Raw genomic sequence first — 112,371 nt, forward strand, 5'->3', positions numbered from 1 at the left:
CAAATCATTTCCATTCACTGCTTGGATTTGAGGTAAATCATGATAATAATAGTAAACAATTGTTTGAATAAGCCCTATAATTCCCCAAATCAAAAGTACTTTGTTATTCCAAAGTCGTTTATGGTAAATGTCGAAAATTAGAAAAACAAAAATAAAAGGGATTATAAAATAAAAATCTTGAATCCATTCTCTATCATACAGGTTTAGCGCATAGACTACTCCAAGAATTAAATGAATTCCGAGATATGTAATTAATAATATCCAGTCTATTTTTTTCAAATTCGATTGTTCAATATTATCTACAATAGTTTCGGCCATGATTTCCTAGTATTGCTATAAATTGGATAATATTATTCCGTACAACCATAAAAGACCATAGATATTGGCAATTCCGAAAATAATTCCGAAAATCAACTCCTTATTGATTCGATAATTTTTCAATTCCGAGCTTATTGTTTTTAAATTTTGTGTTTTTTCAACTCCGATTTTAGTTTTTGCGATCCGATCTCCAATTCTTCGTGAAGGACTTAAAACAGTAATTAGTGTATCAATAGGAATAATCAGTAAAATATTCCGAAACGAACTTTTCCATTCTGATGCTTTTTTACCTTGTAGATTTTGTACTTGAATTCCAAAAAGTCTTTTTCCAATACTTTTTCCATTCAGAAAATCCTTATTCATTGTGATTGGATAGACAATTAGCATTCCCAGAAATAGATTGTCAGTTAGCGTTACAATTAGAAACCAGATTATCATCATAATCAGGTAATCAACAATAAATGCTTTTGCTCTATTTTCTAATATCACTTCCGAATTTTTTATAGTTCTCGTTCCAACACTTTTACTTCCAAAACTCCCACCATTTTTTTTGAGGCTTCTGCATCTGTTCATAGGCTTTTTCCCATTTCATTTGCTCGTGTTCTGCGGTTCCATTGTCATGATAACAGTTCCAGTGATTAAATGATTCTTCAGCAAGCCCGATCTTCACAACTCTATCTTTGTGCATCATTACTCCAACGCCATGTTCATTATCCCAGGAGCAACCTAATTCAAAACCAATGTAAGCATAACCCTCTTTTTCACTATCCATTATATGCAAGAAAGCAACTCCAAGATTACTTTTATAATCCTCTACACTATTTATTTCAGGCATAAAATCCTCGTAAATTTCCTTTGCATTCGGATAATCGCTTAAAAGCCCGTTTAGTAAAGAATCACGAACCAATCCCGAGTTCTTTTTCAAAAAGTCAATCGCATTGAACTGCGCTTGAGATAAAACATGAACAGAATCTGCAGATTCTCCAATTATATGGGTTTTGATTGTTCCGTCAGACTCTTTTTCAGAGTCTTTAGAACCATAAAATCCATTTCGACTTTCAAACCCTCTCCAGGCGGATAGATTTATCCAGCCATCATAATCTTCACCAATAATAGCATTTGGTTGTATTTCTGTGATTTCTTGGCTCATTTCTTAAATTGCTTACAACGGTTTCGGAGGTTATATTTTCCTGACTTAAAGATAATAATTTGTAGGAAATATACTAATTTTTCCAGTATTCCTGTTTCATTGATCTGAATATTAAGTTGAAAGCTTTAATTTTTATCGATAAGCTCTTTGTATTTGTTGGAAGTGATCTTATGATACTCTTGTTTGGTAACATTCTTTCCTTCTCTGGGTTGTTCAATAACAATATCCCAGTCGGGATTGACTTTTACAAAACTTAAGGTATAGATCCTTCGGCTATCTTCTTTTAATTGGAGAATAAGGCCGGGAAGTCCGGTATAATCTTTGGGTCCCAGCGGGAGAGGAATTTCCGGAGTATACCAGGCAATAATTTCCAAAACCGTTGTTTTTCCACTTCGATCCTTTACACTTTTATGACTGATAGCCTTCAGGCAATGATAACCGTTAATAACCTTAGTCTCCTCCAGTAACTTCCATTTATAAGAGATGAATCCTGAAGTAATATTATAAATAACCCCTTCATTTTCGGTTTGCCTGATCAGGGCGTTTTTCTCAATATCTGTCAGGTAACGGTCATTAAATACATCTGCAATGATCTCTGCTATTTTGCGATTGAGTTCTGTTCGGAAATCCAGACCCCAGGTTTCTCTGACTTTAAAGGAAGACTTTCCGTTATTGTATAGAAGATCCATTTTAATATGATCTACCTGCTGAAAGATCTGATCGATCCTTAACGAATGTCTGGAAGGTAGCCTGTTCTTTTTTCTGTTTACCTCTACTTTATAAGTGGCTTCCAGTTTCTTTACCTGGGCGGGTACCGGGCCGACAAAGAAAAAGATAACTGTAAACAGGAATAAAATGTAATTTGTTGAAGACATACATTTTTGTTTAGATAGCGGACAATCCTTACCAAAGAAGCTTAATTCATATAAAATTAAGCATTCCCTGGTTTCAAAGGTTTTGACTTTATGTTAATGTGCTTAAATCCAGCAATTTCCATTGGCTACACATTCACAGGCAGCATATTGTTCGTTTAAAACAATTGTAGCGTGTTCATCGGATAACATGAACCCCAGATCTTCTTCAAGTTCTTCCAGGAATTCAATGGCATCCAGAAAACAATCCACATCGATCAAAAAATTGGAAACACCCATTGTAATGGTAAACATGAAGAGGCATGTAAGAGTTAAAAATGATTTTTTCATTGCTAATAGATTTTTAATTAAACAATCCTGATTAATAGCAATAAAGATGACATATATGTTTACCCCAAATGCTAATATATAAATTATTATTGACATATATGTCAATCAGCAAGGAAAGAATACTGGAGTACAAAAAGAATTTTGGTTTAAGAGTCAGGGAGTTACGGGAATCCAAAGGGTTTTCTCAATTGGACCTGGCTTCAGAAATAAATGTAGAAAAAACCAGTATTTCCAGGATAGAAAACGGAAGGACCAATGTTACCCTGGTTACTGCCGTAAAACTAGCCAATGCGTTAGGAGTAGAGTTAAAGAACCTTTTTGAATTTTAGGAATATCAAGAGCTTTTAATTTTTTTATTAGAATAGGTTTAAAGTGCTATTATAATCCTATCCAGGAGTTAAAGGATGCCGTATTGTTCTGACTCGTCTTTAATGTATGTGATTTTATATGAATGGCTACCGTGTTTTTGGTGTAGCGACTTATTTTTTCAATATGGTCTTTGTTGACCAATTCACTTCTGTTGATCTTAAAGAACTTTTCCGGGTCGAGTATCTTTTGTATTTCTATCAGAGAGGTTTGGTTTAACAGGTGCTTTTTGTCGTTCCTGTCGTAGGCGAAAATAACACCGTAATCCGACTGTATAAAGAGAATGTCCTCTACTTTTAAAAAGTAAATACCGCTGTTCGATTTTACGGGAATGTACTCTTTGTATACCGGTTTTAGATCTAATTTATTCCGGTAATAGGTGTCCAGTTTACTAAAGATATCACTGTAATTAACCTCCGTTTTGTTTATCAGGGAAGTATACTTATTCCAGGCTTTTTCAAAACGATCATAGGTATAAGGCTTTAACAAATATTCGATCCCGCTGGTCTCAAAGGCATTCATCCAGAACTGGTCGTAGGCAGTAGCAAAAATAATAGGAAAGTCAACTACTATTTGATTATACACGTCAAAAACATTGCCGTCCCGTAATTCGATATCCGAGAAGATCAGATCTACATCAGGTGACGTTTGAAAAAATGACAGAGTTTCATCCACAGTCTCAATTTCTTTTATGATCTCAATAGGCTCACCGATCTTCTCCAGATAATTTTTGAGTTTCTTTCTCGCGGGAGCTTCGTCTTCTATAATTACTACTTTAATCATTGTTGTTCATTTTAACAGGGGGTAAGGTAACAGCAAAGCTATCCTCAGATTCCTGAATAGTAACAGGGCTATTCGTAAGTAGCTCAAATTGTTCGTTTAGGTTTTTTAAGGCTACACCATTGCTTTTATTCTTTCTGCTTTGCCTGATCCTGTTATTGGAAACTTTAATTCCGTTTTCTGCCGTAATGGTTATCATCACAGGATCCTGTGCTGTTCCCAGGTTATGTACAATGGCGTTCTCTACCAATACTTGAAGACAAAACGGAGGAACTATGGTATTTGAAGTTTTAATGTCATCCGCTATAACTAACCGGTAATATCCCTGATATTTGGTTTGCATTAATTCAAAGTAATTTTGAGTAAATGCCAGTTCCTCCCCGATAGTGATGAGTTCTTTTTCGGAACTTCTCAGGGCATAGCGATACAATTCTGAAAAACGGCCTAAAAAATCGGAAGCTTTATGCCGGTCTTCTTCAATAAGCTGATCTAATATATTCAGGTTATTAAAAAGAAAGTGCGGATTTAACTGCGCCTTAAGTTGCTGTATTTTGCTCTTAGAATTACTGATCTCATATGCACTTAGCCTTTTTCTGTAATTTCTGTTTTCCCTGGAATATAAATAGGCTAAAGAGAAACCGCCGAAGATCATAAAATCAATAATCTGACTGAAAAGCCTGTAGGTTACCTGATAAGAGGAACTATAGTTTCTGGAAAAGTTGTTAAAAGCTATCGAAACAAGAACTCCGAATACATTTGCGATAAGCATATAGCAGATAAAACTTATCCCGAAAAATTTTAAATAGATCCATACAGATGGGGTTTCCTTTGCATTGTTTTTTTCAACGCTTCTTTTAATAAAATCCGTTAACAAAAAAATGAGGAAGGCGTCTATAAAAACCCAAAAGGGAGTGTCGGGATGGAAAACAAAGTCGTTCCAGGAACTCGAGATCCCAATCTTATTTTTAAGGGTTAATATCCAGCTGAAAGCAAACAGAAAAAGGACAAAAGATCTGTTTTCTTTTAAGTAGTTGATGTATGTTTTCATATTAAAGGCGTAAATATATGTATTTGCAATCAAGGAAGCGGCCCTTTAATTGCAAATACATTTTTAGTTAAAAGCTTTACTTTGGCCAGGAACTAACTACGTTTCCTTTCTCATCATAAGCTACAAGTTTTACGTTGTTGTCTTTGTCTATACAAAACTTGGCTCTTGGTTTTCCCTGGTCGTCAAACAGGAACAATCCGTTTTGTTTTCCGGGTATCTGCCCCAGAGCAACCCTTTTAACCGAACCAAACACTCCTTTATCCCAATATTCTTTATACTTTTTCTGGCGTTCTTTCGGGTCTTTTATAGCCTCTAATTCCTTTGCTACCTTATCCATACTTTCTTTTGTTTCATGATCACCACGATCGTTAAAGACAAGGTATCCGGATTTACGTCTTGTATTCTGCTTCTTTTTATCGGTAGTTATCAGTTGCATTACCTGATCTCCATCGTATTGATCGAATGTTAGGGAAAGGCCAGCACTATGACCGTTTTCTGTTTTGGCACCATCGTAAATAAAGCCACCGCATTCTTTTCCGTCTTCCGTAAAGAACAGCATTCCGGCACGTTTCTTACGATTGTGATAAACTCTGTTATTTATGCTGTCTCCGGCGCCCGGGAAATGCTTTGCATTGGTGATAACCATTTTAACAGTGCCGTCATTCTCTACAACGTTAATACGTTCTACATCGATGGTCCCGAATTTCTGATTTCCGGAACGTTTAAAAGCAACTGAGGCAAATGTCAGGATTCCCAGGGTCATAGTAAGTGCGAATGTTCGTAAAAAAATTAATTCCCTTTTTGTGTTTTTCATAAGAAATAGATTTAATGATTTAAGATGCCCCAAAACTACAGGGAGCACCGTATTCAAAAAACCTGTTTCCGATGAATGCAGGAAAAATTAAATAGAACTAAGGAAGAATAGGGAAGAGGGAAATAAGACTAAATTGTTTTTGAAGTATTTGAGCTAACGATCCTGGCTATGATTTTATGACATTGCAATGAATTATAACCATTATTACCGGTTATCTTCTTTTATCTTGTCTATGATTTTCGTGCTTACCCAATAGATATCCTGATTACTTGTATAGAACAGGTATTTCCCGTCTTTGGTTACAAAAGGGCAGTATTCATAATTCTCCGAATTTATTTCTTTACCCATATTGATCGCTTTTGACCACTTATTATCAGATCCCCTGAAACTGATATACAGATCGCCGCGCCCAAATCCGTTATCACGGGTTGAACAAAAGATCATATAGGATCCATCCGGTGAAACAAAAACATCTGCTTCATAACCCCTGGTGTTTACAGCTTCGCCCAGGCGTACAGGTTTTTGAAATGCCCCCTTGGTAAACTTCGAATAGTAGATATCGTGATCTGTTCTTGTGGTATCCCTTCGTTTATGACCGTTGGAGGCAAAATACATTGTTCCGTCCTTCGTAAAGGAGATATAATATTCATCTCCGCCCGTATTAATATTTGTTCCGGCATTAATGGGTTCGGACCATCCGTTACCAGATCTTTCCACATACCATATATCGACATCCTTAATTTTACCGATGCCGTCCAGGGCCCTTTTAGAGATAAAGTACAGCCTGTTCTCATCATTTGAAAGAAAGGGGTCATTGTAGCTGTACCGTTCGTGCGAGATGATAGTTTTTGGTTTACTCCATTGTTTTCCTTTCAATCTGGAATAACGGATCTCGTTTCTTCCGTTTACATCCACACCAAAATAAAACTCCGTTCCTTTGGAATTAAATACGGAGCCAAATTCCTGCTCTTCGGTTGAAATAAAGTTAGGTGCAAACATTTCAGGGCTGGTTTCAGGAGCTTTCAGCCCCATATATTTTCCTTTCATTTTGAATTTGCGCACAAGGTTTTTATCCGCTCCCTGCGAGATCAGAAATTCGGAAATATCTTTGGCGCCAATTCTTTGTGAAATTTCCAGGGCGGTGCTTCCTCTTTTGTTTTTGATGTTTATATCAACCCCGTTAGCGATCAGTTTTTCGGTAAGTGTTTTGTTTTTATTCAGTACCGCCAGTTCCAGAAGTGATGCTCCATAAACAGACGTCCAATCGTTGTCGGGTTGTAAGTTGACCAGATGATCAAAATACTCTGTATTGTTAAACTGAACGGCAACGTGTAATGGTGTTCTTCCCTGATTATCGGCTCCGTTAATGGTTATACCTTTCCGGATCAAAAGATCGAATATTTCTTTTTTCCTGCAGGCAACGGCCCAGTGTAATAATGACCTGCCACGATCGTCCGGTACATCAATTGAGGTGTTTACAAGCATACTGTCCAACCTTGCCAGGTTTCCCCGGCAGGCCGTACGATATATGTTCTGGGCAGACAGTTGGGGGTGAATCAATAAATAAAATGTAAGTATCAGTAAGGCTCTCATTCTTGTTCAAATTGTGGCTAGCGTTCAGTGTAAAATGCGTTTTTACATTTTGTTGTCTGTTGTTTTAATTCTTTTTTGATTTTAGCTATACTATCAATTTAGAATCAATATATCTGCATCTCAACTCTGGTACATGCCCTGTAAATTTCTTATAAATGAAAAAATAAGCATTGTCAGAATTTATTCTGAAAGATTAAGTTGCCATGAAATACCATATTTATCTTCACACCATCCGAATTTTTTACCAAAGCCATAATCCCCTGAATCGTAGTTGTCAAGAGGAACCATAATCCGGCCTCCGTTTGAAGAAAGCTTTTCGAATAAAACCTGTATCTCATTTTCAGAGTTACATTCAACGAACAGTGATACTCCTGGTGTAAATGACCAGGCGTGATTAAAATTACTTTCGGAGACCATGTACTCTGTACCATTTAATGTAAATACCCCATATTTGATAAGCTCCGGTGTCCCTCCGGCTTCTCCTTCCGTGTATTTTATTATGCGATTAACTTCCGAATTCGGAAAGATAGAAGTGTAGAAATTTATCGCTTCTTCAGCCTTTCCGCACTGATCACCTACAAATGTTAGAAATGTTGTTGTTTTCATTTTTTCTGAAATTTGAGTTCAAATCCAAAATTGTCAGCTAGATAATTAACTTGCTTCCCGTAAAATTTTCTCCATTTTGCGACCTCTTGCCAATTCATCAATCAACTTTTCCATGCGCCTGCATTGTTTATACAATTCAAATTCATCCTCTATTTCTTCAATTCGATACCCGCAAACTACGCCTTTAATAAGATGTGCATTCGGATGTATTTCTGCCCTTTCAAAAAATGTTTTAAAACTTACTTTTTCATCGATCAGCTCCTGTAATTTAGATTCGTCAAAACCGGTTAGCCATTCTATCACCTGGTTGAGCTCTTCTTTTGTTCTGCCATTTTTCTCTAATCTATTCAGGTAAAGAGGATAAATGGATGCAAATATCATTTTTCCGATTTTTTCATTTTTTTCAGCTGTAACTTTCATTTTGGTTAGATTTTAATTCTGAATTAACTAGTGCTAACGTGTTCGCATATGGGTTGCGGAACAAGTATAAGTTCTATTCTGAGAAACTAAGATATGAAATTGCAGGGTTTTATCTGCCTTTTAACCAGTCATGTACAGTATGAATTACTATGCCAGGTACAGGTTTTTTGATCATTTTTATTCAACAATTATTACTTCTCCATCTCTAAGGGCCTTAAATAACCATTTGTTATCTATACATCTTTGAATTTCTTTTCCAATTGCTTCCGATTCAAAATGATCTGAATCATAGTGTGGCATGAATGAATAATTAAAGACTCCTAATCCTTCATAGATCGGTTTATTTATTCCCTTATATGGGAAATTATTTGGGTCATCAACAATATCGATCGACTTTAAAGAGTCTGATAAAATGCAAATTCCGGCACTATAACCACCATAAAGAAAGTCATTTCTGGTTATCAATTCTTTGAAAATCCTATCAAATCCACTTAACTTCATTGCCATCCTCAATACAAATGTATTTCCACCGCTTACCCAAATTCCTCCTAATGAATTAAGTTTACTCTTTAGTTCTTCAGTTTTATTGAAGTATTCTTTTAAATCTAAGGGTTCGGCTTTAAATCCGATTTCATTTAGTAACTCTATTTCCTCCTGTTGATGTTTATTTACTCTTTCAGGATCGGCGCCAACCCAATCTCTTGAATTGTTGATATGACCAATTTTATTGTTTTGAGGGATTAACCTCTTTAGCTCTTTAATCTGATTACCGAATTTATATGAAGACAAATAATATTTCATCTTTTATTTTTAATGATGACGATAGATACTCCAATTATCTTCTCTAAAGAGAATTTCCTTTTCAAAATTAGCTCCGATTGCCAGGGCAAGTTTGATGGAAGGACTGTTCTTTGAGTGTATTAAACTTATTAAAGACATTTCCGGGAGGTATTCTTTTGCAACCTCTTTTACCTTTCTTGCGGCCTCACTTGCATATCCTTTCCCCTGAAAAGTTCTGGAAAGTCCCCATTTAATTTCAGGTTCGGGCCAATCTGCCGGATACCACAGACCCGACACTCCAATAATTTTACCCGATCCTTTTTCCTCAAGCGCATAGGGCCCATAACCCCTGATGGACCAATGCCCAACCATACTGGCAACAGTTCTCCACGTCTCACCTTCAGATAAAACCCGGCCAAAAGTATATTTAGTGGTCTCCGTATCCGAATAATAATCGTGCAGGTCCTTCCAATCGGTATCATTAAAGGTCCTGATGATCAACCTTTCGCTTTCAAATTTTTGTGGCATTAAATATTTCATAGGTTTTTGTACAAAATATTCGTGTCTTTATTTTATCGAATTGCGCCTGACGTTTAATATAACAAGCTATATATTATACATTACTACCCAACATTTTTATTCCATTTTCAATTTTTTCAATCCAATTTTCGTCAGTCGGTTCAACAATAATTGCATTAAAGTTATATCGTTCAGATTCCATTCCAACACCTTTTGAGTCGTCAATGTGAACGTCAAACCCGAAAGCTGTGGGATACTTTGACGAGTTAATATTTCGAGATTTCAGGACACGTCGATTTTCTTTTTGGGTAACAATCCGCTCAACTTTTATTCCGTAATATCTTAACGTTCGCCTTATTTTTCCCTTTGTCCGAAACGAGGTTGTATAAATATGAATTTTGTGCCCTTGATTTTGTAATTCAGTAATTAATTCACGCGTTCCTTTTCTTAGTTCCTCAATCCCGAACAGCTTTGCAATTCCGCTCCTTTTTTCGGTTTTAAATTCTCTTCCATTTGGAATTAATGTACTATCGAGGTCAAAACTGATGTTCATTTTAAATGTTGAGTAATGATCCGGTTATGATTTCGTCATTACTTTAAAATATTTCATATTCTGTTCCAGAATTTGCCCTACTTCAACCTTTTTGTTATTAAACACGATTGATTTAAAATCATAATTACCAGTATCAGCAACTTTACGTATCAAATATTCACACCTTTTTTGTACTGGTAGCGAGAATATATTTTGAATTTTCTTTTCGTGCATTTTATTTACCTAATATTTTAGAAATTGATTCCCTATCTACTTTTAGTGCTTTTAAAATGTACTCAGCATAACTTTTATTTGATGTTTTATATTTATCAAATTCATTCATCAAATCAGCAGCAAATAATCTCTCATTTACAGTCATTCCAGCAATCCCTTCAACTTTCGAAACTCCGTCCATTACTTTTCTTTGTAGATCAAACCAGGTTATTTGTCTATTAATCCTGTTTAGAATCTCCTTATCGTCATCATTATGAATATCTCTTAATGTGTATTTTGGATTTCCAGGGTCAGTAACCTTTTGAAATTCGTTAATACCTAAATTGAATATAGCTTGTCCGAATCTCTGCTCCGGATTTTTTTCCAAATAAGATTTTATTAACTCAATTATTTTACGGTGTTCGGGTTTCATTCAAATTGTAGACAACGGCCTCGTGTATAAATCGGTTTATTTACATGCTGTTTCAACAAAATCCTCCTTCTTATCATCGTATACAAGGCATTTCCGCTCAATTAAGACCATTTCGTTATTGACAACCTTGTAGGTTGCATTTATATGGCCTTTTCCTGCACAACACTGATTGTGTTCGTAAATAAGTTTTGAGTCGTTATCAAATTCTAAAGAAGTCCCGTTAAAATTGCTTTTTAGGTACTTTCCCGAATCCGGATCCCTTAAAATGTAAATGCTTGAAGTATTGGGTCCGGCATAGCTGGCTTCAAAAACAGAAAAATCTTCAATTCCGTCAAAGTTATAATCCCCGACACTTACATTATCTATCGCCAGGAGTTGACAATCCAGCTTTATGGCCTGAATTAATTTGTCCGTTCCTTTTTCAAATACTTTTACACCGGATACTCTGGCATCAGCACCCGTTTTTTCTTTGGTGATTACGGTTTTAAAATAATGTTCTTTTGTGGAGTTTGACTGGATTAATTCTTTGGTTTTCCTTTCAGCATTATCTCCGTAACTAATGTCGAAATCCTTTTGTAGTTTGATCTTATACGTTCTTGTAGCATCGGCACTGATCCATTCTCCATTAATTTCCCTGTTGTTTTCTTCGAACTTTTCAAAAACTAAAGTGGCAGAAGTATTTCCGTCCTTATCTTTTTCAAAGAGTGTTAATTCTCCGTCTTTAAGATTTCCGTTTATGGTTATCGGGCTATCGTATTTATCGTAAACATAATACGCCTGTGAAACGCCGTCACTGTAGTGATGCATAACCAATGTAACCGGAGAAGTTCCTACATGGCCGGAGTAGCTTGACTGACTTTTCCCGCTTATTGAAAACAGGAGGAATAATATTAAAGCGCTTAATCTCATTTTATCTAATTGGTGTTAACAGGTTGACCATGATCTCTCAATAAGATCAGTTTTTTCTTAAAGTTAAGAAAAGTTTTTTCTCTTAGCCAAAATATGGCTGATATACACAGTTATTTTTTTGTTAATTGTGCATTGTTGTAAGTTGTTATTTTTCTATTTCAGCAAACTTTTCAATATTACGTTCTATATAATCAGCTACTTTTTTATGGACTATTTTTTTAAATTCTTTATCGTAATAATAATCCTCAATTTTTTCAGTGGATTTTAATTCCTTGTATCCATCCGCGAATGAATTCCACCTTTTATTCCAACTCTTAGATTCATCGTTAAAAACTGATTTCAATTCTCCGATTTTAGATATTTTTCCTGTCAATTCAGTCAATACAGCATTGTAATCTGTCTCTAACTCTTCAATTCCTAATTCTTCCCAGGCTTCAGCAGTTGCAATTATAAATTCTGGTCGATTAAAAAGAAATTGATAGACACCACCATTGTTAGTATCTCCATTAAAAGATAGAAATACCCAAAATAGTTTTTGTTGATGAGTTAATTTACTCCACAATTCGTCATAACTTTCAATTTCACTTTGTTCAATGGTCTCGTCAAAGAGTTTATACATATACTCCCACATTCGATTGTCGTATTCGTCAAATTCGTTCCAATCGTATTTAGTTTTTATAGACTCTAACCATTCTTGACTTACTTTTATTGATACTAAAAGTTCGTTTTGATTTCCGTCATTTAGCGAATATAATTTGCTCGGTAATTTTGATTCTTCACTTTGTTCAGAATTTGAGTTTTTCCTAATGAAAAAGAAAATCACAAGCCCAACAATTATTATTCCTATTAATATTTTCATTTTAAATGCACTGTAGTGGTTTCAGCTATAATTTTATCTCGCCAAGGTACGATGAATTGTGGCTATTGTTAGCAACTGGTTTTAATCCAGTTCAGAAGTAATTTCATAAACAATTCGTTTACCAAAGTCACTTTGTGCTAAAAAATCCTTGACTTTTTGATTAATTATATCAGATTCAGACTTAAGAGCCATCCAAAAGTCCCACTGATCATCAAATAGGTCAGCATGCCCCTCATTCCGAACTAAGTCCACAGTTATTACATTGTCCTTTAATCTAAAGTACTGACCATCTCCATAGTGAAGTCCGTCATGTTCAGCCAGATTTGATCCCAAATTTTTAAATTCAGAGTCACTACGTTGAAATTCTTTAGAAACAAATTCAACAAAATCTACAAAATTCATTTCCGTTCTACATTTTATATACTCAGTCATTTGCTTGCTGTTAGCGGCCCCGGCTATGCTTTGTATCGCGAGGGCGTGATGGATTATTTTATTTTTTAATAGTCAATTATGTCGTCGTTGTGCTTTTCTTTCAGATATTCATTGACCAATTTATTATAACATTCCTTTTCGGCTTGAATTAAACAACCCATTCCAAAAGTTTCAATATTGTATTTATCCTTTAGTTTTTTCGCTAATTCTGTATCGTAACCAATTCCAAACTGAAAATATTTGATTTCTCCTTTTTTTAAGTCAGTCGCAAATCGTTTTTCCATTTCTTCGCAACTTTCTAATTTAGAGTATTCCGCGAATCGATTTTGGAATTGTATGCCTTTATAATTTTTAGCTATCAGATAAATGTTTAAAACTAAACTAAGACTAAACATAACTGTCATGACTAATGTTAATCCTTTATGCCAGTTTTTATTGAAATAATATATCCCTGCACACAAAAGTCCAATTCCAAAAAATATTTTAGCATATTCCAATTCAACAGGACCATAACTGGACTCCGTTAAAATATTATTCTTGCTGTATATGGACAAGACTAAGGCTGAAATGCTCAGGATCAGAAGTATATATTTTGTTCTATTGTTCAATGTTTTGTCAAATGTTAGATGGCGTATAGATCATTGCCATTGTTATCCAACGTTTTTATTTAGGTTTGTTGGATTATTAATCCAATTGAAATCAGAATAAAGTTAATCAGTAATGCTCTTTTTATACTTATTTTTTTATTTATCAGATTAAATCCAATTACAATTCCGATAATCGCAAATATGGAATTCATTATTAAAACCCAATTAGGAATATAAAAAGTAGGATTGAATTCAGTGAAATGATACCTGTACAATAGGTCAAGACTGAACCAAGTCCAGAATAAATTCAAAATGATAATTAGAATTCCAATTAATTTATTTTTTATTTCGTTTCGTACCAATTTTTTTGATCTAAATATTTATCATAATCCTCATCGTTCATTTTAAACAGAATCTTAGAATAATTACGAGATTCTGTAATATTCTTTTTTTCAAGAAAGTCAGTTATCAAATAATGAATAAAAGGATGCTCAATATCATCCATTTTCAAAGTCGAATATCTTTTACGAGACTTAGGGTACTGTTTCCAGAATCTCTTATAGTCGCTATAAATCTTTTCTGTTACCTGGGAGATTATCTGATTCAATAATTCTGTTGGTATTTGATTGTCAGAAATTCCAATGTAGTAATTTTTGATTTTCGAGTGGAATTCTCGTTTAGGTTCTATTCTATTTTCAGTTTTCCAAAAAAGCATTTATTTCAGCTGTAATTCAATATTCTCGTGTTCTTTGATAATTTCAATTATTCGGTCATAATATTTTAGTTCGGATTTACTTTTTTCGCTTCGATGCCATTTTAAGATATATTTCTCTTCAACATCGTGAACTCCAAATCCACCGTACAAAACATCATTAAATGCATTGAGATTCCGTCCAATTTTCCAATTCAACCCGAAAGTCATTTTCGATTCTATCTCTCGATAAAATCCTTTCATATTTGAAAATTTATTCCCGTTTATCTCTATTATTCTCATTTTGGTAAATCTAATTATTAGTAAAGTTCTTAGGGTTATGTTTTCCTGACTTAAAGATAAGAATTTGTAGGAAATATACTAATTTTTATTTGTACCGGAATCTGTTTTTTCCTTTAAAACAGTAATAACAAGCTTGTTTTTCTTTTGCACCACTTTTATTTCTTTGCCTTCCGTAAAACCCAGGGCTGCCAGCCATTTACCCTGAAGCCGTATTTCCGGAACACTTATCGTATCCCAGCTACGGATCCTGAATTTACTATAGATCTTTAGTTTTCTAAAGGTGCTCATTTGTCGTATAATAATATGACAATGATAATAAAAGAAAATGAGTTGTCAAATAACTGTATGACAAAATTGTCATATTATTAATTGACATTTGTTTTATGACCAAAGACGAACTAAAAAGGAAAATAGGGAAACGTATCGTCGAGTTACGACTGGAGAAGGGCTGGAGCCAATCCGACCTGGCACGGGCCTGTGAAAAGGACCGACAAGCCATCGAAAAGCTCGAGAACGGCAAAGTAAACCCTACGCTTTATTCGCTTTTGGAGATCTCCAAAGCTTTAGAAGTACCTTTAAAAAAATTGGTGGAGTTTTGACTTTTTTATCATAGTTAAGTAATCGCGTACAATGTTTGATATAAGATTAGTTAAGCGTTTTAAGAAACTAATTTAATAATACAACAAACTAAATAGAAAATTCATCAAGATTTTCATGATTATGCTTCTCTAGTGATCAATTTTTTGTGATTTCAGTAACGGACTTCTATGTATATGTCTTCCAAACATTCATTAAATTTTTCAATATTTCTATTCGCGAAAACTTAAATAATTGCTTATTCATAATCAATCTGTCAAAAGCAATAAACGTAACAAAGGATTGAATTATAGCTGTATTCAGGTCGTTATTATCGAAAATTTCAATTTGATTTAGTCTGGTAAATGAGAATATTACTAAACTGATGAAAAATGATAAATAAATTATATATTTAATTATCCCATTATTTATCAAACTTAATGTAAAATCAATTTGTTTTTCTTTTCTATTATTCGGTTTGTCATTATCTTGAATTAATATTACTCTTCTCATTATTTTTTCACTAAAGCTTACTACCACAATTGACCATATGGTCAGGACTAGATATAGTTTTGTCGCAAATAATAAATCAACATTAAATAAATATTCAGGAACATAATGTATGAAAATAGTTATAGCGGCTAAAGGGCCTAAAATTCCATAGATTGATGCATATAGAAATCCGAAAAACGGCATCAAGAACATTAAGATCAAATAAGGAACTGCTAGTATAATCTTAATAATATTAAAAATCCTATTTTTAGGAAGCGTCCAACTAAATATGGAAATTCCCATATATAAAAAGAAATAAGCAAGGTTATTTAGTCCTTTAAACGACTCTTCCGAGAAAAAAACAAACGCTAAGAAAATTACAACAAGGGAAATTGATATAATTAAGGAGAGTGAATTTTGCTTAATCCAGTTTGTAAATTTCATTGATAGATCGGTTTGTTGCTAATAGCCTTGTAAAGAAACGTTGCCATCTTATAAGGCGACTATGATTTTTTAGCCTTTGTTAATTGTTGAATTTCTTTATCTATTTCTGTTTCAATTTGTGGTTCAGTTATTTCTACACCTAATTCAATTTGTTTGTGCACTACATTTTTCACTTTTTTAGAAGTCGACCTTACATTTAAACTTGATGAATTCAAATCTTTGTAAACAATACTAATCAGTAAAAATCGACAAATAGTTTTTAGGTTGTCATATTCTTCAATGTCCTCTGTCAATATTGTTATGGAGTGATTTACGTATACAATATTTGAATCCAAAAGAAACTCATTGATTGCTTTCTCAACAGTTTTAGTTATTGTAAACTTGGCATCATCATTAAGTTTTAATTTGAATATTTTATGTTTAGTTATTGACATATTTTTCAATTTTACTGAATGATACTTTTATTTTATTAGTTAATTTAAAAATATTCGATAGGACTTCCTTTTGTTCCTTTTCTGGGAACTTATCAACTGAATCTAGAAGATGTCTAATTACATCTTGTTTTGTAATACTCGCTTTGCTATCTTCTGGTAAAAAAGATTTAAAATGAAGAGAAAGAGTATTTATGATAGGGGTCTCAATTTCTTCTTTATATTCAAAGGCCTCATATTTTTTACTAAAAACATCAAGAGAACTTAATGATTCACAATACTCATTGAACGCATTTACATAGTTTTGTTGTGGGAATAAATCTTCAAATGTTCTATCTTTTTTGTCGTTGAAGATTGTATTGATTTCAATTTCTTCCCAGTTAGGATCCTTGATATTATTTTTGTAAGATTTGTTTTTCTTTATGCCTTCAGCCTCACTATCGCTGTCCAATATTACAATTCCAGATAATTTCAAATTGTTTTTACCAAGATAGTTAATTGCTTGAGGGATATTTGCAACTCCATCCGCATTATAAATATTCATCCATTCTAAATCTTGATATTGTTCAAATTGAAATATTCTATGAAACCCCAATTTTTCTGTATTCCCCTCAACGATTAAGTTTATGTCTCCAATTAAGAAACTATCATTTAACATTATCCCTAGCTCTTTACGTAGTATTTGATATTTGTTCAAGAAAGGTTTTTTATTGATTTTTGTTCCTACGGTAGCTGATTTATTAATAAATAGCAGGGAGTCAATACAGTTTCGTACAGCTAAAAATGGATTGTGAGTGGTGTATAAAATTTGCGATGATTCTGCAATTTCATCAAACGACTTTAATAAATCTTTAGCACCTTTTGGATGAAGACTATTGCCTGGTTCATCCAACAAAATGACAGTATTTCTCCCTTTGTTTAATTCTTTCGAATAAAGCTTGTTAACCAAAAAGGAAAAGTAGTATTGAAAACCGGGACTTCTTTCACTAATGGAAAAACTCTTGCCAGAATTATCTCTAATTATCAAATTAAGCCGATCTCCAAAAGTAGGAGCAATTTTAATATTTATACTTTGATCTTGCTTATAGTGTTTCTTGAAAATCGTATTAAGTTTTATCTCAATATCAGATAAAAATGTAGTGACAAAATTAATATCAGGATTATTTAAATCATTAAAATCTTTGCACCCACCAATTAACAATAGTTTTCTAAAGGTTTCAAATTTTTTATCGTTACCTAGTAACTCATTAATTGTTGATGGTTCGATGAGTAAATCTTCATTTTCATAGTATTGAATATCGGGGTATAACTTCTCAAAAAATTGATCGTAAAATGTCGCTAACCCCTCTATGTTTTTTGATAATTCAAAACCAAACTTATTTTTCTCGATAATACTCAAGGAAATATTTAAAAAACCATTTCCCCATCTTTTTAATTGTAAAAGGCAATTTTCTGAATGCTTGGGTAAGTTCGCAAATTGATCATCCGTTAATAATGGTTTAGAAATTTTTAAAAGCTCCGAATAGTCAGATTTAGATAATTCAAAGATTCCTATTACAACAGGTAATCCATTAGGGTAATTATCCGAGCTTTTGTTTAAAAGAGTTGACTTAAGTTCGGTATCTAAAACATTCAAATATTTTGTAGCTAGAATTAAACTTGATTTTCCACTTTCGTTCTTACCTACAAAACAAAGTTGATTAGTGTTTATCTCAATTGTTTCACTCTTTATTGACTTAAAGTCATGTATTTCAACAGATCTTAATTTCATACTATTTTGGATAATAGGTGAGTAGAATTGTTATCATAACGTACCCATTATTTCCATTCCATGGGATAATTTTAATATCCTCATTATCAATTTTCCCAATTTTAGATTCATTTGCCATTAACCAAGTATCTCTTTTGTCTGTGGCGGTTTTTATTGCAACGTCTAACTGCCCAATTTGATGATTTGTCCCAGTGAAATAAATTGTTTTTTTCATTTATATTTTTTTATACTTCTTATTTATTTTCAACGAGTATTTAATCGTGGTTAGCGTATTCCTTATGAATCGTAATTTATCAATAAGCGACTATGATTTTAATTCTCGTTTTCTTTTATTTGAGTTATTAACTTAACAAACTCCTTAATCTTTTTCTCATTTATATTATTCGTTTTATTATAGAATCCATGTATCAAATTATTCCGTTGATGAAAGCTATTCTGTAGGAAATTATACTCTGCCTTATTTACGATTCCATAACTAAACAACTCTTTAATAAGACTCTCAATATTTGATTTGCTCTGTTTTTTGTAAGTAACAAGTTGGTTTCTTGAAACGGCTTCAAAAACCACCCAGGCATATAAAAAAGCTGGTTCTAAGAAATTAGCTTGGATAAGTTCATTTATTTCATTAAGTCTTCTATCAATTTCCTCAATTTCTACAAAATTGCTCAATAAGTGTTCATTAGAGATTTTCTTTTTTGGATTTGTTAGTACTAATTCAAATTTCCATTCTTTTTGTCTATTAATTAATTCTATATAATTTGTTAGTTTATCAGAAGATTTTATAGATGATTTTGATTTTACTTCAATTATTAGTTTTTCATTTTCACTAATTGCGATCAAATCTGGTTTATAATCATCAAGGAACGGTGGTACATTTTCCTTAGAAGGGTATGTATATACAAGATACCCTTTCTTTTTATATTCGTTTGCTAGCTCTCTTACCTTTTTTTCTTCAAGTTCTATATAATAATCTTTCTGCATCATAAGTCATTTTGATTTGTGTACTGCTCTACTCTAACGTGAAGAAAATCCACACCATTAATAAACCCCTCAACCACTATTGGTGCTGCGTTTCTTATTCTGTAAGAACCATTAATATCCTTTTTCCTGCTTTTTGTTTCCTGAATTTGATCATCATCTAGATAGACTAAACCTACCAGTGCATCTTGGATAGGTTTTATTATGTTATCCACATCTGGACTGTGCGTATCATAGTAGTATGTTACCGAGAATGTCACATCATTGGCTAGAGGCTGGACTCCATTTGGTAAAACAGCTTGAGCGGCCTGTCTAACTTCTGCTTTCCAAGCTTGAAGCCTACCTCTATTTCTAGTTTGTAAGGAAACGGGAGGGCCTTGAATAGTAAATTCTACTGGTAACATTTATTCATTTTCATTTCTAATGAGATCTAATTAGTGAGTAAACGGACTGCATTTACTCATCCCTAAAACTACCGATTTTTGAAGAAAATTCAATACTTCTTGACGGTTTTTCGATTAATAGTGAAGGAATTATGGGAAACCATAATTTACGTATGGAAGAAGGGAGCTACTATTTTTTCCCGAAAAGCTTTCCAAAAATACCCTGCATCCGGTACTGCCGGATAAAAGCGCCTTCTTCCGGAGTGACGATAGGTGTATCTTTTCTTTTGGCTGAGATGGCATAACCCCTCAGGCAGTGAAAAAAGGCTGCAGGCTTCTTTTGTTTTAAAGCCATTTTTAAAGCAGCGATAAAGGTGATCGTCCGGCCGTAACGCATTTTATACATGGCTTCGCCCTGGGCGTATCTGGCTTTTTTATTATAGGATTTCCCGGTAGGGCGCAGGTGTTTTACTTTCAGGTCGGGGTCGGTATAGATATCAAAGCCGTGGCAACGCGCCAGGAGCTCATCTACCGTGTCCCAGCCCATAGAGCTTTTAAGTCCGCCGATGGCCGTATAACAGGCCTTGCTATAGGCTTTAAAGGCCCCGCGAACATGGTCTTTGTTCATAGGGTGGTTGAGTTCCCAATTACCATTTGTGGTTTCCTCATAGGCAAAGCCTCCGGCAATCCCCGTTTTGGGATGCTCCTTAAAAATAGCAGCCACTCCTTCAAAATAGTTGGGAGGGAGGATGAGGTCGGCATCCAGTTTTACAATAAAGTCGTAGTGCTCATCCAGGGCAGCGTAACCGGTAAGAAAAGCATTTACTACCTTACTGCCGGGCAGGTGCTCTCCGGAGGAGACCTTGTTTATCTTTTGTATCCAATCGTTTTTGGAAGCATAGCTGTCTATAATGGCTTCGGTACTGTCTGTAGAATTATCGTTAACGATCACCACTTTTTTAGGGAGCAGCGTCTGCTGCAACAGGGAATCCAGGGTCAGGGAAATAAATTTCTCTTCGTTGTGGGCCGGAATAACGATATAGTAATTCAATGGCAAGGCTTTTTCACAAAAATACTAAGATTTTCTTTCCGCATAAACGATATAGTAGCGAGGGGTAAAAGCCCGGAGCAACGGACGCAGCCCCAGCTTTTTTACAGGGTTGGTCCATTTTTTTCTGGCCTTGATCTCCCAGCCTGCCTTTTCCAGCAGCCAGTCGAACTGCCAGTCCTCAAACTCGTGGTAATGGCGGTCCCACATATCGGTCTTGCTGCGGTAGGCCGGAGCAAACCACAAACGCAACGGCACACTGGCCACCAGTTTGTTAGCTTTTATTTCCTTTAGTACGTTATAAGGCGCTATAAGGTGTTCAAAGATCTCGAAGGCGGTTACCACCTCATAATCTTCTTTTGTCACGGCAGAGACGTCCTCATCCAGATCCTCGCCGGTAGTATTGCTTACCGTATAACCCTGCTGCTCCATGATCCCGGAAAAAGGGTTCCTGACCCCCAAGTCCAGAATAGCGGACGGAGGGTTTATATGGGTCTTTAAAAATTGTATGGTTTCTTTATAACGCTTGCTCGGAAAACTGTTCTCGTACATATTAACATTTGTAGACCACGGCATTTATATTCATACCCGCGCCTACGCTTGCAAATATAACAACATCTCCCTTATGTATTTCCTGATCCTCCAGTTTTCCGTGTTTTACCATGTCAAAGAGGGTAGGCACGGTAGCCACCGAACTGTTCCCCAGTTTATGGATGCTCATCGGCATGACGTTTTCCGGAACTTCCCTGTCGTACAGCCTGTAAAAACGCTTCAGGATGGTCTCGTCCATCTTTTCGTTGGCCTGGTGGATAAAGATCTTTTTAAGGTTATCTATAGATTCCCCGCTTTTGTCCAGGCAATCCTTAATGGCCTGGGGTACCCGGGTAGCCGCAAATTCATAGATCTTGCGCCCGTGCATCTTAATATAGCGGGTATCCCTGCAGAGCTCCTTGTTATAGGAATTCCCAAAAAAGAGATAATAAGCTTCATCATAGGTAAAGGAAGCGGTCTCCGAAGCCAGGAAGCCTCCTTCTTCATTGCTGGCCTCCAGCACCACAGCACCGGCCCCGTCTGAATAGATCATAGAGTCGCGGTCGTGCTTGTCGATCACCCTCGAAAGGGTCTCAGAACCGATAACCAGGCATTTTTTTGCCATCCCGCATTGGATATAGGCTTTTGCCTGAATAAGGGCCTCTACCCATCCCGGACATCCGAAAAGGATATCATAGGCCACGCATTTTGGGTTTTTAATTCTGAGGGAATGTTTTACCCTGGAGGCAAGGCTGGGAAGCAGGTCTGACTGTACCGTACCGTGACGTACATCGCCGAAGTTGTGGGCCACAATAATATAATCCAGCTCTTCCGGATCGATAGCCGCATCTTCAATGGCTTTTTCCGAGGCAAAGAAAGCAAGGTCGGAGGAAGTGTAGTGATCTTTGGCATATCTTCTTTCCCCGATCCCGGTAATAGCTTTGAATTTTTCAATAATAACATCGTTGGCATATTCAAACTGACTGCCGTCATTGTTTAAAAATTCATGCTCAATAAAATTGTCGTTGTGTTCTACCAAGGCGGGAACATAACTTCCCGTTCCTGTAATTTTGATACTCATATAAGGTGTTAGTTAGGTTAGTTGCGGGTAAATATAGGTTAAATAAATTGGGGTCTCTATGCATGCATAATAATTAATACGATGGTCAAACTTCTAATGAAACGCAGAATGTGAGAGGAATAGTATAAAAGGAAATAAAGAAAAAGCCTTCCGTTTTAGATGGAAGGCTTTGTTATATAGGTGTTTAGCTTCTTTTTTTAAGCTTCTGCATAGGCCTCAATAGGGGCACAGGTACAGATCAGATTACGATCGCCATAAGCATCATCTGCCCTTCTTACCGTAGGCCAGAATTTGTTATCGGCAATATAATCAAGCGGATATGCAGCCTTTTCCCTGGAGTATGGGAACTCCCAGCTATCGGCCGTCAGCATCGCCAGGGTATGCGGTGCATTTTTAAGCACATTGTTCGGATCTTCGGCAGTTGCCGCATCAATTTCCTTACGGATAGAGATCATGGCATCGCAGAAACGATCCAGCTCCTGAAGGCTCTCACTTTCGGTAGGCTCTATCATAATAGTTCCTCCCACCGGGAAAGAAACCGTAGGCGCGTGGAAACCGTAGTCCATTAAACGCTTGGCGATATCTATTACTTCAATTCCGTTCTTTTTGAACGGACGGCAGTCTACGATCATTTCGTGGGCAGCTCTTCCGCGTTCTCCCGTATAAAGTACATCGAAATGCCCGTCCAGCCTGTTCTTGATATAGTTGGCGTTCAGGATAGCAAATATGGTAGAGTCCAGAAGACCGTCTGCACCCAGCATGCTAATGTATCCGTAAGAGATCAGGCAGGCCAGGGAGCTTCCCCATGGTGCTGCAGAAATAGCAGAGATGGCATTTTCACCTCCTGTACCCACAACCGGGTTGGAAGGAAGGAAAGGAACCAGGTGCTCTGCCACACAGATAGGTCCTACACCGGGTCCGCCACCACCGTGAGGGATAGCAAAGGTCTTGTGCAGGTTCAGGTGACACACATCGGCACCAATAGTAGCCGGATTGGTCAGTCCTACCTGGGCATTCATATTGGCCCCGTCCATATATACCTGTCCGCCATTCTCGTGAATGATCCTGGTAATTTCTCTGATCGAGGATTCAAAAACCCCATGAGTGGAAGGATAAGTGACCATCAGTGCAGCAAGGTTGTCCTTGTACTGAACCGCTTTTTCACGAACGTCCTCCACGTCTATATTTCCGTTCTCATCGGTCTTGGTAACCACTACCTTCATTCCTGCCATAACCGCAGAAGCCGGGTTGGTACCGTGGGCCGAAGCCGGGATGAGACAAATGTTTCTTTCAAGATCGCCCCTGGACTGGTGGTAAGCGCGAATTACCATTAATCCGGCAAACTCACCCTGTGCCCCTGAGTTGGGTTGAAGGGAAGTTCCGGCAAAACCGGTAATTACATTTAACTGATGTTCCAGGTTCTTTAAAACTTCCTGATATCCTTCAGCCTGATCAAGCGGAACAAACGGGTGGATATTTCCCCACTGTGCCCAGCTAAGCGGAAGCATTTCGGAAGCGGCGTTCAGTTTCATTGTACATGACCCCAGAGAGATCATAGAATGGTTAAGCGCAAGATCCTTACGCTCCAGTTTTTTGATATAACGCATCAGTTCGGTCTCCGAATGATAGGAATTAAAGACCTCGTTCTCCAGGTAAGGAGTCCTTCTTTCCATTCCCGCAGGGATGGCTTTCAGCTCTTTAAGTTCTGTAATACTGATGGCATCCTTTCCGGCAGCTTCAGCAAAAACCGCAATAATAGCGTTGATGTCCGCCACCGAAGTAGCCTCGTTCAAGGCAACAGATACGGTATTTTCATCTATATAGAGGAAGTTGATCTCCTGCTTTTCGGCAATCGGTTTGATCTTAGCTGCATCAGCCTTAAGGGTGATAGTATCAAAATAAGCCGTATTTGCCTGGTAATAACCAAGTTTTTCAAGAGCATCCGCCAGGGTAGTGGCAGAGCTGTGTACTTTACCTGCAATATATTCTATCCCTTTAGGACCGTGATATACGGCATACATTCCCGCCATCACCGCCAGGAGTACCTGGGCCGTACAGATATTGGAAGTAGCCTTATCTCTTTTAATATGCTGTTCCCTGGTCTGAAGGGCCATTCTTAATGCAGGGTTACCGTTGGTGTCTTTGGTAAGCCCGATGATCCTTCCGGGAATATTTCTTTTGTATGCTTCTTTGGTAGCAAAATAAGCTGCGTGGGGTCCGCCGTATCCCAGAGGGATCCCGAAACGCTGAGTGGTTCCCACTACCACATCGGCACCGAGTTCTCCGGGAGAGGTAAGTGCCGCCAGACTAAGGATATCTGCCGCCATGGCTATTTTGATATCGCTTTCTTTTGCCTTGGAAATAAAACCGCAGTAATCGTGTACCTGCCCGTATTTTCCGGGATACTGAAGGATAGCTCCGTAAAAGTCATCCCCGAAACCAAACTCTTCATGATTCCCCACTACCAGTTCTATATCCAGGGGAGTAGCCCTGGTTTGAAGTAGTGAGAGGGTTTGCGGAAGGATCTCCTCAGAAACAAAGAATTTGTTCACCTTGTTTTTCTTCTGATCCCTGCTTCTTACATCATACAGCATGGTCATAGCTTCTGCAGCAGCCGTGCTCTCATCCAGAAGGGAAGCGTTTGCCAGTTCCATTCCGGTAAGGTCGCATACCATGGTCTGGAAATTTAAAAGGGCCTCCAGCCTTCCCTGGGCAATCTCTGCCTGGTAAGGAGTATAGGCGGTATACCATCCCGGGTTTTCCAGGATATTCCTTTTAATGACCGAGGGCGTAAAACTCTCGTGGTACCCAAGACCGATATAGGATTTGAATACTTTGTTCCTGTCAGCTAATTTGTGAATATGGGTAAGGAATTCATTTTCGCTTAAGGCCTCCGGTAAATCCAGTTCGGATTTTAAACGGATATCGTCGGGGATCGTCTCATAAATGAGTTGATCCAAACTATCAACTCCCACAGTTTTAAGCATCTGCGGGATATCACTTTCTCTAGGGCCTATGTGGCGTAAAGCAAAAACGTCTGTTTTCATTCTAATGTATTGATAATAGTTCTATTAAAGTTCGCAAAATTACATATTATATTTATTAAAAATAAGCTTTTCCTATAGCGGAATTCTGCAAAGTTTTTAACTAAAAAACAGAATTATGAACAGTTTGCATATTTTTGTTTGATGCGACTCATCAAAAATGTATTTAACTTCTACCTGAATGCCAGTATTCATGTTGCTTTAGCGGTGTATGCTCTGGTTCAGGTAACTTTTCTGAACTTCGGCCTGGCCTATGATCCGGCTTTGAGTTTTGTTACATTTTTTGGCACGATTGTTACATATAATTTTATCAAATACGGAAGCCGGGCAAAGCACTATGTTATTGTAGAGCAAGATCAGGATAAGATAGTACAATACTTTAGCGTGCTCTGCGGCCTGGCAATGCTGTATTTCGCATTTCAGCTGCCTCTTGAGATCCTGATCGGTTTCGGGCTGCTGGCCCTGGTCTCTGCCCTCTACGTTATTCCGGTATACTCCAATAAAAAGAGCATCCGAAACCTGCACGGTATCAAGATCTATATCGTGGCCCTGGTATGGAGCGGAACCACCGTTTTCCTTCCCATCATAGGAGAGGGGAGGGCCATCAGCCATGATGTGATAGTAGAGGGGGTACAGCGTTTTTTGTTTGTCCTGACCATCACCCTGCCTTTTGAGATCCGCGACCTGGCGGTAGACAGCAGGGAACTGAGCACCATTCCTCAGCTTATAGGGGTTAAAAGAACCAAAATACTGGGGGTTATATTAATGATCATCTTCTTTTTCCTGGAATTCTTTAAGGATGAGTTCAGCCTGGAGAATGTGGTAACTTTAGGAATAATAGAAACCGCTGTAATTTTATTTCTACTATTCTCCGGAAGGGAACAATCTAAATATTACAGCGGCTTTTTTGTTGAGAGCCTGCCCTTAATTTGGTGGGGGGCTAAAGTATTTTTTATTACTTATCCTTAGATTCGGATAATTGCTTATTAAGCATGTCTTTTAATTCGTCTTTCTTTTTATCATCCATTACCTTCAGGTCTGCCATTTCGCAGAGCGAAGTTAATTTGGTATTCTTACGTGTATATTCGTTAGTTATTCTACACCACAGAAGTCTGAAATTCAGCTTTACCCTTTCCCAAAAGGTAGCCTCCCCATACTGTAATTTGTTACAGATATGCTGAGCCTCTTCATAGGTGATAAAAAATATACTCTTCTTGGTTTTCATTTGCTTTGTCTTGTCTTAATTTTTTATTTAAAACCAGTTTTTCTCAAGGCATGCAGTTAATGCAGTCCTTGCCCTGTGTATTATTACCCATAGGTTAGACGGAGTAATATTCAATTCATTACAAATTGCTTCCGTTTCATAACCTTCAATTGTTTTCATTTTAAAAATCTGAGCTTGTTTAACAGGAAGCTTACCCATACATTCCTGTATTGCTATTCCAAGCTCTTCGTTTTGCATAGAATCTTCTGCGTTCCCATCGTAGGGATCGGAAATACGTTCCTCCATCCAGTTGCCTTCTTCTTCGCTATCCGTATTATAACTCATTCTAACTTCTGCTTTTCCCTTTTTGGAATTTATCTTTCTGTAATAGTCGATAATTTTCCTTTTCAGGATAGAAATTAGCCAGGTACGCTCTGAAGCATCCCCTTTATAATTGTTTGAAGATTTCAAAGCCGCTAGAAAAGTTTCCTGCACAAGATCTTGTGCGGTATCACTATCGCTTACTCTGGAGACCGAATAATTATATAGATAATCTGCATAATTATCGATCCACTTCGTAGGATCTAGGGTGTTTGTTGACATGCCATTACTTTTTCGATTTTCAAAAGTAAAGGAAAAAATGTTAAAAAAACCCCAAGACATTATTTAATTGAGGTTAATTATTCCTCAGGATGGCTCAAAAAGACATATTAGGAGGCTGTATCAGCGCTGTTTAGGTGCGGCAAGCAGATCTTTCAACGCGCTTTCCAGCGAAGGATATAAAAAATAAAAGCCTTTTTGTTGTAATTTTAGTGGTATTACATTTCTGCTTTTTAATATTAACTCGGTTTCCGTATTAATGACCCGTGCTCCCAGCTTGAGGAACCCTTCATTTAGCGGAAAACCAAAGAACATTCTTAAATTCTTTCGCACCGATTCCATAAAAGCTTTATTCTTAACCGGTTTGGGAGCAACTACATTGATAATTCCTTCTATGTGTTTATGGTCGATGATAAACTCTACGGCCCTTGCAAAATCGGTTTTATGTATCCAGCTTACCAGTTGATCTCCCGTTCCCTGCCTGCCGCCAAAACCCAATTTGGTCAGTTTGAGAATGGGAAGTAATGCACCTCCCTGCTTTCCCAGTACGATGGAAGTTCTTATAGCGACTTTCCTGGTTTCGGGTAAGGATGTGGCAAAGAAGGTATGCTCCCAGAATTTTGCTACATCCATAGAAAAATCAGAGCCTATTTCTCCGGAATATTCATCCATCTCCTTATCGGTAGAATGCCGGTAGATCGTTGCTGTAGATGAGTTGATCCATAGTTTAGGGGGATGGGATAACCGAAGGATAGCCTTATTCAGAACGTTGGTGCTATCCAGCCTGGAGGACAGGATCAGGTCTTTGTTTTTCTGATTGTATCTGCAATCCACAGATTTACCTGCCAGGTTGATAAGAACGTCAGAATTGTTCAGATAATTTACCCAACTTCCAAGCGTTTTAGCATCCCATTTTACAAATTGAAGCTTCCCTTCGGTATGCGTTTTGGACCGTGATAGAATGATGATCTTATCGAATTTGTTTTTAAAATATTCAATAAGGATGTTTCCGAGGAAACCACTCCCTCCGGCAAGAACTAATGTTTTCATTGGAATAATTTTTTTAATTGATATGTGATAAACAAAAAGTAAAAAGCCAGTATGCTCGAAACTCCCCATAAAGTCATCAGAAATGTATCCGGATCCAGGAAGGTGGCTGATAGCAATGATATAGCAAGAACACCATAAATAATACTGTGAACCTTTAAACTTTTGGTGAGCTTTTTAAACCGGGATAGTATCATAAAAAAGCAAACTAATTGAATTACACCGAGAACTATTTGCGCCAGGATACCAAACCAAAAGGTTATATATAAAATTATGGTTAGTACTATAAACCATAAGTTGACGGGAAAGAGATTTTTCATAAGCTCGTTTTTAAATATTTGTTTTTATATTTTTAAACTTTCAGAAATAATTGAAACTTTATATTAAAAAAATTATGTCATTAACTTATAGATGGTCTTGGTGATCCAGTTTCCTTTTTGCTCGGTAATTTTATCCAGCATATTGTCTGCTCTCAGAATAAAATCATAAAGCTCGGAGGTGGTTTTTTTAAACTGTTCGGCATCCCCGCTTTGATCCTCAACATCACTGACCTCCTTTAAAACCCTGATGGCAGGCTTTATTTCCCTTCTGCTTCTTTCCTTTGCTATTTTACGGGCCAGTTCTTCGATGCTTTTTTCCGAACTGAAAAACTCCCTTCTTTCACCCGCTTTGAATTCCTTAAAGACGATACCCCAATCTATAAGAGAACGTAGATTCATACTGGCATTTCCCCTGGATATATGAAGCTCTTCCATGATATCTTCCATAGATAGGGCTTCTTCCGAAATAAGAAGCAAGGCATGGATCTGTGCCATAGTTTTATTGATACCCCATTGAGAGCCTAATGCCCCCCAGGTTTGTATAAACTTTTTTTTCGCTTCGTCCAGTTTCATGTTTCAAATATAGGTAAATTTCTGAACTTTCAAAAATAATTGAAACTTTTATGTAAGGAAAGATAAATTTTAACCCTCTTTCCTTAAATTTTAATTGGCTATTAACCCGGCTCTTCGCAGTAATGCTTCCGGTTGAGGCTCTTTACCTCTAAAGCGTTTGTAAAGCGTCATAGGGGCTTCAACACCGCCTTTGGACAATACATTTTCCTTAAAGCTCTGCGCAACTTCCCTGTTAAAGATCCCTTCTTCCTTAAAGAATTCAAAAGCATCGGCATCCAGTACTTCCGCCCATTTATAACTGTAGTAACCGGCAGAATATCCTCCCTGGAAAATATGGGAGAAGGCCGTGCTCATGCAGGTTTCCTCAACAGCGGGATACAGTTCGGTAATTTCAAAAGCTTTTTTCTCAATGGCCTTTACATCCTTGTTTTCAGGAAGCGGTGCCCCGTGCCAGCTCATATCCAGAAGTCCGAAACTCAATTGTCTCAGCGTTTGTATTCCTTCCATAAAAGTAGAGGAAGCCTTGATCTTTTCTACAAATTCCATCGGAATAAGTTCGCCGCTTTCATAGTGCTTTGCAAAGAGCTCCAGGGCTTCTTTTTCATAACACCAGTTCTCCAGTACCTGACTTGGCAGCTCAACAAAATCCCAGTACACATTGGTACCGCTTAAACTGGGGTAAGTGGTATTGGCCAGCATCCCGTGAAGGGCATGCCCGAATTCGTGAAATAAAGTGGTTACCTCGGTAAAGGTCAGGAGGGAAGGCTTGGTTTCCGTGGGTTTGGTAAAATTACACACGATGGAAACATGCGGCCGTTCGTTTTGTCCGTTCTTTACGAACTGTGGTTTGTAAGAGGTCATCCAGGCGCCGTTCCTCTTTCCGGGCCTCGGGTGGAAATCGGCATAAAAGACCGCTACCAGCTCGTTTTCCTCGTTCAGTACCTCATAGGTCTTTACCTCTTCCTGGTACTTATCTATATTACTGATCTCTTTAAAGGACAGGCCAAAGAGTTTTTTGGCAACCGTAAAGACCCCGTCTATTACGTTCTCAAGCTTAAAATAAGGCTTAAGCTTTTCATCGTCCAGGTTAAAGAGTTTTTGTTTTAGTTTTTCGGTATAGTAGGCGCTATCCCATTTCTGAAGCTTTTCTATACCATCGGTCTCACGGGCAAATTCCTGAAGGCGATCGAATTCCTTCTGAGCTGCAGGCTTTGCCTTTTCCAGCAGTTCTTCCAGGAAAGAAGATACTTTTTCCGGGGTCTCCGCCATGCGTTCTTCAAGGATAAAATGAGCATGGGTCTGATAGCCTAACAGTTTAGCCCTTTCATGACGAAGAGCAACTATTTTCAGTACATTCTCCCGGTTGTCCAGCTTATCTCCGTGAAAACCTTTGCTGCCGAATGCCATAAAAAGCTCTTTTCTCAGGGCCCTGTTTTCGGCATACTTCATAAAGGGAATATAACTAGGGTAATCCAGGGTAAAGACCCAACCTTCCTTCTCTTTGCTTTTTGCAAGGGCCTTAGCAGCTTCTACAGCTCCTTCCGGAAGTCCTTTCAGATTACTTTCCTCGGTTATATGCAATTCGTATTTATTGGTCTCTGCCAGGACGTTCTCCCCGAACTTTAAACTTAGTTTGGAAAGCTCCATATCTATTTCCCTCAGGCGGCTTTTATCCTGTTCGTTCAGGTTGGCCCCGTTTCGGGCAAAACTCTTGTATTTCTTTTCCAGAAGGGTAGACTGCTCAGGACTCAATTCAAGTCCGTATCTCTGTTCGTATACGGCCTTGACCTTTTTAAACAGGCCTTCATTCAGGCGAATATCGTTGGCAAATTCAGATAAGAGCGGCGATACTTCCTGTGCTATTTTCTGGATCTCTTCGCTGGTCTCGGCACTATTGAGGTTAAAGAACACCGAAGTAATGCGGTCCAGTTGCTCCCCTGAATATTCCAGGGCCTCGATCACGTTCTGATAGTTCGGATCTTCCGGATTATCTACAATAGCATCGATCTCCTTTTTGGTTTCCTCAATTTCATGTTTGATCGCAGGTAAATAATCCTCGTTTTTAATTTTTGAAAAGGGAGCAGTGTTATAGGGAGTATTAAATTTTTCAGTCAAATTCTTCATTTCTAAGCTTTTTGTTTAATTATATCGGCAATTAAATACTTTTTATCGATTTTTCCCGATTAGGGATCCGCATTTTGCCCGTTTTATCTTGGTCGGCAGATATTTGTACCGGTTTACATAGTTTTAGTTACATTTTTATATACACTTAGCCTTAATTGATAGCTAAATAGTTTTAGAGAGATCCTGAGTTCAATTCCCCCTGAGCCTCAGGATCTTTTCGTTTTTTATCGAAAAAAGAATACTTTTTAACGAAACAGATGAACCAAAAGCAGGGGTTGAAACGTATATCCAACAACCTTATCTAATGAAATTGATTTGATGTAAGTACAGCAAAGTATATTCTGATACCTACTTAAGTTAATTATCTAAATAGTTATAAAGTTTATTTAGTATAATTTTTTGATTAATAGCTGATAAGGACCTCTGCCCTGAGGTCCTTATTTTTTTACGCTCTTGGCGCCTTCTATAACTTTTTGCTTTAACCCTTCCTTGTACATCACAACCTTATCCAATACACATTTGTCCTGCGTTCCAATGATCTGAGCCGCAAGTATTCCTGCGTTTTTGGCTCCGTCAAGAGCTACGGTGGCTACCGGTACCCCGCCTGGCATCTGTAAGATAGAAAGGACAGAATCCCATCCATCTATCGAATTGCTGCTTTTTACCGGAACCCCGATCACCGGAAGGGGAGATAAAGAGGCGATCATTCCCGGCAGATGAGCTGCACCCCCTGCACCGGCAATAATTACCGAGATCCCTCTGGTATGGGCCTCTTTCCCGTAAGAAAACATCTTTTCCGGGGTCCTGTGGGCCGATACAATATCTACTTCTACCTCGATATCGAAACCTTTCAGAATATCTATGGCGTCCTGCATAACGGGAAGATCACTGGTGCTTCCCATGATAACTGCTACTTTTGACATATTATTTGCTTATAACTTTAATCAGTTTTTTTACTTCTCCTGCCACTTCCCTGGCACGGTCCAGTTCTTCATGAACAATGGTTACATGCCCCATTTTCCGGAAAGGTTTTGTTTGTTTCTTTCCGTAGATATGCGGAGTAACCCCTTCAATCTTCATAATATCTTCTATGTTCTCATAAAAAACATTACCCGTATATCCCTCACTTCCTACCAGGTTTACCATCACCCCGCCTACTTTACTATCGGCCCTGCCCAGAGGCAGGTCCAGAATAGCCCTTAAGTGCTGTTCGAACTGGTTGGTGTAACTGGCTTCTATACTGTAATGCCCGCTGTTATGCGGTCTGGGAGCTACTTCATTAACAATGATCTCATTGTCCTGAGTAAGGAACATCTCTACGGCCAGTAAACCTACATGCTCCAGGGCTGCAGAAACTTTTAATGCTACGAGCTGGGCCTTTTTTGCAATTTCGATATCTACCCGTGCCGGACAGATCACATATTCCACCTGGTTGGCGGTGGGGTGAAATTCCATTTCTACCAGGGGATAGGTTTTTACTTCCCCGCTTACATTCCTGGCAACAATAACCGCCAGTTCATTCTTAAAAGGCACCAGTTCCTCCACAATACACTCGGTATTGGGAAGTTCATCCAGATCGGAATAGGTCTTTACTATTTTAACTCCCTGCCCGTCATAGCCGAATTGTGCGCTTTTCCAAACAAAAGGAAAGCTCAGGCTTTCATTCTTTACCGCAGTAAGGATCTCGTTGGTATATGCAAACCTGGAAAAAGGAGCTGTAGGGATATTGTTATCTACATAAAAAAGCTTCTGCTTGGCCTTGTTCTGAATGATCTTCAGGCTGGCAGAGGAAGGGTATACCTTAACACCGTCCTGCTCCAGTTTTTCAAGAGCTTCTACATTTACATGCTCGATCTCGAAGGTGAGAACATCTGCTTTTTTCCCAAAGTTATATACGGTGTCGAAATCCATAAGATCTCCCGTAAAGAACTCATCACAGGCAATCCTGCAGGGAGCTTCTTCGCTGGGGTCCAGAACGAGTGTGTGGATATCGTACTTGCGGGTTTCGTATAAAAGCATTTTTCCTAACTGGCCTCCGCCTAAAATGCCTAATTTGAAATCGGAAGAGAAATAGTTCATTTTTGATATTTGTACAAAAATAAAGGTTTTAACGAAAAGAGATTTAAAATTTTAATGCATAAAACAAGTCTTCTTAATTTAAGTGCCAAAAGCAGATAAATTATCTCATATCTAATGCTTATCTTTGCCGTTTATTAATTTTTTGAGCGTTTGATAAAACTGTACGATAAATATTTTTCTCCCTTTATTCAGGCATCGGAAATCGATGGTATTGTGAGTCAAATGGCAGCTAAGATCCATGCCGATTTCAAGGATGAAACCCCTGTATTCATAGCCGTTTTAAACGGCGCATTTATGTTTACTTCAGACTTTCTCAAGAAGTATCCCGGAGAATGCGAAGTGAGTTTTATTAAACTGGCTTCCTATGAAGGAACATCATCTGCCGGGAAGGTAAAGCAATTGCTCGGCCTGAACCAGGATCTGGAAGGAAGATCTGTTATTGTACTGGAAGATATCATAGATACCGGAAATACCCTGGAAGAGATCGCAGGTATTTTTTCGGAGCAGAAGCTCAAACAATTGAAGATTGCAACATTATTTTTCAAACCTGAAGTATACAATAAACAAGTACCGATAGATTATATAGGTAGAGAGATTCCCAACAAATTCATCGTAGGCTACGGTCTGGATTACGACGGATTGGGAAGGAATCTGCCGGAAGTTTATCAATTAAAAGAAAAAAAGATGATCAATTTAGTACTCTTTGGAAAACCGGGAGCGGGTAAGGGAACACAAGCTAATTTTTTAAAGGAAAAATACAATTTAATCCATATTTCTACCGGCGATGTTTTTCGGTACAATATGAAAAACAATACCGAGCTGGGTGTCCTGGCAAAATCTTATATCGATAAAGGAGACCTGGTACCTGATGAGGTTACTATTAATATGCTTCGCGAAGAGGTGGAAAAGAATGAAGATGCCAGCGGCTTTATTTTTGACGGTTTTCCTAGAACTACCGCACAGGCAGAAGCCCTGGATGATCTGTTGAGACTTAAAGGGATGGAGTTAAATGCAACCATTGCCCTGGAAGCCAGAGATGAAATACTTATAGATCGTCTGTTAGAGCGTGGTAAGGTGAGCGGAAGAAGTGATGATCAGGACGAAGAAAAGATCAGGAACCGATTTGAGGAATACAATGAGAAAACAGCTCCTCTGATCGCTTACTACAAAGGCAAAGAGAAATTCTACAGTGTAGACGGGATTGGAAGTATTGAAGAGATCACTTCCAGACTAAGTACTGTAATAGACGATATTTAAACAGGGAAACCACCCTGCGCAATCTGAAAACGAATTAAAATGACTGAGGGGAATTTTGTAGATTATGTAAAGATCCATGTGTCTTCCGGGAACGGAGGTAAGGGATCTACGCATTTGCACAGGGAGAAATATGTGGCCAAAGGCGGACCCGACGGCGGAGATGGCGGGCGTGGCGGACACGTAATCGTTAAGGGGAACAAGAACCTTTGGACCCTGCTTCATTTTAAATTTAAAAGACACTTTAAGGCCGGCCACGGAGAACACGGAAGTAAGAACAGAAGTACCGGGGCCGACGGAGATGATGTGTTTATGGAAGTACCCCTGGGAACGGTAATAAGAGATACGGATACCAACGAGGTATTGTTTGAAATTACTGAAGACCAGGAAGAAAAGATCATCATAAAGGGAGGCCTTGGCGGAAGAGGAAACTGGCATTTCAAATCGCCTACCAATCAAACCCCGCGCTATGCGCAACCGGGTCTGGAAGGGGAAGAGAAGAATATTACCCTCGAACTTAAAGTCCTGGCCGATGTGGGCCTTGTAGGTTTTCCGAATGCGGGGAAATCTACCTTGCTTTCGGTGATCACTTCGGCAAAACCTAAAATTGCCGATTACGAATTTACCACCCTTAAGCCCAATCTGGGAATTGTTAAGCACAGGGATTACCAGACCTTTGTAATGGCCGATATTCCCGGGATCATAGAAGGGGCGGCCGAAGGTAAAGGCCTGGGGCATTATTTCCTTCGCCATATAGAAAGGAATTCCAGTCTGCTATTCCTTATTCCGGCAGATAGCAATGATATTGCCAAAGAGTATGATATCCTGCTTAACGAATTAAAAAAGTACAATCCCGAATTACTGGACAAGGAACGCCTTATAGCCATTTCCAAAAGCGATATGCTGGATGATGAACTAAAGGCCGAAATGAAAGAAGAACTCGATAAAGACCTGAAGATCCCTTATATTTTTATATCTTCAGTAGCCCAACAGGGAATACAGGAACTCAAAGATAAACTCTGGAATATGCTCAATTGATGAGAGAAAAGCTGAAAAATATTGTTGAAAGTACAGAAAGCCTCGGAGGCCGCATATTTTCAATAATTATTCAGCTGCTTATCATTACTTCCATCGTTTCTTTCTCCATAGAGACCATTCCGGACCTCCAACCGCAGACACGAACTGTTTTAAAGTGGATAGAGATCTTTTCTGTAGTTGTCTTTACCGCAGAATACCTGCTGCGTATTTATGTAGCCGATAGAAAGTCTGGTTTTATTTTTAGTTTTTTAGGGATCGTAGATCTGCTGGCTATTCTGCCGTTTTACCTCTCTTTCGGAATAGACCTGAGATCGATAAGGGCTCTGCGCCTTATACGCTTGTTCCGCCTGTTAAAACTGGTGCGCTACAACAATGTAATATCCCGATTCAGCAAAGCACTTAGATACGCAAAAGAGGAACTTATCCTGTTTTTCTTTATTACCATTGTTCTTATTTACCTGTCTGCCGTTGGTATCTACTATTTTGAGAACGGAGTACAACCAGAGAACTTTTCTTCGGTATTTGACAGCCTGTGGTGGGCGGTTGCTACCTTAACAACTGTAGGTTACGGAGATATCTATCCGATAACGGCAGGAGGCAAGGTGTTCACTTTTTTTATTCTGCTTCTGGGGCTCGGCATCGTTGCAGTACCCGCAGGCATTATTTCATCGGCCCTGACCAAGGCTATAGATGATGAGAGAGATAATAAATATAGCTAAGAATTTTTCCGGCGTTCTATTTTTGGGTAAATTGAGGTAAAATTAGCGTGATGAAATGAGCGTAAAAACTTTAAACGGATGAAAAAATTAGGTGTACTTTTAATTCTTTGTGTGGTGGTTTCCTGTGGTGTGCCCAGTGTAGTCTACGATTATGACAAAAAAACGAGTTTTGATCAGTACAAAACCTACGGGATCTTCCCCGATATACAGACCGGTTTAAGTGAACTGGATAATAAGCGACTTTTCTTTCAGCTGGATTCCGTATTGCAATCCAAAGGCTTTAGAAGATCGGTAACTCCCGATTTCCATATCAATGTGGTAGCCGAAGAGTATCAGGATGTAAACAGGAACTCCGTGGGAATAGGTATTGGAGGAACCGGAAGGAATGTAGGTGTAGGGGTCTCCGGAGGTATCCCTATCGGTGGCTCGAGGCTAACACAACGTGTGGTATTCGACCTGATAGATGTAAAAAGGAACGAGCTTTTCTGGCAGGCATCTGCTGCCGCTCCGGTACGAACAAAGACCACTCCGGTTCAGCGGGAAGAACACTTCAGAAAGATGGTTGCAAAGGTGTTTGCAAAGTTTCCCCCGAAAAAAAGAAAATAGAAATACATGAATTCGATTAATTTAACGTTTTATTTAAAAATAGATTTGAAATGAATTCGTTAAAATAACGACCCAAATTGAGCTAAGCTAAATTATTGTTTTTAGAGTTTATGAGAAGATTAACCCTACTTGTCTTTTTATTTCCATTTTTTGTGTTTTCGCAACTCTCCATTGTCGATAGCGCACAGTCATTAATTGATAAGAAACAGTATAAACAGGCGGAGCAACTCCTTAAAACAGAATTATCTAAAGATCAGGAAAATCTGGAACTCATAGAGAAATTGGGTGATGTATACGGGCATCAGAAAAAATGGGATGATGCCATTGTCTACTATGAGAAATTAAAAGTAGCGAGACCAGGTGTGGCTAACTATCACTATAAATACGGAGGTGCCCTGGGGATGAAAGCCCTTGGAGTAAGTAAGTTTAAGGCGCTGATGTATATCGGGGATATTAAAAAGTCCTTTATAAAAGCAATAGAACTGGAGCCCGACCATATAGATGCGCACTGGGCCCTGATAGAATATTATGTACAGATCCCGGGAATAGTGGGGGGAAGTAAGCGAAAGGCCATAGAATGTGCCAATCACCTTCAGAAAATATCTGCAGTAGACGGTTTCCTGGCAAAAGGTTATATCTACGAGTATAAAGACGATCCGGAACTGGCAGAAGTAAATTACAAGATGGCGATAAAGGTTGGCGGTTCCTTAAATTGCTTTCAGAAGCTGACCGATCTTTATGAAAACAAGACCAAAGAACCGGAAAAGGCAATTGCCAATATAGAAGCTGCCCAGAAAAAACACGAACGCAATGCCCTGCATTACCAGATAGGTAAGGTATGTGCAGATTACAATATTCAGCTGGATAAAGGTATCTATTGCCTGAAAGAGTATATCGATAACTATACCGTGGCAGACGGAGTGCCTGTAGAATGGGCTTACCTTCGCCTGGCGCAGATATACAGACTAAAAGAGAATAAAGTAAAGGCTACGGAATGGGTAAATAAGGCGCTTGCCAAAAAGGCTTCATTTAAACAGGCCAAAGAGGAAAAAGCATTGATCCAAACCCTCTAAGCTCTTAACTTTCTTTTTATCTTTACAGCCTAATTAAACCTTCTACATGAAAATTCATTTTATAGCAATAGGTGGAAGTGCTATGCACAATCTTGCCATTGCCCTGCATAATAAAGGATATGAGATAAGCGGAAGCGATGATGTTATTTTCGAACCTTCGAAATCCAGGCTGGAAAGCCGGGGATTATTACCCCAAAGCTTCGGATGGTACGAAGAGAATATAAGCCCGGACCTCGATGCGGTTATTCTTGGAATGCATGCAAAACCGGATAATCCCGAATTGCTTAAAGCGCAGGAGCTCGGTCTGAAGATCTACTCCTACCCTGAATTTTTATACGAGCAATCCAAACTTAAAACGAGGGTGGTTATAGGGGGGAGCCACGGGAAGACCACTATTACCTCTATGATCCTGCATGTACTCAACTATCACGATATAGAGGTAGATTATATGGTAGGTGCCCAGTTAGAAGGTTTTGATACCATGGTGCATCTTACCGAAGACAATGAGTTTATGGTACTGGAAGGCGATGAGTATCTGTCATCACCCATAGACAGAAGACCTAAATTTCATTTGTATCAACCCAATATAGCCCTGCTTAGCGGGATTGCCTGGGATCATATTAATGTCTTTCCTACCTATGAGAATTACGTAGAGCAGTTTAAGATCTTTACAGACAGTATTGTGAACGGAGGGATCATGGTCTATAACGAGGAAGACCCTGAGGTGAAGACTGTGGTCGAATCTTCGGAGAACAGCATCAGGAAGCATCCGTATACCACTCCTGAGTACCAGGTTATGGACGGGCAAACATTTCTGGAAACTCCGGAAGGCGAAATGCCGGTGGAGGTTTTCGGAAAGCACAACCTGAACAACCTGATGGGAGCCAAATGGATATGCCAGCATATGGGGGTGGATGAAGCCGATTTTTACGAGGCCATCGCCAGTTTTAAAGGCGCATCCAAACGACTTGAAAAAATAAAGGAAAGCAATACGGCTGTAGCGTTTAAAGATTTTGCTCATTCTCCGAGCAAAGTGAAGGCTACGACCGAAGCGGTAAAAGAACAGTACAGGAACAGAAGATTGCTGGCCTGTCTTGAATTACATACCTATAGCAGTCTGAATGCAGAATTCCTTAAGGAATATGAAGGAAGCCTGGGAGCGGCAGATACAGCCGTGGTATTCTATTCGCCTGAAGCAGTCCAGATCAAAAAATTAGAGGAGATCTCCTCAGAACAGATCGCGGGTGCCTTCGGAAGGGATGATATCGTGGTGTATACCAATCCTGATGAATTTCGTCAGTTCCTATTCTCGCAAAAACTCGATGATACCGCTTTACTCCTGATGAGTAGCGGGAACTATGGCGGACTTGATTTTGAGGAAGTAAAAGAACTTTTATAAGCTGCACCTATAGCCCGAACTGCCTCAGGTGATGGTCCATATGTTTGTATTGCATTTTACCCCATTGTTCGGGCGTAAACTTGCCAAAATACGGATGTACGATCCAGTTTTCCTTGTTTTTAGCCTGATGAAATTCGGTGATCAGAGCCGATAGCATATCTTTTTCTTTATGAAAATCCCGGTCATCATTTATAACAAATTGCCTGGCCGTAGGCAGACTCTGTTTCCATGGTCTGTCATTATACAGTGAAGAGCGAACAGCCCTGAACAGAAGGCGTTTCAACAGTCCCGGACGGTTGCGAAGCGCTATTTTTTCCAGCCCAACATTCAACGGCCCCTGGCAGTGGGCACACATCTGGGCGGCATTCATTTTTCCCCAGGTAGGCTGCGTTTTTTCATCCAGTTGTTCAAGCCTGTTCTGTAGTTCCTGATAGCTTGATTCTTCGAAAATTGACTTCATATTGATTTATAAATAACGTGGAGAATAAAGATACGACATCTTTTAAAGTTTAGTATATTTGATATTCATAATGAAGGAAAAATCAACCAATATCTCCATAAAAAACTGGCATGAAAAAGACAGGCCCAGAGAAAAGTTCCTCAATATCGGGAAAGATGTTCTCAGTGATGCCGAGCTCCTGGCTATTTTACTGGGAAGCGGGAACCGGAATGAAAGTGCGGTCCAGTTATCCCAGAAGATATTGAGATCGGTGAGTAATAATCTCAACGAATTAGGAAAGCTCTCGGTTACGGAACTTATGCAGTTTAACGGGATAGGAGAAGCCAAAGCTGTTGCCGTAGCTGCCTCTCTCGAACTCGGAAGGAGGAGGCGAAAGGAAAAGGTCATGGATAGAAAGAAGATTACCTCCAGCGCCATTGCCTACGAATATTTTTACCCGATAATCGGGGAATTACCCCATGAAGAGTTCTGGATCGTCTACTTAAATAATTCCAACAAGGTCATACAATCCATACAATTGAGCAAGGGAGGGATTACCGGAACTCTGGTCGATATTCGCCTGGCATTGAGGCATGCGCTGGAGATGCGGGCCACCTCATTGATACTGGCACATAATCACCCTTCGGGTAACTTAAATCCGAGTAAGTCTGATAAGCAACTCACCCTTAAATTAAAAAATGCGTGTGAAAGTTTAGATATAAAAGTTTTGGATCATATCATTGTTGCCGAAAAATCTTATTTTAGCTTCGCTGATGAAGATTTGTTGTAATTGCCCTGCAAAAATGTGCATACAGATATGCTCTTAGTATACACCCATAAGATTACACCCAGACTAACTTATATCATGAAGCATGTTTTTACAAAGATGCTTCAGATAGAGGTTGCCTTTACCACAAAAGTTGAGGATTTTATAGGACATACGGGTGCCAAGATCACTTATACGAGGCAGCCGCTTCAGAATGAGTTTTTTATAAAAAGTCATGAATTGCTTTTTGAACAGGGAGTGCGGGATGTTGAGATACACATCCAGCAATGGGATGATATTCCCTGCTTTTTTCCGACTTCCGAAAAGAGCGCTGTTCCCTTCGATGTTTTTGCGGCCAGTTTTTATATGATCAGCAGGTATGAGGAATACCTTCCTTATGTAAAGGATGTACATGGCCGTTTTCCGGCAACGGAAAGCCTGGCATATCAGAATGACTTCCTGGAAATACCGGTGGTCGATATCTGGGTCAATAAACTTAAACTGGCCCTTTTAAAGCGCTTTCCCGATCTGCAAATTGTAAAAAGAGAATATGAACACCTGTCTATAATAGATGTTTCGGTTTCTCACTGCTTCCGGGAAAGAGGGATCATAAGATCTCTGGGCGGGATGCTTATCGACTTTTTTTCACTCAAGATCGGGAGGATGATTACCCGTCTGGCAGTTTTACTCCGTATTAAAAAGGATCCGTACAACAACTTCCAGGAACTGATAGAAATGCACAAGGAATACGGTACCAGGGCTATTTTCTTTTTTCTGCTGGCAGATTATTCCAATTATGACAAGAATATATCGATAAACAATCCGAGGTTCAGATCGCTGGTCAAATCGGTGGCAGATTACAGTATCGTGTCCCTGATGGCTTCCTATAATTCCTATAACAATCCTAAAATACTCAAGAAAGACAGGGCCCGGCTTATAGAACTGATCCGGAGGCCTGTAAAAAGGGTTCGCCTGAGATTTAACAGGGTTAACATACCTGAAAGCTATAAAACAGTGGTGGAAGCCGAGTTTAACGAAGATTATTCTATGGGATATACTTTGTTTCCCGGGTTCAGGGCAGGTACCTGTACGCCTTTCTTTTTTTACGATATAAGCTTTGAGGTGCAGCTACCCTTAAAAGTAACTCCTTTTTGTGTGGAGGATTACGGGCTGACCCGTTATAAGAACACTAAAGAAGCGGTACAGGTATACAGAAGGATCAGGGAACAGGTAAGGAAAGTGAACGGAACCTTTGTGACCGTTTTTTCCAATGAGATCCTGGGAGGAGCCATGAAGCAACCCTGGAAAGATATATATTACGAACTTTTAAAAGACAAACATTGAAAGATAAGATCACCGATATTTTCTTCGACCTGGATCATACCCTCTGGGATTTTGACAGGAACTCCAACCTGACCTTCGGGAAGATCCTGAAAACGAATCGTGTGGACGTGCTCCTGGAGGATTTTGTAAAAGTGTATGTTCCGTTGAATGCCGAATACTGGAAACTTTACCGGGAAGAGCGCATATCCAAGGAAGAACTGAGGTACGGAAGGTTAAAAGACACCTTCGACCGTTTGAAAATGAAGGTGGAAGACGAATTGATCCATCGTTTGTCCGATCAGTATATTCAGGAACTGCCGAATCAGAATTATTTGTTTGAAAATACAACCGAGATCCTGGATTACCTCCGTCCGAATTACAAACTTCACATTATAACCAACGGATTTGAAGAGGTACAAAAAGGAAAATTAAACAATTCTAAAATAGGCCATTTTTTTACCCATATTATCAATTCCGAAATGGTGGGCGTTAAAAAGCCCAATCCCAGGATCTTTGAATTTGCCCTGGAAAAAGCCAGTGTCAGTCCGGAAAATACGGTAATGATCGGAGATAATCTGGAAGCAGATATCCTCGGGGCTAAAAATATGGGAATGAATACCTTGCACTTCAATTCTAACAATGAAGAAATACACGATCACAGTATCATTATCAATGATTTGTTAGAAATAAAACAATATCTCTAAAATAAGACTTCATTTACAACCGTTATACTATTTACCCGATTGGTTTTACCAAAGGGGTATTAAAGGGATAAGAATTAGTAGGGGTAAATGATAAAGAACTTTCTTTTGGTTTTAGGTATAATGCTGTTGGGGTCTTCCTGTGTTAAAAATGTAGATTTTGACCAGGCCGATGACCTCCGGCTAACTCCTGTTGTAGATGTAAGTCTGCTCTTTTTTGAGGAAACTCCCGATCGTTTTCTGATCAATGGAGTGGAGTTGACCAATGGCTTTATTTCCGATACCACAGATATTCAGGTCCTGGACGATAGCTTTATTGTAGAAAGCCTTATCCGGGCCGAACTGGAGTTCGAATTTACCAATAGTGTAGACCGGGCATTCAGGGCAGAAGTAGTGTTCCTGGATACCGATACCACTCCTATACATTCTTTCGATATAGATATTCCCGCAACCCAAACCGAAATAACCGTTACCCATACAGAGAACTTTACCGAAGGAAATATAGATACTATAACAGCAACGACGCAGATGGTAGTAAACTTTTTTCTTTTACCAGGTGGCCAACCGATAACAGAAGAAACTCAAGGTTCCTTAAAACTAAGATCCAAAGGAACTTTTTACCTGCTTGTTGAATAATGAAGAAAACGCTGCTTATTATATTGTGCTTATGGGGACTCATTCCGGGATATACTCAGAATAAGCAACTGCTGTACGATTTTAACGAGATCCCTCAATCCCTGATGCTAAATCCGGGAGCGGAGACCTTGCATCGCTGGCATGCCGGTATTCCCTTTCTTTCGGGAATATATGCCAATGTTGGGGTAAGCGGTTTTACCCTTAATGACCTTTTTGCCGATAACGGGGTGGATTTTAATGAAAAGGTGCGCAACCTTTTGTTCGGGGTGTCGAGAAACGATGTGATCAGCCTTAACCAGCAATTAGAGATCTTTAATATCGGATTCAGAAAGGACGGATGGAGGGGAAGGACCTATTATTCTTTCGGGATCTATGAAGAAATAGACTTTTTTAGCTACTGGCCCAAAGACCTGGCAATCCTTGCTTTTGAAGGGAACAGTAATTTTATCAATTCACCTTTTAATCTGGGCGACCTGAATTTCCGGGGAGAATTCCTGACGGTATTTCATTTTGGGATCAACAAAAAAGTAAGTGAAAAGTTTACCTATGGAGTCCGGGCAAAAATATATTCAAGTATTTTAAACTTCAGCTCTGTCGGTAACAGGGGAACTTTTATTACCGAAGACGGACAAAATAATTTTTTCACCCACAGGATACAGGCAGATCTGGAGCTAAAAACTTCCGGCTACGCCTCGCTCAGAGAAGCAGGGTCCGATGCCTTTGTCAGTAACCTCAGGAAGCGTGCTTTCCTGGGAGGAAACCTGGGGCTGGGCTTTGATGTAGGTTTTACCTATAAGCCGGAAGAGCAGTGGACCATTACCGGGAGCCTTCAGGATGTCGGGTTTATAAGGCATTCAAAAGATACCGAAAGTTACAAGCTTAACGGAGAGTTTGAACTGGAAGGGATAGAACTATCATTTCCGGAGATCGTAAACGGAGACGGATTGAATGACTACTGGCAGGAACTCCTGGATGATCTTGAAGAACAGGTGCCTTTCGATACGATCTCCAATAAATACACCACATTGAGGCCGGTAAAGCTCAACGGATCTGTAAAATATACTTTCGGACGTAAAAAGCCTTCAAAAAAGGAGTGTAATTGCGAAGCTACAGATCGTGAATATCGCAATGCTGCGGGGCTTCAGCTTTTTGCCGTTGGCAGGCCCAGATTACCCCTTATTGCATTAACAGCATTCTATCAGACCAAATTAACCAACTTCCTGGATGTCAAAGCTACCTATACTGTTGATAAATTCTCGTTCCGGAATCTGGGATTAGGGTTCTCTTCTGAGATTGGTAACGTAAATTTTTATATATTGGCGGATAACTTGCTGGAGTTGCAAAATCTGGCTAAATCACATAATCTTTCGTTTCAGCTGGGCTTTAATATAAAGCTCCCGGAAACGGAAAAACCTTATTAATACGACGATGAAGAAAATATCTCTCCTGTTATTGCTTCTTAGCTTTAGCATAACAACATTTGGACAAAACAATATTAATAAATATAAATACGTAGTCGTTCCGAGTAAATTCGATACGTTTAAGCATGAAAATGAATATCAGTTAAATGCAATGCTGGAATTCCTGCTTAAAAAGAACAATTTTAATGCTCTATACCAGACATCTCTGCCGGAAGATTACCTGAGGAATAATTGCATCGGGTTAAAGGCAGATGTAAAAAATACCTCCGGTTTACTGACCAATAAGGTTATCATAGAGTTTAAAGACTGTCAGGGAAATGTGGTTTTCGCCTCCAAAGAAGGAAAAAGCAAGATAAAGGAATTTCAAAAAGGATATCAGGCAGCTTTAAGGCAGGCTTTTGAGTCGGTAGAATTCCTTAACTATAAATACGAGCCTTCTTCAGAAGCCGAACAAAATGCGGTGGTAGTCCGCCGTGAGGAGCCAACAACAGTACAGCCCGAAGTAGTTAAGGAGGTAAAGGAAGTAAAGACCGAAACAACGGGTACGGTACAATCTACTTCAGGAACGGTAAATACCGTTCAGACCGGAACAGTTAACACCAATGTCCTCTATGCCCAACCTATAGCCAACGGTTTCCAGCTGGTAGACAGTACACCTAAGGTGGTGTATATTTTACAGGAAACAGGAATAAAAGACGTTTTTCTGGTAAAGGGGATCGATGGTATCTTCTATGTGAAAAACGGTAAATGGATCGTTGAATACTACAAGAATAACCAAAGGGTACAGGAAGAAGTAAACGTTAAATTCTAGTAACCGTACTTATTTTTCCATCTTTTTTTCAGGAAATCCCGAAGGGCGTTTTCTCTCTGATTATTTCCGGGCTCATAAAAGGTTTTATTGCTGAGTTCATCCGGTAGGAATTCCTGTTCTATAAAATTGGCATTAAAGTCGTGAGCGTATTTGTAGTTCTGACCGTAACCGATATCTTTCATGAGTTTAGTGGGAGCATTCCTCAGATGCAGAGGAACAGACAGATCTCCTGTTTCCTTAACCGCCTGTGCAGCTTTTTTGATGGCCATATAGGATGCATTGCTCTTTGCAGAAGTTGCCAGATAAACGGCGCACTGACTCAGAATAATACGGGCTTCCGGATAACCGATGGTAGTTACCGCCTGGAAAGTATTGTTCGCAATGACCAGAGCCGTGGGATTTGCATTTCCTATATCTTCTGATGCGAGGATAAGCATTCTCCTGGCAATGAATTTTACATCTTCACCACCCTCAATCATACGTGCCAGCCAGTATACGGCTGCATTCGGATCACTTCCTCTGATCGATTTAATAAAAGCCGAGATAATATCGTAATGTTGTTCTCCAGTCTTGTCGTAGAGGACCGTGTTTTTCTGGATCTTTTTCATGACCATCTCGTCGGTAATGATCACATGATCGCTTCCCTCGGAGTTGATGACCAATTCAAAAATATTGAGCAGTTTTCTCCCGTCTCCTCCCGAAAGCCGGAGAAGTGCTTCGGTTTCCTTTAGTTCGATATTTTTCTTTGAAATAAGCTCATCCTCTTTCATCGCCCTTTCCAGAAGGGTTTCCAGGTCTTTTTTATCAAAAGGATTTAAAATATATACCTGACAGCGTGATAAAAGTGCAGGAATGACCTCAAAGCTGGGGTTTTCGGTAGTGGCCCCTACAAGGGTTACCCAACCCTTTTCAACCGCCGCCAGCAGGGAGTCCTGCTGCGACTTGCTAAACCTGTGAATCTCGTCTATAAACAGGATAGGGTTCTTGGCTGTAAAAAGACCGCCGCTTTGTTTGGCTTTATCTATAACTTCCCTTACATCCTTTACCCCGGAGCTAATGGCACTTAGCGTATAAAAAGGTCTTCCGGATTCTTCGGCTATAATATTGGCCAGGGTGGTTTTTCCCGTTCCCGGAGGACCCCAGAAGATCAGGGAAGGGATAATACCCTGCTTGATCTGATTGGTAAGAGAACCGGTCTCTCCAACCAAATGACTCTGACTGATATACTCATTTAATGTTTTCGGGCGTACTCTTTCGGCTAAGGGTTCATTCATGTTGTAAAAATACTAATATTTGCATGACAATTTATCACCCCGGCCTTTTTGGTAACCTATTTGCATTGCTATTTTTATAAATTTATAAAATGAGTCGCAAGGAAGCTTTTAAATTTGATTCGGGCGTTGTTCTATACCCCTTTTTATTCGGACTGACTATCTGGTTGGTGTACTGGTTCGAACTGCGTTTTGGTTTCGATTTTACAAGCTTCGGTGTTTATCCCAGAACTTTAAGCGGCTTAAAAGGGGTTGTATTCAGTCCTTTTATTCACAGTTCTATAGAGCATTTGTACAATAACACTTTTCCGTTATTAATACTCTCTATGGCTCTGTTCTATTTTTACAGCAATGTGAGCTGGAAAGTGATCCTCTACGGGATGCTGAGCTCCGGAATACTTACCTGGATCATCGGGAGAGAGGCCTATCATATTGGGGCCAGCGGTATTATATACATGCTTAGCAGCTTTATTTTCTTCAGGGGTATATTTGCCGGTTATTACCGCCTGGTGGCCGTATCGCTGATCGTGGTCTTTCTCTACGGCAGCCTGGTGTGGTACGTTTTTCCGGTAGATAGTTCCATCTCCTGGGAAGGGCACCTGGCCGGGTTCCTGACAGGTTTTGTTTTTTCCTTCTTCTTTAAGGAAAAGCTTCCGGTTAAGAGGAAGTACCAATGGGAAACAGAAGGTTTTAAGGAAGAACAGGACCCATTCCTGAAACATTTTGACGAGGACGGGAATTTTGTCCCTACCAGCGAACTGGAAAGACGGATGAGGGAGGAAGAAGAAGATCAGACTCCTTAGATCCTTTGTCTCAACGCCTCGTATAGAAAAGCTCCGCAGGCAACAGAAACATTAAGAGAACCTATTTTTCCTTTCATGGGAAGCTTTGCCATTTCATCTGCAATTTTTAATACGGAAGCTGAAATACCTTTGTCTTCAGCCCCCATAACCACGGCTACGGGTTCTTTAAAGGAAACATCATAAATAGTATTTTCTGTTTTTTCGGTGGCTGCAATCACTTTTACTCCCGAAGACTGTAAATAATAAATAGCGTCTTTTATGTGATCTACTTTACAAATCGGAACGTTAAAGACAGCTCCTGCCGAGGTCTTTACGGTATCTGCGGTAACCGGGGCTCCGCCTTTTTTCTGAATAATGATCCCGTTTACACCGGTACATTCGGCAGTTCTGATAATAGCACCAAAGTTCCTGGCATCAGAAAGCTGGTCCAGCAGAAGGAACAAAGGAGTTTTACCCGATTCCATAACTTCCATGACCAGGTTGTCCATATCGTAAAAGTCTACCGGGGAAATATTGGCAATAACCCCCTGGTGATTTTTTCTGGTAAGGCGATTGAGTTTCTCTGCCGGAACAAAAGAACTGCTTATATGATGGGTTTGAATAAGGTGATTGAGTTCGGAGAATAGATTTCCCTTCAGGCCTCTTTGAATAAAGATCTTATCTATGGTCTTTCCGGCCTGAATAGCTTCAATAACAGCCCTGATCCCAAATATTTGTGTATTTCCTTCCATGGGGGCAAAGGTAAATAAATGTAGATGTTAGGCAATAAAAAAAGCCCTGACATTATATGGCAGGACTTATGTAAACCAGAATCATAATTAATGTACCTGTTTCATCGGTTGTAATTTATCGATTCGGAAGGAGGGGATGGGAGTGTGAGGGTAACTGCGTATCTGAAAGGAGATCTGAAGAAAGATCCTCCGGTAACCGTACTGTTGGCATTTCCCGAACTGAACGTCCGTCCGTCTGTTAATACAAGTTCAAAACGGAAAATAAACTGATCTCCCTCAACAAACTCACCCTCCTTTAATTTAGTGGCTTCGATAGCTTCTTTTAGGCTAACGGAAACATCCAGTAAAGGGAGCCCGTTTTCACTGAGACCGAAACTGGAGGTAGTAAAAGTGTCCATGAAAAACTCTTCCACCTCAAGATCTTTTTCAGTTTCAGACTTATCTGAAAAACTGATATAGAGATTAACTTCAGAAAGAAGAGTTCCATCCTCATGATCAGATTCTTCCAGTTGAACCCTGAAAACACTGGAAGTGTCCTCCAGGTTATAGGTTTTAGTGGCGTTTATGGTCCTGAGAATAGCCCCTCTGGTTATCCCGTCAAAAACATCGTCGATAACCTTTTCGCTTTCGCATCCGTTAAAAACAGTTAGAAAGGAAAGTAATAGTAAACTATGAATTGATTTTCTCATGATTAATATTTTTTAATTAGCGATCGGGAATCCGGTCTCAGGGTTGGTATCCCAGAATACTCTATCCGTTACTCCGCTCTTTTGAGTTACATTAGAATTGTTATTCGCGAGGTTTCCGGGATAGAAGTGCGATCTGATGAACGCTCCCGGATTGGGTTCAAGGTTTGGCTGCAGATCAAAAGGTGCTCCAACTCTTCTGTAGAAGTTGTAAGCATCGATTCCGTTACCGAATAGCGTTACAAAGAACTCATTGGCGAGAATATTCCATTTCCCGTTAGTATCGGCAGCGTCGAACAACTCTCCAACTTCGGCCATATAATCGGCATCATCACTTGGCGGAGCTGAAGTAGAAAGGTCTGCACTTGTATCCAGAGTTCCAAAGCTTCTTACTTTAGTAAAGGACTTGGCAATTCCTGCCAGCATAAATGTTCTTGCGTCAACTGTGTTTTCAGCTACCATCGCTAATTCTGCACGGATAAAATCGATGGTCGAGCTCAGGAAGACGGGAGTAATACCTGCTCCTCCGCCTCCAATTCCCTGATCAACTTCCTCAAAAGTATTATCGTCAAAACGACCTCCGAAAGGATATACACCCCATACGGTTCTGAGTAGTCCGTCCGGTGGAATACCGTCATCGTCTCCGTGATCTCTCCCCCAGTATCCGTTGGGCAGATTGCAGAAATTAAATCCACCTGCCACATAATGTGGTGGCGGTGATTCTACACTACAGCTTAAACGTTGCTGATTAGGGCGGGCACCTGCTGCTCCGGGGGTGGTTGCATTCTGACGGTAGAAATAATATCTGATCCTCGGATCCATTTCTTCAAAAGTTGCCGAAGCGTTCCCTACTTTATCAGACATCATATAGTTCATTAGACCGTTAGACATATATTCAGCGGCACCTGTGTTGATGTAACTCGCAGTATACTGAGGGGATCTTGTGTTGGGATTGGCCAGATTGGCTCCCCATCGGAATTGAAAATCCTCCGAACTATCGGAAATATAATTGCCTGAATCAATAATGGTGTTGATCTTGCCGGCTGCATCAGGATCTACCAGACGGGTCTGTGCGTATATTTTAATGCGTATGGAGTTAATGGCCTTTATCCAGGCTTCGATATCAATATCACTGTCGGACTTTATTCCGTAAAACAGATCGAACTCCGGCTGAAAAATAGGCTTTGGATCTACATTAAAAGCAGTTTCTGCCTCTGTCAGGAGTCTGAGTGCCGTAGCGTATATTTCCTCCCCTGTATTAAGTGCAGGGTTAAAATTATCGAGCCCCTGAAGTGTTTCCGTATACGGGATATCTCCGAAGAAATCTACCAGGGTTACAATAATAAAAGCTTCCAGTGTACGACCGATCCCTGTATGGTAGTGAAGATCTCCTTCTTCCGCAAGCGGATAAAGACGGTTCAGATCTGAAAGTATCTGCGAATAAGCCATTCTCCATTCATTGTTAAAACTGTCGGCAGAGTAATTCTGATTGTACTGCCTCCCGCTCATATAATGTATCCTGGTAAGTTCGGCTCCGATATCTCCCAGGCCGTTGATGCCTCCAATAAGCCTGGCAAAATCCAACTGAGCTGAATTTAAAAGAAAGTCGGCAGAGACTTCCTCCTGATCCAATAAATTGGGATTTTCTGTGAGATCGAGCTCTGTAGATTCACAGGAGAATAATAAGCCCAATACCAGCATAATTACTTTAGATTTAAAATTGAATATTTTCATTTCTTTTTGATTTTATTTAGAATGTTGCTTTAAGAGACATACCATATTGCCTGGCACTGGGGCCATTCAGGAATTCAAACCCTAAACCGTTACCTACTCCTAATCCCAGCGCATCTGTGTCGAAGTTTGTACTATCCGGCACTCCGAATGACTTGAACCAAAGGTTCTGTCCGCTTAATGTGAGGACAATATTGCCGAAAGGAGTTTTTTCCAGGATCGTTTTAGGAATAGAATAAGCCAGGGAAACTTCACGTAATCTCAGTACACTTCCGTCGTATACCTGAAGTTCTTCAGGGCCGAAGGCTACGTTACCGAAGAAGAAATCGGAGTTGTTGATCTGAATATCATTGGGTGTTCCGTCTTGCTTAACACCCGGAAGAACGAAAGTAGACAGACGATCCACCGTATCTTCTACAAGACCCCTACCGATAAGTGTAGAAACGGTGTTGGAGTAAATATCACCTCCGTGTCTGTACGCCCAGCTCATATTAAAGCTAAACCCTTTGTATGAAAGTGTATTGTTTACATTCAATCTCCAATCCGCATTCGGATCTCCAATCTCAAATAATCCTTGCTCTTCAATGTAGCTACCTGTACTGTTTACTACAAAGTTGTTGTTAGCATCACGCTGAATTCTGGTACCTAACTGCACACCGAAAGGTCTTCCTTCCACTGCATAGTTACCTAATCCACCACCGAAACCGGCAATCTGGATGTTTTCTGCGTCCTGCCCAATATCGTTTACTGTAGACTCATCTGCTGTGAAGTTAGCATTAAGACTCCAGTTGAATCCGTTGTCATTTCTGATGATCTGAGCTGCCAGATCAATCTCTACACCCTGAACCTGAACTTCTCCGATATTTGTGCGGATAGAGGTAAATCCTGTTGAAGGGTCCAGCGGGCGGGAAGTAATAAGATCTGTTGTAGTCTTGTCAAATATGGAAAGATCCAAAGAGACCCTGTTATCCCAAAATCTGGATTCAACACCTATCTCAATCTCGTTAACCCTTTCCGGTTTCAGGTTAGGGTTACCTAATACGCTGGCATTATTTCTGGCGGCCCCGGAAATGGTGGGAACCAAAGTCCCGCCATGAATGAATTCTCTGGTATTGAGGGTTAAACCGTTAAATACCGGAAACCCTCCTGCAAAACCTGCGGAAGTACCGTATCCTGCACGCACCTTTAAGAAGTTTAACCCGTTCTGGCTGGTAAGTTCATCCCATACCGCAGTGGGTATGAAGGAAGCACTTGCAGAAGGGTAGAAGATACTTCTGTTGTCCTGAGCAAAGTTAGATACCCAGTCATTTCTACCTGCAAGGGTTAAGTATGCAAATCCTTTATATCCGAATTCTGCTTGTCCGTATGCTCCGACGATATTCTGGAAAGAGTCGAACTGAACAGGAAGCTGATTCTGGAAATTAAACTGCCTCAATACTCCGAATACCAGCTGTTCTGTGCTGGTTACCCCCTGACGTGAAAGGGTTGTTCTTCTGGAGGTCAGGCCGGCATTAAGAGAGATGTCGAGATCTTCCGTTAAGAGGTAAGCTCCGTTTAACTGTAAAGTGTGATCCCAGATAGTGTTGCTGTTGTCGAAGGTCTGGTAGAAACCATTTACATTACCTTCCGCACCACCTTTGTTCTGGGCATTTTCGTTTCTTTCCACAAAGAAGTCAATTCCCGTTCTCCAGAAAACATTTAAGTTATCTGTGATCTTGTAAGATGCCTGTAAGTTACCGAATACCCTGTTGGTAAATTGGCTGCCGAAGGCGTTGGCTACGGTCCACCTCGGGTTCTGAATATCATTCCCGGCCCTGTAATAAATAGTACCGCCGGTTAACGGATTCTGGAAAGGAAGCCCGGTAAGGTCGATACTTCTCGGGGTAAAGAATACGTGCCCGAAAACCGACGAACCTGTACCAAAGGCTCCGTTACCTGTACTGGCAGCCACGGGAGGGGAGGTGAAATCGGTTCTCGCGTAATTCAGGGTACCGTTAATGGTAAACTCATTGCTTAATTCTGCTTTACCACCAATACCTATTGTATTTCTTCTTAAGGTGTTTCCCGGGGTAAATCCTTCGTTATCCAGATAACCGTAATTGATATTGTAGCTTATCTTTCCATCTGCCGAACTTCCTCTTGCATTGATAGAGGTACTTGTAATAATTCCGGTCCTGAAGAACTCCTCTACATTATCATAAGGCTGATACCTGTATCCTACACCAGCAAATTCGGGGAAGGCAATTCTCCCGCCCGAATTAGTTTGAGTAGGGTGCGTAATTAATGGTACTCCGTCTGTGTCGAAACCTATAAAATTAGATCCGAAGTCATCCGGATCAGTACTGCTAAATGAAGGTCCGAAGTTACTGAAGAAGAACCCGAAAGCCTGGTCAAAACCACCCCCGAATTCATCCTGATAATCAGGAAGGGAAGCAATTTCATTGAAGAAGACCGACTGGCTGAATGTAATTTCAGACTTGGTTGGTGCCCCACCGGAAGCTCCACCTTTGGTAGTGATCAGGATTACCCCGTTTCTACCGGCTGTACCGTAGAGGTTGGCTGCTGCCAGTCCTTTCAGTACGTTAATGCTTTCAATGTTGTTGGGGTCGATGTCAAGGAAACGGCTGGAACCGTTGTTACCATCTACGAAGTTCCCCTGCTCATTGGTGTCGCTACTAAAAGGAACACCATCTACAATAAACAGTGGCTGGTTACTTCCGGAGATGGAAGTATATCCCCTGATAATGATGTTGGTAGCGGAACCGGACACTCCGTTGGTAGCGTTGATCTGTACCCCGGATGCCTGTCCGTTAAGAACACGGGCCACATCTCCCTGGGATTTTTGCTCCAGATCTTCAGAGCCTACCGTACTTACAGCATATCCTAAAGCTTTCTTTTCTCTTTGAATACCCTGGGCGGTAACAACCACTTCTTCAAGTGCCTGGGCATCGTCTTCCATCTGTACATTAATGACATCGGATGCTCCAACTACTCTTTCCACATCCTTTAGTCCCAAATACGAATAATGTAATGTTTGACCAACATTGACGGATATAGTATAGCTCCCGTCAAACCCTGTTTGTGTTCCGCGAGTGGTACCCTTTATCAGGATATTTACCCCGGGAAGCGGTAAACCGTCAGAATCGGTTACCTTACCAGTAATTGTTTTTTGGCTGGTAAAGGACAGATTGATGATCAGCACCAGGAATAGTGCTGAAATTCTTCCAATTTTTGATCTCATTTTTTTTGGATTATAAAGTTTAAACGAAACAACATTGGCGGATAATAGGGGTTGTTTCACCGGATAAATTTCAGGCAAAAAAATGCGTGGATATGATTTATTTCATGTAATGCGAGCCTATTTTCATGAAACTTATATAACTATTTTAAAATCAATTATTTGAGAACGAAATAGTAGTTTTTTGCTTTATGAAATTGAAAGAATAATAGTATAACTATAACGAAATAGTAGGGTGAAATTATGCTTCAATTTAAAGGAAATGGAAAGGTGTTATTTGCCGGAATATGCAATGATGAAGATATGCTTACAGGAGGAAAAGTATACATTAAAAGTTTCTGCTTCTGCTATGGAAGTTTTATAGGGTGGATTGAGCCTTTTTAAATAGAGTTTATAAGACTGTTAAGTGGGGATGGTAAATACCATATAGTAAAAAAGCCCTGGCAATTGCCAGAGCTTTTAATAGACTAAATTATTTATTAAACATTTAATTATCCATTACAGATATTTAAAGTGATCGGTCCGGGTGTTGGGCCAGGGCCGTCTTCAGCCGCGGTCTCACCGGTGGGAGCTGTAATAGTATAAGTGTGCTCGCTTTCAAAGTTACCTGGGGTATATTCGAAAACCAGTGAAGTAGTACCCATAGGAACATTCACTACAAAAGTACCTGCACTTCCACTGTTAATGGTTATATCCTGGCTGGTTCCGTCAATAGTTACAGTTATAAATGCACCATCCCATCCGTCACCAAAACTGTCTTCAAGATCTATAGTATAATCTCCTGGTACCGGAGCAGGTGGAACACATTTGATAGTTACCGTATATCTGAATGGGGATCTGAAGAAAGATCCTCCGGTAACCGTACTGTTAGCATTTCCTGAACTGAATACACGACCGTCTGTCAGTACAACTTCAAATCGGAAGATAAACTGATCTCCACCAAAGAATTCACCATCGCTCAAACCAACAGCAGCAACCGCTTCGGTTAGCGAAATAGAAACATCTATCAATGGAAGTCCGCTATCGCTTATTCCAAGCTCAGAAGCAGCAAAACTATTGAAAAGCTGCTCTGCAACATCACGGTCTGTGCCATCGTCCTGATTGTCTACGAAGCTGATGTAAAGATTTACTTCAGAAAGAAGATCTCCGTTCTCAAGATCGGATTCTTCCAACTGAGCTTCAAAGGCACTGGTGGCATCAAAGATATTATATGAATTATTAGCACTCAGGGTTCTTAAGATCGCACCTCTGCTAATATCATCAAAAACTTCATCAATGGGTTGACTCCCCTCACACCCATAAAAAACTATGGAGAGTGTTGATAAAAGAAATAATTTATGAATTAATTTTCTCATGATTAATATTTTTTAATTAGCGATTGGGAATCCGGTCTCAGGGTTGGTATCCCAGAATACTCTATCCGTTACTCCGCTCTTTTGAGTTACATTAGAATTGTTGTTCGCAAGGTTTCCAGGATAGAAGTGCGATCTGATGAACGCTCCCGGATCCGGCTCAAGGTTTGGCTGCAGATCGAATGGTGCTCCCACTCTTCTGTAGAAGTTGTAAGCATCAATTCCGTTTCCAAACAATGTTACAAAGAACTCTGTAGCCAGGATGTTCCATTTACCGTTGGTATCAGCTGCGTCGAACAACTCTCCAACTTCAGTCATATAATCGGTATCATCACTTAGCGGAGCTGCAGTAGAAAGGTCTGCACCTGAATCCAAAGCTCCAAAGCTTCTTACCTTGGTAAAAGACTTGGCAATTCCTGCCAGCATAAATGTTCTTGCGTCAGCTGTGTTTCCAGCTTCCATCGCTAATTCTGCACGGATGAAATCGATAGTCGAGCTCAGGAAGATAGGTGTAACACCTGCTCCACCTGCGCCGATACCCTGATCAACTTCATCAAAAGTACTGTCGTCAAAACGACCTCCGAAAGGATATACACCCCATACGGTTCTAAGTAGTCCGTCTGGTGGAATACCGTCATCGTCTCCGTGATCTCTACCCCAGTATCCGTTAGCCAGGTTACAGTAGGTAAATCCGCCATCTACATAATGCTGTGGTGGCGACTCAACGCTACACTGAAGTTCCTGCTGGCTAGGCGGTGCTCCGTCTACCCCTGGAGTCATAGCATTCTGACGGTAGAAGTAATATCTGATCCTTGGATCCATTCCTTCAAAAGTTGCTGAAGCGTTTCCTACTTTGTCAGACATCATATAGTCCATCAAACTGTTAGACATATATTCAGCTGCACCTGTATTGATGTAACTCGCAGCATATTGAGGAGATCTTGTATCCGGGTTAGCCAGGTTGGCTCCCCACTGGAACTGGAAATCTTCTGAACTATCGGAAATAAAATCACCTGAAGCGATAATAGTGTTGATAGCGGCAACAGCTCCCGGATCAACCAGTCTTCTCTGGTTAAGGATCTTAATTCTTAAAGAATTGGTCAGAAGTTGCCAGTTATCATAATCGTTGTCATAGAACAGATCGAACTCAGGTTCATCTGAAGTATCTGCAGTAAAAGCTGCATCTGCCTGGTCCAGTAATGCAAGTGCCGCATCGTAAATACTGGCTCCTGAATCTACAGAAGGGTTAAAGTTACCCTCTGCTCCCTGAAGAGCTTCCGTATAAGGAATGTCTCCGAAGAAATCTACTAAAGTTACAATAGTAAAAGCTTCTATAGTCCTACCGATTCCAAGGTGACGCTGCAGGTTGGCTTCTTCGGCCAATCCGTACATTACATTAAGGTCGGCAAGGATTCCTGCGTATGCAGAAGACCATTCGTTATTAAAACTATCGGCAGAGTAGTTTTGGTTATACTGTCTTCCGCCCATATAATGAACTCTGGTTAACTGAGCTCCTATATCCCCAAAACCGTTAATACCTCCAACTAATCTACCAAAATCTTCCTGCACAGCATTTAAGAAGAAGTCAGCAGAAGCCTGTTCCGGGCTCAGTGCATTTGGACTCTCCGTTAAGTCCAACTCGGTTGACTCACATGAGAATAACAATCCCAGTACGAGTACAACTGCTTTAAATTTAAAATTAGATATTTTCATTTTCTTTTGAGATTTTATTTAGAATGTTGCTTTAAGAGACATACCATATTGTCTTGCACTAGGACCGTTCAAGAACTCAAATCCTAATCCATTACCTACTCCTAAACCTAGCGCATCTGTGTCGAAGTTTGTACTATCCGGCACTCCGAATGACTTGAACCAAAGGTTCTGACCACTTACTGTTAAAGTAAGGCTTCCGAAAGGAGTTTTCTCAAGTAGCTTTCTGGGAACAGAATAAGCCAGAGAAACTTCACGTAATCTCAGTACACTTCCGTCATATACCTGAAGTTCTTCAGGACCGAAGGCTACGTTACCGAAGAAGAAATCGGAGTTGTTGATCTGAATATCATTCGGTGTTCCGTCTTGCTTAACACCCGGAAGAACGAAAGTCGATAAACGATCTACAGTGTCTTCTACAAGACCCCTACCGATCAGGGTAGAAACGGTGTTGGAGTAAATATCACCTCCATGTCTGTACGCCCAACTCATATTAAAGCTAAACCCTTTGTATGAAAGTGTATTGTTTACATTCAATCTCCAATCCGCATTCGGATCTCCAATCTCAAATAATCCTTGCTCTTCAATGTAGCTACCTGTACTGTTTACTACAAAGTTGTTGTTAGCATCACGCTGAATTCTGGTACCTAACTGCACACCGAAAGGTCTTCCTTCCACTGCATAGTTACCTAATCCACCACCGAAACCGGCAATCTGGATGTTTTCTGCGTCCTGCCCAATATCGTTTACTGTAGACTCATCTGCTGTGAAGTTAGCATTAAGACTCCAGTTGAATCCGTTGTCATTTCTGATGATCTGAGCTGCCAGATCAATCTCTACACCCTGTACCTGAACTTCTCCAATGTTGGTTTGTGTAGAAGTAAATCCTGTTGAAGGATCCAGCGGACGGGAAGTAATAAGATCTGTAGTGGTCTTATCGAATAATGAGACATCAAGAGAAATTCTGTTGTTAAGGAATCTGGATTCGATACCTACCTCGATCTCGTCAACTCTTTCAGGCTCCAGATTAGGGTTACCTAATACGTTGGAAGCAGAGTTAGAAGGAACGTTGGTTCCACCGCTCTGGAAGTCACGAGGATCTAAGTTTAGTCCGTTAAATACCGGAAATCCTCCGGCAAAACCTGCGGAAGTACCGTATCCTGCACGAACCTTTAAGAAGTTTAACCCGTTCTGGCTGGTAAGCCCGTCCCATACCGCAGTTGGTACGAAAGAAGCACTCGCAGATGGGTAGAAGATACTTCTGTTGTCCTGGGCAAAGTTAGATACCCAGTCATTTCTACCTGCAAGGGTTAAGTATGCAAATCCTTTATATCCGAATTCTGCCTGTCCGTATGCTCCAACAATATTCTGGAAAGAGTCGAACTGAACAGGAGTCTGGTTCTCGAAGTTAAAGTGTCTAAGTACTCCGAATACTACCTGCTGAGTACTTGTAACACCTTGCTGAGAGAATACTGTTCTTCTGGAAGTAACCCCCGCGTTGAAGGAGATATCAAGATCTTCCGTTAGAAGGTAAGCCCCGTTTAACTGTAAAGTGTGATCCCAGATAGTGTTGCTGTTGTCGAAGGTTTGGTAGAAACCATTTACATTACCTTCCGCACCACCTCTGTTCTGAGCGTTTTCGTTTCTTTCTACGAAGAAGTCAATTCCCGTTCTCCAGAAAACATTTAAGTTATCTGTGATCTTGTATGATGCCTGTAAGTTACCGAATACCCTGTTGGTAAACTGGTTACCGAAGGCATTAGCCACGGTCCATCTCGGGTTCTGAATATCGTTACCTGCACGATAGTATGCTGTACTTCCGTCCAGAGGGTTCTGGAAAGGAAGCCCGGTAAGGTCGATACTTCTCGGTGTAAAGAATACGTGCCCGAAAACCGACGAACCTGCACCGAATGCTCCGTTACCCACACTGGCCGCGATAGGAGGAGAAACAAAATCGGTTCTTGCGTAATTCAAGGTACCGTTAATGGTAAACTTATTGCTTAATTCTGCTTTACCACCAATACCTATTGTATTTCTTCTTAAGGTGTTTCCTGGGGTGAACCCTTCGTTATCCAGATAACCGTAATTGGCATTATAACTTATTTTTCCGTCTGCAGAACTTCCTCTTGCGTTGATAGAGGTACTTGTAATAAGTCCTGTTCTGAAGAATTCTTCTACATTATCATAAGGCTGATATCTGTATCCTACACCTGCAAACTCAGGAAATCCAGCTGCTACATTAGAGTTGGTCTGAGTAGGGTGTGTAATTAATGGTACTCCGTCTGTATCGAAACCTACAAAGTTAGTTCCGAAGTCAGCTGGGTTAGTACTGTTAAATGAAGGTCCGAAGTTACTGAAGAAAAATCCGAAAGCCTGGTCAAAACCACCCCCGAATTCATCCTGATAATCAGGAAGGGAAGCGATTTCATTAAAGAAGATCGACTGGCTGAATGTAATTTCAGACTTGGTTGGTGCCCCACCGGAAGCTCCACCTTTGGTAGTGATCAGGATTACCCCGTTCCTACCGGCCGTACCGTAGAGGTTGGCTGCTGCCAGTCCTTTCAGTACGTTAATGCTTTCAATGTTGTTGGGGTCGATGTCAAGGAAACGACTGGAACCGTTGTTACCATCTACGAAGTTTCCTTGCGCGTTGGTGTCACTACTAAAAGGAACACCATCTACAATAAACAGTGGCTGGTTACTTCCTGAGATGGAAGTATATCCCCTGATAATGATGTTGGTAGCGGAACCGGACACTCCGTTGGTAGCGTTGATCTGTACCCCGGATGCCTGTCCGTTAAGAACACGGGCAACATCTCCCTGGGATTTTTGCTCCAGATCTTCAGAGCCTACCGTACTTACAGCATATCCTAAAGCTTTCTTTTCTCTTTGAATACCCTGGGCGGTAACAACCACTTCTTCAAGTGCCTGGGCATCGTCTTCCATCTGTACATTAATGACATCGGATGCTCCAATTACTCTTTCTACATCTTTTTGGCCAACGTACGTAAATAAAAGTACTTGACCTACACTTGCCCGAATGGTATAATTACCATCAAAATCGGACTGGGTACCGTTGGTAGTCCCCTTAACGACGATATTTACTCCGGGAAGCGGCAGACCATCAGAGTCTGTTATCTTACCTGAGATCGCCTTTTCTTGCGCGAAAGATAAGTGCGCAATTAACACCAGTAATAGTGTTAAGAATCCACTAAACTTTGTTCTCATTTTATAAATTATTTGAATTAGCTACCGCCAAAAATCTTAAATTCATGTTAATTATGCAATTTTTTTCTGCAAAAAAACTGGCCCATAGTTATATTTTTCTCAAAAAAAATGCTAAAGTGTTAAAAAAATGATACTATTTCACGGGTTTCTTTAAAAGAAGAAATATTACAAAAAAAGTGTTAAGAAATTTTAACCTCAATGATAACGGAACTTCCTTTGTGAGTGAGCTTGTGAAAATCTGTCGATCTGAAGCCGGGGAAAAAAAATTTGTCTGCAGAAGGCAAAAAAGAAGTGAAAGTTATAGTAAATTAACTTCTTATATATATTATGGTGTAATCGAGTAAAATAATAATGGTTTTACCGTAATTCATGTTTTTTGGATAATTATATTTGCACCGTATTTTTTTAGATGAGAATACCGGCTTTTTTAATGGTGAAAAAAAGCTTTTTTAAATAAGAAATTCCGGGTTTGAGATCTCCTATAATATATATGTATATATAATGGTAAAACCGGAGTGAATTATCTGCAGTAAAATCCGGTTGTAAACCGTGCTGTTCAAAGTGGAGAGAGTTAAAAAAATCAATCAACTTGAAAATTAATCTTTTAACGTTTGAATAGTTTAAAATTATTTCTACCTTTGCCACCCTCTAAAAAGAGGGATTTTTAATTTAAAACAAATTATTGTAATAGTAAATTATGCCAACAATTTCACAATTAGTACGAAAAGGAAGAGCTACAATTACTAAGAAGAGTAAATCGGCTGCTTTGGATTCGTGTCCTCAGAGAAGAGGAGTGTGTACGCGTGTATATACTACTACACCTAAGAAACCTAATTCGGCCATGCGTAAGGTTGCGCGTGTTCGTTTAACAAATGGTAACGAGGTGAACGCATACATTCCAGGAGAAGGACATAACCTCCAAGAGCACTCGATAGTATTAGTAAGAGGCGGAAGGGTAAAAGATTTACCGGGAGTTAGATACCACATCGTTCGTGGTGCTTTGGATACCGCAGGAGTTGCGGGAAGAACACAGCGCAGATCTAAATACGGTGCAAAACGTCCTAAGGGCAAAAAGTAATCTAACAACGTTAATGTAAAGACATGAGAAAAAGACAGGCGAAAAAAAGACCGCTTTTACCGGATCCAAAGTTTAACGACCAATTGGTTACTCGTTTTGTGAATAACCTGATGTGGGATGGTAAGAAGTCGATAGCATTTAAAGTGTTCTACGATGCAATGGATATTGTAGATCAAAAGAAAAACGACGACGAAAAAACTGCTTTAGAACTGTGGAAAGATGCTTTATCTAATGTAATGCCGCACGTAGAGGTGAGAAGCCGACGTGTTGGTGGTGCTACTTTCCAGATTCCTATGCAGATCAGACCAGATAGAAAAGTATCTATGGCTATGAAATGGTTAATTGGTTACGCTCGTAAAAGAAACGAGAAATCAATGGCTCAGAAATTAGCTGCCGAAGTATTAGCTGCTGCCAAAGAAGAAGGTGCTGCAGTTAAGAAAAGAGTTGATACTCACAAAATGGCTGAAGCAAATAAAGCATTCTCTCACTTTAGATTTTAATTTATTGTTATAGTATAAAAATGGGAAGAGATTTAAAATATACAAGAAATATAGGTATTGCTGCTCACATTGATGCTGGTAAAACAACAACTACGGAGCGTATACTTTTTTATACAGGTGTAAGTCACAAAATTGGTGAGGTACACGACGGTGCTGCTACTATGGACTGGATGGAGCAGGAGCAGGAGCGTGGTATTACCATTACATCTGCGGCAACTACATGTACATGGAATTTCCCAACTGAAAACGGGAAACCTACAGCAGATGCCAAGGGATATCACTTTAACATTATTGATACCCCCGGTCACGTTGACTTTACAGTGGAAGTAAACCGATCTTTAAGAGTACTTGATGGATTGGTTTTTTTATTTAGTGCTGTTGACGGAGTAGAGCCTCAGTCTGAAACCAACTGGAGATTGGCAGACAACTACAAGGTTCCTCGTATGGGATTTGTAAACAAAATGGACCGTCAGGGGTCTAACTTCCTTAATGTATGTAAGCAGGTAAAAGAAATGTTAGGTTCTAACGCAGTGCCTATCGTTTTACCTATCGGTGATGAAGCAGATTTTAAAGGAATCGTTGACCTGGTTAAAAACCGTGCAATTGTATGGCATGAAGAAAACTTCGGAGCAACTTTTGACGTAGTGGATATTCCTGCGGAAATGGTAGACGAAGTTAAAGAATACAGAGCTGCATTAATTGAAGCTGTTGCTGAATATGATGAAGCTTTAATGGAGAAGTTCTTCGAGGATGAGAACTCTATTACTGAGGATGAGATCCACGCTGCGCTTAGAGCTGCGGTAATGGATATGAGTATCATTCCTATGGTATGTGGTTCTTCATTTAAGAACAAAGGAGTTCAGTTCCTTTTAGATGCAGTATGTAGATACCTTCCTTCTCCAACAGATAAGGAGGCGATCGTAGGTACTGATCCTAATACTGAAGAAGAGATCTCTCGTAAGCCTGATGTAAGTGAGCCTTTCTCAGCTTTAGCATTTAAGATCGCTACAGATCCTTTCGTAGGTCGTCTGGCTTTCTTTAGAGCGTATTCAGGTAGACTGGATGCTGGTTCTTATGTGTTGAACAACCGTTCCGGTAAGAGAGAGCGTATTTCCCGTATCTATCAGATGCACTCAAACAAGCAGAATGCTATTGAGTATATCGAAGCTGGAGATATAGGTGCTGCTGTTGGTTTTAAAGATATCAAGACGGGTGATACTCTTTCTGATGAGAAATCACCGATCGTTCTTGAAAGTATGGTGTTCCCTGATCCTGTAATCGGTATCGCGGTAGAGCCAAAAACCAAGGCTGATGTAGATAAGTTAGGAATGGCGTTGGCTAAACTTGCAGAAGAAGATCCGACATTCCAGGTAAAAACTGATGAGGCTTCAGGACAGACTATTATTTCTGGTATGGGTGAGCTTCACTTAGATATTATCGTTGACCGTCTTAAGAGAGAATTTAAGGTTGATGTAAACCAGGGACAGCCTCAGGTAGAGTACAAAGAAGCTATTACTGCCAAGGCAGATCACAGAGAGGTGTACAAGAAGCAGTCTGGTGGACGTGGTAAATTTGCGGATATCGTATTTACTATGGAACCTGCTGAAGAAGGTAAGTCTGGTTTAGAGTTTGTTAATGAGATTAAAGGAGGTAATATTCCTAAAGAATATATCCCATCTGTAGAAAAAGGATTTAAAGAGGCTATGAAGAATGGTCCTTTAGCCGGATTCGAGATGGATAGTATGAAGGTTACGTTGAAGGATGGATCTTTCCACGCGGTGGATTCGGATTCACTTTCTTTCGAACTGGCTGCCAAACTAGGGTACAAAGGTGCTGCTAAAGCTGCCCGTGCCGTATTGATGGAGCCTATCATGAAATTAGAAGTGCTTACTCCTGAAGAAAACATGGGAGATATTGTAGGTGACCTTAACCGTCGTCGTGGACAAGTAAACAACATGGACGACAGAGCAGGGTCTAAAGTAATCAAGGCAGAAGTGCCGTTATCGGAAATGTTTGGATATGTTACTTCATTAAGAACATTGTCTTCCGGTAGAGCAACTTCTACTATGGAATTTTCTCACTACGCTGAAACTCCTTCGAATATTGCCGAAGAAGTTGTGAAAGCTGCAAAAGGAGTAACCGCTTAAATTTTAGGAAAATGAGTCAAAAAATCAGAATAAAACTAAAATCATACGATCACAATTTAGTAGATAAGTCTGCTGAGAAGATTGTAAAAACTGTAAAAACTACAGGAGCTGTTGTTACCGGGCCAATCCCGTTACCAACACACAAAAAGATCTTTACTGTTTTGCGTTCTCCTCACGTGAACAAGAAGTCAAGAGAGCAGTTTCAGTTGAGTTCTTATAAAAGATTACTCGATATCTACAGCTCGTCTTCTAAGACTATCGACGCTTTAATGAAGCTTGAATTGCCAAGTGGAGTTGAAGTAGAGATCAAAGTGTGATGATTTTAATGTCGGGAAGCAGGCCTTTCCGATAACATGTCCTGAGCGTTTCGCGAGGGAAAAACGGAAAAAATACATTCAGGGTTGAAGTATTTTGACCCTGTTTTTTTAATAAATAAGTAAATAAATAATAATAATTATGTCTGGGTTAATTGGAAAAAAGATCGGTATGACCAGCATCTTCGACGAGAACGGGAAGAATATCCCTTGTACCGTTATTGAAGCTGGGCCATGCGTAGTTACCCAAGTCAGAACCAGTGAGGTTGACGGGTATGAGGCCCTTCAGCTTGGTTTCGATGACAAGGCAGAAAAACGTGCAATAAAGGCCGAAGCAGGTCATTTTAAGAAAGCAGGTGTTTCTCCTAAGAAGAAAGTTGTTGAATTCCAAGGGTTTGAAGGAGATTACAAACTGGGTGATACTATTTCGGTAGATCACTTCGAAGAAGGAGAATTTGTTGATGTATCAGGTACATCAAAAGGTAAAGGTTTCCAGGGTGTTGTAAAAAGACACGGTTTTGGTGGTGTAGGTCAGGCGACCCACGGTCAGCACAACCGTTTAAGAGCACCTGGATCTATTGGAGCATCGTCTTACCCTTCAAGAGTATTCAAGGGAATGCGAATGGCTGGTAGAATGGGAGCAGAAAGAGTAACAGTTCAAAACTTAAGAGTGTTGAAGGTAGTTCCTGAGAAGAATCTTTTAGTTGTTAAAGGATGTGTTCCGGGACACAAGAACGCTTATGTAATCATTCAGAAGTAATGGAAGTAGCAGTATTAGATATTAAAGGAAAAGAAACAGGAAGAAAGGTGAACCTTTCTGACGATGTTTTCGCTATAGAGCCTAATAATCATGCTGTGTATTTAGATGTTAAGCAATACCTGGCAAATCAGAGACAGGGAACGCACAAGTCTAAAGAGAGAGCAGAAATTGCAGGAAGTACACGCAAGATTAAAAAGCAAAAAGGAACAGGAACTGCAAGAGCGGGAAGTATTAAGAATCCTTTGTTTGTTGGTGGAGGTAGAATTTTTGGTCCAAGACCGAGAAGTTACTCTCAAAAACTAAACAAAAACCTTAAGAGATTAGCTCGTAAATCTGCCCTAAGTATTAAGGCAAAAGAGCAATCAATTTTGGTTGTTGAGGATTTCAATCTGGAAGCTCCGAGAACAAAAGATTTTACTAATATTTTGAAGGCTTTAGGGTTAGAGAGCAAAAAGTCTTTGTTTGTGTTGGGCGATTCAAATAATAATGTATATTTGTCGTCACGCAATTTAAAGAGCTCTGAAGTTGTAACTAACTCAGAATTAAGCACTTACAAAATATTAAACGCAAACAATATTGTGCTTCTTGAAGGTTCTTTAGAAGGAATAGAGTCGAACTTAAGTAAATAAGAAACCAGATGAGTGTGTTAATAAAACCTATTATTACGGAAAAAGTGACAGCTGATAGCGAGTTGAACAACCGCTATGGTTTCATTGTAGACTCTAATGCAAACAAATTGGAGATTAAAGATGCAATAGAGTCTGCTTACGGAGTTACTGTGGATAAGGTTCGCACAATGAACTACGGTCCTAAGAGAAGAACTCGTTATACGAAGGCAGGAATCCAGCACGGAAAAACAAATGCTTTTAAGAAAGCAATTGTTCAGGTGGCTGAAGGAGATACTATTGATTTTTATAGTAATATATAAGTAGAGACAAAAAATGTCAGTTAGAAAATTAAAACCAATCACTCCTGCACAGCGTTTTAGAGTAGTAAACGGATTTGACGCGATTACTACTGATAAGCCGGAGAAAAGCTTGCTTGCTCCGTTAAAAAAGTCGGGAGGTAGAAACAGTCAAGGTAAAATGACTATGCGCCATAGAGGTGGTGGTCATAAAAGAAAGTATCGTATCATAGACTTTAAGAGAAATAAAGTTGGGGTAGACGCTACTGTAGAGTCGATCCAGTACGATCCGAACAGAACTGCATTCATCGCTTTGTTGAAATATACAGACGGTGAGAAAAGGTATATTATTGCTCAAAATGGTCTTCAGGTTGGGCAAAAACTGGTTTCTGGTTCTAATGTAGCACCGGAGATCGGAAATGCAATGCCTTTAAGTGATATTCCATTAGGTACAATTATTTCTTGTATAGAGTTACGCCCGGGTCAGGGAGCTGTTATGGCTCGTAGTGCCGGAGCGTTTGCTCAGTTAATGGCGAGAGACGGTAAATATGCTACCATTAAACTTCCTTCTGGTGAGACCAGATTAGTACTTACAGGTTGTTATGCAACTGTAGGAGCTGTATCTAACTCAGATCATCAGTTGTTAGTTTCAGGTAAAGCAGGTAGAAGTAGATGGTTGGGTAGAAGACCAAGAACAAGACCAGTAGCAATGAACCCTGTTGATCATCCGATGGGTGGTGGAGAAGGTAGAGCTTCTGGAGGTCACCCAAGATCTAAGAATGGAATACCTGCTAAAGGTTTTAGAACACGTTCTAAAACAAAAGCAAGTAATAAGTATATCGTAGAACGTAGAAAGAAATAAAAGAAATTAAAGATGGCACGTTCACTAAAAAAAGGACCATACGTTCATTATAGTTTAGAGAAAAAGGTTCAGCAAAATGTTGAGTCTGGTAAGAAATCAGTTATCAAGACCTGGTCAAGAGCATCTATGATCACTCCTGATTTTGTAGGTCAGACGATTGCTGTTCATAATGGACGCCAGTTTGTTCCTGTATATGTTACAGAGAACATGGTAGGGCATAAACTAGGAGAATTTTCACCGACAAGATCTTTTAGAGGTCACGCTGGTGCAAAAAATAAAGGAAAAAAATAAGTAAGCCATGGGAGTTCGTAAAAGAGAAAGAGCAGAGCAAATAAAAGAAGCTAAAAAGAGTTTAGCATTTGCAAAGTTGAATAACTGCCCTACATCTCCGAGAAAAATGCGTCTAGTTGCGGATTTAGTAAGAGGAGAGAAAGTAGAGAAGGCGCTTGCTATTTTAAAGTTCAATCAAAAGGAGGCATCTCGTCGTCTTGAGAAACTGTTGTTATCGGCTATCGCTAACTGGCAGGCTAAGAACGAGGATGCTAGCATTGAGGATGCAGATCTTTTTGTAAAAGAGATCAGAGTAGACGGAGGTACTATGCTTAAAAGACTTCGTCCGGCTCCTCAGGGTAGAGCGCATAGAATTAGAAAACGTTCCAACCATGTTACATTGGTGTTGGGAACTAATAATAACACACAAAGCTAAGATAGAGAATGGGACAGAAAACAAATCCAATCGGAAATCGCCTTGGTATTATCAGAGGATGGGAGTCTAACTGGTACGGAGGCAACGATTACGGCGATAAATTAGCCGAAGACGATAAGATCAGAAAATATGTTTACGTTCGTCTAGCTAAAGCTAGTGTTTCTAGAGTAATTATCGAGCGAACCTTAAAGCTTGTAACCGTTACTATCACCACAGCCCGTCCTGGTATCATTATTGGTAAAGGCGGTCAGGAGGTAGACAAGCTAAAAGAAGAGCTTAAGAAAATTACTGATAAGGAAGTTCAGATCAATATCTTTGAAATTAAAAGACCAGAGCTGGATGCGAATTTGGTAGCGGCAAGTATTGCTCGTCAGATTGAAAGCAGAATTTCATACAGACGTGCTATTAAAATGGCTATTGCAGCTGCTATGAGAATGAACGCAGAAGGTATTAAGGTGCAGATCTCCGGACGTTTGAACGGAGCGGAGATGGCGCGTTCTGAGTCTTACAAGGATGGTCGAATTCCGCTATCAACCTTTAGGGCTGATATTGATTATGCACTTCACGAAGCTCATACTACTTATGGTAGATTAGGAGTTAAAGTGTGGATCATGAAAGGCGAGGTTTACGGGAAAAGAGAACTTTCTCCGCTAGTAGGTATGTCCAAAAAGCAGGGAAAATCCAATACCGGTAATGCATCAGGAGGTGCGAGAAAAGCTCGTCGTAGAAAGTAATTTTTTAAAGTAAAGAAAAATGTTACAGCCAAAAAGAACCAAATATCGTAAAATGCAAAAAGGCCGTATGAAAGGGAACTCTCAAAGAGGGAACCAGCTTTCAAACGGTATGTTTGGTATCAAATCTTTGGATTCTTCATTCATAACAGCACGCCAGATTGAGGCGGCTCGTGTTGCAGCAACCCGTTATATGAAAAGGGAAGGGCAGCTATGGATAAAGATTTTCCCGGATAAACCGATCACCAAAAAGCCTTTAGAAGTACGTATGGGTAAAGGTAAGGGTGCACCAGAATATTGGGCAGCCGTAGTAAAACCAGGCAGAATTATGTTTGAGGTTGGTGGTGTGCCGCTAGATGTTGCTAAAGAAGCATTACGTCTTGCAGCTCAAAAACTTCCTGTAAAAACTAAGTTTGTTGTAGCAAGAGATTTTGCAGCTTAATTTGTACAAATATGAGACAGTCAGAAATTATAGAATTATCTACTGCTGAGCTACAAGAAAAGCTTGGTGAACTCAAAAAGAGTTATGCAGATTTAAAAATGGCTCACAGTGTGACACCTCTTGAGAATCCACTTCAACTGAGACAAGTAAGAAGAACGGTAGCCAGAGTGGCCACAGAGCTAACTAAAAGAGAATTACAATAATTCGATTCTGCTTAAGATGGAAAAAAGAAATTTAAGAAAAGAAAGAGTAGGGGTAGTTACCAGTAATAAAATGCAGAAATCTATCGTGGTTTCTGAAGTTAAACGTGTAAAGCACCCTATGTACGGTAAGTTCGTGTTGAAAACAAAGAAATATGTTGCACACGACGAAAAGAACGATTGTAACATTGGAGATACCGTAAGGATTATGGAAACTCGTCCTTTAAGTAGAACCAAATGTTGGAGATTAGTTGAAATCATTGAAAGAGCGAAGTAATTATGGTACAACAAGAATCTAGATTAAAAGTAGCAGATAACACCGGGGCAAAAGAAGTTTTGACCATACGTGTTTTAGGTGGTACAAAAAGAAGATATGCTTCTGTTGGTGACAAAATTGTCGTTACCGTAAAAGATGCCACTCCTAACGGAAACGTAAAAAAGGGGCAGGTATCTACAGCAGTAGTTGTTCGTACCAAAAAAGAGGTAAGAAGACCAGACGGTTCTTATATCCGTTTCGATGACAATGCATGTGTATTGTTAAACCCTACGGGCGAAATGAGAGGAACTCGTGTTTTCGGTCCTGTTGCCAGAGAACTTCGAGATAAGCAATTTATGAAAATTGTATCATTAGCACCTGAGGTGCTTTAATACATGTATTAAGATGATAAAGCTAAAGATAAAATCAGGAGATACGGTAAGAGTGATTGCTGGAGACCACAAAGGGTCGGAAGGTAAGATTCTTAAAGTAGATCGTGAAAAGAATAAAGCGATCGTTGAGGGTATCAACATGGTTTCAAAACATGAGAAACCAAGTGCTAAGAATCCTCAGGGAGGGATCGTTGAGAAAGAAGCTCCTATTCATATTTCAAACCTTGCTTTAATAGATCCTAAGTCTAGCGAAGCTACCAAGGTTGGGTATGAAGAGAGAGATGGAAAGAAAGTGAGAATCTCTAAGAAGTCTAAAGAAGTAATATAATTATGGCTTATATACCAAGATTAAAACAGGAGTACAGAGATAGAATTATCGCTGCCCTTAGAGAAGAGTTCGGATACGACAACATTATGCAGGTTCCGAAACTTGAGAAGATTGTTATTAGCCGTGGAGTTGGTGCTGCAGTTGCCGATAAAAAACTAATCGACTATGCTGTTGATGAGTTAACTAAAATATCAGGTCAGAAAGCAGTTTCTACAATATCTAAAAAGGACGTTGCGAGTTTTAAACTTCGTAAAGGAATGCCGATCGGGGCTAAAGTTACCCTAAGAGGTGAGAGAATGTATGAGTTTTTAGATAGATTAATTACTTCTGCCTTACCACGAGTTAGGGATTTTCAAGGAATCAGAGCTACTGGTTTTGACGGGAGAGGGAATTATAACCTTGGAGTAACAGAGCAGATCATCTTTCCTGAGATCGATATCGATAAGGTAAACAAGATCTCCGGAATGGATATTACATTTGTTACTTCGGCTCCTACCGATAAGGAAGCAAAATCATTATTAAGCGAACTAGGATTACCTTTTAAAAAGAATTAAAGTATGGCTAAAGAATCAATGAAAGCCCGCGAGGTTAAGAGACAAAAATTGGTTGCTAAGTATGCTGCTAAGCGTAAAGCTTTAAAAGAAGCTGGCGATTATGAAGCACTACAGAAACTTCCAAAGAACTCTTCTCCGGTACGTTTACACAACCGTTGTAAGCTAACAGGAAGACCTAAAGGGTATATGCGTACATTCGGAATTTCTCGTGTTACGTTCAGAGAAATGGCTAACCAGGGATTAATTCCGGGAGTTAAAAAAGCAAGTTGGTAAAAGTTTAAAAGGATAATAAGATGTATACAGATCCTATAGCAGATTATTTAACGAGAATTAGAAATGCCAGTAGTGCTGGACACAGAGTGGTTGAGATACCGGCTTCTAAACTAAAAAAGGAAATTACCAAGATCTTATTCGATCAGGGGTATATCCTAAGTTATAAATTCGAAGATAATTCGGTGCAGGGTTCTATTAAAATAGCTTTGAAATACGATAAGCTTACCAAAGAACCGATTATTAGAAAAATACATAGAGTAAGTAAGCCTGGTCTACGTAAGTATGCTGGTTCTACTGAGCTGCCTAGAGTGTTAAACGGTCTGGGAATAGCTATTGTCTCTACTTCTCACGGAGTAATGACAAGCAAGCAGGCGAAGCAGGAAAATGTAGGTGGTGAAGTTTTATGTTACGTTTACTAAAAATTAAAGACAAAGAAAATGTCAAGAATAGGTAAAAGTCCAATAAGTATTCCGGAAGGTGTTACAATCACCGTAGAGAACGACATCGTTACTGTAAAAGGTAAATTAGGTGAGTTGTCTCAGGAGGTGAAAGGCATTACGGTTAAACAGGAGGACGGACAATTAATATTGGAAAGATCTGACGATTCCAAGCCTCAGAGGGCTAGTCATGGTTTATACAGAGCTTTGTTAAACAATATGGTTGAAGGTGTTTCTTCTGGTTTTACTAAAGAATTAGAGTTAGTAGGTGTTGGTTACAGAGCTAGCAACCAGGGACAAAAATTAGATTTGGCCCTAGGATTCTCTCACAACATCGTTTTTGAGTTGGCTCCTGAGATAAAAGTGGAAACTATATCTGTAAAAGGTAAAAACCCAATAGTTAAACTAACCTCACACGATAAACAATTAGTTGGTCACGTAGCAGCGAAGATTCGCTCTTTCCGTAAACCTGAACCTTACAAAGGTAAAGGAGTTAAGTTTGTGGGTGAACAATTAAGAAGAAAAGCAGGTAAATCAGCTTAATAATTAGCAAAATGGCATTATCAAAGACTGAAAGAAGACAACGAATAAAGAGCAGAATCAGAAAAGTGATTTCTGGAACGACTGAAAGACCTAGATTAGCGATTTTCAGAAGTAATAAAGAGATCTATGCTCAGATTGTGGATGATACAAAAGGTGTTACTTTAGTATCTGCTTCATCCAGAGATAAAGAAATAAGCGAGTCTAAAGGTACTAAATCTGAAATAGCTGCCCTTGTTGGGAAAGCTATCGCAGAGAAAGCTTTAAAGGCCGGTGTGGAAACTATCTCTTTCGATAGAGGTGGATATCTGTATCACGGAAGAGTAAAATCATTAGCTGAAGGAGCCAGAGAAGGCGGACTTAAATTCTAAGAAATTATTATGTATCAAAATTATAAAAACGTAGAACTAGTGAAGCCAAGCGGTCTTGAATTAAAAGATAGATTGGTTGGTGTTCAAAGAGTTACTAAAGTTACTAAAGGAGGTAGAGCATTCGGTTTTTCTGCAATCGTGGTAGTAGGTGATGAAAATGGTGTAGTGGGTCACGGTTTAGGAAAATCTAAAGAAGTTGCAGATGCTATCGCCAAGGCTGTTGAAGATGCAAAAAAGAACCTGGTTCGAATTCCTCTTAACAAAGCTACTTTACCTCACGAACAAAAAGGTAAATACGGTGGAGCAAGAGTATATTTGCAGCCTGCTTCTCACGGTACCGGGGTAATTGCCGGTGGTGCTGTAAGGGCGGTATTGGAAGCCGTTGGTGTACACGATGTACTTTCTAAATCGCAAGGTTCGTCTAACCCTCACAATGTTGTTAAAGCAACTTTCGATGCTTTATTAAGACTACGTGATGCCAGAACTATTGCAGCTCAGAGAGGTATCTCTTTAGAAAAAGTTTTTAAAGGATAAATCACAAGGATAAACAATGGGAAAGATTAAAGTTACACAAGTACGAAGCAATATTAAGCGTCCTCAGGATCAGAAGAGAACCTTAGAGGCACTTGGGCTTAGAAGGATAGGTCATGTGGTAGAACATGATGCTACACCTGTAATCCTTGGTATGGTAAATAAAGTTAAACACTTAGTTTCTGTAGAAGAAGCTTAATAACAATATTATGAATTTAAGTAACTTACAACCAGCAGAAGGTTCAGTTCATAAAGACGGTAAAAGAGTCGGTAGAGGACAAGGTTCCGGTAAAGGTGGCACTGCTACAAGAGGTCACAAAGGAGCTAAATCACGCTCTGGTTACTCTAAAAAGATCGGTTTCGAAGGTGGTCAGATGCCACTTCAGAGACGTGTTCCTAAATTCGGTTTCAAGAATATTAACCGTAAGGAATATGTTGGGATCAATCTTGGAAAATTACAAGAGATGGTAGATAACGGTATCATTACAGATACAGTTGATCTTGATACTTTAGTGAATAACCGACTTGCTAAAAGAACAGAACTAGTTAAAATTTTAGGAGGCGGAGAATTAAAAGCTAAACTAAAAGTATCTGTTCATAAATTTACTGCTAGCGCTAAAGCAGCTATTGAAGCGGCCGGTGGTGAAGCGGTAACTTTATAATTAAAAAACACCATGAAGAAATTTTTTGAAACACTTAGCAATATTTGGAAGATCGACGAACTTAAGAACAGGATCATTGTTACTTTAGGTTTGTTATTGGTGTACCGTTTCGGTGCCCATGTCGTGCTTCCTGGTATTGATTCGGTACAATTGGCAGAATTGACAAGCAGAACCGATGGAGGAGGATTATTAGGAATACTTAACGCCTTTACAGGAGGAGCATTTGCAAATGCCTCTGTTTTTGCATTAGGGATCATGCCTTATATCTCTGCATCTATTGTTGTTCAGCTTATGGGAATAGCAATTCCTTATCTTCAGAAACTACAGAAAGAAGGTGAAAGTGGTAGGAGAACCATTAACCAGATCACCAGATGGCTAACCATTGCTATCTGTGTTGTTCAGGCACCTGCTTATCTTTACGGTTTGGGAGCTTTAGGAGTGCCGGACAGCGCTTTCCTTTTAGGAAAAGGTCTGGACTTTATTATTCCTTCTGTCATCATCCTTGTTACCGGAACTATCTTTGCTATGTGGTTGGGTGAAAAGATTACCGATAAAGGAATCGGTAATGGTATTTCACTGCTCATCATGGTAGGTATCATAGCTCAAATGCCATTGTCATTTATCCAGGAATTCGTTTCAAGGGTATCTGAGAACAACGGTGGTTTGATGCTGATATTAATTGAAGTAATTATATGGTTTGTTGTAATTCTTGCTTCTGTAATGCTGGTAATGGCTACACGTCAGATCCCGGTACAATACGCAAGAAGAACAGCTTCCGGAGGCTATGAAAAGAATGTTTTCGGATCCAGACAATATATTCCTCTAAAGCTTAATGCTTCGGGAGTAATGCCAATCATCTTTGCACAGGCTATCATGTTTGTACCAAGTGCATTGGCCAGCTTGTCTGATTCTGAAACGGCAAAGTCTGTTCAGGCTGCCTTCGGTGATATTTTCGGACTGTGGTATAATATTGTATTTGCCTTACTGATCATTGTATTTACATATTTCTATACGGCAATTACAGTACCGACCAATAAAATGGCAGACGATCTTAAAAGAAGCGGTGGCTTTATTCCCGGTATCAGACCAGGAAAGGAAACCTCAGATTACCTTGATAAAATCATGTCCTTAATTACATTCCCGGGATCTGTATTCCTGGCCCTTATAGCGGTTCTACCTGCTGTCGTGGTTAAGATTGTAGGGATCCAGCAGGGATGGGCATTGTTTTACGGAGGAACTTCGCTTCTGATTATGGTTGGGGTTGCCATCGATACAATGCAACAGGTTAACTCATACTTGTTGAACAGACATTATGATGGTTTAATGAAAACTGGTAAAAACAGAAAAGTAGTTGCATAAATTTCGATATGGCAAAACAAGCAGCAATAGAACAAGACGGAACCATTATTGAAGCATTGTCTAATGCAATGTTCAGAGTAGAATTAGAGAATGGTCATGTAGTTACGGCTCATATCTCAGGGAAGATGCGTATGCATTATATTAAATTACTTCCCGGGGATAAGGTAAAACTTGAAATGAGTCCCTACGACCTTACTAAAGCTAGAATTACATATAGATATTAAAGATATAGTTAGATGAAAGTAAGAGCATCACTAAAAAAGAGAAGTCCCGAGTGCAAAATTGTGCGTCGTAAGGGGAGATTATACGTAATCAATAAAAAGAATCCTAGATTTAAACAAAGACAAGGGTAAGTTATGGCAAGAATCGCAGGAGTAGATATACCAAAGCAAAAAAGAGGGGTTATTTCATTAACCTATATTTACGGAATTGGTAGAAGCAGAGCTCAAGAAATTTTACAGAAAGCTCAAGTTAGTGAAGATACTAAAGTATCTGATTGGAATGACGACGAAATAGGTCGTATCCGAGATGCGGTCTCTTCTTATACAATAGAAGGTGAATTGCGTTCTGAAGTTCAGTTAAACATCAAGCGTTTAATGGACATAGGATGCTACAGAGGTATTCGTCACAGAAGCGGACTTCCGCTAAGAGGTCAGAAGACCAAGAATAACTCTAGAACTAGAAAAGGTAAAAGGAAAACGGTTGCTAACAAGAAAAAAGCAACTAAATAATAAGTAGCGTAATATGGCAAAGTCAAATACAAAAACTTCTAAGAAACGTAAAGTTGTAGTTGAATCTGTTGGTGAAGCTCATGTTTCCGCGACTTTTAATAACATCATTATCTCCCTTACAAACAAAAAAGGAGATGTTATTTCTTGGTCATCTGCCGGTAAAATGGGATTCAGAGGATCTAAGAAAAACACACCTTATGCTGCTCAGATGGCAGCCGAAGATGCTGCTAAGGTAGCTCAGGAGGCCGGATTGAGAAAGGTAAAGGTATATGTTAAAGGTCCAGGTAACGGAAGAGAATCTGCAATCAGAACTATTCACAATGCAGGAATAGAGGTTACAGAGATTATAGATGTTACTCCATTACCACATAATGGATGTCGTCCACCAAAAAGAAGAAGAGTTTAATTATTTATTTGTTTAAAAACAGGGTTAATACGATTATCGAAGGATAGCCTTAATTCATGATCAACCCTATTTAATTTTTTAAAAACATGGCAAGATACAGAGGTCCAAAAACAAAAATCGCTCGTAAATTCGGGGAAGCTATTTTTGGAGATGATAAATCTTTTGAAAAAAGAAATTATCCTCCGGGACAGCACGGAAACAACCGAAGAAGAGGTAAAAAATCAGAATACGCGGTCCAGCTAATGGAGAAGCAGAAAGCTAAATACACTTACGGTATTCTGGAACGTCAATTTAGAAATATTTTTGAAAAAGCCAACCGTAGCAAGGGAGTTACCGGTGAAGTTCTTTTACAGTTATGTGAGTCACGTCTGGACAATGTGGTTTACAGAATGGGAATTTCGAATTCGAGAAGAGGAGCGCGTCAGTTGGTATCGCACCGTCATATTACCGTTAATGGTAATATTGTTAACATTCCATCATATTCTCTTAAAGTTGGCGATGTAGTAGGAGTTAGGGAAAAATCTAAATCTTTAGAGGTAATAGAAAATTCATTGGCAGCAAACAGCGCTGTTTATGAGTGGATTAGTTGGAATGCAGATAAGAAAGAAGGAACATTTGTAAGTATTCCCGAAAGAATACAGATTCCTGAGAATATAAAAGAACAATTAATCGTCGAGTTATACTCTAAATAATAAACCAGACAGCAGTCATACTATGGCAATATTTAATTTTCAAAAGCCCGATAAAGTTATAATGATCGATTCTTCAGATTTCGAAGGGAAATTCGAATTTCGCCCTTTGGAACCTGGATACGGATTGACCGTTGGTAACGCTTTGCGAAGAGTCCTTCTGTCTTCATTGGAAGGTTTTGCAATTACCTCTGTGAGGATTGATAAAGTAGAGCACGAGTTCTCTACAATCCCAGGAGTGGTTGAAGACGTTACTGAAATGATCCTTAACTTAAAGCAGGCTCGTTTTAAAAGACAAATAGAAGATATTGATAACGAAACTGTATCAATCTCGGTTACCGGTAAAGAACAATTAACTGCCGGCGATTTTCAGAAGTTTATATCTGGTTTCCAGGTGTTGAATCCCGATTTGGTGATCTGCAACATGGAAGCTGGTGTGAGCATCAACATGGAGATCACTATCGAGAAGGGTAGAGGATATGTTCCGGCTGAAGAGAATAAGAAATCTAATGCTCCTCTAGGAACAATTGCTACAGATGCTATTTTTACACCTATCAAAAATGTAAAATACAGCATTGAGAACTTCCGTGTAGAGCAGAAGACCGATTACGAAAAACTAGTTTTCGAGATCGTAACAGACGGTTCTATCCATCCTAAAGATGCCTTGACGGAAGCTGCTAAGACACTTATCCACCACTTTATGTTATTCTCCGATGAGAGAATTACTTTAGAGGCAGATGAGATTGCTCAAACAGAGACTTACGACGAAGAATCACTACATATGAGACAGTTGCTTAAGACTAAGCTCGTAGATATGGATCTTTCTGTTCGTGCGTTAAACTGTTTAAAGGCTGCAGAAGTAGATACTTTAGGAGATCTTGTATCTTTTAATAAAAACGACTTAATGAAGTTCCGTAATTTCGGAAAGAAATCTTTAACTGAGCTTGAAGAACTAGTAAACGTTAAAGGATTGAATTTCGGAATGGATCTTTCAAAATATAAATTAGATAAAGACTAAGCAAGTTGATTGCTCTTGTCTAAAAGAATGTAACAATGAGACACGGAAAGAAATTTAATCACTTAGGAAGAAAGACTGCACACCGCAAAGCGATGTTGGCTAATATGGCGTGCTCCCTGATCGAGCATAAGCGCATAAATACAACAGTAGCTAAAGCAAAAGCATTAAAGCAGTTTGTAGAGCCGTTAGTAACTAAATCTAAAGAAGATTCTACTCATAACCGAAGAGTGGTTTTCAGTTACTTGAGAAACAAATACGCAGTTACCGAACTTTTCAGGGAAGTAGCTGTTAAAGTTGGAGATCGTCCCGGAGGATACACAAGGATCATTAAACTTGGTAACCGTCTTGGAGATAACGCAGATATGGCACTTATCGAGTTGGTTGATTACAACGAAACTTATAACGCAGCCAAACCTGCCAAGAAGAAATCTACTCGTAGAGGTAGAACTAAAAAAGCTGAAGCTACCGCAGAAGCACCGGCAACCGAAGCCCCGAAAGCGGAGGCTCCGAAAGCAGATGATAAAGAAGCTTCAACAGACGAAAATTAATGATCAGATTTCATTACATACCAAAAGGATAAACGTTTTAGTTTATCCTTTTTTTTATGTTATTTTGTTAAACTTTTTAAATAACGATTACCTTCGATGAAGTATCAGACACGCAAGAAAGCTTTAATCCTTTTAGCAGACGGAACAATTTTTCACGGAAAGGCAGTTGGCAAAGACGGAAGTGCCTTTGGTGAAGTATGTTTTAACACCGGAATGACCGGTTATCAGGAGATCTTTACAGACCCTTCCTATTTCGGGCAGATCATGGTTACGACAAATGCCCATATCGGGAACTACGGGGTAAATGAGGAAGAAATGGAATCAGATTCGGTTAAAATTGCCGGCCTGGTATGTAAAAATTTCAGCTACGAGCATTCAAGACCTGCAGCAGACGATTCTCTGGAGACATTTTTTGAAAAGAACGATCTTTTCGCCATCTCAGATGTAGATACCAGAGCATTGGTTAGCTACATTCGTGATAACGGGGCAATGAATGCCGTGATCTCTACAGAAGTAGATAAAATAGACGAACTAAAGGAAAAACTGGCTCAGGTGCCCGATATGAACGGACTGGAGCTGGCTTCTCGAGTATCTACCAAAGAACCTTATTTCTTCGGAAATGAGAACGCAAGCCATAAAATAGCAGCCCTCGACATAGGGATCAAAAAAAATATCCTCAGAAACCTTGCTAAAAGAGATGCCTATATCAAGGTCTTCCCTTATAATGCATCCTATGAGGAAATGAGCGCCTGGAACCCTGACGGTTTCTTCCTCTCTAATGGTCCCGGCGATCCGGAACCTTTGAAAGATGCTCAGGAAGTTGCTAAAAAGGTAATTGCAGACAATAAACCCCTCTTCGGGATCTGCCTGGGGCATCAGGTTATAGCATTGGCTAACGGAATATCTACCTATAAGATGCACAACGGGCACAGGGGAATAAACCACCCCGTAAAGAACATGCTTACCGGGAAGGGAGAGATCACTTCTCAGAACCACGGTTTTGCAATAAACAGAGAAGAGACCGAAGCGCACCCGGAGGTAGAGATCACTCACCTTCATTTAAATGATGACACAGTGGCCGGAATACAAATGAAGAACAAGAATTGCTTCTCGGTACAATACCACCCCGAAGCAAGTCCCGGGCCACATGATGCGTCTTATTTATTTGATCAGTTTATAGAAAACATAGCGAAACATAAATAAATATTATGAGTATTATTGTAAACGTACATGCACGACAAATTCTGGATTCCAGAGGAAATCCAACAGTAGAAGTTGATGTGATTACCGAAACCGGAACGCTGGGACGCGCAGCGGTTCCTTCGGGAGCATCTACAGGAGAGCACGAAGCGGTAGAACTTCGTGACGGAGGCGCATCCTATATGGGAAAAGGAGTTTCCAAAGCTGTAGAGAATGTTAATCAGATCATTGCAGAAGAATTGTTGGGAGTATCCGTATTCGAACAGAATATGATAGATCAGATGATGATCGATCTTGACGGGACACCCAATAAGTCAAAATTAGGAGCTAACGCCATTTTAGGGGTTTCCCTGGCTGCCGCCAAAGCCGCCGCTAACGAATTAATGATCCCTCTGTACAGATATGTTGGAGGTGTTAGCGCCAATACCCTGCCGGTTCCTATGATGAATATCATTAACGGAGGTTCGCATTCCGATGCACCGATCGCTTTCCAGGAGTTTATGGTTATGCCGGTAAAAGCAAAAAACTTTACCCATGCCATGCAAATGGGAACCGAGATATTCCATCACCTTAAAAAAGTATTACACGATCGTAATCTTAGTACGGCGGTTGGTGATGAAGGTGGATTTGCACCGACCCTCGATGGTACCGAAGATGCACTCGATACCATTCTTAAAGCGATTGCCAATGCCGGATATACTCCGGGCGATGAAGTAATGATCGCACTCGATTGTGCTTCTGCAGAGTTTTATGTGGATGGAAAGTACGATTACACCAAATTTGAAGGAGATAAAGGAGCAGTAAGGACATCTGAAGAACAGGCAGCTTACCTGGCAGAGTTATGTGCAAACTACCCGATCATCTCTATCGAAGACGGAATGGATGAGAACGACTGGGAAGGATGGAAGATCCTAACCGAGAAAGTAGGAGACAAGGTGCAGCTGGTTGGTGATGATCTTTTTGTAACCAACGTAGAGCGTTTATCCAGGGGTATCGACAACGGTACTGCCAATTCTATTCTTATCAAGGTAAATCAGATTGGAACCCTTACCGAAACGATCGCAGCTGTGAACATGGCACATAATGCAGGTTATACTTCCGTAATGTCTCACCGTTCCGGAGAGACCGAAGATAACACCATTGCCGATCTTGCTGTAGCCCTTAATACGGGACAGATAAAGACCGGTTCTGCTTCCAGATCGGACAGGATGGCCAAATACAATCAATTACTTCGCATTGAGGAAGAATTGGGAAGTGTGGCTTATTATCCTCAGGATAAAGCCTTTAAAGTGAGCTAAAATCATTTTTTTATATAGTAAAAGGCCCTTAATTAACTTAAGGGCCTTTTTTTGTTATATAATTGTAATGTTGCTTTCCGCCTTGCGACTAAAGGGTATTGAAACCAGCCAATATGTCGTTCAAAGAATTAATTCCAACCTCCAACTTCAAGATAATTTGGCTTAAAAGCGGATGGGGATCCTATCAGATAGACTTCCGTGATTACGTATTCTCTTCCGGTATTATTCTTTTTATAGAACCCGGTCAGTATTTTAAGATCCTGAACGGCGAGATAGAGGTGGAAACGATTTCCATAGAAAAAGAACATATTGCAAATAACAACAGGTTCAGGTACCTGTTTAAGCACCTGGTTGCAGCAGGGCATATTAGTGTAGACCCGCTCAATTCCCTTTACCTGGAAACCTTCTTTAAGTATAAGCACATACAGGAAGACATTCAGGAGTTTTTAGAGGACATGGTGGTTCGCTGGTTATCCCAGAACCCGTTCGGAAGCTCTGAAGACCGTTTAAACATTCTTTTCGATACCAAAGACATTATTGATGATAAATTCAGGCTGCATACCGCTATTTCAGAAATGACAGGCTACCTGGATATGGATCCGAGGAAACTGAATAGGGTATTGAAAAAAACACTTAATTACACCCTTTCTCACTGGGTAAAGAAAAGAGTATTCCTCGAATCGCAGAGAGAGCTTATTTTTAGCAGTAAATCTATTAAGGAGATCGGGTACGACCTCGGTTTTAACGACCCTTCTCATTTTAATCACTTTTTCAGGAAGCATACCACAGTAAGCCCCAATAACTTCAGAGAATCCTATGATTACCGTAAGGAAGATATTGTACTGAAAGATTTCCTGGAACTGCTGGAGGTACATTACAGGCAGGAGCACTCCGTGCATTTTTACGCCGATAAATTAAACATTTCAGAAAAGACGCTCTCGCGTAAACTCCAGAAAGAATACAAGAAAACTCCCAAGAAAATCATCGTGGATAAATTGGTCCTGGAGGCTCAATATCTCCTTAAGGAAACGGTCGGTATTAAGGATGCCGCCTTTGAGCTTGGATTTGAAGAAGCCCATCATTTCTCTGCTTTCCTCAAGAAACACACAGGGAAAGTCCCCTCGGCATTTAGCCTGTAATATTCTACAATTCATTGTCCGTTTTTTGTAGGCATCACCTCTTCATGATGCCCCATCTTTGCATTGTAATTAATACTAAAAACAAGAAAGATGAACTTAAAGGAAAATTTAATAGCAATGGATAGCCTTGTTCAGCAAGGTCAGATCCCACAAGCCGTTGAGCAGTTTTTTGATGCCTGTGCAAAGAGTAAAGATCACAACGGAGCTATAACAAACTCAAAAGCAGAAATGCTTGACAAAATGGACCAGTTTCTGGGAGGTATTGCCAATGTAAACGGTATTACCCTTCACAATCAGGCCGTAGGTGAGAATGTTACCATGAGCGAATACACTTTCGATTTCGATATGAAGGATGGAAGCAAAGTTCTATGGAACGAGATCATCAAAAGAGAATGGGAAGGCGATAAGGTAGTTAACGAATCTTACTTCCTGTTATAAATCAAAAATTAGTTATTTAAAATTAAAAATTTAAAAGTAAAAAATGAAAACAATGAAAAAGTTTGTAGGAATTGTAGCAGCTTTATTTATGACCTTAAACATGGCTGCTCAGAGTCAGAACCTCGATGACACTAAAATTGCTTTACAGGGGTACAGTCCGGTTTCTTATTTAGATATGGGATTAGCTCAGAGAGGACTTAAAGAATTCAAGAGTGAATACCAGGGAGCCAAGTACTACTTTACAAGTAAGGATCAAAAGAAAAAGTTTGATGCAAATCCAACTAAATATGTACCACAATACGGAGGATACTGTGCATTCGGTGTATCTGTAGGAGGAAAATTCAGAGTAGATCCTAACAAATTCGTAGTTCACAACAACAAATTATACCTTTTCCTAAATGATGTTGAGGTTGATGCACTACAATTATTCAAGGATAGCAATGCCAATCAGACGATTGCTAAAGCTGACAAGAACTGGAAGACGTTAAAGACTAAATAAGTTTAATTGTCAGGGAATTAAACCCGATCCGATAGAACAAAATAATTTTAATGTTTTTGTTCATGCTGAGTGGATAAGGGCGGCCGTTTACGGTTGCCCTTTGCTGCAATTGTATAAATTTGAATACTAAAACCAAAGAAATGAAAGAATTGCTTGAATCGATCAGGAACTGTACCGTTTGTGAAAAACAGCTGGTAAACGGGGTTCGGCCCATAGTTTCTGTAGAAGAAGACTCCAAAATCGTCATTATAGGACAGGCTCCGGGTTCTAAGGTACACCAGACCGGGGTGCCGTGGGATGATCCCAGCGGACGCCGTCTGAGGCAATGGCTGGGAGTTTCCGATGAAGATTTCTACGATGCTCATAAATTTGCACTCATCCCCATGGGATTCTGTTATCCCGGAAAGGGAAAATCGGGAGATCTGCCTCCCAGGCCCGAATGTGCCCCTTTATGGCATAAGAGCCTCCTTGACCGGCTTAAAGACGTGAAATTGGTTATCCTGATCGGGCAATACGCTCAGAAGTATTATCTGGGAGAAAAGTCTAAAAGGACCCTTACCGAAACCGTCCGGTCCTTTGAAGATTATTTACCACATTATATCCCACTTCCGCATCCCTCACCCAGAAATCAGATATGGATGAAAAAGAATGAATGGTTCGAAAGAGAAGTGCTTGACGTCCTGGAAAAAAAGGTAAGTAATATCCTTTCCTGAAGTAGCTTTAAAAGAGCAAAATCGGTTGTTTAATGCCTAATAATTTAGGGACGTTTCGTAATGTTAAAATTTTGAGACCGACCAATGTAAAAGTTAAACCAAAAGTTTTGTGAAGTTTTAGCGAAGAATGTTGAGAATGTACTAAAAAACGAGGCCTTATAAATTTAATCTTAACACTAAATTTCGTATTTTCGCTGAACTCACAAAAACCGAAATAAATCACACAAATATGTCAGACAAAGCGTCATTAGAATATAATGGGAAGAAGTTCGAATTCCCGGTAATAAAAGGAACAGAAGATGAATTGGCTATCGATGTAAAAACCTTACGCGGAGCCTCTGGAATGATTACCATTGATCCCGGATATAAAAACACCGGATCTTGTGAGAGTGGTATTACGTTCCTCGACGGAGAAAAAGGAATATTGAGATATAGAGGATACTCTATTGAAGATCTTGCCGAAAAAGCAGACTTCCTGGAAGTAGCCTATTTGCTTATCTTCGGAGAATTACCATCCAAAGAACAATTAGAGAAGTTCGATAACGATATTAAGAGTAAATCTCATGTAGATGAGGATGTAAAGAAGATCCTGGACGGATTTCCTAAGACAGCTCACCCGATGGGGGTTCTTTCTTCATTGACCAGTGCTCTTATTGCATTTAACCCAACCTCGGTAAATGTAAGCTCTGAAGAAGAGATGTACAATGCCATTGTTAAGATCATGGCTAAGTTTCCGGTATTGGTGGCATGGGCAATGCGTAAGAAAGAGGGATTACCTTTGGATTACGGAGATAACAATTTAGGATATGTAGAGAACATCCTGAAAATGATGTTCAAGAAACCAAACCAGGAATATGTTCAGAACGATATTGTGGTTAATGCATTGGATCAGTTACTGATACTGCATGCAGATCATGAGCAGAACTGTTCTACCTCTACGGTACGTATAGTAGGTTCTTCACATGCAGGTTTATTTGCATCACTTTCTGCAGGGATATCTGCACTTTGGGGACCGCTGCACGGAGGTGCTAATCAAGCGGTAATTGAAATGCTGGAAGGTATCAAGGAAGATGGAGGAGATACTAAAAAGTATATGGCCAAGGCGAAAGATAAGAACGATCCTTTCCGTTTAATGGGATTCGGACACCGTGTATATAAGAATTTCGACCCAAGAGCAAAGATCATTAAGAAAGCTGCCGATGAGGTTCTGGGAGATCTTGGTGTAGTAGATCCGATATTGGATATTGCTAAGGGACTTGAAAAAGAAGCATTGGAAGATCAGTACTTTGTAGATAGAAAACTGTATCCGAATGTAGATTTCTACTCAGGGATCATCTACAGGGCATTAGGTATCCCAACCGAAATGTTTACAGTGATGTTTGCATTAGGACGCCTTCCCGGATGGATTGCCCAGTGGAGAGAAATGCGCTTGAGAAACGAGCCTATCGGTCGTCCGAGACAAATATATGTTGGAGAGAACCTGAGACCTTTTAAAGACCTGAACAAAAGGTAATACATAAAAGAACAAACAATAACCTCATAGTTACTCTATGGGGTTTTTTTATAAATAACCTATTTAATGAGTACCATCAAGATTGTTAAGAACAGATCCGATATAGGAGCGGGAACACGCGGTTCCGACATGGGGATCGATGCGATCGAGATTGCCGCTATTAATGGTAAGAACGATTACTTTAACCGATTTGATTTTGAAGATGTAAAGACCGAAAACGAATCTATCTATAACAAGGTGAATAATTCCTTTGCCAAAAGGATAGAGCATGTTTTTTATCAATGTTCAAGGCTGGCAGACAGTGTAAAACGAAACCTGGAAGAAGATCATTTTCCCCTGGTGCTTTCCGGAGATCATTCATCAGGCCTGGGATCTATAAGCGGTATCAAAGCCGCCTATCCGGATAAACGCCTTGGAGTGGTATGGATAGATGCCCATGCCGATCTGCATTCACCTTACACATCCCCTTCGGGAAATATTCACGGAATGCCTTTGGCAGCAGCTCTGGATGACGATAACCTGGATTGCCAGATAAATGAGGTGATCGGGGAGACGGAAAAATACTGGAATGCCATGAAGAATATCGGGCATTCTTCAGCCAAAATTCAAGCCGACGACCTTGTTTTCTTCGGAGTCAGGGATACGGAAGAGCCGGAGGACAAGCAAATAGAAAAGCTGGGCATCCGCAATTATATGGTAAACGAAATTCGCTATCGCGGCCTGGAAGCTTGCGTTAACGAAGCGATCGAAAGACTATCTGTCTGCGATATTATTTATGTTTCTTTTGATGTGGACAGTATGGACTGCGATCTGATCTCTTACGGGACCGGTACTCCTGTTCCGAAAGGATTTGACCAGTATGAGGTTATTGAGATCATTAATCGCCTTATAGAAACAAAAAAGGTAGCCTGCCTGGAGTTTGTGGAAGTAAATCCCCTCCTGGATACCAAAGGGAACAAAATGGCTGAAACGGCCTTTGAGGTCCTCGATGCAGTGACCAAAACCCTCGAAAAAAATATCTGATCAAAAAACTCCTGAGAATTCAGGAGTTTTTTGTTATACGACTATCCGTTCCGGCTTAGAATAAACCCTTCCGTCTTTAACTTTTGTCATAAGCAAATCTGAAACCGCGAATCTAAAATCGTAAATTATATACACCCCTCTTGTTTTCTCCCCTCAAGGGGAGAACAAAATCCTCAAGGGACAATTTTTATAACTTGAAATTACCTGTATACTCCAGAACTTCAGTGTAGGAGTACTAAAAACCATCAACGAACCACTAACAACCACCAACCACCTACGTGCTCCGAAGTCTGGACGTAGGAGTAACAACCCATGTGCTCCATAGCGTTGCAAAGGAGCACCAAATTCCAAATCCCCCCTCTCGACGAGCCTGTATCGAGCGTAGTCGAGATGCTCGAGGTGATAAACTAAACGCTAACAACCATCAACTGACAACTAACAACCACCAACTATCAACCACCAACTAACAACCAACCTCAAACCTTCTCAAAGAAATCAACCATTTTCCTTCTGGTATTCTCATCCGGAAGCTTACCGTGACCCGCCATCATATTATCGACCAGATGATGAGGTTTTGAAGTTCCCGGAATAACACAATTCACCGCTTCATGAGAAATAAGGTATTTAAGAAAAAACTGCCCCCAGCTGTTAATGTCGTATTCTTTGCACCACTCCGGCAGTGACTTTCCCTTTACCTTCCGGAACAGGCTCCCTCCGCTATAGGGCCTGTTAATAATAACCGCTGTCCCATTCTTCCGGGCGGTTTCCAGGAGGTTTTTTTCGGCATGCCGGCTGTTAATGGAATAATTAAACTGTACAAAATCTGGCTTTTCACTCCTGATGATCCGGGCCAGGCTTTCATGAGAGGAATCCGTATAATGAGTAATTCCCCAGTACCGGATAAGCCCTTTTTGCTTCCAATCTCTAAGCGTTTTACTATGCGTCTTCCAATCTACAAGATTGTGTATTTGCATCAGATCCATGGTAGATCTCTTCATTTTCTTCATAGAGTTTTTCATCTGATCGATCCCTGCCTGTCTTCCGTTGGTCCATACTTTAGTGGCATAAAAGAAATCCTGTGCAATTCCGGCCCCGCTGGTAAGATCGCCCACCACGGCTTCCGAACTGCCGTACATGGGGGAACTATCGATCAGCTTTCCGCCATGCTCCTTCATTTTACGTAAAACATCAGTGAGTTGTTCTCTTTCGGCCCTGTTGGTTCCCACATCAAAGGTTTGCCATGTTCCCAGGCCTACCAGGGGAAGTAATTCTCCCGAGGAAGGTATTTTTCTATGCTGCATACTCATTGTCTTAAATGATAATAGAGATGGGAGTAATATACCTGCTGCTGAAGCGTAGAATACAGCTTTTGCAGCTTCACGTCTCGAATACTTTTTCATTTGGTCGTTTTTAAATTAAGAAGTAATTGTTTTTCGGATGCTCCCTGCTTCTTACCCAGCAGAAACCCGGTATAGGCCCAGACGGCCACAAGCGGAATAGCTATTATTGCTATTATAGACAGGCTCAATCCCATAGAGATGAGCCCGGCAAAGATCCATCCGGAGAGGGAATCCCCGCCCCGGTATACGGCAGTATCAATAAAGTTTTTTGCCTTGTATTTTTCTTCCCTGTTGCTTATCGTGAACAGGATCTCCCTCCCGGGACGTAAAAATATATAATTCCCGGCCCTGTGTAAAATTAACACAATTGCAATTACTGTCAATATCGTATAATTACTTAATACTGCAAAACCGAGTCCTACCAGTACCGGAATGGAGGTCAGAACAATGGCAAGCCCATATTTTCTGATTATTCTGGCAGTGAGGAAAAACTGCCCGAAAATGGTAAGCGCATTGGTAATAAGGTCCACCATAGAGAAATACCGGATCCTGTCCGATCCCGATTCAAAAGCCCTTTCTACAATATGTGCCTGCTCAAAATATAAGAAGGTAGACACGGCAGTATAAAGAAGAATAAAAAGGGAAAGACCGCGGAGATAGGACGAATTTATGACCAGACGTATGCCCTCCAGGAGGTTTTTCTTCAAAAGGCGATTGTTTTGAACATTGATCGGGCTCTTTACCTTTAGGCCGATCTGTTTTTTCTGTATGGATAGCAACCGGGATAGAGAGAGAATAACTAACAAAAGCAGCCCGACAGAGGCGAGAAATAAACTTTCAAAACCAAAACTTTCAGACAGGAAAGCCGCCAGTATTGGCCCCAGGATGGCTCCCAGGCTTCCACCGGCAGAGATGATCCCGAACAGGCGTTTTGACTGGGTACTGCTAAAAATATCGACCATAAAACTCCAGAAGAGGGATATGGCAAACAGATTAAATACACTGAGCCAGATAAAGAAAACAATCGGAAGGATATGTAACAGGATCCCGTTCTTAAAAAGAACATAGAAAAGCACTATGTTAATGGTAAAAAAGATATAGGAAATAAGAAGCAGGGAACCGGTTCTTAACCGGGAACTGAGGTAGCCGAATATGGGAACCACGATCAGCATGCTCAAAAAAGTACCGGTAAATAGCCATTGCATATTGGCAGCTCCGTTTACGATACCCATTTCATCCCTTAAAGGGCGAAGCATAAAATAAGAGGCCAGCAGGCTGAAAAAGTAAATAAAGGCCCAGAATACAATTCTGAACTCCGGTGTTCCGAAGGATCCGGGCAGATACCGGTTTGTGAATTTGCTGTTTGTCATCTTCTGATTTTAATACAACAGCAAATTGCATTAAAGAAGATATTTTAGCTAAGTGATTCTTAAATACGCCTGACGTATTTATAAATCGATAAGAAGTTAAATGCTCTTTTTGAATTCCGAAGGGGTGCGCCCCACATGTTTTTTAAAGGCCTTATTAAAGGAGGATAAACTGTTAAAACCACATTCATAGGCGATCTCTGAAATTTTGATACGATCGTATTGCGGGGACATCAGCTTTAGTTTCGCTTCTTCGATCCGATATGAATTGATAAAATCCGAGAAATTGGTGTTAAACCCCTTGTTGATAATATGAGATGCCAGATAAGAGGGTAATGTTACAGATCTTGAAAGCTTATCCAGGCTGAATGCAGGATCCAGATAGGGTTTTTCATTTTGCATAAGAGCAGCTATCTGTATCTTGGAAGTGTTGAATTCCGCATCTCCTATCTTTATGTTATTGTATCTTGAGGAAAACGCTTCCTTAAAGAGTACTTTTTTGTTGAGCAATCCGAAAAGGGCTATAACGTAAATAAAAACAGCATAGATCACCGGTCCGGCCAGATAGGGTGTAAGCCCGAGGATATAATTCGAGAAATATGCTATTTGTATACTGCCGGCTCCCGCTAACAGGAGGAAAAGCCACCATCGATCTTTTACATCCATTCCCGAAGTATTCTTTTTGAAAAGAACATGTACAAATAAGCCAATAGCTATCAACGTATATATCAACTGCTGATAAAGCAAGGCGGAATAACCCCCTCTGTACCAGAAATTGCTTTCATTAATGTTGAATAAAAACAATAGCAGGAGCAGGGCAGGAACAAAATGTAAAAAATGAATAGGGTTCCATGGCCTCGGATGTATATAATGCAGGAAATACAGTAACAGTATAGGGCCGGAAGCCGTATGTGCTGCAAATCCCAGGTTTAAGAACCAATCCGGGACAAGATCCAGGTAGACCCATAATAAAGACTTAACGATCCGAAGTGTGATCAGCAAAAAGAACAGGCTTAGCAGAATATTTTGAATGTTCCTTTTGCGATGAAAAAAAAGATACGTACTCATAAATAAACTCTGAAAAGCACCTATGCTTCCCATGAGCACCTCTATTTCTTTTGATATCCGTAAAACCTTCATTTTCTGCTAATTTACCTGAAAGATATTAAATAAATACGATAATAGATAACCCATTCCCGTCTCTCAATTCTGAATAATAGTGTAAATTAGTAGGATAATAATAGCTAATTCTAAAACAGATACCCATGATATTTTCAAACAGATATTTTCGCCTGCTCCTTTGTGTTATTTGCATGGCAAGTACATTTACCCTATCAGCACAAAAGCTAAGCGGAAAAGAAAAGAGAATCCTTAAGACCATTGAAAAGAACAATGATGAAGCTATTTCCTTTCTGCAAGAGGTAATCAACCTTAACAGCGGGACCAATAACCTGAAGGGAGTAAAAGAAGTAGGGATGGTCTTTAAAGATGCTTATGATAATATCGGTTTTGAAACCAAATGGATAGATATGCCGGAAGAAATGAAGCGGGCAGGACATCTTTTTGCCGAGACAAAGGGTAAAAAAGGCAAAAAGCTGCTGCTTATCGGGCATCTGGATACGGTATTTGAAGAAGACAGCGAATTTCAGGAATTCAAAAAAATAAACGATAGCATTGCCTATGCTCCCGGAGGAAACGATATGAAAGGAGGAGATGTTATCATGTTATACGCCCTGAAAGCCTTGCATCAGAATGGCCTCTTAAAAGATGCGCAGATCATTGCAGCTTATACTGGAGATGAGGAAAGTACCGGAAAGCCTTTGAGCATTAGCAGAAAGGATCTGATAGATGCCGCCAAAAGAAGTGATATTGCGCTGGGATTTGAAACTTCTACCGGATTTAATTACGCTACCGTGGCCAGAAGAGGTTCTTCAGGCTGGAAAGTAGAAGTTAAGGGGAAACGAGCACATTCATCGGGAGTGTTCAGTAAAAATGTCGGAGCTGGGGCCATATTTGAATTGTCCAGAATATTAAACGCCTTTTACGAAGAAGTGAGGGGAGAAGAATACCTGACCTTTAATCCCGGAGTTATCCTGGGAGGTACCACAGTAGATTTTGAACAGGGACTGAGTAAGGGAGATGCTTTCGGAAAAAGCAATGTAGTTTCGCAAACGGCGGTAGTTACCGGGGGAATGCGTTTTATTTCTGATGAACAACTTCAGAGGGCAAGAGCAAAAATGAGGGAGATCGTTGCCAGAAGCCTGCCTCATACCGAAGCTACCATCAGTTTTGTAGACAGCTACCCGTCTATGGGACCTACAGAAGGCAATCAGAAATTACTGGAAGTACTGAACCAGGTGAGCGAGGACCTTAAACAGGGTGGTGTAAAAGCCTACGATCCGGGAAGAAGGGGAGCGGCAGATATTTCTTTTGTGGCGGAGTATGTAGATGGGCTTGATGGCCTGGGAACCATGGGAAGCGGAGCACATACACCTAATGAGACCGTAAACCTGGCTACTTTTGAAGAACTGACCAAAAGAGCGGCTATCCTGATCTATCGTCTGATCAATCAATAAAGAAGAGAGCCGGCCTGAATTTCTTTATTAATAGGACTGCTGATCCAGGGTTTTGGTGATCTCAGAATCCACATCTCCTGTATGCTTGGTAGTTTTGCTCTCAATAAGCATGATAGCACATTCTTCTTCTGAGGAAACCCTGTGATTCACTCCCTTTTTTACAACAAAAAGATCGCCTTTATTCATGATAAATGCATCCTGACCTTCAATTTCCATCAACAGGGAACCTTCAACAATATAGAAAAGCTCATCTTCATTTTCATGGTTGTGCCACGGCACTTTATCCCCTTTGATCTTGGCAACTTTTATGTATTCGTTATTCACTTCCCCAACGATCTTGGGAGAGAAATACTCCGTAACGTCCTGTAATGTTTCTTTTAAGTTCATACGCTGCTTTTTAAAAACACTAAATTAATCAGTACAAATGAAATTCATAGGCTTGAGGCCATCTAATTTAACAAATAAACTAATGTTTTCCGTCTCATTTTGTTACAGTGGTAACCATTTTAATATCAAAGCGATTATTTGGATATATTTGATTAGGAAGTTTAATAAAAATCAACCAAATAGTACACTAAAATGCATATTCTCAAAGAAGTACTGCTTCCGGCCAGAAGCAAATACTTTACCCTTATTGTATGTTTCCTGTTGAGTTATTCTTATGCACAGGAAAAAGATTCTCTTAGCGGCCAGACCAAATACAAGGACCTTCCACTAAAAACAGGGCAGGTTTTAAAGTTTACAACTACCGAAGGAACCTGGCTGTCTCTGGATATCAGCCCTGACGGAAGAACCCTGGTTTTTGATATGCTGGGCGATTTGTATACCATCCCTGTTACAGGAGGTACTGCAACGCGTATTACCGATGGCCTGGCACTGGATACCAACCCTCGTTTCAGCCCGGACGGGAAAAGTATAGTTTTTACTTCAGACAGGAGCGGGAACGATAATGTCTGGACTATGAACCTTGCTACAAAGGAAACTTTACAGATCACGAAAGATAAAAAAGGAGAAGCTCAGTCTGCAGATTGGTCTCCGGACGGCGATTATATTGCAGTTTCCAAAGGAAAGAGGAATTTAAAACTCTATATGTATCACAGAGAAGGAGGCGGCGGAGCTCAGCTGATAAAGGAGCCAGCCAACCTTAAGGTGGTAGAGCCTGCTTTTAGCCATGACGGCAGATATATTTACTATTCCAGACGTTTTGGTGGCTGGAACTACAACGCTCAGTTGCCGCAGTATCAGATCGGGACTTATGACAGGGAAAACGGAGAGACCAGTGTCATTACTTCCAGATATGGTTCGGCATTCAGCCCTACCTTATCCGGAGACGGTAAATGGATGGTTTACGGAACCCGATATGAAGAAAAAACAGGTCTTGTGCTCAGAAACCTGAATTCAGGAGATGAAAAATGGCTGGCATATCCGGTGCAGCGAGATGAGCAGGAATCTGTAGCTCCGCTGGGAGTATTACCTGCCATGACCTTTACTCCCGATAATAAGGAAGTAATTGCATCCTATGGAGGAAAGATCTACAGAATACCCGTTTCGGGAGGAAATGCCACGGAGATCCCTTTTAAGGTTAATGTGGAACTCGCAACAGGACCGAAACTGGAGTTTAAATACCCTATTTCGGATGAGAAAGAGCTAATTGTAAATCAGATAAGGGATGCAAAGCCTTCACCGGATGGAAAACAACTGGTGTTTAATGCATTGAATAAAATATATGTGATGAAACTCCCCAACGGTAAACCCAGAAGGCTTACCAAAATGGATATCATAGAAACTCAACCTAGCTGGTCGCCGGATGGTAAGGAAGTAGTGTATACTACCTGGTCCGAGCAGGATGGCGGACATCTGTACAAGGTAGGTGTTGCATCAAACTCAAGACCTGTTAAACTTACCAGGGAGTCGGCTCTTTACGGAACACCGGCCTGGTCTGCAAAAAAGAACAGGATCGTATTTACAAGAGGAAGTGCCCAGAGTTTTAAAAACACCTATTTAAGAGCGGCTTTTTCCGGAGCGAGAGATCTTTACTGGATTGCTCCTGAAGGAGGAGAGATAAATTTTATTGCAAAGACCAACGGGAGAAGAAACCCGCATTTTGTAGAAGGCAATGACCGCATTTATCTCAGCAGTGCCAGAGGATTGAGTTCAATACGATGGGATGGGACCGATGAGAAAAATATAATAAGTATTACCGGGATCGTAACTTTTGGTAATGCGGTTCACGATCACGATCATTCTCACCTGGATGATGTAGATTATCCGGAAGAAAATGCACAGGGATCCAGACCGGCACAAATATACATGGCACCCAGGGGAGATCAGGCCATGGCCATGATCAATAATGAAATATATGTGGTTACCGTTCCGAAATTAGGGCAAACACCGAGAATTTCGGTGGCTAATCCTAAATCATCTCAATTCCCATCAAGGAAGTTGACTCAGATTGGCGGAGAGTTCCCGGCATGGTCTGCAGACGGAAAAAAAGTACACTGGTCCCTCGGAAATGCACATTTTATTTACGACCTGGAGAAAGCCGAAGCTCATGAAAAGAGAATAAAGGCAGAGAAAAAAGCCAGGGAAGAGGCATTGTCTAAAATGTCTGAAGAGAAGAGAAAGGCCGAAAAAGAAAAAGATAAGAAAAAGAAGAAAAAAGATCAGGACTTTGAGGCGGATGAACTCAAGATCAAAGTAAAGGTGAACAGGGATATCCCCAAAGGAACAGCTTTGATCAAAGGTGCGAGGATCATTACTATGAAAGGTGATGAGGTTATTGAAAACGGAGATATCCTTGTGGTGAATAACCGTATCAAAGGAGTCGGGCCTTCAGGGAGCCTGAATGTTCCCGGAGGAGCTGAAGTGATAGATGCCAGCGGAAAGACAATTATTCCGGGGATGATAGATACACATTCACACTTGAGGGTTTATGCCGGAATACATAAAAAGCAGGTATGGTCCTATGCGGCAAATTTAGCTTATGGCGTAACAACCTCAAGAGACCCTCAGACGGGAACCACCGATGTACTGACCTATTTCGATCTGGTAAAGACCGGAGAGATGTTAGGCCCCAGAGCCTATTCCACAGGCCCCGGACTGGGATCATGGGCGTATAACCTGAAAAGCCTCGACCATACGAGAAAAGCCCTCAAGCAATACAGTGAGTATTACGATACCAAGACCATCAAAATGTATAATGTAGGGAACAGGCAGCACAGGCAATGGGTAATTGAAGCGGCAAAAGAACAAAAGCTGATGCCGACTACCGAAGGCGGCCTGGACTTTAAGAAGAACATTACGGAGATCCTGGACGGTTATCCGGGGCATGAGCATTCATATCCGATTACCCCGCTTTATAAAGATATTATAGAAGCTGCGGCACAATCTAAAATAGCATACACTCCAACACTGTTGGTTTCTTACGGAGGGCCCTGGGCCGAAAATTATTTCTATTCCAGAGAGAACCCCTATGATGATAAGAAATTGAGCTATTTTACTCCTTATGCAGACCTGGCACGAAAAACCCGAAGAAGACCGGGATGGTTCCGCGATGAAGAACATGTATTTACACAACATGCAGAATTTGTGGAAGATCTGGTAAATGCAGGAGGGCTTGCAGGAATTGGAAGTCACGGACAGTTACAGGGATTAGGTTTCCATTGGGAATTATGGGCAACTGCTTCCGGAACATCTGTGATGAATGCGCTTAAAATAGCTACTATCATCGGGGCAAAATCGATTGGTCTGGACGGCGATCTGGGATCTATAGAAGAAGGAAAACTTGCCGATCTTATTATCCTGGAGAAGAATCCTCTGGAAAATATCAGAAATACGAATACCATCCTTCAGGTGATGAAAAACGGAAGGTTGTATGACGGGAATACACTTGATGAGGTATATCCGAGAAAGCAAAAAGCCGGACCGTTCTGGTGGCATGAAGAAAAGCCTTCGGGACTGCCCGGAGTCAGAAAATAGAAGATGCTGAAAATATAAAAGGAACACCCCTTCTTCACCAAAAATGAAAAGGGGTGTTTTTTTGTGAATACTTTTATTTAAGTACCATGCCTTCCTTAGAGAACTGCCGGATGCTGGCCATTAATGCCATGACCGCTAAAACGATCAGTGAAAGTACGATAGATGCGTACATAGGAATAGAAATGGTTCCTGCAATGATCTCTTTGGTTGCCAGCGCAATATTCAGGATAGGGATCCATACGGTCTGCCAGTTAAGGCTTACTCCGGGTATAAGGGCCAGCATGGCGGGAATGATCACCAGAAAGGTCAGAGGGCTTACGTAACTCTGGGCTTCTCTGAAACTCTTTGCCCGAACTACCAGTGCAGAGAGGGTACCCGCAAAGAACAAACTTAAAGGAACCAGCATGGCAATAAGCATAAGAATAAACTTGGCTCCGAGTAAATTGCTTATAACTTCCAGGAAATCTTCCGGAATATTGGGCAGGAATTTCAATCCGGCTACCATTCCCAGCAGAGTGATCAGCGATGCCGAAAGGCCTACCATGGCAATAGTGATCATTTTTCCAAGAAGGATCTTAAAACGCGATGCCGGAACGGTTAAGAGGGTTTCTATAGTCCCGGATTCCTTTTCTCCTGTGATCAGGGCCGTTGCCGGAACAACACACCCCATAAAGCAGAAAAGGATAAACATATAGGGTAAAAACCCACCGATCCTTCTCCCGATCTGCTCTTTTGGCGGAGCCAGGTCGTTCTCGGAGATCTTTAAAGGCTGAATGGCTTCCGAAGAAATATTCAGTTTCTGCATCCGTTCCTGAAGCAAAACTTCTTCAAAGGATTTGACTTCTTCCGAGACCCTGTCGTATGCAGTTTCATTAGTGGATTTGTAATATATATTCAGATCTCCGGGTTTCAGCTGGTCGATCTGTTGAGAAAAATTACTTCCGAAGGCAAGCATAGCATCCAGGCTGTCGTTTAGAATTGCTGTTTTCCCGTCTTCCAGATCAAGATCCATAAATTCAAAGTTCCCCTTACCGAATCCCGATTTTAAGGATTCGGGAGCCTGAATAAAGGCAATCTTTAACTTCTTACCTTCTTCTTGATCGGATAGCTTTACTCTAAGCTTGCTCACTCCCACGATTAACAAGGGAAAAGCCAGGGCTGGAACAAGAATGGCGGAGATCAGGGTTCTCTTGTCCCTGAAAATATCTGTAAACTCTTTTTTTATAACTGTAATTATCGTTTTCATTTTTTGCTTTTAAATGAGTTGAGGTTTTTTATCGGCAACTATATCTATAAATGTGGCGGTCAGCGATTGCCCGGAAGCTTCTTCCCTGAATGCATCCATACTGTTGTTATAAATAAGGCTTCCTTTGGAAATAATGGCCAGGTCATCGCAGAGGAGATCTACCTCACTCATTATATGTGATGAGAATATTACGGTCTTTCCTTCCTTTTTACAGTCCCTGATCAGCTGAATGATGCTATTGGCGGTAATAACATCCAGACCGGAGGTGGGTTCGTCAAAGATAACTACCTCCGGATCGTGGATCATGCTCCTGGCAATAGAGACTTTTTGTTTCATTCCGGTAGAAAGCTGTCCGATACGCTTCTTTAAAAAATCATTGATCCCCAGGCGGGTGAATAACTCCTCTTTCCTCTGATTGAATTCATTCTTTTCCATCCCGTACAGATCGGCAAAGTACTTTACGATCTCCCCGGGAGTCAGTCTATCGTATAAATTGGTAGAACCGGTTAGAAAACCTATTTTTCTTCTCACTTCCTTTGAATGGCTTACCGTATTAAAACCACTTACTTCAATATTCCCGGAACTGGGAGTTAAAATGGTTGCTATCATTCTCAAAAGAGTAGTTTTTCCGGCTCCGTTGGGCCCCAGTAGAGAAAATACCCTGCCCGGTTTACAACTGAAACTCACGTTGTTTACAGCTGCAACGGTATTTGCTTTGATCCGGAGCTCTTTTTGCTGCTTCCTGTTTAAGGAATATTGCTTGCTTGTATTTTTTACTTCAATCATATCGGTTGATTTATGCTTTCTTACTATAGGTTAATGACTTCGCTTCAGAATTACAGAATTCAGCTAATTTATTTCAGACGTTCCAGGATCCACCCGGAAACCTCATTTAATGCAATTGGAGAAAAGGTTTGTTCTATCTTCTGATATTCGTTCATAGCTCCCGTTTCACATTCCTGGAAGAAATGATTCAGCCCCGGTAACTCCAGGATCTTAAAATCCGGGTTTTTACCCTTCAGAAGTGCTTTTCTGAGTCCTTCCTGATTTATTTTAGCTTCTACCTGGGTGTCCTTACTTCCGTTAAGGGAAAGTACAGGGCAATTCAACTTCGCATATTCATCGGCTGGATTATACTGATAGAAGTAACGGGACCATTTGGAGGTTCTCAACCCGATGATACCTTCGATTACCTTATTTAATTCTTCTTCAGATGTAATGAAGTTCTTCAGAATAGGAACGGTGGTCTCTGCGTAGTGTGCTCTTAGTTCTTCTTTTATAACTGATATTTCTTTGTCAGATACTGCAATCTCAATGGCTTTCCTGACCGCTTTTTCATAAGCTTCTTCATCCGGTACGGGAAAAGGACGTAAGGTTCTGGATTGAATAACCGATAATTCGGTACCTGAGATCCCTGTACCGGCCAGGGAAACTACAAAAGCAATATCTCCCAGCTTGTTTGCTGCCAGGGGTGCAATAATACCACCTTCACTATGCCCTATAAGCCCGATATTATTACTATCTATATCATCACGCGTTTTAAGATATGCCACGGCACTCATTACATCGGTAGCAAAATCCTCTGTAGTAGCCGCACTGTGATCTCCGGTAGACTGGCCGAAACCTCTGTCGTCGTATCTCAGAACTGCAATTCCCTGTCGGGTGAGGTGGTCCGCAAGTACCAAAAAAGGTTTATGCCCGGAAATGGTTTCATCTCTGTCCTGTGGCCCACTCCCGCTGATAAGTATTACTGCGGGATGTTTTTTACTCTGCTGAGGCAAGCTTAAGGTACCCGCCAGGCTTATTCCTGCTCCCGTATTCTCAAAACTCACTTCTTCTGCTTTATACGGATAGGGCTTAACCGGTTCCTGGGGCCTGTTATTACGGGGTTCGGATATCTCAATATTTCCTCTGCTGAGGATCAGTGGAAAGGAACTGGCTCCTTCGGTAACCTCACCCTCAAATTGCTCCTTGTCTTTGTTATACCTGCCCTTATAATTCATGCCTACGTTGGTAATATCTACTATAAGTTCTCCGTCTTTAAAATGTGTGGCCTTAGATTGTATTCCCGTTACTCGTTGAGTGGGAACGTCAACTACGGTATGGTAGCCAGTGTCCTTCTTCTCGATCTTAAAAATAAAATTGATCTTTTTGTTGGCACCAACCTGAATGGCGCCGTTCCATACACCGCTTATCTCCTGTGAATAACCGATGGTGCTTAGAAATATGGTGAATAATATGATGCTTATACGTTTCATTTTTTTGTTTTTTAAATCTTTAATTTTTGATAATAAGATCCCTTCCGGACGATCTCCGGCTTTTTTTGTGAATAAAAAGATGTTAAATGATGAGTCTCTTAGATGGGATTATGACCTATTCATCTTCTTCCAGTTTTAGATCTTCCAGTAAGTTTCCGGCACTTCTAATGGTTTTTCCATAGTACTTCATAACAAAATAAGTATATATGATCATGAATAGTATCCCAAAAGGAAGTGCGTATAATACTCCTTTAACCGAATCGGGATCGGTCAGGAAATCCTTTCCGCCCATAAGTTTCAAAAAAACGGGTAATACAATGATCATCATTCCTATACCAAGAAAATAACTGAACTTTTTAAGCTGAGAGCTTTTCTTCTTGAACTTTGAAAAATCTATAAGGGTTTGCTTATAACTGTTCTCAACCAAATTGATACGGTTTGCTCTTCTGACCCACCAGTAAGAATAGCTTACGGAACCTATAAGAACTATTAGAGTAGTAATACCGCTTGTAAGAGTTAACCAGCTATCCAGTTTATGAAAGTTAACCAGAATATAGATAACAGTGGCTGCACATATTATACCTCCTATAAATTCGGAATAAACAATTTTGTTTATTTTCTTTTTATATTGATCCTGTGTCATTTTAATAATAATCTCGTTCGTTAATTTTTTCTGTTTTTCCAGTTGGTCACTCATGTCCGACCATACTGCTTGCATTTCTTCTAAATCCATTAGACTGATGTTTTTTCGGTTATTTGTGACTTTAATTTTTGCTTTATCCGCGATAAACGCGTTCCTACGTTAGAAGCTGATAAACCGGTTATAACAGCAATTTCTTCGTATTTCTTGCCTTCCAAAAGAAGAAGAATAAGTCCTTTTTCCAGTGCGTTTAATTTCTTAATATGCGCATACAAAGCTTTTAAACGCTCTTCAAAAGTTGTATCGTAATATTCTGTTTGTTTAAGAACAACTTTATCTATGGAAACCCTGTTTCCCTTTCTCTTTTCTTTTTTTAGGTGGGTAATAGCGGTATTCAATGCTATACGGTACATCCAGGTGCTTATTTTAGCTTCACCCCTGAATTTGTCATATGATTTCCACAATTGATATACAATATCCTGATAGAGATCCTTCTGATCGTCTTCATTATTGGTATAAAAAGTGGTTATCTTAAATATAACACCTTCATTATCCTTTATTACCTGAGCAAACTCATCTTCTTTACTCATTCAAAAAAATATTTTACCCATTAGTATGCAGGGGTATAATAAAAATCACAAAAAAAATTGAATTTTTTCTATTTTGATTTTAAATACTTGATAATGAAGTGCTTGAAAACGAAGATTTTAAGGGAGATTATTCATGACAAAGTCGACCATTCTGTCACATTTGCCAAATCTGAACTCAAATATATTCCTGGTAGTGGAAAGTTCGTATAGTTCTTCCTTCAACATGGACTTTGCCCTGTGCAAACGGACTTTTACGTTGGAATTGGATAGTTGAAGGCAATCGGCTATTTCACTGATGCTCATTTCCTCGATCTCTTTAAGAATGTATACGGTTCTGTACTTTACACTCAGGTTATCGATGGCTTTTTGCAATACCTGCTTGGCCTCTTGCTGCATTAAAGCTTTCTCCGGGTTTGATTGTTCTGAATCTGGCATTTCAAGGATATTATTCTTAGTAGGAAGCTCATTTTCGGATGTGTAGATATCGATATATTTACCTTTGCTTTTGAGTTTTGCAAGCGCTTCGTTAATACCGATCCTGATCAGCCATGTAGAAAAGGAGGAATTGTGTTTAAACTGATGCAGTTTTTCATAGGCCTTGAGATAGGTATTCTGCATAATATCTTCAATTTCATTATGATCGTTGATATAACCCCGGATCACTCTGAAGAGTTTTTGATTATTCCTTCTTAACAAGATTTCATAGAGTTCCTTTTCCCCGGAAATTACTCTTTTTACAACATTAGAGTCGGAGATTGTATAGGTTCGATAGTCATTTATCCTAAGTGCTTTCATAGCTATGTTTATGACTTAGATAAAGATAATCCAAAAAAGTTACAAAATTTTGTAACCAATTTTACTTTCACTTATCTAAAGACCCAACAGAAACTTAAAATTATAAAAAATGAAAATTGCTTTTGAAATTCTTAAGTACACTTATGGTATTGTCCCCATTGTTGCCGGTTTTGATAAGTTTACCAACCTTCTTACCAACTGGGAGCAGTACGTATCTCCGCAAATGACTTCTTTATTACCCTTTGAAGCCGGGACATTTATGATCCTGGTGGGAGCGATTGAAATAATAGCCGGAGTATTGGTATTTGTTAAAACTCAGATAGGAGCCTATCTGGTTATGGGCTGGTTGTTATTAATTGCCCTCAGCCTTATAGCAAGTCTAAGTTACCTGGATGTAGCTGTACGGGATGTTGTTATGGCCATTGGCGCATTTACACTGGCAAAACTGGCAGGCCCCGCAAAATAAACGCACTGTATTGACCAACCAAAATTTAAAAACCGGGAATCAAATATTCCCGGTTTTTTTGATCAGGCTTCCTTAAACTGATGTATGGATTTTTTATACCAGAGATAAAAGTAAAAGGGAAGTACGCTTATTGAAAAAAGTAACATACCAGCCATGGCAACCAGGCCGGACGTATTTGCGTCCAGGATCCCCGGCAGGTAAAGTGCAATCGACAAAATAATGGTGTATGCACTGAAATAACCCATGATAAATACAATTTTTCGTATCATAATTTCACGATTTACGGTTAATAAATAATTCAGGTCTTTTTCTATTTGTAATGCTCCATCGGGAGCAATGCGATCTCTTGCCATATAGAAGGCATCCTCAAACGCTTTCCCGTCTCTCATACATTCTTCTATAACACAACCAAAATGATCCGTAAGGTCATCTCTTAACTGAACGTTGGTAACTCCTTCATTCTTTAGAAAAGTCTTAATTGCCGAAAGTTGATGATTGTCTATTCTCATGAGAGGGCGGTTTTTAAGTTGAACAATTTATCCAGGGTTTGAGAAAAATCCGTTAACTCCTGTATCACCGGACTCAGTTGTGTCTTCCCGTTATCGGTAAGACTGTAGTACTTTCTGATCCTGTTTCCCATCATTCTTGACTCTACAGTCAAATAACCCTCTTTGGTAAGGGAATGTAAAGCGGGATATAAAGACCCCTCTTTTATCAGGATCTTATTATCGGATATATGCTTTACCGTCTGTACGATCTCATAACCGTACATTTTATCATTCTCCGAAAGAAGTTTTAAAATAATCGGTTTTAAGATGCCTTTTAATAGTTCTCTTGAATACATAGTACAAATATACATCATAATTTGATGTATCAAAATATTATGTACACTTTTTTATAAAAAAATCCCCTGCCTCCATGTTTTCTATCATCCTGAAAGAGAAGGAGCAGGGGAGAATAATATTCTTAAAAGTGATTATTCGGGCTTTATCTTAAAACCCAGAATAGGATCTTTTTCGGAAAATAAAATAAGATGGGAATTCCTGTGCTCGTTATACTTTATACTTAACTGAAACTTATTGTCACTGGTCCTGTTGATCCGGGAGTGATTCACGTATTTGTCCCCGGCAAAGACATAATATATCTTTTTGTCTTTGGGAAGGGAATCGAAAGAAATGATGATCTTTTTACTATCGGCCCCGGTTTTAAGGACCCCGATATCCGAAACAGAGAGTTTAAAGTTGTTCTTGTAATAGTCGGGAAAGAAGATCGGCGTGGCAAAGAAACTGGCTTTAGTGACCTTTTTACTGTTCAATTGCCATTTTTCCTGTATAGGAAAGTGGCTTGTAATGAACTCGTCGGGATCGGTAAAAAAATAGAAATCATCAAAAGCCGATATAAATTTGTTCGTTTCTATATCAAAATAACCTGCCGCCCAGGTTACATCTACGATCTTCCATTCGCCTCTGATCTGAACGACATTCCATGCGTGGTCTTTGTAGTAACGATCTTTATCTCCTATATCCTTGATACCTGTTTTGGTATATCCTTTAATTACATTTACAGGGATCTCCATTTTCCGGCATAGTTCACGGAATATCAAAGAATACTCCGTGCAGGTACCTTTGCCATATTTCAGTGCTTTTTTAACCTTCCGGAGATCTCTTCTGTTTCGTTCCCATATATAATTGGATTTGGAGCTATAAACGATCCACTCCATCTTCGGGACAAAGGGGCCGACCTTCTCCACATCGTATTTAATATTGGTAGCAATCCAGGTAAAAATAGCCCTTACCCTTTCCTCATCGGATAGAAAATCATTCTTGATCCTGATGCTGAGATCATTTAAAACATCTTCAAATTCCGGGTAGCTTTTTACCTTTTTATCTACCAGGCCAAAATTCTGTGAATAAGTAAAGTTGAATACGAATAAAAACAAAAGAATTCTCCAGTTCATAAAAACAATTTTTAGAAAAAAATACATAAGTCTGCTTTATAAATTTATATAATTTTGAGGAATATTTTAAATAAGCAGATATCATTTCAGGAGATGAACCAGATTACAGATACTATTTTAATGGTGCGCCCGGCAAGCTTCAGGGCAAATGAACAGACAGCTGGTAATAACTATTATCAGAGATCGCCGGAAAATGTTTTACCGGAAACATTATTGGCCCGTGCCCGTGCCGAATTCGATTCTTTTTCGGGAAAACTGAAGGAGGCGGGAATTAATGTGATCGTAGTAGACGGGGAGGCTTCTGTCGATACTCCGGATGCACATTTTCCGAATAACTGGATCTCTTTTCATCAAAACGGAACAGTTGCTTTATACCCGATGTTTGCCGAGAACCGAAGATGGGAAAGACGGGAGGATATCCTGGATATCATAGAAGAAAAGGGCTTTGAGATAAATGATGTAATGGATTATTCTTCTGCCGAGGAAGAAGGAGTTTTTCTGGAAGGTACGGGGAGCCTTATTCTGGATAGGGTAAACAGAATAGCCTATTGCGCCTTATCACCCAGGGCAGATGAAGATATCTTTATAGAATTTTGTGAGGATTTCGAATTTACCCCGGTAATTTTTGAGGCCATGCAAAGTGTAAACGGCAAGCGATTACCTATTTACCACACCAATGTAATGATGTGCCTCGGAGAAGCTTTTGCCGTTATCTGCCTGGATAGCATCGACGATAAAAAAGAACGCAAAAATGTAATAAACCATTTAAAAGGATCTGGGAAAGAGATTATTACCATCAGTGAAGAACAAGTGACAAGTTTTGCCGGAAATATGCTGCAGGTTGTAAATAATAATAATAAGAAGTATATTGCCCTTAGTTCTGCTGCATACAATTGCCTGACCGAAGATCAGCGCAGTGCTCTGGAGAAACATGGAGATCTGATCCACAGTTCTTTGGAGCTTATAGAAACCTGCGGAGGGGGAAGTGCAAGATGTATGATGGCGGAAGTTTTTTTACCTAAACAATAACACCATGCTTTCGAAGCGAACAAAATACGGATTAAAAGCACTTACTTACCTGGCAAAAAAAGGCAAAAACCAGCCTGTCCTTATTTCTGAGATCGCAACGGAAGAAAATATTTCCAAAAAGTTTTTAGAAGCTATTCTGCTTCAACTAAAAAAGAATGGTTTCCTGGCCTCCAAGATGGGAAAAGGAGGAGGCTACTATCTGATCAAGGATCCGGAGAAGGTTTCTATCGCTTCCGTATACCGTATTCTGGAAGGACCTATCGCTATGCTTCCATGTGTCAGCCTGAATTATTATGAGAAATGTGACGACTGTAAAAGCGAGGAAGAATGCAGCCTGCACAGCATTATGATTGAGGTTAGAGACAATACTTTAGAGGTGTATGAAAACAAGACTTTATTGGACCTAATCTAAAAAATTAAAATTTTTTCTTAAATATTCTACTTATTCGATAGACTTATAGTATATTTGATCCCAGAAGTAAAAAAAGTCCACTATGATTATAGATTTATTTAGGTCTGAAAAGTTAAAAACCAAACCTGACAGTCATAAAGTTTCTATCCTTAAAGCAATATCCTGGAGAATTATCGGAACCTTAGATACCATGTTAATCTCATACGTATTAACAGGGGATTTGAAGGTGGCCTTTGGTATAGGAAGTATAGAAGTCGTATCGAAGATGTTGCTTTATTATTTGCATGAGAGAGCGTGGACAAAAATTACAAAGACAAATGAAGCTGAATATTCAAAAGATAAATAATACACTAAGGGATAAATCTCCGGAAGAGATCATCGAGTGGGCATTGGGCGTGGCTAAGAAACCTTTAGTCACTACCAATTTTCGTCCTTATGAGGTAAATATCCTTCATGCCTGCGTTAACCTGAAAAAAGATATTCCGGTAATATGGTGCGATACGGGTTACAATACTCCTGACACCTACAGACATGCCGAATATCTGATCAAAGAGCTGAACTTAAATGTTCACCTTTACGTTCCCAGGCAAACGGCATCACACAGAGATGTGGTAATGGGGATCCCGGATATCGACGCTCCCGAACATGCTGTGTTTACGGAGCAGGTAAAACTGGAACCATTCAGAAGGGCTATGGAAGAGCACAAGCCTGACGTGTGGTTTACCAACCTTAGAAAAGGGCAAACAGCTTTCAGGGATTCCCTGGATATTGTTTCCAAAGGCAGTGACGGCATTTTAAAAGTGAGCCCGTTTTTTCACTGGACCGATGAAGCCCTGGACGATTATTTGAAAGCTTATGGGTTGGAGAATGAATTTAAATATTTCGACCCGACAAAAGTATTGGAAAACAGAGAATGCGGATTGCACCTGGCAACGGAATCTAAAAAATAAGAACAAAGAATGTCAACAAAAAATCATATTCAAACATTAGAGAACGAGAGCATATTTATTATGAGGGAAGTGGCGGCACAGTTTGATAAACCGGTGTTGCTGTTTTCAGGAGGAAAAGACTCCATAACGCTGGCACATTTGGCCAAAAAGGCTTTTTACCCGGCTAAGATCCCATTTACGTTTATGCATATAGACACCGGGCATAATTTTCAGGAAACCATAGATTTCCGGGATGAACTTATTGCCGAACTGGGAGTGGATCTTATAGTTCGTTATGTTCAGGATTCCATAGACCAGAATAAGGTAAAGGAAGAAACCGGAAAATACGCAAGTAGAAATTCCTTGCAGACGGTAACCTTATTGGATGCTATTGAAGAGTTCGGATTTGACGCTTGTCTCGGTGGAGCAAGAAGGGATGAAGAGAAGAGCAGGGCCAAAGAGCGTATCTTTTCGGTAAGAGATGATTTCGGTCAGTGGGATGCTAAAAAGCAGCGCCCGGAACTCTTTCAGATATTAAATGGAAAAATAAACTTCGGAGAGAATGTCCGTGCGTTTCCGATCAGTAACTGGACGGAAGAAGATGTATGGACCTATATCCTTCAGGAGAACCTGAAATTACCGAGTATTTATTTTGCACATCAGCGAAAACTGGTAAAAAGAGATGGTTCTTTCCTGGCGTATTCAGATTACCTGAATATTGTTGATACCGATGAGATCGTAGAAGATGTAGTGCGTTTCAGAACTGTGGGTGATATGACCTGTACCGCCGCACTTATTTCTGATGCCGATACTGTAGAAAAAGTATTAAATGAGAATAAGGCGTCCAAACATTCGGAAAGAGGAGCCAGAATAGATGATCAAAGGAGTGAATCTGCTTTGGAACAACGTAAAAAAGGAGGATATTTTTAAGATGGATTTATTGAGGATAAGTACAGCCGGAAGTGTTGATGACGGAAAAAGTACACTGATAGGAAGGTTGTTATACGATACCAATGCCCTAACCAAAGAACAGGAGCAATTAATAGAAAAGAAAACAGCAGAAAAGGGATTGAAAGATCTCGATTTTTCTGTAATTACAGACGGACTCATCGCAGAGAGAGAACAAGGAATCACTATTGATGTGGCTCATATATATTTTTCTACGCGAAGCAGAAAGTTTATCATAGCGGATAGCCCGGGTCATGTTGAATATACAAGAAACATGGTTACAGGAGCTTCCAATGCGGAGGTTTCCATTATTCTGATAGATGCGAGAAAAGGACTGCTGGAACAGAGTTACAGACATTATTTTATAAGTCAGTTGCTGAGACTGGGTACAGTGGTGTTTTGTATTAACAAAATGGACCTGGTTGATTACAGCGAAGATACTTTCCTGCAAATTGCAGCCGATGTTAAGAAGATGGTAGACTCTTATGAGTTCAGTAAACCGAATATTGAGATCATTCCTATCAGCTCATTAAAGGGTGATAATGTGGTAAACACATCAGAAAATACACCCTGGTATCAGGGAGCTACCCTGAATGATATCCTTCACAGTATCTCTCCTTCGAATAAGGGAGACAGAGCTTTCAGAATGGATGTACAACAGGTATTGCACGTTCAGAATGAGGAATTTACCGATTTCAGGGGTTTTTCAGGAAGGATCTCCAGCGGAAACATCAAAATAGGCGATACGCTTACCGTACTTCCGTCGGGAAAAAGCTCTACCGTAAAAGAAATACGTCAGTATGAGAATGTTCTGGAAGAAGCTCATGCAGGAGACTCGGTGATCATCAGCCTTAATGATGAGGTAGATGCAAGTCGCGGATCACTACTGGTAAAACCGGAAGAACAACCGGAAGCATCTAAAAGTCTGGATGCAACCCTGGTGTGGCTTAATGAAGATGCAGCGCATCTGGGAGGACGATATATAATTCAGGCCGGAAGCAGGCAAAATCAGGTTAAATTACAACAGATCCATTACCTGACCCCGCCGGAAAACCCTGAATTGAAACTGGAGAGTTCAAAACTGGAATTAAACGATATAGCTAAGGTGGAACTCCGCCTTGCACAAGCTGTTTTCCTGGATAATTACAGGGAAAATAAGGCAAATGGAACATTTATACTTATAGACCCACAGACAAACAATACATGTGCCGTAGGTTTTGTGGGTTCTTAAAATCTTCTCTCTGGAGAAGTTATGACAATAACCAAGGATTGTTATGAGAAAGAGGGAAGCCCTGACAAAATATTGTCAGGGCTTTTTAAATGGTATATTTGCTCTGCTTAAAAAGAAATAAATTAATGAACAGTACTCAAAGAAGGAAAGCGTACTTTCTGTCCGGGACCATGTGTGATGAAAGATTATGGACAAAGACGTGGGAAGCCCTTTCAGATCATCTGGACCCTCATCATATAGAAATACACGATTGCAGGGATTTTGATGAAATAAATGACCGGATACACAAGGAAACAAAAGAGGAAAAGGCATTGCTGATAGGCTTTTCACTCGGAGCCTATTCGGCCATGAACTACGCCCTTCAATATCCGGGAAATATAGAAAGCCTTGTATTAATAGCTTCCTCGGCAGAAGGTTTAAGCCCGAGGGAACTCAAATTAAGGAAGGATTATATCTCATTTCTGGAAGAGCATAGTTACCTGGGGATATCCCAAAAAAGAATAGAAGAGTTTTTAGGATCCCGGCATGTTTCTAATAAGGAGATCGTCGGAACGATCAAGGCAATGGACAGGGATCTTGGAAAGGAAGTCCTTATCAACCAGCTTACGGCCACATCATACCGCACTTCACTCATCGATCGGCTAAGCGAAATAAAATTCCCTTTGTTGCTTATCGGAGGGGAAGAGGACAATGTCATCAAAACAGAGGATCTGAACAGTATACACGCTGCACTTCCTGATTCCGATCTGTCCTTTGTAAAGAACTCAGGGCATATGATCCCCCTGGAACAACCGCAGGAACTGGGGAGGTTGATACTGAATTGGTTAAGCTAATCTGTCCGGATCTAATAAGACAGCCACCTTCTTTTTATGATATATACAACATCTTTTAAATAAAATGTGTTAAAGAGGTGATATAAGCAATGATAAGGTGTAATTATCGACATTATCTGAACTTAGTTGAGTATTTTTATAGGCCTAAAATTGCAGCCACAAAACAGAAAAAATGTCGAAGAACTATTATACCCATCTGGAGTGTCACGAATGTGGGACCGTATACGATAAAGACAGCAGGCATACCTTTTGTCCTGATGACCATCAGCCTTTAGTGGCCAAATACAAACTTGATAATTTCTGGTCGAAGGAAAGTCTGAAAGACCGGCCTGCCAATATGTGGAGGTATAAGGAAGTATTACCCGTAGAAAAGGAAGAGAACAGGATCTGTTTGGGAGAAGGTTTTACTCCCATGTTAAAACTCAGTAAGCTAGGTGGAAAAGTAGGGCAGGGCCGTTTATTGCTTAAAGACGAATCTGCCAACCCTACCGGTTCCTTTAAAGCCAGGGGTATCAGTATGGCACTTAGTAAGGCCAAAGAACTGGGAGTAACCGCTATGTGTATCCCCACGGCCGGAAATGCAGGAAGTGCACTGAGTGCATATTGTGCGAAGGCAGGAATGGAAGCGCATATCTTTATGCCCGAAAAAACCCCTCATGTGTTTCAGATGGATTGTGAGATCATGGGAGCCAAGGTAACCAAGGTAGACGGCGATATTTCAGATGCCGCAGCTTTGATGCAAAAAGAGAATGACGGTTCCTGGTTTGATGTGACTACCCTGAAAGAACCTTTCAGATTGGAAGGGAAGAAAACTATGGGCTATGAAATTGCAGAACAACTCAGATGGGAACTCCCCGATGTGGTCGTATATCCGACAGGAGGAGGTACCGGATTAATTGGGATCTGGAAAGCATTTCAAGAAATGAAGGACATGGGATGGATAGATAAGATCCCTACCCGTATGGTAGCGGTACAGGGAAGTGGCTGTGATCCTGTGGTACAGGCATTCCAAAAAGGCATGGACCATACGCCCAAATATCAGAACCCGGCAAAAACTATAGCCAACGGATTAAGGGTTCCAAAGGCTTTCGGAGATAAACTTATCATGAAGACCCTTTACGAAAGTAAGGGAACCGCAGTATCCATTACTGATGAAGAAATGAAGGAGGGACTTAGTGAATTTGCAACCCAGGAGGGGGTATTCCTTTCTCCGGAAGGTGCCGCCGTATGGATGGGCTATAAGAAACTGAGATCGGAAAACTGGATCAAGGAAGATGAATCCGTAGTGCTGATCAATACCGGATCGGCCTATAAATATGTGGAGAACCTATATTAAATTATTGATTTACCTTTACGGTTTAAGCTGCAAAAGATAAATGGATAGCACAGCCAATGAATTAAAAGAAATGGCAGGGATCGTCCTTGAACGGTTAAGCGACTTTCTCTCCCAAAGCCAGTCGGGAAATACTAAAGTTCTGATCCAGCGACCTCCGGCAGAAGTTGCCGATAATCTTGAGTTGGAGAAATTTATACGTAACGGAACCCTTTCGGCCGGAAATATTGATGAATTACTAAGTAAATACCTCGATAATACCCAGCATTTACATCACCCTCAGTTTATAGGACATCAGGCGGCTGCTCCTCATGTGGCTTCGAGTATATCCGATATGATCCACGGAGTAGTTAACAACCCGATGGCCATTTATGAAATGGGGCCTGCAGCAGCAGTGATGGAAAAAGTAGTGATTAACTGGATGCTGGAAAAAGTAGGTTGGTTCGGAGCTGAAAAGTTAAGCGAGACCGATCCCAGAAAAACCGGAGGAGGAGGGATCCTTACCCATGGAGGGTCTATGGCCAACCTAACAGCCATGCTTGCCGCACGGGCCAAAGCAGACCCGGATGCCTGGACCGACGGAACTTCCAATGACCTTGTGGTTATGGGACCGGAGGTTTCTCATTATTCTATTTCCAGAGCTATTTCCATTATGGGAATGGGATCTAAGGCAATGGTGCCGATCAAGGTAAACGAACAGGAAGTTCTGGATCCCGATAACCTTTATCCGGTTTATAACCGACTGAAAGAAGAGGGAAAAAGGGTAATGGCTGTCATTGCTAACGGATGTGCTACTTCTACGGGCCTTTACGATCCTATTGAGGAGGTTGGGCAGTTTTGCAGAGAAAACGACCTTTGGTATCATGTAGATGGGGCTCACGGAGCGGTAGCTTTGCTATCTCCGAAGGAAAAACATCTGTTAAAAGGCGTGGAACTTGCAGATTCCCTGACCTGGGATGCGCATAAAATGTTGCAGACTTCTGCTCTGTGCGCTGCAGTACTGGTAAAAGATCACAAAAACCTGGACAATACCTTCCGCCAAAAGGGAAGTTATATTTTCTTTGAAAAAGAACAGTTGGGAATTGATTCTATTTCCAATGCGATAGAGTGTACCAAATCCGGTCTCGGAACTAAACTTTTCTGGGCCCTGGCAGGAGAAGGAGAGGAAGGGATGAAGCAGTTCATAGAAGGCCGCTATAACGTAACAAAGGATTTTTACGAACTGATACAGGCGCATCCCGATTTTGAATGTCCCTGTTATCCCGAATCCAATATCCTCTGTTTCCGATATACTAAATACGGGCTGGATAATTCTTTTCAGCTGGCCCTGAGAAACGAACTGGTAAAGCGAGGGGATTTCTATATCACCACGGCAGTAGTTAATGGAGAGCGGTATTTGCGCCTATCGGTAATGAATAAACATACGGCAGTGGAGAATATCCAAAAACTAATGGATGAGGTTGAAGGAATAGCTGAAGAACTCTCTAAAAAGGGGAATTAGTATCTTTTCTTTTTTTACTTTGCAGGACTATAGAACAATATTATTAGCTCATGAAATACCTGCTTGACGGCGAGGAAACGGAAAGGCTTTACTTCAGGAATGTCGATGTAAGCCAGTTTGAACAATGGCTTCCTTTTCACCAGGATCCGAGATCTTCAGAACATTGGATAGCCGATATGGAAGCTCCCGAAATAGAATGCAAGAAATGGTTTAAGAAACAGGATTTCCGTTATAAAAATGATATGGGGGGAATGAATGCCCTTATAGAAAAGAAAAGTGGAAAGCTGGTAGGTTATTGCGGACTCCTTGTACAATCTGTAGATGGGCAAACCGAATTGGAGATAGGGTACTCTATCCTTCCCGAATTCTGGAAAAGAGGCTTCGCTTCCGAGGCTGCCAGAAAATGCAGGGATACCGCTTTTAAAATGGAGTACACAGATTCTTTAATCTCTATTATCAGCCTTAGCAATACCGGTTCGGCAAAAGTTGCTCTTAATAACGGAATGCAAATAGAGAAAACCACGATCTACAATGAGAATCGGGTAAATATCTTCAGAATACACAAAAAAGAGTGGGAAAAGGTCACCGATAATTCCTGATTGCCAGTCACCTGAAATTAAATTATCAATAATTTAGGTTGTATATACAACTCACATTGCATACCTTTATCTTATGAAAAAGGAAACGGATATTTTAGACAGTTGCGACCCGAGGCAATGTATCTCTATGAAAATGCTGAAATGCAACAGGATCATTTCTCAGATCTTCAGGGAGCATTTAAAGGAGTTCGGGATCACCAATAGCCAGCTAACCGTACTGTTTATCGCATCTAAAAGGGAATATCTTAACCAGGCTATGCTTTCGGAAATGCTTTACCTCGAAAAATCGACCATAAGCAGGAATATGAAGCGGTTGTTTGACAAAGAGTTTATTTCCAGGGAAGAATTCCCTCAGCTTAAAATAACAGAGAAAGGAAAAGAATTCCTTCGTCTGGTCATTCCCAAATGGAATAGTGCTATGGAGGAGGCAAAGGCTAAACTAAAAGAAGAGGGGCTGCAGTCGTTGGACAGTTTGCTCTATCAACTGGAAAATTAAAAAATTTAACCAATAAGTTGTATATACAACTTCTAAATAAACAAACATGCTGGAATTATTTTTTTATC

131 protein-coding genes (2 of these 131 running past the window's edge) are annotated in these 112,371 nt (G+C 40.1%); 71 read left to right on the plus strand and 60 right to left on the minus strand.

The annotated features are described in order from the left end of the window. The 5 genes from GWK08_RS16705 to GWK08_RS16725 form a co-directional block, all read right to left on the minus strand. A protein-coding gene (locus tag GWK08_RS16705) for a hypothetical protein (protein WP_163608395.1) crosses the window boundary here: on the minus strand, positions 1–318 show its 5' portion. Its footprint begins 216 nt before the window's first position; only the first 318 of its 534 coding nucleotides appear in the window; the start codon lies at positions 316–318; its stop codon lies beyond the left edge, outside the window. A 15-nt stretch (positions 319–333) separates the two neighbouring features. Next, positions 334–891 carry an RDD family protein gene (locus tag GWK08_RS16710; protein WP_163608396.1) on the minus strand — a complete coding sequence of 186 codons (558 nt, stop codon included), beginning with the start codon at positions 889–891 and terminating at the stop codon, positions 334–336. Continuing rightward, complete coding sequence (locus GWK08_RS16715; protein WP_163608397.1) at positions 842–1,468, minus strand: DUF6985 domain-containing protein; 627 nt, start codon at positions 1,466–1,468, stop codon at positions 842–844. Before GWK08_RS16715 ends, GWK08_RS16710 begins: the two co-directional genes overlap by 50 nt. Before the next feature lie 125 nt (positions 1,469–1,593). After that, positions 1,594–2,343 carry a GLPGLI family protein gene (locus tag GWK08_RS16720; RefSeq protein WP_163608398.1) on the minus strand — a complete coding sequence of 250 codons (750 nt, stop codon included), beginning with the start codon at positions 2,341–2,343 and terminating at the stop codon, positions 1,594–1,596. Between the two features lie 102 nt (positions 2,344–2,445). Continuing rightward, entirely contained in the window at positions 2,446–2,634 is a 189-nt protein-coding gene (locus GWK08_RS16725) for a hypothetical protein (RefSeq protein WP_163608399.1), read from the minus strand. Between the two features lie 134 nt (positions 2,635–2,768). On the opposite strand from GWK08_RS16725, the gene GWK08_RS16730 reads away from it, so the two are divergent. After that, entirely contained in the window at positions 2,769–2,999 is a 231-nt protein-coding gene (locus GWK08_RS16730; RefSeq protein WP_163608400.1) for a helix-turn-helix domain-containing protein, read from the plus strand. Between the two features lie 49 nt (positions 3,000–3,048). On the opposite strand, the gene GWK08_RS16735 is transcribed toward GWK08_RS16730, so the two are convergent. The 16 genes from GWK08_RS16735 to GWK08_RS16810 all read right to left on the minus strand — a co-directional run bounded on the left by GWK08_RS16735 (position 3,049) and on the right by GWK08_RS16810 (position 14,843). Further along, a complete protein-coding gene (locus GWK08_RS16735) occupies positions 3,049–3,819 on the minus strand; it encodes a LytR/AlgR family response regulator transcription factor (protein ID WP_163608401.1) in 771 nt (256 codons plus the stop codon). Then, the gene (locus tag GWK08_RS16740) at positions 3,812–4,864 is read right to left on the minus strand and encodes a sensor histidine kinase (protein ID WP_163608402.1); all 1,053 of its coding nucleotides are present in this window, start codon (positions 4,862–4,864) and stop codon (positions 3,812–3,814) included. Before GWK08_RS16740 ends, GWK08_RS16735 begins: the two co-directional genes overlap by 8 nt. 76 nt (positions 4,865–4,940) lie before the next feature. After that, complete coding sequence (locus GWK08_RS16745) at positions 4,941–5,678, minus strand: hypothetical protein (protein ID WP_163608403.1); 738 nt, start codon at positions 5,676–5,678, stop codon at positions 4,941–4,943. Positions 5,679–5,882: 204 nt separating this feature from the next. Next, entirely contained in the window at positions 5,883–7,271 is a 1,389-nt protein-coding gene (locus GWK08_RS16750; RefSeq protein ID WP_163608404.1) for an ankyrin repeat domain-containing protein, read from the minus strand. A 180-nt stretch (positions 7,272–7,451) separates the two neighbouring features. Continuing rightward, the gene (locus GWK08_RS16755; RefSeq protein WP_163608405.1) at positions 7,452–7,877 is read right to left on the minus strand and encodes a VOC family protein; all 426 of its coding nucleotides are present in this window, start codon (positions 7,875–7,877) and stop codon (positions 7,452–7,454) included. A 45-nt stretch (positions 7,878–7,922) separates the two neighbouring features. After that, positions 7,923–8,297, minus strand: coding sequence for a DUF2200 domain-containing protein (locus GWK08_RS16760; protein ID WP_163608406.1), 375 nt, complete (start codon positions 8,295–8,297; stop codon positions 7,923–7,925). Positions 8,298–8,474: 177 nt separating this feature from the next. Beyond that, positions 8,475–9,098 (minus strand): Type 1 glutamine amidotransferase-like domain-containing protein, encoded by a 624-nt coding sequence (locus GWK08_RS16765; protein WP_163608407.1) that lies wholly within the window; start codon positions 9,096–9,098, stop codon positions 8,475–8,477. Positions 9,099–9,107: 9 nt separating this feature from the next. Further along, entirely contained in the window at positions 9,108–9,605 is a 498-nt protein-coding gene (locus GWK08_RS16770) for a GNAT family N-acetyltransferase (protein WP_204336091.1), read from the minus strand. Positions 9,606–9,690: 85 nt separating this feature from the next. Then, positions 9,691–10,149 carry an HAD family hydrolase gene (locus tag GWK08_RS16775; RefSeq protein ID WP_163608409.1) on the minus strand — a complete coding sequence of 153 codons (459 nt, stop codon included), beginning with the start codon at positions 10,147–10,149 and terminating at the stop codon, positions 9,691–9,693. Between the two features lie 214 nt (positions 10,150–10,363). Further along, entirely contained in the window at positions 10,364–10,774 is a 411-nt protein-coding gene (locus GWK08_RS16780; protein WP_163608410.1) for a hypothetical protein, read from the minus strand. 36 nt (positions 10,775–10,810) lie between these two features. Further along, positions 10,811–11,683, minus strand: a complete 873-nt coding sequence (locus GWK08_RS16785) for an XAC2610-related protein (RefSeq protein WP_163608411.1) — start codon at positions 11,681–11,683, stop codon at positions 10,811–10,813. Between the two features lie 145 nt (positions 11,684–11,828). Beyond that, positions 11,829–12,542, minus strand: coding sequence for a DMP19 family protein (locus GWK08_RS16790; protein WP_163608412.1), 714 nt, complete (start codon positions 12,540–12,542; stop codon positions 11,829–11,831). An 81-nt stretch (positions 12,543–12,623) separates the two neighbouring features. After that, positions 12,624–12,944 (minus strand): hypothetical protein, encoded by a 321-nt coding sequence (locus GWK08_RS16795; RefSeq protein ID WP_163608413.1) that lies wholly within the window; start codon positions 12,942–12,944, stop codon positions 12,624–12,626. Between the two features lie 95 nt (positions 12,945–13,039). Next, positions 13,040–13,582, minus strand: coding sequence for an FEKKY domain-containing protein (locus GWK08_RS16800; protein WP_163608414.1), 543 nt, complete (start codon positions 13,580–13,582; stop codon positions 13,040–13,042). Positions 13,583–14,276: 694 nt separating this feature from the next. After that, entirely contained in the window at positions 14,277–14,555 is a 279-nt protein-coding gene (locus tag GWK08_RS16805) for a barstar family protein (RefSeq protein ID WP_163608415.1), read from the minus strand. Between the two features lie 78 nt (positions 14,556–14,633). Then, positions 14,634–14,843: a SymE family type I addiction module toxin gene (locus GWK08_RS16810; protein WP_163608416.1), complete on the minus strand. Its 210-nt coding sequence runs from the start codon at positions 14,841–14,843 to the stop codon at positions 14,634–14,636. Between the two features lie 95 nt (positions 14,844–14,938). Here GWK08_RS16810 and GWK08_RS16815 point away from each other — a divergent pair, with 95 nt between their 5' ends. Next, positions 14,939–15,154, plus strand: a complete 216-nt coding sequence (locus tag GWK08_RS16815) for a helix-turn-helix domain-containing protein (RefSeq protein WP_163608417.1) — start codon at positions 14,939–14,941, stop codon at positions 15,152–15,154. A 166-nt stretch (positions 15,155–15,320) separates the two neighbouring features. Here GWK08_RS16815 and GWK08_RS16820 read toward each other — a convergent pair whose 3' ends face one another. From GWK08_RS16820 to gcvP, 10 genes are all read right to left on the minus strand, one after another. Further along, positions 15,321–16,067 (minus strand): hypothetical protein, encoded by a 747-nt coding sequence (locus tag GWK08_RS16820; protein ID WP_163608418.1) that lies wholly within the window; start codon positions 16,065–16,067, stop codon positions 15,321–15,323. Positions 16,068–16,126: 59 nt separating this feature from the next. After that, positions 16,127–16,501: a hypothetical protein gene (locus tag GWK08_RS16825; RefSeq protein WP_163608419.1), complete on the minus strand. Its 375-nt coding sequence runs from the start codon at positions 16,499–16,501 to the stop codon at positions 16,127–16,129. After that, complete coding sequence (locus tag GWK08_RS16830; RefSeq protein ID WP_163608420.1) at positions 16,488–18,269, minus strand: ATP-dependent nuclease; 1,782 nt, start codon at positions 18,267–18,269, stop codon at positions 16,488–16,490. The genes GWK08_RS16825 and GWK08_RS16830 overlap by 14 nt, the downstream gene beginning before the upstream one ends. Before the next feature lies 1 nt (position 18,270). Then, a complete protein-coding gene (locus GWK08_RS16835; protein WP_163608421.1) occupies positions 18,271–18,483 on the minus strand; it encodes a hypothetical protein in 213 nt (70 codons plus the stop codon). 98 nt (positions 18,484–18,581) lie between these two features. Beyond that, on the minus strand, positions 18,582–19,253 hold the full coding sequence (locus tag GWK08_RS16840; RefSeq protein WP_163608422.1) for a hypothetical protein: 672 nt from the start codon (positions 19,251–19,253) through the stop codon (positions 18,582–18,584). Then, positions 19,250–19,651, minus strand: a complete 402-nt coding sequence (locus GWK08_RS16845) for a RusA family crossover junction endodeoxyribonuclease (RefSeq protein WP_163608423.1) — start codon at positions 19,649–19,651, stop codon at positions 19,250–19,252. The genes GWK08_RS16840 and GWK08_RS16845 overlap by 4 nt, the downstream gene beginning before the upstream one ends. Before the next feature lie 169 nt (positions 19,652–19,820). Further along, the gene (locus GWK08_RS16850) at positions 19,821–20,681 is read right to left on the minus strand and encodes a glycosyltransferase (RefSeq protein ID WP_163608424.1); all 861 of its coding nucleotides are present in this window, start codon (positions 20,679–20,681) and stop codon (positions 19,821–19,823) included. Between the two features lie 24 nt (positions 20,682–20,705). Beyond that, on the minus strand, positions 20,706–21,230 hold the full coding sequence (locus tag GWK08_RS16855) for a class I SAM-dependent methyltransferase (RefSeq protein WP_163608425.1): 525 nt from the start codon (positions 21,228–21,230) through the stop codon (positions 20,706–20,708). A gap of 1 nt (position 21,231) precedes the next feature. Then, positions 21,232–22,290, minus strand: coding sequence for a 3-oxoacyl-ACP synthase III family protein (locus GWK08_RS16860; protein ID WP_163608426.1), 1,059 nt, complete (start codon positions 22,288–22,290; stop codon positions 21,232–21,234). Between the two features lie 197 nt (positions 22,291–22,487). Further along, complete coding sequence (gene gcvP, locus GWK08_RS16865; protein ID WP_163608427.1) at positions 22,488–25,337, minus strand: aminomethyl-transferring glycine dehydrogenase; 2,850 nt, start codon at positions 25,335–25,337, stop codon at positions 22,488–22,490. Positions 25,338–25,478: 141 nt separating this feature from the next. Here gcvP and GWK08_RS16870 point away from each other — a divergent pair, with 141 nt between their 5' ends. Then, positions 25,479–26,303: a UbiA prenyltransferase family protein gene (locus tag GWK08_RS16870; protein ID WP_163608428.1), complete on the plus strand. Its 825-nt coding sequence runs from the start codon at positions 25,479–25,481 to the stop codon at positions 26,301–26,303. Here the strand turns inward: GWK08_RS16870 and GWK08_RS16875 are convergent. From GWK08_RS16875 to GWK08_RS16905, 7 genes are all read right to left on the minus strand, one after another. Continuing rightward, positions 26,290–26,559 (minus strand): hypothetical protein, encoded by a 270-nt coding sequence (locus GWK08_RS16875; RefSeq protein WP_163608429.1) that lies wholly within the window; start codon positions 26,557–26,559, stop codon positions 26,290–26,292. The two genes, GWK08_RS16870 and GWK08_RS16875, sit on opposite strands and share 14 nt — an antisense overlap. Before the next feature lie 27 nt (positions 26,560–26,586). Further along, the gene (locus GWK08_RS16880; RefSeq protein ID WP_163608430.1) at positions 26,587–27,141 is read right to left on the minus strand and encodes a sigma-70 family RNA polymerase sigma factor; all 555 of its coding nucleotides are present in this window, start codon (positions 27,139–27,141) and stop codon (positions 26,587–26,589) included. Positions 27,142–27,261: 120 nt separating this feature from the next. Then, positions 27,262–28,188, minus strand: a complete 927-nt coding sequence (locus tag GWK08_RS16885; protein WP_163608431.1) for a TIGR01777 family oxidoreductase — start codon at positions 28,186–28,188, stop codon at positions 27,262–27,264. A 389-nt stretch (positions 28,189–28,577) separates the two neighbouring features. Continuing rightward, positions 28,578–29,078 (minus strand): GbsR/MarR family transcriptional regulator, encoded by a 501-nt coding sequence (locus tag GWK08_RS16890; protein WP_163608432.1) that lies wholly within the window; start codon positions 29,076–29,078, stop codon positions 28,578–28,580. A gap of 90 nt (positions 29,079–29,168) precedes the next feature. Beyond that, the gene (locus GWK08_RS16895) at positions 29,169–31,202 is read right to left on the minus strand and encodes a M3 family metallopeptidase (RefSeq protein ID WP_163608433.1); all 2,034 of its coding nucleotides are present in this window, start codon (positions 31,200–31,202) and stop codon (positions 29,169–29,171) included. Positions 31,203–31,639: 437 nt separating this feature from the next. Next, complete coding sequence (purE, locus tag GWK08_RS16900) at positions 31,640–32,125, minus strand: 5-(carboxyamino)imidazole ribonucleotide mutase (RefSeq protein ID WP_163608434.1); 486 nt, start codon at positions 32,123–32,125, stop codon at positions 31,640–31,642. 1 nt (position 32,126) lies between these two features. Further along, complete coding sequence (locus GWK08_RS16905; protein WP_163608435.1) at positions 32,127–33,281, minus strand: 5-(carboxyamino)imidazole ribonucleotide synthase; 1,155 nt, start codon at positions 33,279–33,281, stop codon at positions 32,127–32,129. Positions 33,282–33,431: 150 nt separating this feature from the next. Here GWK08_RS16905 and GWK08_RS16910 point away from each other — a divergent pair, with 150 nt between their 5' ends. From GWK08_RS16910 to GWK08_RS16935, 6 genes are all read left to right on the plus strand, one after another. Next, a complete protein-coding gene (locus GWK08_RS16910; protein ID WP_163608436.1) occupies positions 33,432–34,538 on the plus strand; it encodes an adenylate kinase in 1,107 nt (368 codons plus the stop codon). Between the two features lie 39 nt (positions 34,539–34,577). Further along, positions 34,578–35,573: a GTPase ObgE gene (obgE, locus tag GWK08_RS16915; protein WP_163608437.1), complete on the plus strand. Its 996-nt coding sequence runs from the start codon at positions 34,578–34,580 to the stop codon at positions 35,571–35,573. Continuing rightward, complete coding sequence (locus tag GWK08_RS16920; protein WP_163608438.1) at positions 35,573–36,292, plus strand: ion transporter; 720 nt, start codon at positions 35,573–35,575, stop codon at positions 36,290–36,292. The genes obgE and GWK08_RS16920 overlap by 1 nt, the downstream gene beginning before the upstream one ends. A gap of 78 nt (positions 36,293–36,370) precedes the next feature. After that, a complete protein-coding gene (locus GWK08_RS16925) occupies positions 36,371–36,898 on the plus strand; it encodes a DUF4136 domain-containing protein (protein ID WP_163608439.1) in 528 nt (175 codons plus the stop codon). Between the two features lie 110 nt (positions 36,899–37,008). Then, positions 37,009–37,971 carry a tetratricopeptide repeat protein gene (locus GWK08_RS16930; protein WP_163608440.1) on the plus strand — a complete coding sequence of 321 codons (963 nt, stop codon included), beginning with the start codon at positions 37,009–37,011 and terminating at the stop codon, positions 37,969–37,971. Between the two features lie 46 nt (positions 37,972–38,017). Continuing rightward, positions 38,018–39,370 (plus strand): UDP-N-acetylmuramate--L-alanine ligase, encoded by a 1,353-nt coding sequence (locus GWK08_RS16935; RefSeq protein WP_163608441.1) that lies wholly within the window; start codon positions 38,018–38,020, stop codon positions 39,368–39,370. 7 nt (positions 39,371–39,377) lie between these two features. On the opposite strand, the gene GWK08_RS16940 is transcribed toward GWK08_RS16935, so the two are convergent. Then, complete coding sequence (locus GWK08_RS16940) at positions 39,378–39,830, minus strand: DUF1569 domain-containing protein (protein ID WP_163608442.1); 453 nt, start codon at positions 39,828–39,830, stop codon at positions 39,378–39,380. Positions 39,831–39,900: 70 nt separating this feature from the next. Between GWK08_RS16940 and radC the strand changes: the two genes are divergently transcribed. The 6 genes from radC (at position 39,901) to GWK08_RS16970 (ending at position 45,467) form a co-directional block, all read left to right on the plus strand. Further along, the gene (gene radC / locus GWK08_RS16945; RefSeq protein WP_163608443.1) at positions 39,901–40,599 is read left to right on the plus strand and encodes a RadC family protein; all 699 of its coding nucleotides are present in this window, start codon (positions 39,901–39,903) and stop codon (positions 40,597–40,599) included. Positions 40,600–40,674: 75 nt separating this feature from the next. Further along, positions 40,675–41,919, plus strand: coding sequence for a polysaccharide deacetylase family protein (locus GWK08_RS16950; RefSeq protein ID WP_239524948.1), 1,245 nt, complete (start codon positions 40,675–40,677; stop codon positions 41,917–41,919). Beyond that, positions 41,916–42,602 (plus strand): YjjG family noncanonical pyrimidine nucleotidase, encoded by a 687-nt coding sequence (locus GWK08_RS16955; protein ID WP_163608445.1) that lies wholly within the window; start codon positions 41,916–41,918, stop codon positions 42,600–42,602. Before GWK08_RS16950 ends, GWK08_RS16955 begins: the two co-directional genes overlap by 4 nt. Positions 42,603–42,689: 87 nt before the next feature. Continuing rightward, complete coding sequence (locus GWK08_RS16960) at positions 42,690–43,235, plus strand: hypothetical protein (RefSeq protein WP_163608446.1); 546 nt, start codon at positions 42,690–42,692, stop codon at positions 43,233–43,235. Beyond that, positions 43,235–44,656 carry a DUF5723 family protein gene (locus GWK08_RS16965; protein WP_163608447.1) on the plus strand — a complete coding sequence of 474 codons (1,422 nt, stop codon included), beginning with the start codon at positions 43,235–43,237 and terminating at the stop codon, positions 44,654–44,656. Before GWK08_RS16960 ends, GWK08_RS16965 begins: the two co-directional genes overlap by 1 nt. A 7-nt stretch (positions 44,657–44,663) precedes the next feature. Continuing rightward, on the plus strand, positions 44,664–45,467 hold the full coding sequence (locus GWK08_RS16970) for a hypothetical protein (protein WP_163608448.1): 804 nt from the start codon (positions 44,664–44,666) through the stop codon (positions 45,465–45,467). On the opposite strand, the gene GWK08_RS16975 is transcribed toward GWK08_RS16970, so the two are convergent. Continuing rightward, on the minus strand, positions 45,464–46,741 hold the full coding sequence (locus GWK08_RS16975) for a replication-associated recombination protein A (RefSeq protein WP_163608449.1): 1,278 nt from the start codon (positions 46,739–46,741) through the stop codon (positions 45,464–45,466). The genes GWK08_RS16970 and GWK08_RS16975 overlap by 4 nt on opposite strands. An 89-nt stretch (positions 46,742–46,830) precedes the next feature. Between GWK08_RS16975 and GWK08_RS16980 the strand changes: the two genes are divergently transcribed. Continuing rightward, positions 46,831–47,541, plus strand: coding sequence for a rhomboid family intramembrane serine protease (locus tag GWK08_RS16980; RefSeq protein WP_163608450.1), 711 nt, complete (start codon positions 46,831–46,833; stop codon positions 47,539–47,541). Here the strand turns inward: GWK08_RS16980 and rlmB are convergent. From rlmB to GWK08_RS17015, 7 genes are all read right to left on the minus strand, one after another. Then, positions 47,538–48,272 carry a 23S rRNA (guanosine(2251)-2'-O)-methyltransferase RlmB gene (rlmB, locus tag GWK08_RS16985; RefSeq protein ID WP_163608451.1) on the minus strand — a complete coding sequence of 245 codons (735 nt, stop codon included), beginning with the start codon at positions 48,270–48,272 and terminating at the stop codon, positions 47,538–47,540. The two genes, GWK08_RS16980 and rlmB, sit on opposite strands and share 4 nt — an antisense overlap. Before the next feature lie 101 nt (positions 48,273–48,373). Continuing rightward, complete coding sequence (locus tag GWK08_RS16990) at positions 48,374–48,961, minus strand: hypothetical protein (RefSeq protein ID WP_163608452.1); 588 nt, start codon at positions 48,959–48,961, stop codon at positions 48,374–48,376. 12 nt (positions 48,962–48,973) lie between these two features. Beyond that, a complete protein-coding gene (locus GWK08_RS16995; RefSeq protein ID WP_239524949.1) occupies positions 48,974–50,692 on the minus strand; it encodes a SusD/RagB family nutrient-binding outer membrane lipoprotein in 1,719 nt (572 codons plus the stop codon). 16 nt (positions 50,693–50,708) lie between these two features. Further along, positions 50,709–53,930, minus strand: a complete 3,222-nt coding sequence (locus GWK08_RS17000) for a SusC/RagA family TonB-linked outer membrane protein (RefSeq protein WP_163608453.1) — start codon at positions 53,928–53,930, stop codon at positions 50,709–50,711. Positions 53,931–54,418: 488 nt separating this feature from the next. After that, entirely contained in the window at positions 54,419–55,282 is an 864-nt protein-coding gene (locus tag GWK08_RS17005; protein WP_163608454.1) for a hypothetical protein, read from the minus strand. Positions 55,283–55,294: 12 nt separating this feature from the next. Continuing rightward, positions 55,295–56,992 (minus strand): SusD/RagB family nutrient-binding outer membrane lipoprotein, encoded by a 1,698-nt coding sequence (locus GWK08_RS17010; RefSeq protein WP_163608455.1) that lies wholly within the window; start codon positions 56,990–56,992, stop codon positions 55,295–55,297. 18 nt (positions 56,993–57,010) lie between these two features. Continuing rightward, positions 57,011–60,217 (minus strand): SusC/RagA family TonB-linked outer membrane protein, encoded by a 3,207-nt coding sequence (locus GWK08_RS17015; protein WP_163608456.1) that lies wholly within the window; start codon positions 60,215–60,217, stop codon positions 57,011–57,013. Positions 60,218–60,914: 697 nt separating this feature from the next. On the opposite strand from GWK08_RS17015, the gene rpsL reads away from it, so the two are divergent. The 40 genes from rpsL (at position 60,915) to rocF (ending at position 85,779) form a co-directional block, all read left to right on the plus strand. Beyond that, on the plus strand, positions 60,915–61,295 hold the full coding sequence (gene rpsL, locus GWK08_RS17020; protein WP_163608457.1) for a 30S ribosomal protein S12: 381 nt from the start codon (positions 60,915–60,917) through the stop codon (positions 61,293–61,295). Between the two features lie 23 nt (positions 61,296–61,318). Continuing rightward, positions 61,319–61,795: a 30S ribosomal protein S7 gene (gene rpsG / locus GWK08_RS17025; RefSeq protein WP_163608458.1), complete on the plus strand. Its 477-nt coding sequence runs from the start codon at positions 61,319–61,321 to the stop codon at positions 61,793–61,795. Between the two features lie 20 nt (positions 61,796–61,815). Continuing rightward, positions 61,816–63,942 carry an elongation factor G gene (gene fusA / locus GWK08_RS17030; RefSeq protein WP_163608459.1) on the plus strand — a complete coding sequence of 709 codons (2,127 nt, stop codon included), beginning with the start codon at positions 61,816–61,818 and terminating at the stop codon, positions 63,940–63,942. Positions 63,943–63,953: 11 nt separating this feature from the next. Next, the gene (gene rpsJ / locus GWK08_RS17035; protein ID WP_007094989.1) at positions 63,954–64,259 is read left to right on the plus strand and encodes a 30S ribosomal protein S10; all 306 of its coding nucleotides are present in this window, start codon (positions 63,954–63,956) and stop codon (positions 64,257–64,259) included. A 139-nt stretch (positions 64,260–64,398) separates the two neighbouring features. Continuing rightward, positions 64,399–65,016 carry a 50S ribosomal protein L3 gene (rplC, locus tag GWK08_RS17040; protein ID WP_163608460.1) on the plus strand — a complete coding sequence of 206 codons (618 nt, stop codon included), beginning with the start codon at positions 64,399–64,401 and terminating at the stop codon, positions 65,014–65,016. Beyond that, positions 65,016–65,645 (plus strand): 50S ribosomal protein L4, encoded by a 630-nt coding sequence (gene rplD / locus GWK08_RS17045; protein ID WP_163608461.1) that lies wholly within the window; start codon positions 65,016–65,018, stop codon positions 65,643–65,645. The genes rplC and rplD overlap by 1 nt, the downstream gene beginning before the upstream one ends. Positions 65,646–65,653: 8 nt before the next feature. Further along, the gene (gene rplW / locus GWK08_RS17050) at positions 65,654–65,944 is read left to right on the plus strand and encodes a 50S ribosomal protein L23 (RefSeq protein ID WP_163608462.1); all 291 of its coding nucleotides are present in this window, start codon (positions 65,654–65,656) and stop codon (positions 65,942–65,944) included. 13 nt (positions 65,945–65,957) lie between these two features. Beyond that, a complete protein-coding gene (gene rplB / locus GWK08_RS17055) occupies positions 65,958–66,782 on the plus strand; it encodes a 50S ribosomal protein L2 (protein WP_163608463.1) in 825 nt (274 codons plus the stop codon). A 12-nt stretch (positions 66,783–66,794) separates the two neighbouring features. After that, on the plus strand, positions 66,795–67,073 hold the full coding sequence (rpsS, locus tag GWK08_RS17060) for a 30S ribosomal protein S19 (RefSeq protein ID WP_008992274.1): 279 nt from the start codon (positions 66,795–66,797) through the stop codon (positions 67,071–67,073). Positions 67,074–67,080: 7 nt separating this feature from the next. Then, positions 67,081–67,488, plus strand: a complete 408-nt coding sequence (gene rplV / locus GWK08_RS17065) for a 50S ribosomal protein L22 (protein ID WP_163608464.1) — start codon at positions 67,081–67,083, stop codon at positions 67,486–67,488. Between the two features lie 8 nt (positions 67,489–67,496). Then, positions 67,497–68,222: a 30S ribosomal protein S3 gene (rpsC, locus tag GWK08_RS17070; RefSeq protein WP_163608465.1), complete on the plus strand. Its 726-nt coding sequence runs from the start codon at positions 67,497–67,499 to the stop codon at positions 68,220–68,222. Between the two features lie 19 nt (positions 68,223–68,241). Continuing rightward, the gene (gene rplP / locus GWK08_RS17075) at positions 68,242–68,661 is read left to right on the plus strand and encodes a 50S ribosomal protein L16 (protein ID WP_163608466.1); all 420 of its coding nucleotides are present in this window, start codon (positions 68,242–68,244) and stop codon (positions 68,659–68,661) included. An 11-nt stretch (positions 68,662–68,672) separates the two neighbouring features. Further along, positions 68,673–68,864 carry a 50S ribosomal protein L29 gene (gene rpmC / locus GWK08_RS17080; protein WP_163608467.1) on the plus strand — a complete coding sequence of 64 codons (192 nt, stop codon included), beginning with the start codon at positions 68,673–68,675 and terminating at the stop codon, positions 68,862–68,864. Between the two features lie 16 nt (positions 68,865–68,880). Continuing rightward, positions 68,881–69,138 carry a 30S ribosomal protein S17 gene (gene rpsQ / locus GWK08_RS17085; protein WP_163608468.1) on the plus strand — a complete coding sequence of 86 codons (258 nt, stop codon included), beginning with the start codon at positions 68,881–68,883 and terminating at the stop codon, positions 69,136–69,138. A gap of 2 nt (positions 69,139–69,140) precedes the next feature. Beyond that, complete coding sequence (gene rplN / locus GWK08_RS17090) at positions 69,141–69,509, plus strand: 50S ribosomal protein L14 (RefSeq protein ID WP_163608469.1); 369 nt, start codon at positions 69,141–69,143, stop codon at positions 69,507–69,509. 13 nt (positions 69,510–69,522) lie between these two features. Next, the gene (gene rplX, locus GWK08_RS17095; RefSeq protein ID WP_163608470.1) at positions 69,523–69,837 is read left to right on the plus strand and encodes a 50S ribosomal protein L24; all 315 of its coding nucleotides are present in this window, start codon (positions 69,523–69,525) and stop codon (positions 69,835–69,837) included. A 2-nt stretch (positions 69,838–69,839) separates the two neighbouring features. After that, the gene (gene rplE / locus GWK08_RS17100; protein ID WP_163608471.1) at positions 69,840–70,391 is read left to right on the plus strand and encodes a 50S ribosomal protein L5; all 552 of its coding nucleotides are present in this window, start codon (positions 69,840–69,842) and stop codon (positions 70,389–70,391) included. 3 nt (positions 70,392–70,394) lie between these two features. Then, the gene (rpsN, locus tag GWK08_RS17105) at positions 70,395–70,664 is read left to right on the plus strand and encodes a 30S ribosomal protein S14 (RefSeq protein WP_163608472.1); all 270 of its coding nucleotides are present in this window, start codon (positions 70,395–70,397) and stop codon (positions 70,662–70,664) included. A 20-nt stretch (positions 70,665–70,684) separates the two neighbouring features. Next, positions 70,685–71,083, plus strand: coding sequence for a 30S ribosomal protein S8 (gene rpsH, locus GWK08_RS17110; RefSeq protein ID WP_163608473.1), 399 nt, complete (start codon positions 70,685–70,687; stop codon positions 71,081–71,083). Positions 71,084–71,101: 18 nt separating this feature from the next. Next, complete coding sequence (gene rplF / locus GWK08_RS17115) at positions 71,102–71,644, plus strand: 50S ribosomal protein L6 (protein ID WP_163608474.1); 543 nt, start codon at positions 71,102–71,104, stop codon at positions 71,642–71,644. 11 nt (positions 71,645–71,655) lie between these two features. Then, entirely contained in the window at positions 71,656–72,012 is a 357-nt protein-coding gene (rplR, locus tag GWK08_RS17120; protein WP_163608475.1) for a 50S ribosomal protein L18, read from the plus strand. Positions 72,013–72,021: 9 nt separating this feature from the next. Then, positions 72,022–72,546, plus strand: coding sequence for a 30S ribosomal protein S5 (rpsE, locus tag GWK08_RS17125; protein WP_163608476.1), 525 nt, complete (start codon positions 72,022–72,024; stop codon positions 72,544–72,546). A 16-nt stretch (positions 72,547–72,562) separates the two neighbouring features. Then, on the plus strand, positions 72,563–72,742 hold the full coding sequence (rpmD, locus tag GWK08_RS17130) for a 50S ribosomal protein L30 (protein ID WP_163608477.1): 180 nt from the start codon (positions 72,563–72,565) through the stop codon (positions 72,740–72,742). 10 nt (positions 72,743–72,752) lie between these two features. Beyond that, entirely contained in the window at positions 72,753–73,205 is a 453-nt protein-coding gene (gene rplO / locus GWK08_RS17135) for a 50S ribosomal protein L15 (RefSeq protein ID WP_163608478.1), read from the plus strand. Positions 73,206–73,217: 12 nt separating this feature from the next. After that, on the plus strand, positions 73,218–74,564 hold the full coding sequence (gene secY, locus GWK08_RS17140; RefSeq protein WP_163608479.1) for a preprotein translocase subunit SecY: 1,347 nt from the start codon (positions 73,218–73,220) through the stop codon (positions 74,562–74,564). Positions 74,565–74,572: 8 nt separating this feature from the next. Further along, a complete protein-coding gene (gene infA / locus GWK08_RS17145; protein WP_011710675.1) occupies positions 74,573–74,788 on the plus strand; it encodes a translation initiation factor IF-1 in 216 nt (71 codons plus the stop codon). Positions 74,789–74,800: 12 nt separating this feature from the next. After that, on the plus strand, positions 74,801–74,917 hold the full coding sequence (ykgO, locus tag GWK08_RS17150; protein ID WP_074978891.1) for a type B 50S ribosomal protein L36: 117 nt from the start codon (positions 74,801–74,803) through the stop codon (positions 74,915–74,917). Between the two features lie 3 nt (positions 74,918–74,920). Further along, positions 74,921–75,295: a 30S ribosomal protein S13 gene (gene rpsM / locus GWK08_RS17155; RefSeq protein WP_163608480.1), complete on the plus strand. Its 375-nt coding sequence runs from the start codon at positions 74,921–74,923 to the stop codon at positions 75,293–75,295. A gap of 13 nt (positions 75,296–75,308) precedes the next feature. Further along, a complete protein-coding gene (gene rpsK / locus GWK08_RS17160; protein ID WP_163608481.1) occupies positions 75,309–75,701 on the plus strand; it encodes a 30S ribosomal protein S11 in 393 nt (130 codons plus the stop codon). A gap of 86 nt (positions 75,702–75,787) precedes the next feature. Then, positions 75,788–76,393, plus strand: a complete 606-nt coding sequence (gene rpsD, locus GWK08_RS17165; protein ID WP_163608482.1) for a 30S ribosomal protein S4 — start codon at positions 75,788–75,790, stop codon at positions 76,391–76,393. 22 nt (positions 76,394–76,415) lie between these two features. After that, on the plus strand, positions 76,416–77,408 hold the full coding sequence (locus GWK08_RS17170; RefSeq protein WP_163608483.1) for a DNA-directed RNA polymerase subunit alpha: 993 nt from the start codon (positions 76,416–76,418) through the stop codon (positions 77,406–77,408). A 35-nt stretch (positions 77,409–77,443) separates the two neighbouring features. Continuing rightward, positions 77,444–77,956, plus strand: a complete 513-nt coding sequence (gene rplQ, locus GWK08_RS17175) for a 50S ribosomal protein L17 (protein ID WP_163608484.1) — start codon at positions 77,444–77,446, stop codon at positions 77,954–77,956. A 96-nt stretch (positions 77,957–78,052) separates the two neighbouring features. Beyond that, a complete protein-coding gene (carA, locus tag GWK08_RS17180) occupies positions 78,053–79,159 on the plus strand; it encodes a glutamine-hydrolyzing carbamoyl-phosphate synthase small subunit (RefSeq protein ID WP_163608485.1) in 1,107 nt (368 codons plus the stop codon). Between the two features lie 5 nt (positions 79,160–79,164). Further along, positions 79,165–80,454, plus strand: coding sequence for a phosphopyruvate hydratase (eno, locus tag GWK08_RS17185; protein ID WP_163608486.1), 1,290 nt, complete (start codon positions 79,165–79,167; stop codon positions 80,452–80,454). A 113-nt stretch (positions 80,455–80,567) separates the two neighbouring features. After that, positions 80,568–81,593 carry a helix-turn-helix domain-containing protein gene (locus GWK08_RS17190; RefSeq protein WP_163608487.1) on the plus strand — a complete coding sequence of 342 codons (1,026 nt, stop codon included), beginning with the start codon at positions 80,568–80,570 and terminating at the stop codon, positions 81,591–81,593. A gap of 90 nt (positions 81,594–81,683) precedes the next feature. After that, on the plus strand, positions 81,684–82,031 hold the full coding sequence (locus GWK08_RS17195) for a hypothetical protein (protein WP_163608488.1): 348 nt from the start codon (positions 81,684–81,686) through the stop codon (positions 82,029–82,031). A 52-nt stretch (positions 82,032–82,083) separates the two neighbouring features. Next, the gene (locus tag GWK08_RS17200) at positions 82,084–82,530 is read left to right on the plus strand and encodes a YHS domain-containing (seleno)protein (protein ID WP_239524950.1); all 447 of its coding nucleotides are present in this window, start codon (positions 82,084–82,086) and stop codon (positions 82,528–82,530) included. 140 nt (positions 82,531–82,670) lie between these two features. After that, positions 82,671–83,243 carry a uracil-DNA glycosylase family protein gene (locus GWK08_RS17205; protein ID WP_163608490.1) on the plus strand — a complete coding sequence of 191 codons (573 nt, stop codon included), beginning with the start codon at positions 82,671–82,673 and terminating at the stop codon, positions 83,241–83,243. Positions 83,244–83,472: 229 nt separating this feature from the next. Next, a complete protein-coding gene (locus GWK08_RS17210; RefSeq protein WP_163608491.1) occupies positions 83,473–84,756 on the plus strand; it encodes a citrate synthase in 1,284 nt (427 codons plus the stop codon). Positions 84,757–84,822: 66 nt separating this feature from the next. Next, positions 84,823–85,779 carry an arginase gene (rocF, locus tag GWK08_RS17215; RefSeq protein WP_163608492.1) on the plus strand — a complete coding sequence of 319 codons (957 nt, stop codon included), beginning with the start codon at positions 84,823–84,825 and terminating at the stop codon, positions 85,777–85,779. 476 nt (positions 85,780–86,255) lie between these two features. Here rocF and GWK08_RS17220 read toward each other — a convergent pair whose 3' ends face one another. The 3 genes from GWK08_RS17220 to GWK08_RS17230 all read right to left on the minus strand — a co-directional run bounded on the left by GWK08_RS17220 (position 86,256) and on the right by GWK08_RS17230 (position 89,626). After that, positions 86,256–87,179, minus strand: coding sequence for an aldo/keto reductase (locus GWK08_RS17220; protein WP_163608493.1), 924 nt, complete (start codon positions 87,177–87,179; stop codon positions 86,256–86,258). Continuing rightward, a complete protein-coding gene (locus tag GWK08_RS17225) occupies positions 87,176–88,489 on the minus strand; it encodes an NTP/NDP exchange transporter (RefSeq protein WP_163608494.1) in 1,314 nt (437 codons plus the stop codon). Before GWK08_RS17225 ends, GWK08_RS17220 begins: the two co-directional genes overlap by 4 nt. 96 nt (positions 88,490–88,585) lie before the next feature. Next, a complete protein-coding gene (locus GWK08_RS17230) occupies positions 88,586–89,626 on the minus strand; it encodes a helix-turn-helix domain-containing protein (protein ID WP_163608495.1) in 1,041 nt (346 codons plus the stop codon). Between the two features lie 173 nt (positions 89,627–89,799). On the opposite strand from GWK08_RS17230, the gene GWK08_RS17235 reads away from it, so the two are divergent. Next, a complete protein-coding gene (locus tag GWK08_RS17235; RefSeq protein ID WP_163608496.1) occupies positions 89,800–91,062 on the plus strand; it encodes a M20/M25/M40 family metallo-hydrolase in 1,263 nt (420 codons plus the stop codon). A 27-nt stretch (positions 91,063–91,089) separates the two neighbouring features. Here the strand turns inward: GWK08_RS17235 and GWK08_RS17240 are convergent, their stop codons facing one another. Further along, on the minus strand, positions 91,090–91,449 hold the full coding sequence (locus GWK08_RS17240) for a cupin domain-containing protein (RefSeq protein ID WP_163608497.1): 360 nt from the start codon (positions 91,447–91,449) through the stop codon (positions 91,090–91,092). Between the two features lie 192 nt (positions 91,450–91,641). Here GWK08_RS17240 and GWK08_RS17245 point away from each other — a divergent pair, with 192 nt between their 5' ends. Then, positions 91,642–95,040 (plus strand): amidohydrolase family protein, encoded by a 3,399-nt coding sequence (locus GWK08_RS17245; protein ID WP_163608498.1) that lies wholly within the window; start codon positions 91,642–91,644, stop codon positions 95,038–95,040. A gap of 73 nt (positions 95,041–95,113) precedes the next feature. Here GWK08_RS17245 and GWK08_RS17250 read toward each other — a convergent pair whose 3' ends face one another. From GWK08_RS17250 to GWK08_RS17275, 6 genes are all read right to left on the minus strand, one after another. Next, positions 95,114–96,286 carry an ABC transporter permease gene (locus GWK08_RS17250; RefSeq protein ID WP_163608499.1) on the minus strand — a complete coding sequence of 391 codons (1,173 nt, stop codon included), beginning with the start codon at positions 96,284–96,286 and terminating at the stop codon, positions 95,114–95,116. Between the two features lie 9 nt (positions 96,287–96,295). Further along, entirely contained in the window at positions 96,296–97,072 is a 777-nt protein-coding gene (locus GWK08_RS17255) for an ABC transporter ATP-binding protein (RefSeq protein ID WP_163608500.1), read from the minus strand. 68 nt (positions 97,073–97,140) lie between these two features. Further along, positions 97,141–98,544, minus strand: coding sequence for an alpha/beta hydrolase family protein (locus GWK08_RS17260; RefSeq protein ID WP_163608501.1), 1,404 nt, complete (start codon positions 98,542–98,544; stop codon positions 97,141–97,143). Between the two features lie 115 nt (positions 98,545–98,659). Continuing rightward, complete coding sequence (locus tag GWK08_RS17265; protein WP_163608502.1) at positions 98,660–99,277, minus strand: hypothetical protein; 618 nt, start codon at positions 99,275–99,277, stop codon at positions 98,660–98,662. Beyond that, a complete protein-coding gene (locus tag GWK08_RS17270) occupies positions 99,277–99,774 on the minus strand; it encodes an RNA polymerase sigma factor (RefSeq protein ID WP_163608503.1) in 498 nt (165 codons plus the stop codon). Before GWK08_RS17270 ends, GWK08_RS17265 begins: the two co-directional genes overlap by 1 nt. 117 nt (positions 99,775–99,891) lie before the next feature. After that, entirely contained in the window at positions 99,892–100,569 is a 678-nt protein-coding gene (locus GWK08_RS17275; protein WP_163608504.1) for an RNA polymerase sigma factor, read from the minus strand. Between the two features lie 109 nt (positions 100,570–100,678). Between GWK08_RS17275 and GWK08_RS17280 the strand changes: the two genes are divergently transcribed. Beyond that, positions 100,679–101,035, plus strand: coding sequence for a hypothetical protein (locus GWK08_RS17280; RefSeq protein WP_163608505.1), 357 nt, complete (start codon positions 100,679–100,681; stop codon positions 101,033–101,035). 62 nt (positions 101,036–101,097) lie between these two features. Here the strand turns inward: GWK08_RS17280 and GWK08_RS17285 are convergent, their stop codons facing one another. From GWK08_RS17285 to GWK08_RS17295, 3 genes are all read right to left on the minus strand, one after another. Continuing rightward, on the minus strand, positions 101,098–101,544 hold the full coding sequence (locus GWK08_RS17285) for a hypothetical protein (protein ID WP_163608506.1): 447 nt from the start codon (positions 101,542–101,544) through the stop codon (positions 101,098–101,100). Then, positions 101,541–101,879 (minus strand): PadR family transcriptional regulator, encoded by a 339-nt coding sequence (locus tag GWK08_RS17290; protein WP_163608787.1) that lies wholly within the window; start codon positions 101,877–101,879, stop codon positions 101,541–101,543. Before GWK08_RS17290 ends, GWK08_RS17285 begins: the two co-directional genes overlap by 4 nt. A 132-nt stretch (positions 101,880–102,011) precedes the next feature. Then, positions 102,012–102,992, minus strand: coding sequence for a transglutaminase domain-containing protein (locus GWK08_RS17295; protein ID WP_163608507.1), 981 nt, complete (start codon positions 102,990–102,992; stop codon positions 102,012–102,014). A 93-nt stretch (positions 102,993–103,085) separates the two neighbouring features. Here GWK08_RS17295 and ctlX point away from each other — a divergent pair, with 93 nt between their 5' ends. The 12 genes from ctlX to GWK08_RS17355 form a co-directional block, all read left to right on the plus strand. Further along, a complete protein-coding gene (ctlX, locus tag GWK08_RS17300; protein ID WP_163608788.1) occupies positions 103,086–104,021 on the plus strand; it encodes a citrulline utilization hydrolase CtlX in 936 nt (311 codons plus the stop codon). A 4-nt stretch (positions 104,022–104,025) separates the two neighbouring features. Continuing rightward, positions 104,026–104,433: an RrF2 family transcriptional regulator gene (locus GWK08_RS17305; RefSeq protein WP_163608508.1), complete on the plus strand. Its 408-nt coding sequence runs from the start codon at positions 104,026–104,028 to the stop codon at positions 104,431–104,433. 82 nt (positions 104,434–104,515) lie between these two features. Beyond that, complete coding sequence (locus tag GWK08_RS17310) at positions 104,516–104,779, plus strand: DUF2061 domain-containing protein (protein ID WP_163608509.1); 264 nt, start codon at positions 104,516–104,518, stop codon at positions 104,777–104,779. After that, positions 104,751–105,383 (plus strand): phosphoadenosine phosphosulfate reductase domain-containing protein, encoded by a 633-nt coding sequence (locus GWK08_RS17315; RefSeq protein WP_204336092.1) that lies wholly within the window; start codon positions 104,751–104,753, stop codon positions 105,381–105,383. The genes GWK08_RS17310 and GWK08_RS17315 overlap by 29 nt, the downstream gene beginning before the upstream one ends. Before the next feature lie 9 nt (positions 105,384–105,392). Continuing rightward, positions 105,393–106,292, plus strand: coding sequence for a sulfate adenylyltransferase subunit CysD (gene cysD, locus GWK08_RS17320; RefSeq protein WP_163608510.1), 900 nt, complete (start codon positions 105,393–105,395; stop codon positions 106,290–106,292). A gap of 1 nt (position 106,293) precedes the next feature. Then, positions 106,294–107,541: a sulfate adenylyltransferase subunit 1 gene (locus GWK08_RS17325; RefSeq protein ID WP_163608790.1), complete on the plus strand. Its 1,248-nt coding sequence runs from the start codon at positions 106,294–106,296 to the stop codon at positions 107,539–107,541. 125 nt (positions 107,542–107,666) lie between these two features. Beyond that, positions 107,667–108,374, plus strand: a complete 708-nt coding sequence (locus GWK08_RS17330) for an alpha/beta fold hydrolase (protein ID WP_163608511.1) — start codon at positions 107,667–107,669, stop codon at positions 108,372–108,374. Between the two features lie 172 nt (positions 108,375–108,546). Next, positions 108,547–109,710 (plus strand): threonine synthase, encoded by a 1,164-nt coding sequence (locus GWK08_RS17335; protein WP_163608512.1) that lies wholly within the window; start codon positions 108,547–108,549, stop codon positions 109,708–109,710. A gap of 40 nt (positions 109,711–109,750) precedes the next feature. Then, complete coding sequence (locus tag GWK08_RS17340; protein ID WP_163608513.1) at positions 109,751–111,208, plus strand: pyridoxal phosphate-dependent decarboxylase family protein; 1,458 nt, start codon at positions 109,751–109,753, stop codon at positions 111,206–111,208. A 50-nt stretch (positions 111,209–111,258) separates the two neighbouring features. After that, positions 111,259–111,807: a GNAT family N-acetyltransferase gene (locus tag GWK08_RS17345; protein WP_163608514.1), complete on the plus strand. Its 549-nt coding sequence runs from the start codon at positions 111,259–111,261 to the stop codon at positions 111,805–111,807. 73 nt (positions 111,808–111,880) lie between these two features. Continuing rightward, positions 111,881–112,303: a MarR family winged helix-turn-helix transcriptional regulator gene (locus GWK08_RS17350; protein ID WP_163608515.1), complete on the plus strand. Its 423-nt coding sequence runs from the start codon at positions 111,881–111,883 to the stop codon at positions 112,301–112,303. 46 nt (positions 112,304–112,349) lie between these two features. Next, positions 112,350–112,371: the 5' portion of a hypothetical protein gene (locus GWK08_RS17355; RefSeq protein ID WP_163608516.1), read on the plus strand. The gene runs 683 nt beyond the window's last position; only the first 22 of its 705 coding nucleotides appear in the window; the start codon lies at positions 112,350–112,352; its stop codon lies beyond the right edge, outside the window.

Source organism: Leptobacterium flavescens (assembly GCF_010671605.1).
Lineage (GTDB): Bacteria > Bacteroidota > Bacteroidia > Flavobacteriales > Flavobacteriaceae > Leptobacterium > Leptobacterium flavescens.

Excerpts from the sequence above, each read along its gene's own strand:
- GWK08_RS16710 (WP_163608396.1), bottom strand. The coding sequence starts at position 891 with ATGAACAGATGCAGAAGCCTCAAAAAAAATGGTGGGAGTTTTGGAAGT.
- GWK08_RS16715 (WP_163608397.1), bottom strand. The coding sequence starts at position 1,468 with ATGAGCCAAGAAATCACAGAAATACAACCAAATGCTATTATTGGTGAA.
- GWK08_RS16720 (WP_163608398.1), bottom strand. The coding sequence starts at position 2,343 with ATGTCTTCAACAAATTACATTTTATTCCTGTTTACAGTTATCTTTTTC.
- GWK08_RS16725 (WP_163608399.1), bottom strand. The coding sequence starts at position 2,634 with ATGTTTACCATTACAATGGGTGTTTCCAATTTTTTGATCGATGTGGAT.
- GWK08_RS16730 (WP_163608400.1), top strand. The coding sequence starts at position 2,769 with ATGTCAATCAGCAAGGAAAGAATACTGGAGTACAAAAAGAATTTTGGT.
- GWK08_RS16735 (WP_163608401.1), bottom strand. The coding sequence starts at position 3,819 with ATGATTAAAGTAGTAATTATAGAAGACGAAGCTCCCGCGAGAAAGAAA.
- GWK08_RS16740 (WP_163608402.1), bottom strand. The coding sequence starts at position 4,864 with ATGAAAACATACATCAACTACTTAAAAGAAAACAGATCTTTTGTCCTT.
- GWK08_RS16745 (WP_163608403.1), bottom strand. The coding sequence starts at position 5,678 with ATGAAAAACACAAAAAGGGAATTAATTTTTTTACGAACATTCGCACTT.
- GWK08_RS16750 (WP_163608404.1), bottom strand. The coding sequence starts at position 7,271 with ATGAGAGCCTTACTGATACTTACATTTTATTTATTGATTCACCCCCAA.
- GWK08_RS16755 (WP_163608405.1), bottom strand. The coding sequence starts at position 7,877 with ATGAAAACAACAACATTTCTAACATTTGTAGGTGATCAGTGCGGAAAG.
- GWK08_RS16760 (WP_163608406.1), bottom strand. The coding sequence starts at position 8,297 with ATGAAAGTTACAGCTGAAAAAAATGAAAAAATCGGAAAAATGATATTT.
- GWK08_RS16765 (WP_163608407.1), bottom strand. The coding sequence starts at position 9,098 with ATGAAATATTATTTGTCTTCATATAAATTCGGTAATCAGATTAAAGAG.
- GWK08_RS16770 (WP_204336091.1), bottom strand. The coding sequence starts at position 9,605 with ATGCCACAAAAATTTGAAAGCGAAAGGTTGATCATCAGGACCTTTAAT.
- GWK08_RS16775 (WP_163608409.1), bottom strand. The coding sequence starts at position 10,149 with ATGAACATCAGTTTTGACCTCGATAGTACATTAATTCCAAATGGAAGA.
- GWK08_RS16780 (WP_163608410.1), bottom strand. The coding sequence starts at position 10,774 with ATGAAACCCGAACACCGTAAAATAATTGAGTTAATAAAATCTTATTTG.
- GWK08_RS16785 (WP_163608411.1), bottom strand. The coding sequence starts at position 11,683 with ATGAGATTAAGCGCTTTAATATTATTCCTCCTGTTTTCAATAAGCGGG.
- GWK08_RS16790 (WP_163608412.1), bottom strand. The coding sequence starts at position 12,542 with ATGAAAATATTAATAGGAATAATAATTGTTGGGCTTGTGATTTTCTTT.
- GWK08_RS16795 (WP_163608413.1), bottom strand. The coding sequence starts at position 12,944 with ATGAATTTTGTAGATTTTGTTGAATTTGTTTCTAAAGAATTTCAACGT.
- GWK08_RS16805 (WP_163608415.1), bottom strand. The coding sequence starts at position 14,555 with ATGAGAATAATAGAGATAAACGGGAATAAATTTTCAAATATGAAAGGA.
- GWK08_RS16810 (WP_163608416.1), bottom strand. The coding sequence starts at position 14,843 with ATGAGCACCTTTAGAAAACTAAAGATCTATAGTAAATTCAGGATCCGT.
- GWK08_RS16815 (WP_163608417.1), top strand. The coding sequence starts at position 14,939 with ATGACCAAAGACGAACTAAAAAGGAAAATAGGGAAACGTATCGTCGAG.
- GWK08_RS16820 (WP_163608418.1), bottom strand. The coding sequence starts at position 16,067 with ATGAAATTTACAAACTGGATTAAGCAAAATTCACTCTCCTTAATTATA.
- GWK08_RS16825 (WP_163608419.1), bottom strand. The coding sequence starts at position 16,501 with ATGTCAATAACTAAACATAAAATATTCAAATTAAAACTTAATGATGAT.
- GWK08_RS16830 (WP_163608420.1), bottom strand. The coding sequence starts at position 18,269 with ATGAAATTAAGATCTGTTGAAATACATGACTTTAAGTCAATAAAGAGT.
- GWK08_RS16835 (WP_163608421.1), bottom strand. The coding sequence starts at position 18,483 with ATGAAAAAAACAATTTATTTCACTGGGACAAATCATCAAATTGGGCAG.
- GWK08_RS16840 (WP_163608422.1), bottom strand. The coding sequence starts at position 19,253 with ATGATGCAGAAAGATTATTATATAGAACTTGAAGAAAAAAAGGTAAGA.
- GWK08_RS16845 (WP_163608423.1), bottom strand. The coding sequence starts at position 19,651 with ATGTTACCAGTAGAATTTACTATTCAAGGCCCTCCCGTTTCCTTACAA.
- GWK08_RS16855 (WP_163608425.1), bottom strand. The coding sequence starts at position 21,230 with ATGTACGAGAACAGTTTTCCGAGCAAGCGTTATAAAGAAACCATACAA.
- GWK08_RS16860 (WP_163608426.1), bottom strand. The coding sequence starts at position 22,290 with ATGAGTATCAAAATTACAGGAACGGGAAGTTATGTTCCCGCCTTGGTA.
- gcvP (WP_163608427.1), bottom strand. The coding sequence starts at position 25,337 with ATGAAAACAGACGTTTTTGCTTTACGCCACATAGGCCCTAGAGAAAGT.
- GWK08_RS16870 (WP_163608428.1), top strand. The coding sequence starts at position 25,479 with ATGCGACTCATCAAAAATGTATTTAACTTCTACCTGAATGCCAGTATT.
- GWK08_RS16875 (WP_163608429.1), bottom strand. The coding sequence starts at position 26,559 with ATGAAAACCAAGAAGAGTATATTTTTTATCACCTATGAAGAGGCTCAG.
- GWK08_RS16880 (WP_163608430.1), bottom strand. The coding sequence starts at position 27,141 with ATGTCAACAAACACCCTAGATCCTACGAAGTGGATCGATAATTATGCA.
- GWK08_RS16885 (WP_163608431.1), bottom strand. The coding sequence starts at position 28,188 with ATGAAAACATTAGTTCTTGCCGGAGGGAGTGGTTTCCTCGGAAACATC.
- GWK08_RS16890 (WP_163608432.1), bottom strand. The coding sequence starts at position 29,078 with ATGAAACTGGACGAAGCGAAAAAAAAGTTTATACAAACCTGGGGGGCA.
- GWK08_RS16895 (WP_163608433.1), bottom strand. The coding sequence starts at position 31,202 with ATGAAGAATTTGACTGAAAAATTTAATACTCCCTATAACACTGCTCCC.
- purE (WP_163608434.1), bottom strand. The coding sequence starts at position 32,125 with ATGTCAAAAGTAGCAGTTATCATGGGAAGCACCAGTGATCTTCCCGTT.
- GWK08_RS16905 (WP_163608435.1), bottom strand. The coding sequence starts at position 33,281 with ATGAACTATTTCTCTTCCGATTTCAAATTAGGCATTTTAGGCGGAGGC.
- obgE (WP_163608437.1), top strand. The coding sequence starts at position 34,578 with ATGACTGAGGGGAATTTTGTAGATTATGTAAAGATCCATGTGTCTTCC.
- GWK08_RS16920 (WP_163608438.1), top strand. The coding sequence starts at position 35,573 with ATGAGAGAAAAGCTGAAAAATATTGTTGAAAGTACAGAAAGCCTCGGA.
- GWK08_RS16925 (WP_163608439.1), top strand. The coding sequence starts at position 36,371 with ATGAAAAAATTAGGTGTACTTTTAATTCTTTGTGTGGTGGTTTCCTGT.
- GWK08_RS16930 (WP_163608440.1), top strand. The coding sequence starts at position 37,009 with ATGAGAAGATTAACCCTACTTGTCTTTTTATTTCCATTTTTTGTGTTT.
- GWK08_RS16935 (WP_163608441.1), top strand. The coding sequence starts at position 38,018 with ATGAAAATTCATTTTATAGCAATAGGTGGAAGTGCTATGCACAATCTT.
- GWK08_RS16940 (WP_163608442.1), bottom strand. The coding sequence starts at position 39,830 with ATGAAGTCAATTTTCGAAGAATCAAGCTATCAGGAACTACAGAACAGG.
- radC (WP_163608443.1), top strand. The coding sequence starts at position 39,901 with ATGAAGGAAAAATCAACCAATATCTCCATAAAAAACTGGCATGAAAAA.
- GWK08_RS16950 (WP_239524948.1), top strand. The coding sequence starts at position 40,675 with ATGAAGCATGTTTTTACAAAGATGCTTCAGATAGAGGTTGCCTTTACC.
- GWK08_RS16960 (WP_163608446.1), top strand. The coding sequence starts at position 42,690 with ATGATAAAGAACTTTCTTTTGGTTTTAGGTATAATGCTGTTGGGGTCT.
- GWK08_RS16965 (WP_163608447.1), top strand. The coding sequence starts at position 43,235 with ATGAAGAAAACGCTGCTTATTATATTGTGCTTATGGGGACTCATTCCG.
- GWK08_RS16970 (WP_163608448.1), top strand. The coding sequence starts at position 44,664 with ATGAAGAAAATATCTCTCCTGTTATTGCTTCTTAGCTTTAGCATAACA.
- GWK08_RS16975 (WP_163608449.1), bottom strand. The coding sequence starts at position 46,741 with ATGAATGAACCCTTAGCCGAAAGAGTACGCCCGAAAACATTAAATGAG.
- GWK08_RS16980 (WP_163608450.1), top strand. The coding sequence starts at position 46,831 with ATGAGTCGCAAGGAAGCTTTTAAATTTGATTCGGGCGTTGTTCTATAC.
- rlmB (WP_163608451.1), bottom strand. The coding sequence starts at position 48,272 with ATGGAAGGAAATACACAAATATTTGGGATCAGGGCTGTTATTGAAGCT.
- GWK08_RS16990 (WP_163608452.1), bottom strand. The coding sequence starts at position 48,961 with ATGAGAAAATCAATTCATAGTTTACTATTACTTTCCTTTCTAACTGTT.
- GWK08_RS16995 (WP_239524949.1), bottom strand. The coding sequence starts at position 50,692 with ATGAAAATATTCAATTTTAAATCTAAAGTAATTATGCTGGTATTGGGC.
- GWK08_RS17000 (WP_163608453.1), bottom strand. The coding sequence starts at position 53,930 with ATGAGATCAAAAATTGGAAGAATTTCAGCACTATTCCTGGTGCTGATC.
- GWK08_RS17005 (WP_163608454.1), bottom strand. The coding sequence starts at position 55,282 with ATGAGAAAATTAATTCATAAATTATTTCTTTTATCAACACTCTCCATA.
- GWK08_RS17010 (WP_163608455.1), bottom strand. The coding sequence starts at position 56,992 with ATGAAAATATCTAATTTTAAATTTAAAGCAGTTGTACTCGTACTGGGA.
- GWK08_RS17015 (WP_163608456.1), bottom strand. The coding sequence starts at position 60,217 with ATGAGAACAAAGTTTAGTGGATTCTTAACACTATTACTGGTGTTAATT.
- rpsL (WP_163608457.1), top strand. The coding sequence starts at position 60,915 with ATGCCAACAATTTCACAATTAGTACGAAAAGGAAGAGCTACAATTACT.
- rpsG (WP_163608458.1), top strand. The coding sequence starts at position 61,319 with ATGAGAAAAAGACAGGCGAAAAAAAGACCGCTTTTACCGGATCCAAAG.
- fusA (WP_163608459.1), top strand. The coding sequence starts at position 61,816 with ATGGGAAGAGATTTAAAATATACAAGAAATATAGGTATTGCTGCTCAC.
- rpsJ (WP_007094989.1), top strand. The coding sequence starts at position 63,954 with ATGAGTCAAAAAATCAGAATAAAACTAAAATCATACGATCACAATTTA.
- rplC (WP_163608460.1), top strand. The coding sequence starts at position 64,399 with ATGTCTGGGTTAATTGGAAAAAAGATCGGTATGACCAGCATCTTCGAC.
- rplD (WP_163608461.1), top strand. The coding sequence starts at position 65,016 with ATGGAAGTAGCAGTATTAGATATTAAAGGAAAAGAAACAGGAAGAAAG.
- rplW (WP_163608462.1), top strand. The coding sequence starts at position 65,654 with ATGAGTGTGTTAATAAAACCTATTATTACGGAAAAAGTGACAGCTGAT.
- rplB (WP_163608463.1), top strand. The coding sequence starts at position 65,958 with ATGTCAGTTAGAAAATTAAAACCAATCACTCCTGCACAGCGTTTTAGA.
- rpsS (WP_008992274.1), top strand. The coding sequence starts at position 66,795 with ATGGCACGTTCACTAAAAAAAGGACCATACGTTCATTATAGTTTAGAG.
- rplV (WP_163608464.1), top strand. The coding sequence starts at position 67,081 with ATGGGAGTTCGTAAAAGAGAAAGAGCAGAGCAAATAAAAGAAGCTAAA.
- rpsC (WP_163608465.1), top strand. The coding sequence starts at position 67,497 with ATGGGACAGAAAACAAATCCAATCGGAAATCGCCTTGGTATTATCAGA.
- rplP (WP_163608466.1), top strand. The coding sequence starts at position 68,242 with ATGTTACAGCCAAAAAGAACCAAATATCGTAAAATGCAAAAAGGCCGT.
- rpmC (WP_163608467.1), top strand. The coding sequence starts at position 68,673 with ATGAGACAGTCAGAAATTATAGAATTATCTACTGCTGAGCTACAAGAA.
- rpsQ (WP_163608468.1), top strand. The coding sequence starts at position 68,881 with ATGGAAAAAAGAAATTTAAGAAAAGAAAGAGTAGGGGTAGTTACCAGT.
- rplN (WP_163608469.1), top strand. The coding sequence starts at position 69,141 with ATGGTACAACAAGAATCTAGATTAAAAGTAGCAGATAACACCGGGGCA.
- rplX (WP_163608470.1), top strand. The coding sequence starts at position 69,523 with ATGATAAAGCTAAAGATAAAATCAGGAGATACGGTAAGAGTGATTGCT.
- rplE (WP_163608471.1), top strand. The coding sequence starts at position 69,840 with ATGGCTTATATACCAAGATTAAAACAGGAGTACAGAGATAGAATTATC.
- rpsN (WP_163608472.1), top strand. The coding sequence starts at position 70,395 with ATGGCTAAAGAATCAATGAAAGCCCGCGAGGTTAAGAGACAAAAATTG.
- rpsH (WP_163608473.1), top strand. The coding sequence starts at position 70,685 with ATGTATACAGATCCTATAGCAGATTATTTAACGAGAATTAGAAATGCC.
- rplF (WP_163608474.1), top strand. The coding sequence starts at position 71,102 with ATGTCAAGAATAGGTAAAAGTCCAATAAGTATTCCGGAAGGTGTTACA.
- rplR (WP_163608475.1), top strand. The coding sequence starts at position 71,656 with ATGGCATTATCAAAGACTGAAAGAAGACAACGAATAAAGAGCAGAATC.
- rpsE (WP_163608476.1), top strand. The coding sequence starts at position 72,022 with ATGTATCAAAATTATAAAAACGTAGAACTAGTGAAGCCAAGCGGTCTT.
- rpmD (WP_163608477.1), top strand. The coding sequence starts at position 72,563 with ATGGGAAAGATTAAAGTTACACAAGTACGAAGCAATATTAAGCGTCCT.
- rplO (WP_163608478.1), top strand. The coding sequence starts at position 72,753 with ATGAATTTAAGTAACTTACAACCAGCAGAAGGTTCAGTTCATAAAGAC.
- secY (WP_163608479.1), top strand. The coding sequence starts at position 73,218 with ATGAAGAAATTTTTTGAAACACTTAGCAATATTTGGAAGATCGACGAA.
- infA (WP_011710675.1), top strand. The coding sequence starts at position 74,573 with ATGGCAAAACAAGCAGCAATAGAACAAGACGGAACCATTATTGAAGCA.
- ykgO (WP_074978891.1), top strand. The coding sequence starts at position 74,801 with ATGAAAGTAAGAGCATCACTAAAAAAGAGAAGTCCCGAGTGCAAAATT.
- rpsM (WP_163608480.1), top strand. The coding sequence starts at position 74,921 with ATGGCAAGAATCGCAGGAGTAGATATACCAAAGCAAAAAAGAGGGGTT.
- rpsK (WP_163608481.1), top strand. The coding sequence starts at position 75,309 with ATGGCAAAGTCAAATACAAAAACTTCTAAGAAACGTAAAGTTGTAGTT.
- rpsD (WP_163608482.1), top strand. The coding sequence starts at position 75,788 with ATGGCAAGATACAGAGGTCCAAAAACAAAAATCGCTCGTAAATTCGGG.
- GWK08_RS17170 (WP_163608483.1), top strand. The coding sequence starts at position 76,416 with ATGGCAATATTTAATTTTCAAAAGCCCGATAAAGTTATAATGATCGAT.
- rplQ (WP_163608484.1), top strand. The coding sequence starts at position 77,444 with ATGAGACACGGAAAGAAATTTAATCACTTAGGAAGAAAGACTGCACAC.
- carA (WP_163608485.1), top strand. The coding sequence starts at position 78,053 with ATGAAGTATCAGACACGCAAGAAAGCTTTAATCCTTTTAGCAGACGGA.
- eno (WP_163608486.1), top strand. The coding sequence starts at position 79,165 with ATGAGTATTATTGTAAACGTACATGCACGACAAATTCTGGATTCCAGA.
- GWK08_RS17190 (WP_163608487.1), top strand. The coding sequence starts at position 80,568 with ATGTCGTTCAAAGAATTAATTCCAACCTCCAACTTCAAGATAATTTGG.
- GWK08_RS17195 (WP_163608488.1), top strand. The coding sequence starts at position 81,684 with ATGAACTTAAAGGAAAATTTAATAGCAATGGATAGCCTTGTTCAGCAA.
- GWK08_RS17200 (WP_239524950.1), top strand. The coding sequence starts at position 82,084 with ATGAAAAAGTTTGTAGGAATTGTAGCAGCTTTATTTATGACCTTAAAC.
- GWK08_RS17205 (WP_163608490.1), top strand. The coding sequence starts at position 82,671 with ATGAAAGAATTGCTTGAATCGATCAGGAACTGTACCGTTTGTGAAAAA.
- GWK08_RS17210 (WP_163608491.1), top strand. The coding sequence starts at position 83,473 with ATGTCAGACAAAGCGTCATTAGAATATAATGGGAAGAAGTTCGAATTC.
- rocF (WP_163608492.1), top strand. The coding sequence starts at position 84,823 with ATGAGTACCATCAAGATTGTTAAGAACAGATCCGATATAGGAGCGGGA.
- GWK08_RS17220 (WP_163608493.1), bottom strand. The coding sequence starts at position 87,179 with ATGAAAAAGTATTCGAGACGTGAAGCTGCAAAAGCTGTATTCTACGCT.
- GWK08_RS17225 (WP_163608494.1), bottom strand. The coding sequence starts at position 88,489 with ATGACAAACAGCAAATTCACAAACCGGTATCTGCCCGGATCCTTCGGA.
- GWK08_RS17230 (WP_163608495.1), bottom strand. The coding sequence starts at position 89,626 with ATGAAGGTTTTACGGATATCAAAAGAAATAGAGGTGCTCATGGGAAGC.
- GWK08_RS17235 (WP_163608496.1), top strand. The coding sequence starts at position 89,800 with ATGGCAAGTACATTTACCCTATCAGCACAAAAGCTAAGCGGAAAAGAA.
- GWK08_RS17240 (WP_163608497.1), bottom strand. The coding sequence starts at position 91,449 with ATGAACTTAAAAGAAACATTACAGGACGTTACGGAGTATTTCTCTCCC.
- GWK08_RS17245 (WP_163608498.1), top strand. The coding sequence starts at position 91,642 with ATGCATATTCTCAAAGAAGTACTGCTTCCGGCCAGAAGCAAATACTTT.
- GWK08_RS17250 (WP_163608499.1), bottom strand. The coding sequence starts at position 96,286 with ATGAAAACGATAATTACAGTTATAAAAAAAGAGTTTACAGATATTTTC.
- GWK08_RS17255 (WP_163608500.1), bottom strand. The coding sequence starts at position 97,072 with ATGATTGAAGTAAAAAATACAAGCAAGCAATATTCCTTAAACAGGAAG.
- GWK08_RS17260 (WP_163608501.1), bottom strand. The coding sequence starts at position 98,544 with ATGAAACGTATAAGCATCATATTATTCACCATATTTCTAAGCACCATC.
- GWK08_RS17265 (WP_163608502.1), bottom strand. The coding sequence starts at position 99,277 with ATGGATTTAGAAGAAATGCAAGCAGTATGGTCGGACATGAGTGACCAA.
- GWK08_RS17270 (WP_163608503.1), bottom strand. The coding sequence starts at position 99,774 with ATGAGTAAAGAAGATGAGTTTGCTCAGGTAATAAAGGATAATGAAGGT.
- GWK08_RS17275 (WP_163608504.1), bottom strand. The coding sequence starts at position 100,569 with ATGAAAGCACTTAGGATAAATGACTATCGAACCTATACAATCTCCGAC.
- GWK08_RS17280 (WP_163608505.1), top strand. The coding sequence starts at position 100,679 with ATGAAAATTGCTTTTGAAATTCTTAAGTACACTTATGGTATTGTCCCC.
- GWK08_RS17285 (WP_163608506.1), bottom strand. The coding sequence starts at position 101,544 with ATGAGAATAGACAATCATCAACTTTCGGCAATTAAGACTTTTCTAAAG.
- GWK08_RS17290 (WP_163608787.1), bottom strand. The coding sequence starts at position 101,879 with ATGTATTCAAGAGAACTATTAAAAGGCATCTTAAAACCGATTATTTTA.
- GWK08_RS17295 (WP_163608507.1), bottom strand. The coding sequence starts at position 102,992 with ATGAACTGGAGAATTCTTTTGTTTTTATTCGTATTCAACTTTACTTAT.
- ctlX (WP_163608788.1), top strand. The coding sequence starts at position 103,086 with ATGAACCAGATTACAGATACTATTTTAATGGTGCGCCCGGCAAGCTTC.
- GWK08_RS17305 (WP_163608508.1), top strand. The coding sequence starts at position 104,026 with ATGCTTTCGAAGCGAACAAAATACGGATTAAAAGCACTTACTTACCTG.
- GWK08_RS17310 (WP_163608509.1), top strand. The coding sequence starts at position 104,516 with ATGATTATAGATTTATTTAGGTCTGAAAAGTTAAAAACCAAACCTGAC.
- GWK08_RS17315 (WP_204336092.1), top strand. The coding sequence starts at position 104,751 with ATGAAGCTGAATATTCAAAAGATAAATAATACACTAAGGGATAAATCT.
- cysD (WP_163608510.1), top strand. The coding sequence starts at position 105,393 with ATGTCAACAAAAAATCATATTCAAACATTAGAGAACGAGAGCATATTT.
- GWK08_RS17325 (WP_163608790.1), top strand. The coding sequence starts at position 106,294 with ATGGATTTATTGAGGATAAGTACAGCCGGAAGTGTTGATGACGGAAAA.
- GWK08_RS17330 (WP_163608511.1), top strand. The coding sequence starts at position 107,667 with ATGAACAGTACTCAAAGAAGGAAAGCGTACTTTCTGTCCGGGACCATG.
- GWK08_RS17335 (WP_163608512.1), top strand. The coding sequence starts at position 108,547 with ATGTCGAAGAACTATTATACCCATCTGGAGTGTCACGAATGTGGGACC.
- GWK08_RS17340 (WP_163608513.1), top strand. The coding sequence starts at position 109,751 with ATGGATAGCACAGCCAATGAATTAAAAGAAATGGCAGGGATCGTCCTT.
- GWK08_RS17345 (WP_163608514.1), top strand. The coding sequence starts at position 111,259 with ATGAAATACCTGCTTGACGGCGAGGAAACGGAAAGGCTTTACTTCAGG.
- GWK08_RS17350 (WP_163608515.1), top strand. The coding sequence starts at position 111,881 with ATGAAAAAGGAAACGGATATTTTAGACAGTTGCGACCCGAGGCAATGT.